Raw genomic sequence first — 84,276 nt, 5'->3', positions numbered from 1 at the left:
ATTTGCGCCGAAAGAAATGCGTGAACCGAACGCTGCGTCAGGTTGTTGCGTTGCAGATCATCTCCAACTGCCTCGCAAGGCTCCTGCGGGTGCGAGCGTAGATTGCGTGGGCGTGAGCGGGCTGCTGATCTCAGCGGAATAAGCGCACGGCAGCCCGAGCGCAAGAGCTTTAGATTGTTCGCAATCGCTCGAACATAGCTACTTCAAGGTCCATGGAATACTAATTTCGCCACCTCGCGTGCCTCTATCGCTGCGGTGACGCGGAGCGCGAAAGCTTTAGCGTCGGCAAGATTTGATCTTCCCCCGAAAAAGTGGACGGGTTTAGGCGGCTTTTAGCTCCATTTCGATCGGGGCGATATATCCGATGGCGGAATGGAGCCTGGTTCGGTTGTACAACGAGTTTGAGAACGCCCACAGGACCGTTCTTCGCGAAGTTCTTTATCGACATCGTCCTTGGTTTGGTTGCCGAGTTTGCGTTCATGGGGCTGTCGACAAGGCTGGCGATGTCGCCTTCCGCTGCACGCTGGATGGATCGCAAGCAGATCGTTGGCTGAAGGTTCCAGCATGGATGTTCGGCCGAACGGCATGCCCTGCGGCGGAGCTTTTGGCAGCTCGGCCATTTGTCAGCACAACCGCACTTGCAGCGCTTTCTGCGCTTCTCGATCTGGTGTTGATGGGTCGAACGCCATCAGCTGCCCTGCTTTCTAGCGCATCCAGAGCCTCTCACGACCAGAATCGGGGAGAGACTCATGTCACGGCAGACGGCAATGCCAGGGAGCGGATACCGACACAATCGACAACCGCGGCCGCAGCAGCAGCTGGATCTGTTCGGGAGCGGCCTGCCGAACGGCGCCATCGGCGCGCCAGCATGGCCGGAGTTGCCGGCGGAAGCCCGGGCGGCCCTCACAAGCCTGATGACGCAGTTGATCCTCGACCATGCTGCGATGACAGCGACGCCGCCCGCGAAGGGGGTCGATCATGATCTCTGACAAGGTCAGGCCTCATCATCTGGAGCGTAAGGCGATTCTTTACGTGCGCCAATCCTCAGCACATCAGGTGTTGCACAATCGCGAGGGCAGCGCATTGCAATACGCCATGCGGGACCGGCTGACGGCACTCGGGTGGTCAGAGATCGAAGTGATCGATGATGATCTCGGTCGTTCAGCCGCCGGCGGCGTGCAACGCGCCGGTTTCGAGCGAATGGTAGCGAGGTTTGCCTCGGTAAGGTTGGTGCGGTTTGCGCCCGCGAGGTCTCGCGCTTCGCCCGCAACAGCCGGGATTGGCAGCAACTCATCGAGATGTGCCGCGTGGTCGATACCGTTCTGGTCGATCAGGAGACCATCTATGCGCCGAGGCACGGCAACGACCGCCTGCTGCTCGGGCTCAAGGGCAGCCTCAACGAGTACGAACTGGAGTTGTTGCGCCAACGCTCGCTCTCAGTCCGCTACGAGAAGGGCGCCGGGGCGAGTTGGTTGTGGCGGCGCCCGTCGGCTTCGTGAAGGCCGGCGACCGTTATGAGAAAGATCCGGATCGGCGTGTCCAGGAAGCGATCAAGCTGGTGTTCGACAAGGTCGAGGAACTGGGCAGCGCGCGACAGGCGCTCTGCTGGCTCCACGAGTACAATCTCGATCTACCAGTGAAGCAGTCCAACGGCGACACAGCCTGGCGGCGACCGAGTTACTCCGCCATCCACCGGATCATTGAGAACCCGGTCTACGGCGGCGCCTATGCCTATGGTAAGACGGCTGTGGCGGCGGGATACAGCGCCGGGGGCCTGAGCGTGAAGATCCGCCGCAAGACCCGGAACGAATGGCTGGCGCTGAAGCCCAATACCCACGACGGGTATGTGAGCTGGGAGAGGTTCGAGGCGATCCGCACCATGGTCAGCAGCAACGTTCCCACCGGTCGGCATCACGGCGCACCCAAGCATGGTGACGCGCTGCTGGCCGGTCTGATCCGGTGCAAGCGCTGCGGCCGCAAGCTCACACTCCGGTACTCCGGCATGAGGCACCATATCCCACGCTACAGCTGCAGCCGCGCCTGGATGGACAATGGCGGTCCTTACTGCATCGCCTTCGGCGGATTGCGTGTCGATGATGCAATCGAGGAAGCACTGCTTGGCGTCGTCGGTCCGGGCGCTATCGCCGCTGCAACCGCTGCCGCCGAAGGAGCCAGGGAACGGCGGGATCAGGTGCGCGATGCGCTCAGTCGCGATCTGGAAGCGGCGCGCTATGCCGCCGACCGGGCTTTCCGGCAATACGATGCCGCTGACCCCGCGAACCGGTTGGTGGCGAGTGAGCTGGAAGCGCGCTGGAACAGGGCACTCGCTCACGCGGCGGAGGTCGAGGGCAAGATCGCCATGCATGATGCGGCGGCGCCCGCACCCATTGCTGATTCAGCTTCGCTCGGCGTACTGGCCTCGAACCTCAAAACGGTCTGGGATGCGCCGACGACGGATGCTCGCCTCAAGAAGCGCATTGTACGCACCCTCGTCCATGAGGTCGTGGCCGATATAGACGACGCGGCGTCCGAGATCGTTCTCATCGTCCACTGGGTGGGTGGCGCTCACAGCGAGTTGCGCTTGCCCAAGCGCCGGCCCAAGCGCCGGCGCGGACAGCGCAACAGCACTTCCGCCGATATTATCCAAGCCGTGCGTCAACTGGTGCTGATCGCCAGCGACAATCTGATTGCCGGCCTCCTCAACCGAAACGGCCTCAAGACGGGCAACCGCAATCGCTGGACCCGCGAGCGCGTCACATCAATGCGATCGAGCTACCACCTCCCGGTGTTCAAGCCGGCCGATGACGGGATCGAACCCTGGCTCAACGTTGGCAACGCCGCAAAACGCCTAAAGATCGCGCCCAAGACGCTCCGGCTGGCCGCTGAAGCCGGCGAGATCGAAGCCTTCCATCCGCTATCGGATGGCGCGTGGATCTTCGCCCGCGCCTCGCTGATAACAACTGCCGCTCAATCTATCGCCGAACGAGCGCGACAGGGGCATTGTCGTAGCAATCGGCCTTGCGACTCATGGATGCGGTGTCAGCGGTAAGCGGAGCAGTTTCTGGTGCTGGTGGCGCAGTCAGCGACCACAGTCCGTGTGATCGTCGATTGTTTCGCATCCGCCAGCGTCAATGGGCTGCGGCTTGGTCTTGCTTCGTGCAGTCGGAGGCTCCGGCCCACCGCGCGTGGGTGCTTCGGGCCCCCTCAAGAGCGATCAAAAACTTAGAAGCTCGCCCCCATCCTCGCGGTGCTGACGAACTGTCCTTTGGCCTGCGATTTGCTTGCCCGTGTGGCGCTGTCACGTCAGTTTTGCAGACTAGAGAGGTCCGCCAGAGCTTACCGTATTCGCGATGCTGCTGGACCTTGGGTCGATCCAGAAGCTAGTTGTAAGGGGATTGTGCCGTGGAACGCGCCTCCTGTGCGAGACAATGGTCCAAAAAGGGCAGTATCCGCCCGGCTCGGCGGCAATGTAGTCCTCCCACATCTAACGGATTGTGGGTGCCCACACCTTCCATAAGCCTCCAGCCAGGCAACGATGTTTCGCCTGTATTTTGGTTTCCTGCACTCATCTATGTGAACGGAAACGGCCACATGTCCCCAGCGGACTTCGCCTTGGGAACGCCAGGGCCACGCCCTCCAATCCCAGTGGCAAACGGGTTACCACAAAGCAGTCGGGGCTGTGCCGGGCCAGCTTATTGGTGATTGATGCCTCAGTGTCTATGTTGCCTCTCACCGTTGCATAGCGCGTGACCGTGGTACGGTTGGCTCTGCAAGGCCACGCCATTGTGGGCCTACGAATGCGACTCTGGAGGGGACGATTTGACCGATCTTGACGGCGAAATCCGGGACGGCGGGCACCACATGCAAGTCCGCGTTTATTTTGAGGACACAGATTTCAGCCAGATCGTATATCACGCGAACTATCTACGCTTCATGGAGCGCGGCCGAACGAACTACCTTCGGCTTTTGGGGACAGATCATCGCAGGTTGTTCGAGGCTAGCGGCGAGGAGCTGAGAGGCTTCGCCTTCGTGGTGCGTTCTATGAAACTGGACTTCTTCAAACCTGCCTATATGGATGACGTGATTGATGTGATCACGGCTCCTGAGGAAGTGAAGGGGGCTTCGATCGCGCTGCACCAACAGTGCAGGCGTGGAGCCGACTTGCTAGTCGAGGCGCGTGTGCGTGTGGCCTTCGTCTCGGCTGGCAAAGCTCAACGCATCCCTAAGAGCCTGAGGGATGCCATGGAAGCGAGCGTTAAGGGCGCTTCTCAGGCGGGCTGATATTTGGCTGTGGAAAGACGCCCCAAGGATCGGCGCAGCCAGCTGAAGAACGGCTTTCGCGTCCGTCGCCTGTGCAATAAGGCGCGCAATTCCGTCCAGCGTTTGCCGAACATTGATTTGGCGTGACAGCCGCTGATAGCGGGCGATCTTGGCGTCGTAGGGATGCATTGCTCACACATGGCTTGCGCGCAGAGTCCTGTTCCCGCAACCACCGACGCTTGCGATAGCAAGCCATCCAGAGCCCCCGGCTTCCGATATTGGGATCTCGGTCGAGGCCTTGGCCTTGTTCGTTCGCCTTGGTTGACGACGACACCACCACTCCCTGAGCCGGCGGCAAAGGCGGCGAGAGCGCACCCGGCTGTGCGCTACGACAATTTCGTCGCGGCACTTGGGGCGGCTCAGCCAATGGCCGAAGCTGCGACAGGAGATCCCGGACAAGGAGGCCGAGCCGACGAGAGGGTAGGGCTTAAGAGTCCTATAATCGCTCACCGCGTGGATGAAAATCCAGCGGGGGCGGAGATTTAAGACCGCGCATCGCAAGCAGTTCCTGACAAGAACCGACAGCGCACAGCCGATCTCTTCAACGCACGGGGATGCATCGTTCTCAACATCGGCTGGAGAGAATGCGAGGACAGGAGTCCCAGAGACGATCATTGTCCGGACTCAAACTCGGGTGTGAAGATCCTTGGGCCGCGTCCGATTGGGGCATGGCACTCAACGTCAGCCACCGGTAATCACCCTTCTTGAAGACCTTCAGTACAAAGGCTGGTGTGAAATCTCGGATCCTCTGTTTGACCCCCATAACCCGATCAGGGCTGCCTTGCGCACCCCAGGCACACTCATAGCGGATTTCGTTCTACCCGTCGGTTCCTTCCAACGCGAGAAATGCAGCAAGCCTTGCAAGGAGCGGATCATCGGCTTGCTCGGTTGCGAGGAAAAGGTCGTCACCAAATCGCTCAAGAACCCGTCGCGTGACCCGAATATTCGCAATCACAGTGTCGGTATCGTCGTGGCCTGCGGCAATTGCTTCCGAAATAGCCTCAATCATGATCCCTTCGCTCCGGTCCGCGACGGCTTCATAAAAGTCGAGCGGCGGGATCGGAATTCCGTGGCTCGACAACTTGCTAGCTGTCGCGAACACGATCTCGCGGAGCAATCCTAGCCGCCATCCGTGGTGTGGGTTGAGGGGCCGCTTATTGTCGCGCGTGCCGAACGATCAGATTCTGGATTCCTGATTTGACCTGATATTCCTACATCTGGTTGGCCTAAACTGTCGACGGAAAATTTGGTTCGGACCTGCTCGATGGACTGCCACATCGCAGGACGGACACTAGCGGACATTCAACGGCGCAGGTAGGTATGTCGCCCCTGGCCGAGTATGTGGATATCGCGCGTTTCCTTTGTCCAAACAGGCCAGGCCTGGAAGCAAGATGGCCACTCGCCGGGAGACCATGCATGGAGGAAACTCGAAACAGGCCTGTAAACCAGCACTACGTGCCATAGTGCTACCTGCGCCAGCTCGCCATGAGCATGGGAAGGCTCACCACGTATCCGTCTTCGATCGCAAGAAGGCCTGGAGCTACAAGAACAACACCCAGGATGTGGCATGCCTGAACTACTTCAATCGCATCCAGCTCGACGGTATGGATCCGGACGCGCTCGAGGCGGCATTGCGCGAGAGTCCAGTGAGTTGATCCTCGACGTTTCCTGCCTAACTCGGCTTGATGTTGTTATCGTTGGACATGGCATATCGCTCCTTCGGTGAAGAAGTGGAGGCCTCAAGCACCCCCCGATATGCCGCCTTCCCGATTCCCCGCCCTGGCCAATTTTCAGCGATAGCTCGCGGGCGGAAACATGACCGGCTATTCCCAGGAGATCGATCATCTGCTTCAATGCGTTGGCTTGGTCGACGCACCTCTCCGGAAGCTGCGAACGTCAGACCGTTCGGGCTGAAAGGCCTGAACTAGAATTGGCACGGCGCTCGCAGGATCGCAGTCGCCACATACGAAAACATCAGCGGCCGCGTAGGACCTCTCAGGCCAAGTATGCAAGGTAATGTGCGATTCAGCCAACAAGGCTATTGCGGAGACGCCGTGACCCGGACAAAACTTATGAACATGAAGGTGGAGTAATGTCGCACTCGTCGCACGGATGGCTTTTCGAATTGCGTCTTCCGCAATGGCCGGGTCGTCGAGGTTCTTCGCTCCCCATAGTTCGATGAGTATATGCGTCGCACCGGTGGACAGAGCCGGTGGGGCGTGCTTCTCGTCATCAATAGTCATTAAGAAATCTCCATTGAATTATCGGCCCAATAAGCTGAGCTATTCGGGATCTAGGTGACGAGGTGATCAGGCGCTTGGTTCGTCGGCACTTGGATGATCTCAATGACGCGTTGAATCCGAATTGCGACGACCTTGGGCAACGGATTTGTGCCTTTGAGCCGCCGCCAGGTCCTTGATGCGGCGAGCACCAGCTTGAATACCATCAGCCTGGCGGTGGTGGCGACAAGGAGGCCTTCGGCCGTACGGTCCTGTATCGCCCGGAGGCGAACACGCGCTCGATGGGTTTGGTGGTGCGCAAGTGATCCCAGTGTTCGGCAAGAAAATCGTAGAAGGCCGGCAGCGCTTCGCGATCCTTGACCAGGCATTCGACCGCCGGCCGTACTTGGCGCAATCAGCGAAGACGTCGGTCGCCGCTTCGGTGGACGCTCGGTTCGCGCCCAATAGACCTCGCGCAAATCCTTCCTCATGGTGGCCTGCACCGAGAGTGAGACCTTGTCCAGGACGTTCACGGTCTTGTGCACCCAGCCGCGCCATCGCCGACATTGGCCAAACTCGTTGTTGTTGATGACGGCGCCTCAATTGTTTTGCCAAGCCACACCTCCCTTAAGGGCGTGTGGCGCTGCGCGCCAAAGGCGTAATCGAGGCGACCGGCTCCGGTGACAAAGACGATTGGACTCGCCTTGCGCTCAGTATTATGCCGGAGGCGGCGAGGCGGGTATTTGTGCCGTCGGAGATAGCACTGCTGGCTGCGAGTTTGAGGCCAAACACCCAGCTATCCTTCTGCCAGTCGTAGCCGATCTGGTCGCCTGCCAGAAACACAGGAGTACCGACGCCGCCATAGACTGACGGACCGCAGGGATTACCGAAGGAGTTTCGGCCGCAACCACGGCCGGCGTGCCCGCCAATATATCCTCCGGACCAGCTCCACAGAGCCGATGCCAGTTGTACTGCTGGCTCAAGGTCCGCCGAATTGGCTGTACCGTTTGCGACCAGCGTGATCGTTGTCGCTCCCAAAAAAAGAACTCCAGATCGCATCAAACACTCCGCGGTGCTTTCCCGATCCGCTACCGATCGAGCTGGCACCGGTGATGGCACCGCGAATGAAGCAAGCAGTGTGCCGCTTGGAAGTGAGCGGTCTCCAGTTGCTTGGTACCGGGTGCATGCGTCAACTTGCGGACAATGGTCTTAAAGCTGACAATCCTGCTGTAGCGTCCGACAGCATGCTGCGCAGCAGAAGCCGCCTTTCCCGCTGCGGCAGTAGAAGGAGACTTTTGTTGGCCTGCACAGATTTTCGATCTATCGAGCCACAGGCGGAACGGTGAAAGCCAATGAATATTCCCGGCGAGCAGAGCCGGCCTGGACGCTGGACCCGTCTACCCACGCACGGATTGCACCGGCTACGCCGAGGTTATCGAAATCCGGCTCGTGGGAAAAATCGTCACGAGGGATCATCACGCAACGCGACACGCGCAGGAAAGGCTCATCATCAGCATCTTTCAGCTTAACACGAATACGAGGGCAGTAATAACAGGTCGGCTCCGGCTTCGCCGTAGTGGTAAGCGGCTTCGTCGCAACATTATTCGTGTCGGTTCTGCTGTAGGCGCCGAGACGGAAACTTCTGTGACGCGTGAAGAGAAGTGCCGAGCATGCATGTCATGGAGGCTAAGCGAAGGTGCCATCCGCAATTCAATTCCGGTTCGGAAAAGCCAGAACGCCCTTTGGTGGACTGGACGTTGCCTGCGCGTCCACAGCAAACGTTTCAGAGCGCACTTTCGTGTGCACCAAGGCCGACCACTGCGAACGTCAGCAGACCAAGGACCGCGGGGCGGATGCTTCTGCACGCCCACGGCTCGCTACGCTAGCCCATAGCTATTTCGTTATAGCCACGAGCGTCAAAATGTTTGAGCGCTTAACGACTGTCCTTCAACCGTTATGCAAACAACGTCGGCCTCGTGGAAAACGGTAACACACCTCTGTGTTGGTTCTTGCACAATCGATGTCATCGCTTGGCCGCCGCAGGCGACCTGCAGTCCGGCCAACGCCAAGCCCGCTTCCATGAGGAGAGCACAAATGCAAGAAACCACAAGCCCGAACGAGTCTCTGAGCGCGTTGGTCGCGGGTGCCATGCAGACTATCACGTGTCTGCTACAAGATCCGGTAGATGCCAACGCCAGCTTGAGGCCCTAGCGTCCGGCCGTGTTCCCCTGCCGATCATCGAGGAAATCGAAGTGAACGCAAAGGACAAGAAGTTAAGAACGGGCAAAACGGCACAATATGACTGGCAGAACCAGAGCGGCTACGCAATGCGCACCTCAATCAGGATCCTCGGTGTTCTGATTTGAGGGCCGCAGAAGGCGATGAATGGCGAAACGCGTATGCCTACGGAAAATCGATCAGGCAAAAATCAGCTTCTGGAACGTCAGCCGGTCGACGTGATCACGGCGATCGATCGCCTTGCAAGATCGGATCCGGAGAGGGTTGCGCTGAGGTACGGCGCAGACGAATTTACGTACAAGGCGCTGCGAGTAAGATCGGAATCCCTCGCGAGGACGTTGCGAGAGCGGTGCGCTCGCGGCACAGTGATTGGCTATTGGGGTGAGCGGGACCTCGACTGGGCGACGGCAGTAGTCGCAATTTTGAAGGCTGGATCAACGTACCTGCCGCTCGATCCATCGTTACCGGCTCCGCGTACATCATTCATGATCGAGCAGAGTCGCTGTGCTCTGATTATGGGGCCAAGCCAGCTGGATTCGGTCAGCCCAATCCGGGCGAGCAGCAAAGGCGCCACGCAATTCATGACGATAGAGGCGGCGCTGCGCGAGGGGCAGACTTCGTCTGTTGTGCCATCATGGAGCGAGGATGGACTTGCTTACATTCTGTTTACCTCTGGTTCAACGGGCCGTCCTAAGGGGGCAATGATCGAGCGTGCAGCCCTAAACAATCATCTGGCGGCAAAGATTGATGCCCTAACCCTCACTCGGACGGATTGCATTGCGCAGACGGCATCGCACTGTTTTGACATCTCATTGTGGCAGCTTCTGGCGGGCCTTTGCGTCGGAGGCTGTACAGCGCTCATTGATGATGCGACACTGAAATCGCCGATATCGCTTCTCAAAGCGATTCAGGGACACGGCGTGACGGTAGTTCAACTCGTTCCCTCGATGCTTGCAGTATTTGTTGAATATTTGCAGCCGCTTGCGGCGGCTGATCGAGCTCTGGACGATTTGCGGATTATTTCGACGGTCGGAGAACCTTTGACACCCGCACTGGCGCGCGCGTGGCTTGCCTTATATCCGCGCGTCCCAATTCTCAACCACTACGGGCCGACCGAGTGCGCGGACGGCGTCACGCATCATCTGGTTTCCGCGCCGCCTGCGCTGGCTGACGCTTATGTGCCGATCGGCAAGCCGATTTCTAATCTTGAGGTTTATATCGCCGACGGGCCGCGGCTGTGCAAGGCGGGAGAGGTCGGCGAAATCTGCGTTAGCGGCGTTGGCGTCGCTGCTGGTTACGTCAATGACGACGTCCGCACTAAGGATGCCTTTGGGCCAAACCCGTTCTCAAACGTTCCGTCCTTGCAGCGCCTATACAGGACAGGCGATCTCGGGCGCTTTCGTTCCGATGGTCTTTTGGAATGTCTCGGTCGACGGGACCGTCAGGTCAAAATCCGCGGGCACAGAATTGAGCTAGGAGAAATCGAGGCTCGCCTCTCCGCTCATCATTCGGTGCGTGGCGCCGTGGCGGTCGCCTGCGCAGGCGTAAAGCTTATGGCGAGAGACATAACTAGAGCCGAGGGGGAAAGCGGGGCGAGACGACTTATCTCGTATGTGTCCGCTTCAGCCGAGGTAACGGAAGGCGAGCTTCAGGACTTCCTTGCTGAAGCGCTGCCCATCTACATGCTCCCAGAAAGAATCATCCACGTCGACGGTATTCCACTGACCAGTAATGGAAAGGTCGATTTTGGAGCATTGCCCGACCCGACCAGTCTTCGCCCTCCATTGCCGACGCCATTCGAGGAACCGCAAACCGACCTCGAAGCCCAGCTGCGCCAGATTTGGTCCGGTGTTCTCCGCATTGAGAACATTGGTGTGAATGACCAGTTCATAAGCCTCGGCGGAGACTCGCTCCGGGCAATGCTCATATTGGGCCGTTTGCAGGCCCAGCTCGGAGTGAGAACGGATTTCAGGCTGCTCCTGAATGGAACGATCCGATCTCTTGCGGCTTCGATCTCGGCGCGAGCCGAATCTAGACAGTGCACAGCACCCGCTTGCGGAAAGCTGCTTACACGATCGCCTCTGACGCGAGTTCAAGAGCACCTGTGGTTTCTTTCGCAGCTCGATCCGTCTGCCAGGAACTACATCATTCAGGGCGGCCTGCGAATACGGGGCATCATCGATCTGGCCGCGTTCAATCGCGCCTGGACCGATGTCGTTCATTCCCATCAGGCACTTTCGGCACGCATTATCGGCGAGGACGGTCCGGTTCAGCTTTTTGATGCTCCGGACTGCGCAAGTCTCGAATTGACTGATGCATCTCAACTCACGTCGCAGAAGGCCGAGAAGCTGATCGCAGAGCTAAGGCGAACAGAGCTGAACGGCAGCTTTGATCTCAGCCAAGGTCATCTGTTTCGCGCGCGCATGATCAGTTTTGGCCCTGACAACCATCTCATACTGATCACCGCTCACGAAATCATCATCGATGCCTGGTCGATCTCTGTTCTGCTCAGGGACCTTCGACAAAGGTACGTAGATGCCGCGGCGTTTCTGCCAGAGAACCGAGTGTCACTCTCGACCTACGCGGTCTGGGAAACACAACACGCTACTCCGGAGGCGCTTGCGAACCAGTGTAGCTATTGGCGTCGTCAGATTGGTGATGATCCGCCGGTGCTTTCGCTTGGAATGGGACGAGCGCGGCCGCAGACAAATTCGTATCGCGGCGCATCGCATGCGGTGCTACTTGGCAGCGAGCTATCCCATCAGATAAGGGAGTTTGCGCGCCGACATAGGTGCACCACGTCGACAGCGCTCCTCGCATGTTTCAAGCTTCTGCTGCGGATGTACAGCGGTCAGGATGATATCATCGTTGGCATACCGCACGTCGTACGGGATCAACCTGGCAGTGCCGAAATTGTTGGTTTCTTCCTGAACATGCTGCCAATCCGCTCCGCGATCGATGTGGGCCAGTCCTTTGCGGTTCATGCCTTGCGCATCCAGGCACTGGTCAGCGATGCCATCGCAAATTCGGCATATCCGTTCGGCTGGATGGTAAGGGATACCAGGCTACATCGCGACGCGGGGCGATCACCGATCTTCCAAGTTATGTTCAACATGTACTCCGAGGCCGCGGAGCCACTTGGCGAACATGAGTTGGATCTGACATTCCGCGAATACGAGACCGGCTACGCAAAATTCGATCTGACATTGTACGCACAAGATCAGGGCGAGGAAATTGCCCTCCAGCTAGCGTACGCGGAAGACCTATTTTCCAGCGATCTGATTATCCGCATGGCCGACAATCTGCGCCGCCTGATTGCAGCCTGCATTGAGAAGCCGCTTACGCCCATTCAAGATCTGAGCTGCCTCAGCGAGTCAGACGTCGCTATGCTGGACGCGCTAGAGGGCTCGGCGCAGTCATATGAGACCGAATGTCCGCTTGTCCAAGCGTTCGAGCAAATCAGCGTCTCTAATCGCAGCCAGGTGGCATATTATGGCGATTTCGGTGAGATCACATTCGGCCAGTTGCGTGAGCGCGTAACAGCTATCAGGTCGTTACTGCGGACTTCTGACGTGGAGGCTGGCGACATGGTCGCCATGCTGGTCGACCGGTCGCCTGACGTTGCCGCTGTTATTCTTGCCGCACGAGCTTTGCAGTCCATTGTTGTCCCTATATCGCCGGATTATCCGCGTGATCGGATCGAACATATCCTGCGAGATAGTCAAGCAAAGCTTTTGGTTCACGCAAATAGCTCTGAGCCTGCTTCTGAAGTGCCGTCGACATGTTTATTGACGCTAGAAGCGTGCGGCGCGCCCGCGCGCGATTGTGAGTGCAGCGAAAAACCACCAGATCAGGAAATTGCGAGTCTTATATACACGTCGTCCTCGACCGGGAAGGCGAAGGGAGTTCTTATACCGGAATCGGCAATTCTCAATCGACTGAACTGGATGTGGCGACGCTTTCCCTTCGATAGTACCGACGTGATGGTTGTCCAGAAGTCCGCATCCATTGTTGCGTCCGCTTGGGAGTACTTTGGGGGCCTTCTGAGAGGCGTGCCCGCGCTGATCCTGACCCAAGAGCAGTTGCTGGATCCAGATCTGTTGTTGTGCACGCTGGCCAGACATCGCGTGACACACTTGTTTGCCTCGCCGCCACTCCTGTCCGGCCTCATTGCTTCCCAAGAACGGCACCCGCGACCGATCGCGTTGCGCTTGGTCACAAGCAGCGCCGAACCGATGCCTTCCTCGCTCCCTGTTCGCTGGCGTGAGTGTTTCCCGGACGTGCCGTTGTGGAACTTCTATGGTGCTACGGAATGTGCATCCAATGCGGCAGTCTACGAAACATCGGATGCCTGCGACGGCTCGTCGCACGTCCCCGTTGGACGCCCAATCGATAACGTCAAACTCTACGTGCTCGATGCCCAGTTGAAGAGAGTCCCCGTCGGAGCCGCCGGCGAACTCTGCATCGCGGGACGCTGCGTGAGCGCTGGGTACTGGCGGGATCAAGATCGGACCAACCGCTGTTTCGTGCCGAATCCGTATGGCGGCGGGCAATACAGCGTTCTTTATCGAAGTGGCGATATCGCGCGCATCTCAACAAGCGGCCTTCTTGAGATTTGCGGCCGATCGGACAACCAGATCAAAGTACGCGGCTTTCGCATCGAGCTGGAGGAGGTCGAATCGGCCCTTGAGTGTCATGCGGCAATCGCAAAGGCCGTGGTCGTCGCAGAAGACATCGATGACCAGTGTCGCTTGACGGCAAGCATGGTTCCGGCTCGCGATGGTCTAAGCTCTGCAGATATTGTCACCCACTTGCGCCACACATTGCCGTCCTACATGATTCCCGCCTCCTTCCGTTTGGTCGACAGTATTCCCCTTACGGCGAGCGGAAAGATAGATCGTGCTCGCCTGTCGTCCGTTCCTTACCGCGAGGTCCGGCCTGTGCCATCTGCTGAGCTCTGCACGAGTAAGGAGCGTATTCTTGCTGCGATCTGGCAGGATCTATTAGGCGCCAAGTGGGTCGGACTCGATCAAAGCTTCTTTGATATCGGCGGCGACTCTCTTCTGAGCGTGCGCTGCGTCACGCTGGCGCGCAAAGCTGGGCTGAATCTCACTGTCGACCAACTCTATCGAACACCGACCATCAGGGAATTGGCGGCAGAAGAAGCGGCAGTTGCACTCGATACCTTCCTCTCCGGGGATGACTCATTGCCAGTTACCCCCGCGATCTCATCTTGGAACCGTCTTGTCGGCTTCGATGAGCATTTCAACATCGGCGATCTGTTCTTCTTGCCCGGCGCCATCCTGAATATTCGAAGTCTGGAGCGCTCCCTTGCGCATGTCATGGATAGGCACGAAGGCCTCAGACTCCGTATTGCGCGAACCGACGATGGTCTACGTCTGACAATCGGGCCTTCCGTGACCGAACGCCTGGTGGAGGAGATCGATCTTGTCGGAATGGCCGACCCACAGCAACGTAAGGCAATCGAGAGCATCTCAGCAAGACGTCAACACATGTTTCGGTTTGACGGCCAGACGCCTCTTGTTAACGCCACGGTGTTCCGCACATCGGAAAGCGGCGACTACTATCTGCTGGTCCTGATGCACCATTTTGTAGCGGACGGGATAGGCTATCGACTGTTCCTGGAAGCATTGGATGCGGCGTACGCCCCGGCCTCAGGCCACGCCGTGAGTGATCCCGAGAACATACAAATGCTCTCTGCATGGTTGAAGCGCCTTGAGCACTACGCGAACAGCGCAGCGCCAGCCGAACTCAGCTACTGGGAGAGGATTGACTACCATCAGTTCAATTTGCACGTCAGCGCCACCTCATTGGGCGGCGCGAGCTTTTCGAAAGTGACCGCGAGAGAGCTTCATTATGCACGCCTTGAAGATCGCATGGATGAAGCGAATTGCCGCTCCCTTTGGGAAGATCAGGGCAAGTACCATGTTGAGATTGACGAAGAAGCGACAGCTGATCTCCTCAATATTTCAGCCAGATTGGCGCACTGTCAGGACTTTGATGTGTTTCTTGCCGCCATTTCTGGCGCCTTTGGGCGCGTTTTCGGCAATTATTCGCTCTGGATCGATAGCCTTACCTCAACCCGAGGTCGGCTGTTCGACGATCTCGATCCATCTCAGATCATCGGTCATATCAGTGATCTCGTTCCGCTTCCCTTGAGTCTCACAGGAACGGAGCCCCGTCACGATCGTGCTCGTTCAATATACCGCCAGCGCAATGCCCTGCCGCGCAGCGGAATAGGCTTTCGGGCCATGAAATTCCTAAGCCGAGATCCAGCCGTGCGGAGCCGGATCGATCGCCTGCCTTTGCCCAGAATTGGAGTGAATTATCGAGCGGGTTTGCAGCGCCATTTTCCACGCCGTTTCCTAGGCAAGGAACCTTCTCCACTTTGGATCGGCGAAGACATGGATGAAGGGGCCGTGATTCACCTCTTCTGGTTCGATGTCGGATATCAAGCCGGCCATCTACAGATCGAAACGAGGTATGATCCAACCCAAGTCGGTTATGAGGTGACCCGCAATCTTTGCATGGTGTTGCAACAGGAGCTGTTGCAGACGATCAGCGAATTCCGAAGAGCTGGGGGCACCTTAATCCATGAATGAGCCGGATGCAATTTCGCCAATCGAGAGCGATCGCAATGTGATGCCAAAGAAAAAGCAGCACATCGATCTATCGGATCCCAATCTCTTGAGCCTTATCCTGCGGCTCGCCATTCCGTCTGTTGTTGGCTTGTCGATCGTCGCGTTACAGCAGGCCGTTAACGCGATCTTTGTTGGCGCACTTGGCGCGCAGGCGCTCGCGGCTGTCAGCATGACCTTGCCGATCGTGCTCCTGCTCGCGGCGGTCGGAGAGGGGATCGGTGTTGGGACAGCGTCGTTCATATCTCGTCATCTGGGCGCTAGTGAGTACCTGGAGGCGAGTCGAGGCGCAAGTACTGCACTCGCGCTCGCCGCTCCGATCGGTCTCGTCGTTACGGCCGCTCTGCTTCCAAGCCTACGAGGGATCTTCGCAACGCTCGGGGCAACTCCAACCATCATGCCCATGGCGCTCGACTACGCGGTGATGCTTTTGTTCGGGTACACCGTGATGCTTCTCAACATCGTCAGCGGTTTCATCGTCAGATCCGAAGGCAACACACGATTCAACATGTGGACGATGATTACCGCATTCGTCCTGAATGCCGTGCTTGATCCGATCTTCATATTTTCGCTGGACTTCGGTGTGCGAGGCGCCGCACTCGCGACGCTGGTATCTCAGATCGCTGCTATTTGCCTCTATATCGCGTATTTTACGAAGCTTGGCGGGACGGTTCTCGTCAGGATATCTCACGTCTCGTTGGGAGCAAGTCGCATCAGACAGCTCGCGTTGGTAGGGGCACCGGCAACCATGACCAGTATTTTATCTGCGATTGCCGTTATGCTCTTGTACGGAGCTGCCGCGCCGTTCGGAGACGAGTCCATCGCGGCCGTGGGAATAGCCGCGCGACTCTTGACGATCGGCGCACTGCCTATCACCGGCTTCTGTATGGGCGCTCAAGCTGTCCTGGGTTTTGGTTGGGGCGCGCGCGACTTTGCTCGTATACTGAAGACTGCGAAGTTCATGCTCTTGATGACTGTCGCTCTTTCCGTTACGTATTCTGCGGCCGTTGTGATTTTTGCCCGGCCTTTGGTCAGGCTGTTCAGCGATAGCGATAAGGTCACAGAAATCGCCGTGTCGACCTGCATCGTCTTTCATCTGTTTTTTGGACTGTTTGGTGTTGAGAGTTTTGTGGCGACGATGCTTCAGTCGGTCGGGAGAGCACGCCTCAGTGCGGTTGTGTCCTTTGCAAGGCAAGGCTATCTCTTCATACCGGCCGTACTGTTATTCCCGGTCATATCGGGTTTCAACGGACTGTTGGCCAGTCAAGCAATCGCTGAGCTGGGCGCCGGAATGATCGCGCTGTTTGTCATGTTCCACCAATTCGCTGAGCTTAGACGAGCGCTCCGGCATCCTATTTCAAGAGCGATCGAGATCGCGGGGTGACCTGACAAGAGACATCATCGGAGCTCAGAGCAAAAGGGCCTACATAGCCGAGGAGGTGTTGCGCTCCAAATAAAGTGTTATTCGGCTTGCAATATAGGCTCTGTGTCATATGTGGAACGGCCGGGATCGCTTCCTCACCGGTCACATGCCTAATTGGCGCTGAGAACCGGATTCGCAGCAAGTCGAGGCTCTCCTGCATTGCCACTTGAGCATTGAGGATAGGGCTGTACCGGGCAGCGGGCTGCTGAGATCATTCCATGAGCTGATGCGAGGTCAGCGATACGAGCCGAGAGATGGCGGCGAGTGATCTGGAAAACTGACACCGGATGCAGGGGTCTCGAACTGGCCAACAAGTAGCGTTCTATTTCCGAATTGGTCGGGGCTTCAGCCTTTGTTTGGGGCTCCGGAGATCTTGATCCGCGATTGCCGGAGTGGGTCGGCCGCCTGCAGGCGCGCCTTGGTTTTCTCGTCGACCGGGTCTTTGCCATTGGCAACCAGGCCCAAAACGCGCTTGGCCTCCTTGCGTGCAAGCTCTGGTGTCCAAGGGGCGCCCTGAGGACCGATGGTGACGAAGCGCTGCCGACCGAACACTCGGTACTTTGTGAACGTATGTCGCTTTTGTCGTGTTGACGTGTACGGCGGGAAACGGCACGCCTTGATCGTCCGCATGGGCAATACCGGATACGGTTGATGACGAAGACCAAAGGCATGTCTAAAGTCTGGATGTATACGCGTCGTACGATGCTGTTGGGCAGCAGCTTCTTGGGTAGCGCGTTGTTCAGGGGCGTTACGCTGCCTACACCCAATCGGCCGCAGCGCAAGGTTACCATGGTGTTAAAGGCGGCCGACTCTTCCTTCGTCGTTGGGTGCACACAAGATGGCATTACCTCGTTGCGTTATCGTAACGATACGTATGACACGGATTATGTCCTGCCTGGAGCCGTGCTGGGGACGGCTCACGCTAGAGTTCGGCGCGCCGGATCCGAGTGGCATACGCTTCGAACCGGCGTTGATGCAACGAAGCCGATGCATAGCGCGGCTCTTGAACTAGCAGCCCGCGATGGCGGTGTCCTTCTCACGACCCGGCTCGCAGTCGACGAGGCTGGATTGACGTGGGAGATCATGCTGCGGAACGACGGCATGGCGAGCGTGGAGGTTGGCGACCTCTATTTGCCCATGCCGATGAACACCGAATTTCCGGCAGGGCAACCGGTGTCGGTGGCTGTTTTGAAGCACAGCTTCGTCTCGGGGCATGGATCGCACATCTTCTGGATTCGCGGCAACGGCACCGGTCCCTTCCTCATACTCTTACCGGAAGCGGACACGTCACTGGAATATTGGAATGTCCACAAGGATTCGGCCGAAGCCAGTGGGACGTGGTGCGCCTACATCTTGGGCGGGGCGGCCGCCGGCGAGGCAGTGGCGGGCGGGACTCGCTGGCGACAGCCGACCCATTCCCTGTCCCTGTCGCCGGCCGAGGAACGGCGTTACCGTCTCCGCTTCCAGTGGGTTGCTGATTATGAGGCGGCGCGCAGGGCTATCGCGGACGCCGGTCTGGTGGACGTCGAGGTAATGCCGGGCATGACGGTTCCCAACGACCTGCATGTCGACATCGCGCTCGCGTCCTCCGTTCCGGTGGAGCGAATCGAAGCGGAATTTACCCGCGACACGGTGGCGCAACGGTTGCCGGATCGGGCCGGCAGGCGACTATGGCGGGTCCGGTTTTCGCGATTGGGCGAGAACCGACTGACCCTGCACCAGCCGGGTGCGCGCCAGACCTTTCTTGAATTCTTCGCTACCGAACCCGTCGAGACGATGATGAAGAAGCGCGCAGCCTTCATCGTGAAGCGGCAGCATCGTGACTCGTCCAAATGGTACGACGGTTTGTTCGGCGAGTGGAACATGGAGACGCAGATTCTGCTTGGCCCGGACAATTACGACCGGATCAAGGGCGGGCGCATCTACGAGGTGACGTGCGACGATCCCGGGCTGAGCAAGCCCGCTTACCTCGCGACCAAGAATGCCGAGCATCCTGATGCGGCGGAAGTGGCGGCGCTGGACCGGTATATCGATGCGTTCGTCTGGGGCGGGCTGCAACGTACCACACAGGAGGCATACGCCTACGGCCTTTACGGCATACCCGATTGGAAGCAGAACCGGGAAAGCAGCGATCCCGGCCCAAAGGGCCGCCTGCACATCTGGCGGCCTTATGACTATCCGCACATCTTCGCGATGTATTTGGCCATGCACCGCATCGCGCGTGACCATCCCGCGATCCCCACCCGCCAGAGCGCACGAGATTATTTGGTACGCGCCTACGGTACCGCGCTAGCCATGTTCACGGTGCCGATGCGCGTGGTGATGTGGTCTGCCTACCGCACCGGCTTCTACAACGAATGTGTGATCCCCGAACTTCTTTCGGCGCTCACGACGGCGGGCTTGATGCGCGAGGCGGCGACGCTGGAGGCGCACTGGGCGCGTAAGGTGCGCGCCTTCGTCGATCCGAAGGCGGACCTGTTCGGGTCGGAATATCCGTTCGATTCCACAGGCTTCGAATCAACGCAGGCACTGGCGCGCTCGGCCCTTGACGACCCTGTCGCCATGGGGGTTTCGAAGGCGGCAGCCCTTGCCTTCGCGGAGCGTCAGATCGCTGCAAACCTGTTCTGCCGTGGCTGGCTGCAACCTGCTTATTACTACCTGGGCAGCGATTATCGGCGCGGGCTCGCTCGATCCATGGGGTAAGTCCCGCCTCAACCTTGCGCCGGACCATCAAGCGGAATTCAGCGATGATCTCTCGCGGCTCGACCAGAGAGAGCCATGATAGCCGCGTTGGTCTCCTCACGACTCAGATAGCCCTCATACTGGAGGCGCTCAGCGGCGGTGAGCAGCTTAGGATAGATCGTGGTCGCACCGATGACGATGCGTATCTGGCGCATCGATTTGCGCACTGCATCGAGGAAGGCCCGACTGGCATTCTCCATTAGATGCCAACGATCGGCGACCTGTACCGCGTGCGGCAATGCTTTTGCCGTGGCTCGCCATATCCTCCACCACGATGACGGGCGACAATCGCGATCGTGGGACGAGCAGATAGCCAGGCTTGGGCGGTCGCGGGTTCACGATCCGGCAGCAAGGTGACCACCCGGCGCGTTTCGAGGTTGCAGATGATGCTCGCGTATCGGTGATTGCGCCGCCAGGCCCGGTCATCAATGCCAATAACCCTGAGCGTGTCAGCTGGGGGACGGCTACGGCGCCGAACTACCCGAAGAAGCGTATCTTGGCTCACCGGCAGCATTAGCCGCTTTGCAAACTGCTGCCGGTCGACCGCCAAGTGCCAGACCGAGGTGATGGACGATACAGTCCAGCCTCGCCGTGCGTCGTGCTGAAGGAGCCAGGACCCCCTCGGCGAAACGCTCGCTGAAGATTTGGCGCCCGCATAGGACGGCGTCGCAGCGGAAGCGGCGGGCGATTACTAGGAGCTGGACGATCCGCCCCGACCCACCGCGGCAAGATCCCATGTACGCAGTTGGTGCCTTCTTTCCTTCTTTACGGTGCTCTTGTGATCTTCGCCATGCAGTCTGTACCTGCCAACAATGATCGAGAACTCGTCCTGGCCGGGTATCCTATAGCGACCGAGCCTACTCCACGTCCCTACTGCATGCCCATCCGCTTACGACCCGAATGCCGCACAACGCAGTCACTTAAGAACTGCGGTCATCCGATTATCCGTGTCCACAAGTTCAAGGGTGCTCTCGCGATCGTCAATCAGGCCATATTCTGCCGCGAGCCTGATGAACAAGTCGCGCATCTTCGGTTCATGATCGAGGAAGAGCTCGCTAAGCCCCATAGAGTTGCTCCGCCAGGAACGTGACTGACAATTCAACTAACGTGTATGTCAAATCGCGGATGGGCCGATCGGAACGCATCGAGTGCGCGCATGCGAAGCTGGTCAAGCTTCCGGTCGATGCCATGATTGAGCATGAATGTGTGGCAATAGGATTTCCCACAACTACAGGGCTTGATACTTCCATCGCGCAGTCCGCCGATGAACACGCGCCGAAGTTCATCGACTTGCCTTGCGGCCTCGCGGACATGGCCTTGCGTGAGCGGGTCGCGCAAATGATGCAGCGATGGAATGCGCCGTATCTCATCGCCATCACGTGTCCGCCAGATGCCGGTATTGAGGGCTCCAATCGTGTCCTCAATGGCCTGAAGGAACGCAGGAAGCGAACTCTCCTGGTGGAAGGGTGTTCGGAATGCTGGCCGGTCAAAGAGCGGCGCCATGAGCCGCAAGGCCTCGTCGTCGTTCAGTCCGGCAAAATCGTCCGCGAGGCGGCGGATATCATCCCCAGAATCGGGAAACACTTCCCCTGCGCAGAACCTGCGAAGTAAATCTTCGGCGCGAAGTCGTAGATTCTCTTCAAACTCGACTGCGCTCCAGATGGTCAAGTGTTCGATGCTTAACGCCATTGCCGATGCTTCCACGGCATCGCGGGCCTTTGCGGAAATGCTGCCACCAGACACGAATTTGATCGCGTCGATCCGGCCTGTTGGCGCGGAGACGGCAGCCTCCATGTCGGCTTCGGCTTTCGTCCTTGTGAGCGCTCCACGGTTGACACATTGGATCACTGTGCGCCGGGGAGACGACGCATCGAACATATCTATGCCGACGATGTCGCGGCCCTGGTCGCTACCCGTTTGGCCGTACCAGGCAAGATTATTCCACCCCGCGCGCACATGATAGGCGAACACAAGTCGTTCGAACTCGACTCCGCCGAAGTCTTCAAAATGAATGCGCTGGACGGTACGGGACGGGGACGCCATGGCGATCCTGAACAAGCTGGTGCGGGCAGCCGGACTTGAGTCGGCACTGGAATGCTCCCCGGGGACTTTCTTACCATCTACGGCTTTCGCCGCCAATGCCGTCGCGCGTTCGCGAGACTCATGACCGCTGGATACCGGCGAGATGAACGCCCGCAGGGGTTATATCCGTTCGATCATCGATGCAGTCGAGGTCGATGGCGCGGTCCATCAAGATCATCGGCAGCAAGGACGTCCTGCAAGCAGCCATCGCCCGCAGACAGACCGAGAACGAAAATGTTCGTGGTTTTGTACGCAAATGGCGCGCCCGACACGATGCGAACACGTGACCTCCACCTTCGGAGGGTGGCACTCAAACTCAGGCGGGAAGCCTAAGGAGCGAGATCGAGAGTTCTATCTGGAAGCGGCACGACAGATTAGGGAAGAGTTGATTCGGCACGAGCTCAAAAGGCCAGATACGCAGTAGAACACCGCAAGATCCGGCGGCCGTTCATGGAGTCGCGATCAATCCGCCATCAGTTGCCACTATCCAGTGGTTGCCCCAACGCACGATCGAATCGATCCGTCCGATGCCGGGGACCGTGTCGCCGCGTGTTGCCATCCGAACGCCATCGGGCCCCGCCAGAACCGCCGTTCCGCCTCGAACATCAAGCACCGTCCAACCCTCAATGGTTGTCGGTCTTGTCTCCGGCGCAGGCATGACAGGTCCGCTGGTCGCTATCGATCCCGTCACCGTCATATCCGCTTGGCCCTGAAAAGCGGTGCTCGAATAATCCGGCGACAGGTGAGCCCCATCTGACCAAGCAGCGGCGGTCTTGGCGGAAATGCCCGCTCCGATTGCTGAGACCTGAGTTCCACTTGGCGGTCTTCGCAAAGCAAGAGGCGTTGCCGTCTTTCGCAGGCTTTCGCTTCTGCCGCCTGACTTTGGTTCGGCAACTCGACGCGAAGGCGCTTCTGCTAGAGTGGTCGGATTGGGAGACGCGGGAGGTACAGAACTGTACCAACCAAAGCCACCAGCCCAACCAGCGCCAAAGCCGATAACCAGTGCGCCCGCGATCAGCCAAATAGTGCGGTTTAGCTCACCGTCCATCTTCAAGAGCGCCAGAACCTCGTCTCGATCAGGATTGGAGAAATCCCGCGGGCCCAGCGTCACGGGCGGCCTTGGTACTTCGCTGCTGCTTGCAGCGACCGTCGCCTCGACCTTTTCCAAGGTACTGGCCTGGGCCTGATGCAATCGCATGATCGGATCTCTAGTGGCTCTCCGATGATCATGCTCGGAACTAAACCAACCCTTAACGACCGATCAATCTCAACGAATAATCAGCTCGAATGGGTCGCGCAGATGCCAACCGTGGAGGACTGCAGATCGATTCTGAGTGCTTAGCCGGCAGGCCAAGGAGGCTACCGATCATTTGGAGTGCTCCCATTCGAGTATCAGCGCCAGCGGCGGCCGAAATCCGATCAAGAGCGGCAAATTTCAGGATCTGTTGGGTCTAAATTGTCTTGTTGCATCACAGCAATTGGAATGTCGGACCGGGAATGAATGCGAGCGGCCCGTCGTGCGGCGTTAGGGCGACACAAGCTTTAGTTGACGTCTATCAATGGTTGTCCATAATCATCCTCGCAATTTCCTCACACTTTTTTAATTTTGGAGTAACACATGACGACCATTCGCATTCAGACAATCCAGATTCCTGCCAATTCTTGCGATGCCGACTGCATGCCATTACGGCAGAACAAATGGCAGATCGATTTTCCCGTCACGGACCCTGCTCGAATAGGGATTGGATACATCGTCGAGCCCGCTCCCTTCGTGTTCACGCCCGTGCCGTTTTCGATGCACGATCATCATTACTCGGCGAACAATACGCCCGATGCTGCGCGTGCCAATGTGACGTATCGGTTCACCGCTGCCGCCATCGTTAGAGATCTGGTCGTCGTTCAGCACACAAACGGCATTACTGAAATTGAGGGCTCAGTCTCAGATACGGGAGCTCCCGGCAGTTGGCAGAGCATCGGTCTCGCGAAGAGCCGCCTCGTAACTGACCCTGCGACCGGCAATACCCCAACTGGCGCAAATATGTTTGTCGAGGGCTCGACTGATTTGTTCGTATTTCCAAACCCAGCGGCCGCGAAGCAGTTTCTCAGGATCGTGATACACAAAACTCCGCTGCCCAATGGGTGGGCCACCTACAGAATTTATCCGCGAAATGATCAGCACGACCCTTATACGGCAGCGAGCCAAAATAGCTTATTGACTAGAGCCGGGCTGGTTGTAACTCCATAACTCGGGAGGCTTATGCCATCGCTCATACGGCGATGGACCTCCCGCTGGACCGCCGATCTATTTATCATCGTTCAAATATCGGCCGCCTAACTGCTCCGACCAAGGGGAGGCGCTCCAGATAAGCTCTCAAGAATTGAGGCCCGCATTCGCGCGGGCCTTTTCTCCCAGTCGTCCCTATGCGCCTATCTTACGCCTTCGCTTGATGCACGAGCGCTAGATCGCCCTGCTTTTTCCGCCGTGGCTTCTTGGCTACCGAGAAGGCTTCTTTCTCTGCCTTCACTTTGCTGACGGATTTGATCGAGTTCGTGGTCAATCTCTCCCTTCTGCCTTGAGTAGTTCTTGGATTCGCCTCAGTCTTTGCATCTACGGGTCTCCGAGGTTGAGTTGACCGTGCACTTATGTCCACGGCCTTTTCTCCGGCTCTCTAACCGAGAGCGGTGTACCTGGATGAGTTTGTTCGGCTCCCGCATTGAGGCGGGCGATGATCGACTTATACGAACGATTTGTAAGAGACACCAAATTGCCCGCGAAGTCGCTTGAACGTAACCACTGCCTTACCAGTCATGCGTCGTGCTCCTGTTGGAGCCGTGCGCACGGCTGTTTCGTCAGCCGACGAGGAGAGCTTATCCGGAGCTGCTCGTTAACCGAGCGTTTTTTCGAATGAGCTTCGAGCTTTTGCACCGCAACGCGCTTCTCTGGTAGGTAACGATACCTGTCGCATCGAGTAGCGATCGATGCAAAACAACAGCCTGCGTAAAATCTCGCAGCCCGAAAAGCGTTATACGAGCCAGGCCGGCCACCCCAATAGGGCGCTTCCATTTGGGCGATTGCATCGTGCGCTTGGTCGGTCCAAGATTTCTGCAATTGGCAGGAACAAACAAGCTGATCCGAAGTGAATCCTGTCTTTCTGCCGGAGGCGGCCCGCCGTCGCCGTATGAGTGCGCGACCATGCGTTACGTGGCATACGCTGTCGATCTATGGGGAGTCTCGAAGCGCATCCGGTGATCGAGCTCTGGACCGGCCCGCGGCGAATCGCAAGGCTAACTGTAGATGGGCCTGGGAAGACGGAGCATGGAGCCGCGCCCCATCGACGACGTGGAGCTCGAAAAATCTCAGGACGACATGGCGCGTGAGCAGCTCGGCCCGCTCGGTGTTCCTGGCTCGCCGGGCCCAGGCGCGCATAGCCCATAAGTACAGGAAAACACGCGACGGTTGTTCATAACTTCCGATATGTTACGTGCGCCGTCGCAAACGGAATGCCCGCACGTCCAGCGCTCCCACGTACGATGCAGCCGCGATCGTCGATCGCATAGAACCAATCGTCGAAGTTGAGCTTGAAAGATTTGCCACCGATTTGCGGGGTGTCGCGAGTGTACTTCCAATGAAAGGCGCAACCTGCTTGCTCACCTATGGCCTCGCCTTCGAGTCGGTTTTCCAATCCGGTGTACCTACCCTCGTCGCCTTTTCGTATCGTCCAATGCAACGTGTCAGAATGTCCGTCATCAAATGTGTAAGTCTCGGTGAATAGAACGATTTGCGTGTCTGACTCGAATTCACCGTGCGCCGCGATTGTCGCGCGCTTCAGCAACCCGCCCACCAGACTTTCTACCACCGCCCAACCTTCGATCCGTCCCATAAAAAATTGCTCAGGAAGAAATATCGGCCTTGTCCCTCTGAAATCGTCGATTGCCATTGGCGGATCCCGCTCAGGAATGCTCCCGAAAACTAAGTCTCCTGTTGCCAATGGGTTCCGATCGGCGCTGCACAGCACGACGGGCCTCACGTACTGAAGCCACGCGGCCGTGCGACAATTAGTACCGAAGAACTCCTTAGACCCCGGATCATTGAGCAATACCTACGAGCATTCTTCGCTCAGCGGGTCATATAAGCAGCCGGAGCAGCTTATGGGCTATCGAGAAGAACTTCGAAGGCTGCAACGTCAAATCGAACGGGCTAACCGCGCGATTCTCCTGGTCAAAGATAAGGCGACGGCGGAGCGTCTGGCAAGGTTCGCAGATGAGATCAAGGGCAGGCTCGATAAGCTCCAAGCCGCTGCGCTATGCGAGCAAACCAGCAGACCCGCTTTGGAGGCCGCGCCTCATTGGGAGGTTCACATGACGCATGCCTACGAGGACGATATACGAGCACGTGCGTATAAGCTCTGGGAAGCAGCCGGGAAGCCGGAAGGGCGCATGGATGAGTTCTGGTACGAGGCCGAGCGGCAGCTCAAAGCGGAGCAGATCAAGCATGAGCTTAAAACACCTGATACTCTCTGAGCCGTAGGACTTCCTGCGCAACTAATAATTGTTTTTTACATGAGCTTCGAGCTTTTGCAGCGCAGCGCATTTCTCTGGCAGGTAACCATACCTGTCGTAAATTTCGTCGAGGGCGGTTTTACCCCGCCTGTCACGTGGTTGAGCATGATCTCTGCGATGTCGCGCGATACTCCGAGGCGCGCGAGCATGGAGCGGAAGGTACGCCGAAGATCACGCACCTGCCATCCAGTCACACCTGATCGCTTGTCGAACTCCTTCTTCAGCTTTCCCCATGAGCCATTGTTGAAGTGCGTACCCTTGATGTGACCGGGGAAGTAGTAGTCGGAATTCTTGCCCTCGCCAATTGTCGCCTATCTTTTCTTGTCGATCGAGAATTGTGCGCGCCATCGGAAGGATCGGGATTGCGTGCGCACGCCCATTCTTTGTGAATTCTCCAGGGATAGTAAGCACGCGCCCTTCACGCCACGCTCGTCGTAGCCGTCCTATTTCGCCGTTCGACATCTCCAGAGAATGATGAGCCGGATCATATCCCCGAAGAAGCCCTCGCACGCGTGCCACACCTTCTTGAGCTCTGCGTCGCTCAGGATGTGATTACGTTTCTTATCATTGCCAGGAGCCGGATACTGACATGCGCACGATGAAGCTCTGGTGCATCGCCTGCATCCCCTCGCAGCGCATGTATTTCACGGTGTCTTCGAGGCAGGCCGCGATATCGGCGGGAGGCGTTGGGTTATAGGTCGAATATCCGGCATATCTGACGAGCAATCACCGCAACTGCCGCGCCGATGCGCTCAGCCTGGTGATGGCCGCCGATGCCGTATCGCCTGCGCAGCTGGTCGTGCCGGTCAACGAGGAAGGGCGGCGGACTTTTCGCTTGCAACAGCTGGCGACCGCGAATGGCGTCTCCCATGCTCGGGCGCACGACGCGATGTCCGATGTACTTGCGACGCTCGACCTATGCCGGCTGATCTATCAACGATCGCCGGAGTTGTGGCAGCGGTTTGTGCGCTTCTCGAACAAGGCGACCGTCGCGGATTTCGTCGAGGCCGAAGACGGCGTCGTGTTGACCGAGTTCTTCGGCGGCCAAGCCTATCATTCGCCGGTCGTCTGCATCGGCTCGGATCCCGATCAGGCCAATGGCCGGCTTTGCTTGAGCCTCAACGAAGATGTGGGCCGGCTCGCCGCGATGAGCGATCCCGAACTGCAAGTTCATCTGACGCAGAAGCCGAGTCCGATCCGTCGCTTCAGGATCAATGCCGCACCCACACTGACGGCGTTCTTCGACGCTCCCGAACATATGTTGGAGGGCGGTGCGATTGGCGATATCGAAGACTGGGCCCGTCGCGTGAAAGCGGACATTGGTCTGCGCACGCGGCTTGTGGCTGCGTACATCGCCGCGCGCGAGCCTTACGCGTTATCTCCGCACATCGAAGAGCGCATCTATAACGGCTTTCCCGGCCCTGCTGACGAGGCACGAATAGCCGCGTTCCACGATGCGCGATGGGAGGACCGCTTCGCGATCGTCCAGGGCATGGAAGACGAGCGACTGCGCTGGTTCGGCCTCCGGTTGATCTATTTCGAAGCGCGCTCGGTTCTCCCCGAACCTGCTCGATTGGAGGTCGAACGCTATTTAACCGATCAGATGACGGGTGACGGTTCGGGTTGCCTCACTATCGATCAGGCGATGGCCGAGACGGGAAGGATACTGGGAGAGGCTGTCGGTCCGGACGACCTTCTGATGCATTATCGCACTTACCTCCAGGATCGACGGGCGCGGTTGGAGGCCTATCGGGCGAAGTTGGTCGCCTGAATCCGCAAGATCGGGGTCGGGTCTGACTTTCGCGCATCTGAAATGCGCGATTGTCATTGACATTTTCCCCAGTTTTAGCGACTTTCGCGCATCTGAAATGCGGGCAAGTCTGTGACAATCCTCCTGGTCGGTGAAACCATTGACAGGCGACGCGCCCATGCCCAGGCGGCAGTGGGCGAGCTCATTCAGCTCGTCCGTGGGGTCTACGCCCAGGCCAATGCCGACGTCGATGCGGCGGTCTTGGCCCACGCTGTGCGCATCGCACATTATCTCTACCCGACCGCTTATCTCTCGTCGGCGTCCGCCGCGCTCCTGCGACCAACCCCCGACGGCCGGCTTTTCCTAAGCGGACGACGCAACCAGCGAACCCGGATCCGCACGCTCGAGATCGTCCAAAACGAAGCGCCCGCTCATCCCTCGACGGCGCCGGCGATCGTGGGCGACGATCAAGGTGAGATCAGGATCGAGGTGTCGTCACCGCGCCAGCGGTTCCTCGAAGCGTTCCGGCTCCGAAGCGAGCATGCCAGCGCTATTACCGACGAGCTTCGTGCCGATATGGCGGCACGGCTGATCGAGGAGTTTGGATCACCACAAGCGGCGGCGGACGCCGTCTGGGCGCTGGCTCGCGAGAATGGCTGGTATCGCGAGGGGGAAGGGGCCGAGCGCTACCTGACCACGCGCCCCTCTGCCGGAAAGGCGGTGGCGAACAAGGCGGCTCTTGAGCGGATCGTCGCCTGGCATGGCGAGCCTCTCGGCCGCCTGACGCATGACGGCTTCGAATGGCGTTGGAAGGCGACGGCGAATACGGCACCGCCGCTCGTTCGCCAGACAGCGCCCGGCAAGCTCCCCGCATTTGTGGAGTCGCTGTTGCCGGAAGGCTGGCTCGCCCAGGTGCTTCACGAGCGGGACGATCGCGATGCCATTCGCCGCGGCAAGCGGTTCATGTCGAACGTCGCTGTTGTTACCAATAAGAAAGAGCTCGAAGCGCTCCCGCTCGACGTCCTGCAAGCGCCGCTTGCGAAGTTCGCGAAAGGCGGGGAATTCACTGGACGCTATGTCGGTCCATCGCGGGGTGAGCTGGAGCACAGCTTCGAGGACAATCTCGCGCAGTTATTTGAGCGTGGGGAGACGCCCCGTCTGTCCGGCGTGCAAATCAAGGCACCGATGTGCCTGACGTCCGAGGGCGCGCTGATCCCGGCGATCGACGCGCCGTTCACCCACATCCTCAAGCCCGCGGGGATCGCCGGCTTCGACGCGCTGCCAGTCGTCGAATGGATCTGCCTGGAGCTCGGTCGAGCGGCGGGGTTCGTCGTGCCTGACGCCGCACTCGTCGGCATGCCCGACGGCATGGCGCCCGCACTCGTCGTCGAGCGGTTCGACATCAGGCGGGACGAGACTGACGAGCGCCGCCTCGCGCTCGAGGATTTTTGCTCGGTGCTCGATCTGCCCGCGGCGGCAAAGTACGACGGCACTATCGAGCGCGTGGCGCGCGGCTTCGACCGCTCTCCACCGATCCCGCCGACGATCTCGATGTTCTATTCCGGCGCGCGCTCTTCGCCTGGCTGATCGCCGACGGCGACATGCACCTCAAGAACCTGGCGTTGCTGAAGATCGCCGCGCCCGGCGCGCGGCAGTTCGAGAGCGTCCGGTTCGCGCCGCTGTACGACGCGGTCACGACGCGGGTCTTTCCGGGCCTTGCCAGTGATCGCATGGCGCTTAAACTGAGTGGAAAGGACGAACGGCTCACGCGGCGTGATTTTCTCACGCTTGCCCGTACGATCGAGCTCCCCGTCGCGCGCGCGGAAGACGCGATAACGACCGTAGCGGCGGCAACGCGCAAGGCCGCGGATGCTTTATCGCTGCCCAAAATTGCGCGTGACCGCGAAGGCGCCACGTCCGCGGAGGGGCGCGTCAAGGCGATCGTGGCTGAGCGATGCGGTGCCTTCGCATGAGCTTGGAATCGGTCAAAATATATGTTGGCGTGACCGACCTCGACTGGTTCGAGTTTCTGTCCGCGCGAAGCGTCGACGAGGTCAATTTCTGGCAACCAGGTGGCCGATCGCAGTTTCGCGCGCTTCAGCCCGGCGAGCTGTTTCTGTTCAAGCTCCATAGCCCGAACAACTTCATCGTCGGCGGCGGTCTGTTCGGCCATGCCTCGATCGTTCCGATCTCGCTCGCATGGGAAGCGTTCGGGGACAAGAACGGTGCCGCCTCGCTCGACGAAATGCGCGGTCGGGTGGCTCGCTATCGGCGCGAGCCGGTCGACTTTCGAACCGACTATTCGATCGGTTGCCGCATCTTGGAGCAACCGTTCTTCTGGCCGCGGGATCTCTGGCTTCCAATTGCCGATCGCTGGGCGCCGAGCATTGTGGTTGGAAAGGGGTTCGACACCGGCGAAGCGGACGGACGATTTCTATGGGACGCCGTTCGAGAGCGACTGACTGCTGCGCCTGTCGCTGCGTCGACTCCGCTCGCCGAGGTCGCGCGATATGGCGATCCAAGGCTTGTACGGCCACGCCTTGGTCAAGGCACGTTCCGGGTTGCTGTCACTGACAGCTACGGTAGGCGCTGCGCAGTCACGGGCGAGCGCACGTTGCCGGTCCTCGATGCTGCACACATCCGTGCGTACGGGGCTGGCGGCCAGCATGAAGTTAGTAATGGCCTGCTCCTTCGCACCGATATCCACAAACTGTTCGATCGCGGCTACGTGATGCAAGGAAGCTGAACAGACGGCAAGCTGGCTCATGGCCGAAGCCCAATGCCATGCCGAACGTCATCTCCAAGGACATCGATCACGACATTTCTGGGCGGGTTGCGGTCATTGCAAATCAGGATGACGAACGTCTGCGCGGAGACATTGATCGCCTTCTTTCAAAAGGCTATCGCGTCCCCAAGCCGCTGCAGTCCTCTCTCTCTCTCTCGGGCATCAATCGGCTGCTCCTGTCCCCCGACGGGGCACTGAACCTGCTGCCCTTCGCGCCGCTCATAGACGAGCACGGAGAGTATGTCGCGCAGCGCTTCGAACTCACCTACCTCACCAGCGGTCGCGACCTGTTGAGATTGGCGGCGCCAGCACCTGCACGCGGCAGCCCCTGGTGATGGCCGATCCGGACCAGAGCACAAGCGGTCCGCCGCGCGATATCGGCTTGTACCGCTCGAGCGACCTGGACCGCAGCGGCCTGGTTTTCACGCCGCTTGCGGGCACCGCCGCCGAGGCCAAAGCACTGCAAGGGCTGCTTAAGCTCGATGTGCAAGAGGTGCTCACCGGAGCCAATGCCACCGAGGAGAAGCTCAAGGGACTGCACGGTCCGCGCACCCTGCATGTGGCCACCCACGGGTTCTTCCTGAGCGATGCAGGTGGCGGCCGGGGCCCTTCAGCCAGTCAGCTTCGGCACAGAGACGCCGCCTCTGCCGCTGGGCGAGAACCCGATGCTGCGTTCGGGGCTCGCCCTGGCCGGGGCCAACGCGCGGCGCTCTGGCGAGAGCGATGATGGCATTCTCACCGCGGGGAAGCCGCGCAACTTGATTTGCGCGGCACCCAACTGGTGGTGCTCTCGGCCTGCGAGACCGGGCTGGGGCAGGTGGAAGAGGGGGGGAGCCTGCCAGTCCGGAATATTCGACGCATGACGTCCAGCGTTATCGAGGCGGAGCTAGGCGTGCCACCCGCGGACGCCGAGCAAATCCAGGCGAAGCTGATCGGGGAGGGCTATCTCGAACCATAGAAATTCACGCCCACACGCTTGTGAATGGCCCTCGTACAGCATAGCGACCGCCCGAAAATCTCCCGGCAGACGCCGAGGCGATCCTGACCCAGGTGCTTGATTGGGCGGACCGCACCAACGCCGTTGCCGCTGCGCGAGTGAAGGTGAAGACGATCCATCTCTACGGCAGCCGGAGCGGGGAGCGGAGGAAGTCGGCGATGTCGATCTCTTCATCGAGTTCACGACGATGGATCTGGGCCTGGATCTGACGCCCGAGGATCAACAACGTGAGTGGGAACGTTCTGAGGAGCTGGTCGCAATCTCGGAATACCTGAGCCCGTCATCGTTCATCGATTGGATGTTGATGGGTGACGTGCCCATGCGACAGGCTTTCCCGCGGTTGGGGGTCAGCCGCTGACGACTTCGACAACACCGGCCGAGAGAAACGATGTCGCGTCATCGGCCATCTCGCCGCCGGATCGGACGCGCATGGTGGTGCCGCTCCGCGTCATTTCGTTCAGGGCCCGCCGGTTATCTTCAGGCAAAGCGTCCCACCAGCTTGGTCGAAGGAAGAGATTGTCTGTGTGGATGAACAGGAGCCGGATCAAGGCGTCGGCCTTGCGGGCATCTTCGACCGCGACGAACGACGCAGCGAGCGCCTTGGCCGGACCGTCGTCGGTACCAATCCAGCCGAAGACAACGATGGTCTGCGCTTCGAACGTGGTCACCGTGAGCGTGATGTGATCGAAGTCGACGCCGTCGCGGCCGAGCTGCTGCAGCGGCTTTCCTTGAAGGTCGAACTCGGGGTGAAAAGCGCCGCAGGCGACGACCGGAAGGACCTGATCGAACCGGACAGCAACGAAGTGGAAGTCGTCGCGCGCGCCGGACAGCAGACGCTCGTCGAACTGGCTTTTCCAGACATCCATGTCCCGCATGCCGATCTTGATCCCTGCGACGACAGTAGCAAGGTGCATTTGAACCATAGCCTGCTTCCAGAACGGGTGGCCGCAGTCCGCTTCGCGCTGGATCTCAGTGCTCCTGAACTGCGCTTCTTTTGCGAAGCGCTCATAGGCGATGGCACGGTAGGAGAACAGGAAGGCGGTGTCTTTCGTCAGCGACAACGTTTTGCCTTCGATCGGCTTGAAGAGCATGGTGTCGTGCCTGCTGCAGAACCCGGGAAATACCGACGCGTTGTTAACACCGACCTTGCGCGGCTGCGGGTTGCCGTCGGTCTCGATCATCTCCTTCATCGATGGTTTCACCGTGAGGACGTGTCCGGCCTCAGCGATCGCGGCGAGACCGCCCTTCTTCTGCACGGTGTGAGCCTTGGTGATCGTCGCACTACAAGGATCGACGGAAGGATCAGGGTGCGAGCAAAAGCCGTCGCGAAGTTCGGCGATTATCCCGCCTTCGATCTCGAAGACGTTGACCGGCTTTTGCTGTTCACGCCGAAAGTGGCACCACTTGTATTTCTTGCCAGAGCGGCACCAGCACAGTTCGTACGGCCCCATCGTCTCGACGGGCTGGATGGGATCGGGTCTTATTTTTGGTGCGTTGAGTGAAGGATGCGGAGCCATACTTCACATATAGTAATGCAATATATTCGCGTCGACATGTCGCCAGCTTGTCTCCGGACATGTCCACATCCCCGTTCGGAAGCGCTCGTATCGTAGCGGGAATCCCCTCGGATCCTACCCTAGATCGCAAGCGTGGTCTGGGCGACGCCAACGCCCAGCCGGGACACGCGATGACCTCCCAAGTGGCAACGGACCGAGAAGCTCGTCTTCCGGGCATGTCAGATCGAACCAAGCCATGCGCTGGTCGCGGCGCAGCACGGCCATCTGGCGATCGTGATACGGCGCGATGTCCTTGGCCAACGTTTAATTAGTCGGCGAGATCGAAGCTCACCGGCGCGCCGTTCCAGGCGTGGTAGAGATGCGAACCATCCCAATAGGATACCCTTTCGTTGTCCAGTTTTCGCTTCGCACGCCAAACTAGGTCGCCTTTGAGCCTGGAGATGGTTGAAGGACCGAATTGTGGGATCTCGAAACCGCGTTGACCGTAGCCGTCATCAGACACCGTGTGATTGCCGAGTCCCATCAGCAAAGCGGCGTGTCTGGTTTCTTTGATGACCAGCGCGAAGTTGTTCCGGATGACGTTGTATCCGGAATGCGCATGTAGCACCCGGGGGTCGCGGCGATTAGCCACTTCCAAGATCAGCCGACCAACAGCTTCGGGCGAGACTAGAGACGATTTGTCGGCGATGATACCTTCCGTTGCTCTGGCACACCAGTTTACGACGTCTTGTCGTTCGGCAAGCTCAATCGAATTTGGGAATCGAGCGGCCCATCGACGGGCTCCAGGCAGATAGCTCGATGTCGTGACAAACAGGGATTTGCTCGCGCCTTCTCCGATGCCTATCCCATACAGAGCAGCGACATTTGTCAGATCAATCTTGTTGCCAATGGCATACCGCTTTGCCTGTACGACCGTGAGGATGTCGCCAATGGGGTCTCGTTGCCAAAGCCGGAGGTCGACGCCGTTGTCGGCAGTGCCGGGGCCAAGCTCGGCGGTAAATCCCTGGTTCTGAAATATGCGAAACAATAGTGTCTCGAAGTCGCGCCAATGCAGGCGATTGAGATCATCCGTGATTGCGCACGAAATGATCGTACAGCTCTTGATAAACATCGGCGGTGTCTTGGGTGACGAGGCTGCAAACCCAGCGCCAATGAAAATAGCGAACGAACGCTGAAGAGAGCGGCTCGAGCTCGGTATAAATGGCCATCGTGTAGCCATTGAGATTTTCATAGAAGTATCCGCGCTTTTCGAGGATTTCTCGGAAACCGGGCTCGTGGCCCTCAGGATCCTCTCCACCAAGCACCGTGACCAGATCGCCTCCGCATATCAGCAGTGTTACCACCGGCGGTTCATGCGGCTCCCCTGCGACATGGTCCAAGTAAGGCTTGAAGCCGCAGTCAAACCAAAGATCCTTGCTTTCCGCCCAGCTTTGAATCGCCCCCTGCAGGGTGGCTATTTCCACCTCAAGATCGGCGTCCGACCACTTTTGGCGCGTCGCAAAATGGATTCCTTCGTCGCGGCTCATGGTCCGGCGCCCTGCAGAGAGTCCAGATAACCGTCTGTCCCGGAGAAATAGCCGTCGAGTGCCTTCATTACGTCCGCGAGCGCAGCGAGGTCGAGCTCGCTGTGCGCGATGGGAATCGGCCGGCCCTTGATGTCGACGGGATACCTGTACGAGAAGGATTTTGGATCGACCTTCGCAAACTCGTCGACTATCTGAGCGACAGTCGGATCGGTCCCGTCGACGTCCCGGTGGCCGTAGCCGTTGAGAACGGCCATCAGTGCCTTCCACAGGTCGCCCAAGTCATGGGTGTTCCAAATTGCGTCCACGCCCACGGTGTGGCCGTAGGTCGAGATCAGGTACTTCAGCGACAGCTCGATAAACTGCCGGTAGTTGAAGATGATCGGATAGACCAGGGACGACCGATCAACGTCGTCGGCGATCGCGCGCTCGACCATCAAGTCGGCCGCTCTCTTATACCCCGTCATCATCATCACGAGCCGGCCGTGACCGTGCGGGTCGATGTAAGCGCTATCCTGCCAGTTCTGCGATTGCGTGAAAGGCCGATCGCCGGCCTTCGGCCATCGGAATTCCCTATTCAAAATCGATTCGAAGGCGTTCTCCTCTGTCATGGCACCTCCTATTTGTAGACTTGGACGTCAGGGATCGCCACCGCGCCATCGTGAACAAAGGCAAGGCTGTGCCGCGCGCGCGTCGCGCCGACATACATCCTCGCGACCGATTTCTCGACGTGGCTGATCTGTCCTGTGCTTAGCCATTTTTTTGCAAGGCCGTGTGGGAAGATCATAACCCTGTCGAAGGTCAGGCCCTTTGACTCGCCGAAATTCATCGCCGGTAGATCACGGCAGGCGGTCTTTTTGTCGAACCGCAGAACCTGCGGTGCGAACGCCGCCACATAGGCATCGACCTTCGCGGGTGTGACGATGAACACACCATCATGGCCGGTCACAATGTCGTTCAGGGACTTGGTGGCGGGCTCGCTGGGGAAGAAGCGATCGCCGAGATCAGCGATGTGCTGATGACAGCGATGGGTGTGTTGTTCGTAGGTCAGCGCCGCGAGTCCGGCTTTGTCCCATGCTTTGAATTTCTTGATGATGTTGATGCCGCCGAAAGCTGCATTCTTCTTGCCCTGATTGGTCTTGAGGGTGGCCTGTCTGTGGTCGCCGACCAGCGTGAGCTTTATTCCGGCCTTCAAGATAAGTTCGAGGACGTCGAGATCGTAGCCGGCCATATCCTGAATCTCGTCCACGAAAATGTGGTCGAAGCGCTGCGCGAGCCGGCGCATGACCGCGCCGTTTGCCCGGCGGTTACATTCGCAGATGAATTTCGAGATCTTATCGGAGTAGATGAGGCGCCCGCCAGCGAAATAATGAGCGGCGGTGTTCGATTCTGGGATGTAGGGAACGGAACGTCCTTCCTCCCACTGAAGTCCCTCGATCCGGCGGTCGTGCATCACACGCCTGTACGGACGCGCGAGGTCGCGCAGCAGGAAGCTGAACCATGTCATCACTTCGAGATTGGATGAGATGACCGGCCCCAGGCCGTAAAGCTTGCGCTCGATCTCTTTTTCGTTGTTGCGCGTGTAGGTGACGAGCAACGACCGTTCGGCGCCACCCGCGGCCTCGCCGACGATGCGGGTGGTTTTGCCGCCGCCTGCGGCGCACATGATGATCCGATTAGCTGACGGCACTGGCGATGTACCCTGGAATGATCCATGGTTCCGTCGTCTTGAAGAACCTCAGCGCCGTGTCGGCCTTGTTGTCCTTCATATAGTCCAGCAGGGCAGCATCCGAAACGAACGTCTTGCCGAGCACCTTTTCGATCGCAGCTCTGCCATTTGCCTTGAGGAGTTGCGGCTCGAGCGTCGGGTAGTTTTCATCGGTGTCGTAGAGGATGCTGATTTTCGGCTTTCCCGCGTAGTCTGCGTATTTCGTGGCGAGGGCGGGGACCTTGCCATCGTTATCCGTCACGACCGCCACCATCCGATCGAGGAGCACGGCGATCTCGAGGAAGCGTCGGAAGGCAAGTGAATTGACGGAGATAACGTCAATGCCGTTATCGAGCGGCATTTTGCCGTGCTGTTTCACATAGGCGGCCTGGACGATCAACTCGTCCGATGGCCCTTCGACGAGGATGGCACGCCTCGCCAGGATGAGCCGCAAGGTATCGTGACCCGGCAAGCGCATGAAGTAATCCTGCGTGCCGCTGGTCAGGGCGTTGAGCCGGATCGATTTGCCATGGTGGAATAGGACCACAGCCTCGACGCCCAGCTTGTTGAGGACGAAGCTGCTGTGTGTGGTGATGATGAGCTGGCGGCTGCCGCGCCGCGTGGCGATGTGGCTGATGAGCTCGTTGAGGTTCGAAAAGGACAGATGGTTCTCCGCCTCTTCGATCAGGATCAGATGGGAGTCGGCCGACGACTCCATCGCCAACTTGATCTTGATGGCGTTCTGTTCCCCCTTGCCGACGAGCGGAAGCGGCACATCGTCGAGGTGTGGCATGACGCCGGTCTCCCAGGTCGCACGCGATGACGTGTCGAGCGAAACCGAAAGCGCCTTTTCCGAAATTTCGCCCTTCTTCTTGGCGAGCGCCTCGTTGACGCCCTTGACCTTGGCATTGTCGAGGAACGCGTCCTTCATCATACGATAGGACAGTGCGAGATCGACCTTCTGGCCCTTGCTAAGACTGTCGCGCATGATGTCTACGACGTAACGGCTGGCCGCGGCGTTATTGCGGATGGTGCTCGCGTCGATGAAGGCCGGCTTGATTGGTATAGAGCGTGAGGTGAGCAGTTCGTTGTCAGAGAATCCGCGCCATCTCACCACGTAATATTCGATCGGCAAGGTCCGGATCAGTGTCGGGTCCGCGACGTAGGATTTGAATTCCTCCGCATAGTCCTGATTGAACTCGATCGAAAGCGCGACGCCGGGCAGGTCGGCTTCGAGAGTGTTGTTGGTCCCCTTGAGTTTCGACAGCGCTGCATCGTCGTGGAAATAGAGCTCGATGAGAATCGCTGGCGGTGCGGTCGAAGTTTTGGCGATGAGGGCGGCAATGTAGTTCGCCACGGTCTCGGCATTGAAGAGATGTGGGTGAAGTTCCGTTTGAATCGGTCGACTGTTGAGCTGACCAGTGAGCGCAAGATGAATCGCCTCGAGCAGGGTCGATTTTCCGCTCTCGTTGTCGCCTACGATAATATTCAGATCGGGATTTAGAGTGACATCTGTTGTCTTCAGGCAACGATAATTACTGATGATCACCCGCGATATATACAACGTTCCCTCCTAGTGACCACCCCCTAAAGCCACCACGGCAAGGTTGTAGGAAGATTAGTCGAAGAACAGCTTTTGGTCTACTTATGTAGAGTGGGTGAGACGCCCAAAGAGCCGAGATTGTTAAGAACGGAGAACATATGCGGGAGCTGCCGCAATGGGAGTTTGATATCTACGCGCTTTCGGTGCCGCGGGGCCACGGCTTCGGCGATAAAGAGCCGAGAGCGGCGTGGCTGACCGACGACGGGCGCACGTTCGGCATCGTGACGATGTACCATCAGACAGGGCCCTTCGGGTATATCGTCATGCGGCGCCGTGTTGATTCGGTCTGGGTCATTACCGCCGAGGCGACCGACTTTGGCACGCTGCACGAGGCGAGGCTTGCTATCGAACCGTTGATGATCGAGGGCAAAGAGCTGGAGCCGATGAAACCAGGGGTCGCTGCGCGGCCATCCCTGTTTGATCTGCAAGGGCGTGAACCGAGCGAGGTCTTCAAGCTGCTCACGCGCCCGTCGCATGTCCCAGCGGCGTGGGCGCTGAACCATCTCTATCTTGCCCTTCCGAAGCCGGATCGGAACTGGGTCAGCGACTGCCAGACCGTCAATTTCCACACCCGCATATGGGAGGCGCAATTGCTTGCGTCGTTTCGCGAGCAGGGGTTGCTGGTGACCCAGCCCTATGAGTCTCCGGATTTCCATATCGCGAACCGCCTTGGAGGCGAGGCCTGGGTGGAAGCGGTTACGGCAAACCCACCAGTCGCGTACAATCATGTGAACGCACCGCACGGGGCAATGCCGACGGAGAAAGAGGAAGTGTTCTTCGGCGCGGCCGCGCTACGGTTCGCGAAGACGTTGGGCAACAAGCTGGACCGGGCCTACGACAAGCTACCGCATGTCACGGGCAAGCCCTTCATGATCGCCATCGCCGACTTTCAGGCGCCGTCCTCTATGATCTGGAGCCGGGAGGGACTGATTGGCTACTTGTATGGGGAAGGCGCGCAGGTCGCGACAGTTGACGGCCGGGCGCAGGCTGTCGCGATGCCGGCCACGCACTTGCTCGGGCCGTCGGCCTTTCCCGCCGGGTTGTTCGCCGATGATCGTCACGCTGAGCTTTCGGCGGTGATTTTCTCGAATGCCTGCTCGATCGCCAAGCTGTATCGCGTACCAATTTCCGGCGGTGGGGCGCCGAAGGGCCTGCGCTATACGCGGATTGGAAATTTCTTTGATCGGACCCCAGGAGCGCTCTCCGGCATTCCGTTCTGCTTGGATATCACGAGCGACGAGTATAGGGGGTTATGGCCTCACGGATACGAGCCGTGGACGGCTGAGATGGAGGTCTTTCACAACCCCTTCGCCCGGCATCCGGTCCCGTTCGAGCTTCTGCCCGAGGCGACCCATTGGCACGAGGAGAATGGTGTGCGGCTATGCAGCACCGTCTACGAGACGTCGATCCTTTGGTCGCGAACCATCATCCAGAACGAAGATCAACGGCCGCCACAACTCGAAGATTTCCTGGGCGGGGAGCGAAGTCGAGCAGTGACTCTCTAGCCCGCGGCGAGGGCGCTGTGTTTGTCCAGCGCTTTCATCAGGATGGCGTTCGCGGCTGTGAAATTGTCGAGCTGGTCCTCGGCAACAAGCTGCCGCGCCGCGTCCACGTAGTCGCGCATCCCGGCGACCCACTCCAATCAACGTGATGCTCTTCGGGCATGGGAATCAATCCGCGTCAATGAGATGCGTGGCGTCTTGCTGTCCGATAACCACGACAGTCTGCCGCGTGCAGGAGATACCGTGCCGACGTACGCGTGATAGTTTTCGCGTCTTTGCAGTCGATTTCGACGTTCACCGCGGAGTCACCGTTTTTTTTTGACGTAATTCATGATAAATGAGTGGTATGAGGGATAATTTGCAAGCAATACTTTCGGTATTCGCGGCCGCGGTGCGTGCGCTGCTGCAGGACAAGGAGCTTGCTTATGCCGATCCGGCCGAACGCGCGCTCGTCGCGCGAATTCGGGATCTCCTGCACGGCCAATATGTCGGTTGGTCGATCGATCTCGAATGGAATCGCCGCGAGGATGTCATCAAGCGTCTTCGATACGATCTCAGCGATAATGAACTGATTGGCAAGGACGCCATCGTGCCTGACCTGATCGTGCATCGGGTTGGAAAGAGGGAGAACCTGCTGGTTGTCGAGGTCAAGAAGTCGACGAACAAGGACTTTGAGGGGACATATGGAAGCTCAAGGGCATGACCGAGCAAGCTGGACCCTACGGTTACAGGGTCGGCCTTCATCTGGTGATCGACGTGAAGGCAGGGGTTGCCCGCTCGTTGCGACGTTTATGTTGATGCCGAGCTGGATGACGAGTTGACGGAATGGACGCGCCGGGAGCTGGAGGGAGCAGATTGACCGCAGACCCGGCCGAGATCGTCAAGCTGGTGGGACGATTCACCGGCCTGGACCTGACGCAAACGCTATCGCGCATCGAAGGCGCGGTTAGCGGCGTTACGGCGGGAGACTGTACGGGCTTCCTCGAAAGTGCAGTGGCCGGCCGCGACGTTCTCGTAGCGGCCGCCGAGATGAAGCGGCTGGCCGGCCAAATCAACGTCACGATCCATGCGCTCGGCATCCTCATGTGTCTGCCACACATTCTCGAGCCGGACGAGCGGGTCGAATCTGTGTCGCTCGGCGCCGGGAATACGGGCCGCGACTTCGATCTTGAGACCAATGTTCGGGTTGCCGAATTCAAGTTCATCCGGTGGCGGGGCGGCGCGGAAACGATCCGCCAGAACTCCGTTTTCAAGGATTATTTGCTGCTTGCCGAGCATCCAACGGCGAAGCGGAAGCACCTTTATCTGCTCGGAACCGAGCACGCGATCAGGTTCTTGCGAGGTGGGCGGGCAATGTCGAGTTTGCTGACCAGAAACAGCAAGCTGCAGAAAATGTTCGCGGATCGATCTGGTGAGAGATTCCGAACGGTCGGCGACTACTACGCGGTTCACGGAAACACGGTGCAGATAGATGATGTCTCACCGTGGCTTCGGTGGAAGATCAGCTACTACGGCGATCTCGACGGCTTACGCGAGCGCATGGAGGCGCTGGGCGTGCCATCTCATTTAATCGAGTATGCCCTGCTGAGTGAGTTTTGAAGTGCCTGAACAGATTGGAGCGATCGAAGAGGAACAAATCGGGTAATGCGCGCGGCGACCAAAATTTCGAATGAAGAGTATATCCATGAAGCTGTGAAACAGTTTCAGATTGGTGGCCGGATCCGTGGTCTTCGCACCATCCCGCAAGCGATCTAGCTGGTCCGAGAGTTATTGTTCATGCGCCGGAACGACGACTTCTTGGATATATACCAGCCCAGTGGTCAGACCTGCGGTCTTGAGCACGCTCAGCATCGCGCTCTGTATCTGATCTAGGTCGGCGCCTTGATTCTGGTTGACCGTGACCGTCGCGTTTCCACCAGCCGTCGCGTCGATGCGAAGACCGGCAGCAGTCTGATCCGTGTTGGAGACTGGCGCGCTGTTAGGACCGACGAGCGCGCCGGCTATTTTCCCGGATCTCTTCCCGTGTCCAGATGCAGGCCTTCGATGGTGACGTCTTGGCCGGCCTTGACCTTCGCCAACGACCTCGCGAGCGCCATGGATGTCGCGAATGAAAGCATTCCCGCCGGCCTCGATGTCAAGACCAACCCGGGAGTGCACGGCGGTTTTGGCGACGGCGTCGGCCTGCATCGCTCGGATGCAGACCTCGTCCGCTGCCGCGACTCGCGACAGGCGACCAACATACCACGCGAAGCGTGTGATGATCATCGTCAGGGCACCTGCGTTGTGGATGGCTGGGGAAAACCGTCCCGCCGCTCGTCTAGGCGAGCGAGATCTTCCGCTTTATGTCCTGCACGACGACGCGCTCTTCGATGCCGAGCGTTACCATTTTCAGCGAGATCGTAACGGGTGTCACCCGCGACTGCGATATCGCGAAGCCGGCGGGAATGCCGATCTCACAGTCGTACTCTTCGCCCGGGTCAAGTGATGTAGCCAGGTCGTAGCGCGACTGGATGTCCCACGGCTCATAGCGCGGCCCTTCGTCAATGGCCCAGCCGAGCGGCCGCCATCTAATCGCGAACTGTGCGTTGGTGGGCTGGCTGATGAACAGTTCGCGTAACCGAACCGATTGAGCAGACACGTTGCGCAGAGTGATGTCGAAGGCTCGAAGCATGTCACCGGCGTCGATCTCTTCCATTTTGATCGACAAGAGCGGACTGCTGCGAGCCAAGCCCCAGTCCCAGGCCTTGCGGCTCATGGTGGCTGCGATCCGGCCGATGATGCCTGCGGCGGCGGTTGCGAACGGCACCGACTATCTCCATGCTCAAAGCGTTTGCTTGTGTGGGATGGAGGTGGGGGACGGGAGACGGAAATTAGCTAAGAGTTTGATTTTGCTGGCGCACCCGACACGATTCGAACGTGTGACCTTTGCCTTCGGAGGGCAACGGTCAGGTGCGCAGACGATCTCTTAGTCACGTGTGCTACGGAAGCGAATAGATAAATCTGCTCTTCATTCATGCCTTAGCCGTCCAGCGACCCAATGAAAGCAACCCACTACGCTTCTGTTGCGACATCGTCAAATCAGTGTTCGGCCAAATTGTGTATCACGCGAATTTTGCGCTTCATGGAACGCGGCAGGACGAATTACTTGCGCCTGCTCGGGACCAGTCAGCATGCGCTGCTCCACGAAGCGCAGAACGATGCGCCCGGCTTTACCTTTGTCGTCCGGTCGATGACAATCGAGTTTCTAAAGCCGGCGGTCTTGGACGACGTGCTTGACGTCGTTACGTTCCCGCAAGAGGTGAGAGGCGCGTCAATTACCTTACTGCAGGAATGCAGGCGCGCAGAGGACCTCTTGGTCACGGCGCGTGTACGTGTGGCGTTTATCTCAGGCGGAAAAGCGCAACGTATCCCGAAGGCGCTGCGGCTTGCTATGGAAGGGCATAAATGAACCTGCTCCCCATTCAAGCCCTGGCCGTCCGCCGACCAACGAAGAGGTGCGTTGCGCCGCGGATCGGAGGCGCATAGGCCTGCGAAATAGCTACATGTAGAAGCTGTAGCTGACCTGCGGCTTCTCGGTCGGGCTGACGTATTTCACGATGTCTCCGATCTTCCGGGCGCATTCCAGCGTGATCGGTAGACGAATCTGAGTGTGTTCCGGTTCATCTTCGTTAGGCCCAGAATCTCGTCGCACAGACTCTCTAACTTGCCGACCTCTTCACGGCCTTTGGGGCGGCAAAGCGTCTAGCCCCGCATAAGTTTTAGCCTTCGATTGTTGCCGATACCAACGGAGATACCAACAAGCTGACTCGCCGTATAGCTGGCAAAAAATAAAATAGCAGGCTCCTTGCAGCAGGGAACGCCCCATGCCGGTTCGGTCTCCACAATCGTCCCAACTGGAATCGAACCGGGCTCTGACTTGAATTCCTGGGGATCGACCGGGCGATGATATCGCGAGGCCAAGGGCAGTCTTGTCATGCCCGCACAAAGCCGATGCCGAAATTGCTGATCGCACGACGCTGAAGGGCGCGAAGTTTCTCAAGCCATGCCCAATCGCCTGGATTTCCGCGAAGGCCCGGGCGGATTGCGCAGTATTATCGAGCAAGAGCCACGGCGTATGCATCGACAGCACGGCCACCGTGAAGACGTTGCTCCGTTGTGGCATCCGCAAGGTGAGAAGTTATGGATCCCGCTCCGAGCGCGGCCTTGGCGAGTCGGTCCATCTCGTCATGACCGGGCAAGCGGAAACAGTCGGCATGCTCGGCATAGGCTCCGTTCATAGCCAGAATATCGGCGCGCATGGATGCAAGGTCGCCCACCGCGCCAAAATTGCGCAGATCGTCAAGCGGGCCCGCGAGCAGCTGAGATGGTCGGCGGCGTCGGCAGCGAGAGCGCCTATTCCGGCGAGATTAAGCGCTCCTGTAAGTCGTGCGGTGTCTATGCTGTTAATGCCTTAGCCGGCGTCCCCATAAGGCCGAGCGAATCCGCCTGAGCGAGGTTGCGTCCCAGGAGCTTAGTGATTTCGCCAGCGTGGGTTTGTAGATCGGCGTCGAGACGATCCATGCCTACGTCCGACTTCGCGATCGCCGCCCGCATCCGCTTCGCGGGAATCTTTGGACCGGGTATTCGCGCAGGTTATGACTGGACAGGCTTGCGCCGGCAACCGTTTCCAGGGGCGCGTCAGGCGTCGGCGATCAGTGAGGCGATGTCGTCGAGCGGACGTCGGCTGAAGTCCTTCGCGATCTCGCCTATTATCTTGCCTCTTAGGTCGCGGTGGTAGTGCTTGCGCATCTCCCCCAGTGTCCTGGGATCGGACACAACGACCAGGTGTTCTATGGTCCCGTCCAGGCTGAGCTTGTTCAGAAACGCGGCCGTCGCTGCCGCGAAGTCGTGCTCGACGAGCCGCCTGCCATCGGGGTTGGCAGGGCCGGTGTGATGGCGCGCACCCGAGCCTGAGTGGGCGGGCGCCGGCGGAGCCGCCGTAATCTCGACCAAGTGCACCCCAGGCTTCACGCCTGTATTGTGGAACAGGCGCATCGTCTCGCCGTCAGCGACTGCTACTGTCGTACCGGTAGGTAGAATCATCGAAAGCCCTCCGTTCACGATCCGCATAAACACCGGCGGCCTATGATACTTGCATGCCGGCGCTCTGCGGCGCCTCTTCGATCAGTTCCTGGCGCGATGCTCCCCAGAGCAGGGCAATCCCGACGACGGCCGAAAGAATCGACGCGGCGGACACGGCAATTTTGGCGGCCGAGAAGTCCGCGGCCCTTGGAAACGCCTGGCCGGCGATGAAGAGCGACATCGTGAAGCCGATGCCGGCGAAGGCTCCCGCCCCGGCCAACTGCCGCCACGTGTACCCCGCTGGCTTGACGGCTATGCCCGCGCGCACGGCCGCGGCGGCCGCGAGGAAGACGCCGAGCGGCTTTCCGATGGCGAGGCCAGCGACGATCGCGGCCACGAGCCAGCCATGCCCAACAAAGACGCCCGGATTGATTGCCACGCCCGCATTCGCCAGTGCGAAGATCGGGTGGACAGCGTAGCTCGACCGCGCGCCCGCGTGTCGCAGCAGCCGGTCGGCGGGCGATTCAAGTCTGTCATAGATTGCGTCGAGCGCGTGCAGCGCCGGGATGGAGGGGCCGTGCCTGAGAACCTCACCGTCGTGCCGGGCTTCGGAGGCGATGATGGTGCTGGCCTGCGTCATCAGGGCGGCCAGGTTGGCGGGCGGCCGCGTCGGAATGAACAGCGCCAGTACCACGCCGGCCAGCGTAGCGTGGAGGCCGCCCGCGGAGACGAACATCCACAACGCGACGCCCAACAGGATGTAGGGCGAAAGCAGGTAGATCCTCGATCGGCTCAGCAGCATCAGTGCAACGACCATTGCCGCAGCCGCGGCCAGGTAGCCCGGATGGATCTCACCGGAGTAGAACACAGCGACGACGACGATCGCACCGATGTCGTCGACGATGGCCGCCGCGGTGAGGAAGATGCGCAGCTCGATCGGGACGCGAGCGCCCATCACGGCGATCAAGGCAATCGCGAACGCGGTGTCGGTCGCCATCGGAACGCCCCACCCGTGCGACCACGACCCCGCAGGGATGACCAGCGCATAGAGAAGCGCCGGCACGACCATGCCGCCGAGCGCGGCCGCGATCGGAAGCGCGGCGGAGGGGCGGCTTGCGAGGTGGCCGACCGTCATCTCACGCTTCACTTCCAATCCCACCACGAGGAAGAACACCGTCAGCAGGCCGTCGTTGACCCAATGGAGGATGGACATCCGAAAGGCCGCGTCGCCCAAGCTCACGCCGAGTTCCTGGCGCCAGAGCGCCGGCCGGATCGGCGAGTTCGTCAAGACGATCGCCGCCACGGTCGAGAGGACCAGCAAACTACCGGCGGACGGGCCCCAGCTCGCGAAGTTCAGGGCAGCCGTACGGACGCGGTGGCCGAGCGTGCCAAGCATCGCATCGACGAGAGAGCTCTCGTCCCAGGGCCCGTCGTAGCGCCGGCGGTTGATGTAGAAGGTCGGCGTGAACCTCACGCCGCTTGCGCGGGAGCTTGCAACATCCGCCTCCACCCTCGCCCTCGCGCGCCGCACGGCGTCGCTGTCGCCGGGCGCGAAGTCGGCGTTCACGCCGAGGTCGGCGGCCACCGCGACGAGGTTGTCCTCTGTGAGCTGCATCGATCTCGTCATCAGCTTGATGTGCGCCGACCAGAACGCCTCGGGCGTCCGGGCAAGCTCAGCGAGCTCGGCGGCCCGAAACGCAAGGCTGTTGTCCATGAGCGGCCTGTGGCGGAAGGCGTAGCAGACGCGGTCGCCAAATTGGTCGCGTGCTTGCGCGATGCGCTCGTTGGCAGCCCTGCAGTGCGAGCACGCGTAGCTGCCGTACTCGACGAGCGTGATCTCGGCATCTGTGGGGCCGAGCACGTGGTCCGTCTCGTGGCCGACCGGACGGTCGAGGCGGCCCGGCGGGATCCTGAGCTCCATCGCTGAACAGGTCTCCAGGTGTTCGCGCCGGCTACGACGTCGGCGCAGCCGTCGCTGGGTTGATGACGTGGAATACGCCGCCGTTGGGTGACGACGTGTACGCGATCTCCGTGCCGACGATGCTGCTGGGGAGCCCAGCTGCGTGCGCGCGCGGGAGGAAGAGACGCACCAGCGTGCCGACACCCCGCTCGCTCTCTATACTGACCGCGCCGCTTCGTCCTTCAGCGAAACGCTGGACCTGGAGGAGCCCGAGGCCGGTGCCGCTTCCTACGGGTTTTGTCGTGAAGTACGGGGTGAAGACCTGCGAGAGGACTTCCTCGGGCATGCCCTCCCCGTCGTCGGCGACGACGATCTCGACAAATCGCCGGACCGCGCCAGAGGAAGGTTCGACGTTCCGCCCCGCGACGGTGATCACGCCGCCGTCCGGCATAGCATCGGCCGAGTTTCGGCAGAGGTTCAGCAAAGCGAAGTACAGCTCTTCCGCGTCGGCATTGAAGGCCCATAAGTCAGGAGCGATCTCGGTGCGGACTGTGATGTCAGGACGCAACGCCCGGTCAAGCGTGCCCGCCATCGCTGCGAGGTGACTGCCTGCGACAAACCCGTCGATCGACTTGGGGCGCGGTCGCGCAGCGTCGAGGAGCTGCCGGCTGAGCAACGCGCCCCGCGTGATCGCCTCCTGCATTTTGCCGACGATGGCCTTTCGGTATGCGGCGTCGCTCTGGCACTCGAGCAGCCGCAGGCCGCTGCCGATCACAGCGAGAAGGTTGTTGATGTCGTGGACCACCAACTGCGCCACGTCCCCGATCGCCCTCGCCCCCTCCGGCCCGCGGGAGGAGAACACGCCGCGCGCGTCGGACCGTGGGGCGGTCCGGCACAGGACCCCGGAGATCTCGCCGTCGCGCCCGACGAGCGGAATTTCCACGCACCTGGACGCGGTGAGGCCGCTGCCGTCATCGCGGACGCTCCGCACCCTCGCGCCGAATGCCCGCTGTACTCCAAGCGCGACGCCAGCGCTGTCCGCGAGCACGACGACATCCTCCAGCAGAGGGCTCTCGACCACGCCGCGGAAGGAAACGTGGGGTGTCTCTTTGATCTGCATGTCGGACCTCCTGGCTTGCGATCGTTCAACGGAACGCCGACTTCGACCCGCACACGAGGGCGGGCGACATAGGTCGAAAATTGAGTTCATGACGGTCGAAAGGAAAATCACCTCTCGCCATGGAGTCGATAGCCAACCGTTATCGGGAATGGCTGATAGACGCCTGGCACCGCTGCGGCGGGAGTGCGACGCTTCGGTCTGCGAGCACTCGCCCGAGCGGAACTCTCGGCGACCGCGAAGAGATGCTCACGTGCCTAGGGCCATCATAACGCGCGGCTATCGACTTCATGTCGTGACGTCATTTCCCATTCGCCGCGCGCAATCCCATGCTGACGTGCGTGAGCGGCAACCTTTCGCCGCCACTCCGACACCCGAACAAGGGTCCACAATCAGGAGGCTACAAATGTCAGTGAAGCAGCCGGTTCTCACAGCGCCGCACGGCGGCGAGACGGTGACCTCGAGCGGGGGCTCGAGCGTCGAGATGAAAGTGGAGAGCAACCAGTCCGGAGGCGAATATGGCACCGTCCTGTGGACCGTGAGGGCGGGGGAGGAGCCATCGCTGCACACCCACTCGCGCGAGGACGAGCTGATCTACGTGGTGCAGGGGAAGCTAATCGCGCGGGTCGGCGATGCCCGTATCGAGGTGGGGCCGGGCGCCTACGCGGCTCTTCCCCGCGGCGTGCCGCATACGATCGAGGTGGTCGGCGACCAGGCGACACTGCTGCTCAGCTTCGTGCCGGGTGGGCTGGAACGCTTCTTGGTACCACGGAAAGGCGAGCAGCCCGATCCGGCCGCTTTCGGCCTGACGTTTCCCTAGGGCGGAGACCGCGGCGCGCAGCGTTCGTGACCGTGCGGCCGCGCGGGCTGGGGCGCCGGCCGCTCGCGCTCGCGCCAGATGATTGATTCCACACGCGTGCCCGGTTGCGCCCAACGGTCTCCCGGCTTCAGACCAACAAGCGCATCGCTGCGGTAGTGGTGAGGTGCGCCAACGCGCCTAAGACGGCACGTCTGGCGTGGCACTTCGACATCGAGATCGACTACGTCGCACACTCTAGGAACGAGATACGATCATGTTTTCAGTGATTTTCGAGGTCCTCCCCAATAAAGGGAACTGGGATGACTACCTCGACAACGCCAAGATGCTGCGCCCCGAGTTGGAGCAGGAAGAGGGCTTCGTTGATAACATCCGCTACAAGAGCCTGACCCGCGAGTGCTGGATCCTTTCGCTTTCGAACTGGCGGGACGAGAAGTCGCTCGTGCGCTGGCGCACCCGCATGCGCCATCAGGAGGTCCAGCAGAAGGGCCGCGACGAAATCCTCGCGGACTACCACCTGCGCGTCGGCCAGATCACAGCCGATAATCAGGTGCCGGCGGGGTACGCCCTCACGGAGCAGCGGCTCGACGAGACCGAAGTCGGGGACGGAACGACGGTCACGCTGATCAACGCGACGCGCCCTGCGGAATGGAAGCAGACCAACAACCCGTACGACTGCGCTGAGTGGCTCGGCCTGAACCCGTGGGCGGCCGACAGCACGTCCTGGGACATCTTCGACGCCGTGCTCACGCCCGGCGATCTGATTCTGCTCATATCCTGGAAGGACGCCGCCGCGGCGCAGGCCTACGAGGACGCTTCCGTGCCGAATGAGAAGGCGAGGGTGCGGAAAGTGCGGATCGTGCGCGACTACGGGAAATACGACCGTCGCGAGGCGCCTCAGTACTACGCAGATGCCAAGGGCGGCGAGACCCTCCACGCCTGACACCGCTCCGTCGGGAAGGGCCGGCCTGCTGCGGATTCGACTCTGCGTTGTCCAGGCACAGCCGTGGAGGAGACTCTATTAGTGAAACCAGAAACCTAAGGAGACTACTATGCCCAGAACCGCAGTGCCAAACCCGGAACAGGTGCCGGCCGATTCGAAACCGACCCTCGATGCGTTCACCAAGAACATCGGGTTCACCCCAAATATGTTGGCGATCTTCGCACTGAGTCCGATCGCGTTCAACTCATGGGCCACCCTGCGCGGCTCTTTGAGCAAGGCGCTCGACCTGAAGACGCGCGAGAGCATCAGCCTCGCTGTCTCCGAAGTGAATGGCTGCAACTACTGCCTGGCGGTTCACACCTTTGGGGCCAAGCATGCGAAGATGTCGACCGATGAAATCATTCTCGCTCGGAAAGGCCATGCCAACGACCCGAAGCGGGACGCTGCCGTCCAGTTTGCGCGCAAAGTCATCGAAACCCGCGGCAAGGTCAGTGACGCCGATGTGAAAGCTGTCCGCGATGCCGGCTACACGGACGCGAACGTCATGGAGATCGTAGCGCTGGTGGCCGTATACTCCCTGACGAACTTTTTCAACAACGTGTTCGATCCTGAGAAGGACTATCCCGCCGTTGAGCCGGCTGGCTCGATCTGAACTCTGCCCGGGAGGGCGAGTGGTTCTGCCCTCCCACATGGATTGTTGCCATCTTTTCGCCGGCCACCGGCTATCGAAGGCGCATCATGGCTTCCTCGTGTAGGTGAGAGATAATGGCGAGGAGCGGCGCGAATGACGGAAGAATCGGCAATTCTTGTGATGGCTGGACAACTGCTCCGGCCATGGCGCTTAAGGGATAACGACCTTCGGCTCCATGAGCTGTTGCGCGAGCAAGCTGGCGTGCGGCGTGAGCGCAGAAAAATCACGCGCACAAAGATGAAGCTGCCTAAGCGCCCAGGAGTCTTGCAGCGGTACAATCGCCAAGCCGAGGTGCCTCAAATCTTTAGCGGAAGCTTCCGATAAAATGGCGATCCCAACACCGGACTCAACCAACATTGCGATGTGCTCAATCCGTCTGAGTTGAATGCGGTAGTAAATCTGGCGACCCAGGCGGGCAGCACGTTCTCCCAAATGAGCTTCCAGCGCAGCGTCGGACAGGCCGACGAACGGCTCACCCACGATCTCCGCAAAAGCTACCGATCGTTGATCGCTGATGCGATGCGTTGCGCTCACCACAACGACGAGCTGGTCCTGCGCAATCATGCGCGTCTGCAACGCTGCCAAATCAGCGATGTCGGCTACAACTCCTAGATCAGCACGGCCTTCAGCGATGGCCAGGGCAATTTCGGTGCTTGGCCGTTCATTGAGATCGATTGAGAGATCCGGATAAGCAACCAAGAAGCGGCCGAGTTGGTACGGTAGGAAAGCAGCCAGACCAGCCGTGTTGGACAAGAGCCTGATGCGGCCCCTTAGGCCAGTACCGTAGGTGCGCAGTTCTCCACGCATCTGCTCCACTTGGTCCAGGATCAAACGGGCATGGCGAACCAGGGCGTCACCGGCCGCAGTCGTAGTGACCCCCCGCCTATTTCGTTCTAGGAGCTGCGCGCCAAGCGAAGATTCCATTCCGGAAATCCGTTCGCTCACGGAAGCGAGCGCCAAGTTCATGGTCTCTGAGCCCTTGGTGAGGCTGCCTTGCTCCACCACGGTCAAGAACAACCGCATATCCGTCAAATCGAAGCGCAATTCTTTTCCTTCGGCTCTGCCGAAACCACCCATCGGAAATGACCAATTGCGGCGTTCGGCCGGTGTGCGTACTTTACACCATGCGAAGCCATGTTTGAAGATTTTTGACGATAACACAATGGGTTGGGGAGTGGCGCCTTGGTGAGAGCGAGAGTTGCTCGCCGAGCCATCAAGCCATATGTGCGCGGATGCCATCGGCCTATGCGAAGTCTTCAACCTCAATAAGGCCCGATCCGAGTGAGCCAAAATGAGTAATTATCTTTCGTCGCATGTTCTAGTTATCGCGCTGACGTTTTTCGTCGCCGGGTTCGTCAAGGGCGTGGCCGGCATGGGTCTGCCGACCGTGGCTATGGGTGTCCTCAGTGCGATCATGCCGCCAGTCAGCGCCGCTTCGCTGCTGGTCATTCCATCCTTTGTCACCAATTTTTGGCAACTGTTCACGGGGCCGAATTTCCTGGCCCTGATGAAAAGGCTTTGGGTGATGATGCTCGGCATCATGGCTGGCACGCTCGCCGGCTCATGGCTTCTGACGAGCGCCAATACGGTATTCGCAAGTGTTGGATTGGGCGCCGCTCTGATTGTCTATGCGGTGCACGGCTTGTTTGCGAAGCCATTGTCGGTTCCTGCGCGCTTCGAGCGTCTACTGGCGCCTGTCATTGGGTTGACAACCGGGTTGATCAACGGAGGAACCGGAATTTTCACACTTCCCGCCGTTCCCTATCTTCAGGCCCTCGGCCTTTCCAAAGACGATCTTATCCAGGCCCTGGGGCTGTCGTTCACGGTGTCAACAATTGCACTTGCAGCGGGCCTGGCTCGTGGCGGAGCTTTCCATCTTGGAAATATTCCCTTGTCCGCCCTCGCGGTCATTCCCGCGTTGCTGGGCATGCAGGTCGGAACAATGGTCCGTGAGCGCATAAGCGCCGCAACTTTTCGGCGCTGGTTCCTGATCTTCATCGCCGTTCTTGGCCTTGAACTCGCCCTTCATCCATTCCTCTTCTGAGGCAGATGGCGATGCCCCAGATCGCAAGCCCCTCCGTTCCATCAGGCCCCGCCACCATCGCCGGGCGCTATGACGCTCTCGTTGCAAGTGGAGCCATTGAGCGCGATCCGGCTCAAGAGGGGGTGGTGGCCGAGCTCAATGCATTGGCACAACGGCTCACGAACATCGAACAGAGCCGCTTTGGTTTGACCAAGCTTCTCGATCAAGGAGTCATCTGCGACAAAAAGGGGCGCGGAATTTACATTTACGGCGGAGTCGGCCGGGGCAAGACGATGCTCATGGATCTTTTTTTCGAGAGCGTCCCACTGGAACACAAGCGTCGGATACATTCTCACGAGTTCATGATGGATGTGCACGACCGCCTTCGGAAGGCTCGCGAGAAGATGCAAAATCGCCGTATGAGCGATGATGATCCGCTCTCACATGCGATTCGAGCATTCGCGGCTGAAGCAAGACTTCTTTGCTTCCATGAGCTTGCCGTTACGGACATTGCAGACGCCATGATGCTCGGACGCGTCCTAACTGAATTGCTTTCTCAAGGCGTGGTTCTAGTCGCGACCTCTAATGCCGATCCGGACCACCTTTATGAGGGCGGTATTTATCGAGAATTGTTCTTGCCCTTTGTCGCATTTTTGAAGACGCATGTTGATGTCGTGAATCTCGACGCCCGAACCGACTTTCGTTTAGAAAAACGGGAGGAGGTTGGAAGCTGGTATACGCCAGCGAATGCGAATTCTAAGGCCGAACTTGATCGTGTCTTCGCTCGCCTCATCGATAATGTCCCGCCCGAGCCGCTAACATTGTCCGTAGTCGGTCGAACGATCTGCGTGCCTCTTCAAGCCTGTGGCGTCGCTCGCTTCAGTTTTCGCGATTTGTGCCTCGCCCCAATGGCTGCCGTAGATTACATCGCTATAGCTCGGAAGTTTCATACCGTCATTATCGAGGGTCTACCCGCGAGGTTCAGCCATCGGAATCATGTTAAGCGCCTCTGTTCACTTATCGATGTTCTCTACGAACGGCGTGTGAAACTCATCGTTTCTGCCGATGGCGACCCACATAGCATTTATCTTGGCATGGTTGCAGTCTTCGGCGGGGCACTAGGTCCGCCACCCGATCAGTCTGACACTTTCCCCGAATTGCTCGAGTCAAGGCGGGCCGTGTCGCGCCTCATCGAGATGCGCTCATGCGACTATAGCGCCGCCGAGCGTTATCATTGCGCACGCCGGTTGTCATGATGCGCCTCGTGGATGAAATGGCGGCCATGAACGCCAAAGACTCCAGAAGACGTGTCCGTGCGTCCAAATCAATAGCCCGGGCCGTTCCAACGCGTGCATGCAAGTTGCATCTATGCCCCATTGATTGCGGCGCGCCCTGTCACGTCGTCTCGCCGTATAGCCAGCCGCACCTTGACGGAGAACAAGCCATGGAGCTTCATCAAGTTCGCTACTTTCTCGCCGTCGCGTCCACGCTCAACTTCACCCGCGCGGCAGAGCAGTGCAATGTGACGCAGCCCGCCTTGACCAAGGGGGTGCAGAAGCTCGAGCAGGAACTCGGCGGCCAGTTGATTTACCGCGAACGCCAGCTGACGCAGCTCACCGATCTTGGAAAGGAAGTCCTTCCGATGCTAGAGCGCACACTGGCCTCGGCAGAGGCGGTGCGTCGCCGAGCTCAGGAGTTCCAGCGCAAGGACGTCGCGCCACTGAAAATCGGCCTCGCTCCATCCATCTCGGCGTCGCTCGTCCTCGATCCGATCGCGGAGATCGCAAAGTTCGTCCCCGGACTTCACGTCGAGCTGCGCGAGGGCGCGGCAGAGAAGCTCGTCGACCTCTTGCTTGAGGGTGAGATCAACGCCGCAATAATCGGGGACGTACCGGACATGCCTGCCCGGATCGACGAATGGTCGCTGTTCGAGGAGCGCTACGTCGCGGTTCTCGCGCCGACACACCGCCTCGCCAATCGTCCCTCGATCGGTATCGACGACCTCCGTGGGACCATCTTGCTGGAACGAGCCGACTGCGACGTCGCCCCGAAGATCCAGCAATCGTATTTCCCCGGGAAACCGCTCCAATTCGGCTACCGCAGCGGTCACGACTTGCACCTGCAGCACATGGCCGCCGCCGGCTTCGGCGTGATCCTCGCGCCCGAGCACATGCCGCGCCTGCCGACGCTCAAGACCATCCCGCTCGAAGGCGATCCGGTTTCGCGCGAGGTGCGGCTACTGGCTGTGCAGGGGCGCCGCTACTCCCCGGCACTGGACGCTTTCGTCAAGGTCGCGCGGCTTCGCGACTGGTCGTTCGAAGTCCCCGACCAGGACGTGCCGCACGCAACGCTCCCGAAGCCGGCGAGCGCGCCCGCATGACCACGACACGCACGCCGACGGCCAACCGCTTCCAGCCAAACGATCCTCAGCCTGATGACTCTCCACCGATGCTAAACCAGACCGACAGGACACTCGCCCGGATTCGCACCGAGCTGTTGACGACGTTCAGCGCCGCGGACTGGGAGTCACACAACCATCTCGTGGGCTGGCTCCGCGATAAAGACGTGGCATCGCAAGCGTTGAAGGTCGGAGACGACGCGCCGGACTTCCTCCTGCCGGACGCCGACGGCCGTCTCCACTCCTCCGAACAGCTGCGCCGCAACGGACCCATCGTCCTGAGCTTCTTCCGAGGCGGCTGGTGTCCGTTCTGCAGCGCTGAGCTCCGCGCCCTCCAGGCCGCGAAGGATGAGTTCGAGAGCGTCGGCGCGACCCTCGCAGTCGTGACACCCGAGACGAGGGACTTCCCGCGGCAGCTCAAGCGGGGCCTGGGCCTGGACCTGAAGGTGCTCTCCGACGTCGACTACGGCGTTGCCATGTCATATGGCGTACTGTTCCGGGTGCCGGATGAGACCAAAGCGCATTATTCCGGGCTAGGCTTCGACTTCGGCGCCCGGCACGGATCACCGGTGTGGATGTTGCCCATTCCCGCGACCTACGTGATTGACGCTGAAGGCCGGATCCGCAGCGCGTTCGTCGAGCCCGACTTCACGATACGGGAGGAGCCGGCGCAAATCCTGGCGTCGCTGCGTCAGGCCGCTTCCAAGTCCCGGTAAAAGACGAAGGGCACGCACGCGTGCAACGCTTTTAGGCGATGATACCCCAAGACTATCGAATGCATGTCCAAAGGGAATTTCCGATTTCGTCGGCTCCGTCCGATCCTCAGGTCCGCTGGACCGGCCGAGCACGCGCGGCCGGCCCGACATTGATTGAAGCCATTGCGCCGAGCCGCCGTGCCGCGCGCGGGCAGCAAAGGAGACCCGCCATGAAATTATCGAAGACTGTCGGGCTGGCTGTCGCCGTCTCGCTGGTCGCCGGCACCGTGGCGGCGCTCGCTCAGATCAGCAGAGCGGCTCCGGCCGATCCGACCGCGAACGTGGTGGACGCCGCCGGGCACCTGCACGTGCCGGCGGACTACCGAACCCTCTACCAAGCGCTCGGGAGCTGGGCAATTGCCGCCGACAGCGGCCAAGGCGCGAAGGAAATGCACGCCGTCTATGCATCCCCGGGGGCGATCGACGCCTACCGGAAGACGGGGCACTTCCCGGACGGCGCCGTTCTGGTGAAAGAGGTCTTCGCGACCTCGACGAACGAGATGACCACCGGCACAGTAAGCCACGCGGACAAGCTCAAGGGCTGGTTCGTCATGGTGAAAGACAGCAAGGGAACGCACCCCGGCAACCCGTTGTGGGGCGACGGGTGGGGATGGTCGTGGTTCGACGCGGACAAGCCGCTCAAGACCACCTCGACCGACTACCATACCGACTGCCAGGGGTGCCACGTGCCCGCCAACGCCACCGATTGGATTTACGTGAACGGATATCCCGTCCTGCGTCACTAGGCGGCCGCATGCGTAGGCGCTCTCTTCTTGCCGCGGTTTCGCGGAGGCCAATGTCGAGTCGGGCGGGCTCGTGCGGCAAGCCGGAAGATTGAAGGGCTTATTGTGACCATTCGTTTCGGTTAGCGACCTTTCGGGTCCGACTGAAGTTCAGAGTGCAAACGAGCGCACGGAGTTCGGAGTGTCCTTCTCGGTCTATGACATCACGGTCCCTATCATGGTGCACGGACTGAACGTGATGGACGACTATCTCGACCACGCCCAAGCGCTCGAGCGGACCAGGGGGATTGAGTCTGGCAGGATCCTTGGCGAGCGGCTCGCGTCCGACATGCTGACTTTCGGAGAACAGTTTTCCGTAAGCTGCAACAAGGTCGACGCACACATGGCGAAGCTGATGCAGCGCGATGCGCCAATACCCCACAACACCCCCATGATGTACTCGGCATTGAAGGGGCGGCTCCTCGAGACGCGCGGCTTCCTGCAAAGCGTGCAGCCGGACGAGATTGCCGGCGCGCGGTCCCACACATACGAGCTGACGCCGCCTATCGTGCGCGGGTGGTTCGGCGGCGACGACTACATCCGGCACTTGGTGCTGCCCGACTTCTTCTTCCACATCTCGATTGCGCACGCGATCCTTCGGCACCTCGGAGCGAAGATCGGGAAGCGCGACTACCTCGGCAACCTCAGTCAGCAGAGCGGCGGTGACTACTCGTGAGAGGAATTCCGTGCTTTCTAAGCCACTCCCGAGTCGCCCGCTTTCGCCGCGGCCGGAGTCGGGGTGATTGCTGCTGTAAAGGCGCCGCCGATCGAGGTCACGGCGGCTACGGCGAGACCGACTTCGTAGCCAGACTCGAAAGACGCGACACCGGCGGCCAGTGCCACGCCGGCAAGCTGCGCAATCCGGCTCGCTGCATTGTTGATGCCGGAAGCAAGCCCTTCGTCCGTCTGGTCAACGCTCGACAGGACGGACGCGGTGAGCGGTGCCACGAGCACGGCGAACGACAGGCCAAGCAGTGTCATGGGCCCGATCACGCCGAGCATCAGGGATGCTTGCTGGCCGAGCGCCATCCAAACATAAGCAAGCGCCGCACCTGCAGGCCCAGCGATGAGCATGGCCCGCGCGCCGATCTTGTCGGCCAGCCCGCCGAACACGCCCGACAGGAGTCCGACACCGAGCGCGAAGGGCAAGAACGCCAAACCGGCATCGGTCGCCGGCAGGGCGCGGCGGTCGACGAGATCGAATGGGAGCAGGAAGAACATGATCGAAACCGCCCCATAGATCATCAGAGTCGCGACGTTCAGCCCGAGGAAGGCGCGGTTCTCCACCAGGCGAGGTGGCGTCATCGGGTGTTTGCTTCTGCGCTCCCAGAACGCATAGACGGCGAGACCGACAATGCCGAGCCCAGCGACGATCGTGAGCACCGTGCCCATTTGGGCCGGTGCGTGCGCCGCGGAATGAGCTTCACCGGGGCCGATCTGGCTGAGCGCCCAGGCGAGCGCCCCGAGTGCCGAAGCCAGGATCGCGGCGCCAATCACGTCGAACCTGCGCCGGATGCGGCCATCTTTAGGTGCGAAGACCAGCAGAACTCCCACTGCTACGACCGCGATCGGCGGGTTAATCCAGAACACGGACGGCCAGCCAAAGGTCTCGGTCAGCCAACCGCCCAGGACAGGACCTCCGGCTGTGGTGAGCGCCGACGCCGCGGCCCATATGCCGATCGCGCGATTTCGCTCCGCGCGCGGATATGTGGCCCCAATCAGGGCGAGGCTGGCGGGGGTGACGATCGCTGCGGCCGCTCCTTGCACGACGCGGGCAGCGATCAGCCAGGCGGGCGAAGCCGCCACTGCGCAAGCTGCGGATGCCAGACCGAACAGGATGCAGCCGAGCGTAAGCATGCGCGCCTTGCCATAAACATCCGCGAGGGCACCGCCGATCAATGTCAGCGAGGCGAGCGCCAGCATATACCCGTTGAGGACCCATTGAACGGAGGCGAGGTCCGCACCGAAATCGGCGCGCAATCTCGGCAGCGCAACGGGCAGCGCGGTCGCATCGATGAACGCCATCGAGGACGCGAGCACACAGGCCGTCAGTACCATGCGCCGGCACCGAGGCGGCGCTTCCCGCCCGAGCTCTCGCGGGCAGGGTTCTGCATCGATAACGCCGCGGCTGTACCGCTCTACAAACGGCTGCGCCTCGTGACGATAGGCTCGTCGTATCTGGTTTGTAGGAGTGGTCATTCGCAGTCTCGTTTTGGGGTGCTTCTGATACCGTTCCCGCACCGTGGCTTTCGACCCCCCGGCGAGGGAAATCATCTCTCGCCATAGAGTCGATAGACGATCGTTATTGACTCGCCGTGCGGCGTGATGCCGTCGCGGCCTGCGCAACTTGCCTCGATTTACGAATGGCAGAGAGGATCGTCGCAGCAGTATTCCCGGCTGCTATGGAAACTATACATGCCGGCTATTGGAAGATTTCGTCTCGCGTTGCGATCAATGGGTACCACTGTCGCGGATTTCATCATCGAGTAACGCCCAGGGCAACCTGGGACGAATATTACTCAATTGCGTAGGAAGAAAAGTATGGTCATGGAGAAAAAAAGTAGGTGTCGTAACCTGCTGATCGCCGGAGCGGTTTTCAGCGCAGTTGCTATACCAGCCCTGTTTGCGCAGTCCAATAACGGCAGCGCACCGACGAAGAAACGCTATCTCCCCAAATATACCGCATCGGGCGACTTGATCCTGCCGAAGAACTTCAATGAGTGGGTGTTCGTCGGCTCACCGCTCACTCCCAACGCGCTCAACGGCGGGAAGGCCAATTTTCCTGAATTTCACAACGTCTATATCGAGCCGGGCTCATACGAGATCTACAAGAAGACAGGTGAGTTTCCGGAGGGAACGATCTTCTTCAAGGAACTACAGCTGACGCTCCCAGCCGAGAACCCGGATGGATCGCGCACCGAGGCCTCCGGGCGAGGCTTCTTCCCCGGAAAGCTGAACGGCGCGGACGCTACGGTCAAGGATAGCAAGCGCTACGCCGACACCGGAGGCTGGGGTTACTACAACTTCAATCACTACGAGCCGAAGGCACCAACAGCTAAGCTGCAGCCAAAGTCCGAATGCGCGTTCTGCCACATGGCGAGCGCTAAGAAAGACGACGTCTGGACCCAATTCTATCCGTTGCTGGACAAATGAAATCGCCAACGGACGCTACCGGTTCACCAACACTGGGATGCCGCGGGCAAGAGATGTCGAACGGGCTTTTATCGCTGGAACATATCCAACAAAGAGGCAAACAACCGAGGAGACAATTTACATGAAGGCAATTGTGGTAGCGGATCAGGCCGCGGGAACGGCGGGGATGAAGCATGTGGATCAGCCCGAGCCGCAGGCAGCGATAAACGACGTCGTCGTTCAGGTTCATGCGTCGGGATTTACCTGGGATGAGCTGACGTGGCCCTCAACCTGGACCGATCGCCTCGGCCGTGACCGGGCGCCGGTGATTCCCGGGCAAGAGCTGGCCGGAGTGGTCACCGCCCTTGGCTATGGCACGAGGGGGCTGTCGGTGGGACAGCGGGTGTTCGGCCTCACGGACTCGTATCGCGGCGGCACACTGGCGGAGTATGTGGCCGTCGAGGCACGCAACCTTGCGCCGCTGCCGGGCGACGTCGACTTCACGGTGGGTGCGAGCGTGGCGATGCCGGGCCTGACCGCGTGGCAAGGACTATTCGTGCACGGTCGCCTTCAAGCGGGGCAGAGCGTCCTCGTTCACGGCGCGGCCGGCGCAGTCGGTTCGATGGTGACCCAGCTCGCACGTGAGGCCGGCGCCTACGTCATAGGCACCGGACGCGCCGCCCACCGTCAGACGGCGCTCGACTTCGGCGCGCAGGAGTTCGTCACCCTCGAGAATGACGCCCTAGAAGAAGTCGGTCCAGTCGATCTGGTTTTCGATGTCTTCGGCGGCGACATCGCGAAGCGGTCCGCAGGCCTGATTCGAGCCGGAGGAACGCTGGTGACCATCGCCGGCCCGACCGAGGCACGGCCCGCCGACGGCTTGGCGATCGACTTTGTTCTCGTGTCCGATCGCGCCCAACTGAGTGAGATCGTCCAGCGGGTGCGGAGCGGACGACTGCGGACGAACATCGGCAACATCGCGACCCTCGACGATGCTGTCGCCGCTTTCAACCCGACCAAGCGGATCAGCGGGAAGACGATCATCCGCGTTCGTCCGTGAGTACTCGGGGCCGGCGAGCGGTTCTACGCTCCTCGTGGATCGTCATCGGCTTTTTGAATCGTGGCGATCGTCTCAACCGTCGTTGCCTTTGCAATCTAATGCTTGAGGTTGACTAGATGTTGCGAGGAGCGATCCGCGAACGAACGCGGCGGCTCGGCTTCAGGCCGCTGGCCAATGAGCTTGCGCGCCGCGATGCGCTCGACCTAACCTGAAGGATTAGGTCGTGAGCAGCGCGTCCCTGATCCTGACCGACGGCGGCCTGGCGCTCTCCGCGCCTAAGGGCGTCGGTGCGCAGGACAGCACCAAGGTGCTCGCCGCGTCGAGCCTGGGTAGCTGCCTCGTGTTTGTCAGCGGGGCCGTTGTCACCGTCGCGCTCTCGGCGATAGGTCGAGACATGCGCTTGTCACCGCTCGACCTGCAGTGGGTGATGAACGCCGAGCTCCTGCCGCTCGCGGCCCTGACCCTGGTCGCCGGCGTTCTGGGTGACCGGTTCGGACAGAAGCGGATCTTCCTCGGGGGGATCGCTCTCTATGGCCTAGGCGCGGCCACGATAGGTTTCGCGCCGAGTTTAGCGCCGCTCATCGTCGGTCGGTCCTTGCAAGGCTTGGGCGAAGCGTTGATCTTGCCCAACGGCCTTTCCGTGCTCGGGCAAGCCTTTCCCGCCGACAAGAAAGCCCGTGCGGTCGGCATCTGGTCCGCCGCCGCGGCGATCGCCAGCGGCGTCGCGCCCGCGATCGCGGGCGCGATCCTCGATCACGGGTCCTGGCGGACGACCTTTCTGATGCTCCTGCCCGTAGTCGCCGGCGCGCTGGCCGCCGGCACCGTGTGGATACCCAAGGACTCCCCGACGAGCCACGCCCGGGCCGACATCGGTGGCGCGGTCTTTTCGACAGTCGGGCTCGGCGGGCTGGGTGCGGGGCTGACCAGCCTGACCAACGGTTCCGGTCTGAATCTTTGGGTGCTCGTCACCCTGATCGTCGGTCTGGGCGGCTTAGCCTGCCTCATCGTGAGCCAGCGGCGATTAGGCGACACCGCGATGCTGCCGCCGGCCCTCTTCGCCTCGCGGTCGGTCGTTGGCGCAAACCTGTTCACCGCGCTCCTCTACGGGCCATTCACGGTCATGCTAACCTTGATCCCGTTCGTGATGATCCGAGGCGCGCACCTGCCGACGCTGGTGGCGGGTCTGGCCTTCATTCCCCTGCAAGTGCTGATTACGGTCGTCTCGCCGCTCGCCGGCATGCTCTGCCGCCGGTTCGGCCGGCGCTTGCCGTTGTTCGCCGGCGGCGCCGTCGTCGCCTTGGGATGCGCCATGACGCTCCGCGTCGGTTCGAACGCGACCTATTGGGCGGACATCTTCCCCCCTATCCTGTTGCTGTCGCTGGGCATGAGCCTGGCGATCGCACCGTTGACGACCCTCGTCCTCACCTCCGTCGAGTCCGATCGCGCCGGAACAGCGTCTGGTGTCAACAGCGCGGTCTCACGCGCCGGGTCCCTCTTCGCCATCGCCCTGCTCGGCGGCGTCCTGCGGCAGGGTGGTCCTCAGCTGTTCTCAGGATTCCACATGGCGATGGCTGTCGCTGCGGTCGCGTGCGTTCTCGCCACGCTCGCGGTGTTCATTATCGAGCCGGGGCCCCACGTCGACTTCATCCCGCGAGACTGACCCGTTCGGTGTCCGTAATCAGCAGGCCGGCGAGCCCGGAAGGAAACAATGAAGAACGAAGACCAATCTATAGGCAGAAGGAGAAAGCTCATGAAGATCCGAATCATCATCGCCGCCACCTGCGCCACCTTCGTCTTCTCGATGGCCGGCCCGATCTACGCCCATGATAGTGAAGGGCAGACCGTCACGAAGAACTTCGAGGCGGCAATTCCTAATATCCCTGGCAAGTCGCTGATCGCCGTGGAAGTCGATTACGCCCCCGGCGCAGCCTCCGCGCCCCACACCCACGCGAAGTCGGCTTTCATCTACGCCTATGTGATTTCGGGCGCGATCGAGTCGAAGGTGAATGACGGCCAGACGCGCATCTATCGGGCAGGCGAGAGTTGGTCCGAACCGCCGGGCGCGACCCATTCGATCAGCCGCAACGCGAGCAAGACAGAGCCGGCAAAGCTGCTCGCTGTCTTCGTCCTCGACACCAATGACAAGGTGCTGACCACGCCCATCAAATAAATCTTCAGACGCACTCGACGGCGCCAAGCGTTAAAGGCTTGCACCGCGCAAGACCCGCCGCCCCGAAAGGGCTGGGAAGACCCCTGCGGGCCACTAGGAGCCGCGTAGGGCTCAGAACCGGTCAAGGGTCCTGGCCGCACCGATCGCGTCTCCAGCGCCGAGCCGACAGCGAATCTCGCCGACGGTTCGCCAGGAGCCGTCGAGTAATTCAAGGATCTTTTCATCCAGAGATTGGGACGAGCTAGTGGGCTTCGACGGCATTTGAAAATTCTAGCCGAGAGCTGCCGCCCCGCGCTCGTGAAGCTCCAAAGTAGAGTTCAGATCGAGCCAGCCGGCGCAACGACGGGAAAGTCTTTCTCGGGATCGAACACGTTATTGAAAAAGTTCGTCAGGGAGTACATGGCCACCAGCGCGACGATCTCGATAACGTTCGCATCCGTGTAGCCGGCATCGCGGACGGCTTTCAGATCGACGTCACCGACCTTGCCGCGAGTCTCGATGACTTTGCGCGCAAACTGGACGGCGGCGTCCCGCTTCGGGTCGCTGGCATGGCCCTTCCGAGCGAGAATGATTTCATTGGCCGGCAGCTTGGCCATATGATCGGCCGTAAAGCTGTGAACCGTCAGGCAGTAGTCGCAGCCATTCACTTCGGAGACAGCGAGACCGATGCTGTCACGCGTCTTCACGTCGAGCGCCTTGCTCAAGGAGCCGAGCAGGGCGGCCCATGCGTTGAACGCGATCGGGCTTGCCGCGAAAGTCGCCATCATATTCGGGGTGAACCCGATGTTCTTGGTGAACATATCGAGGGTCGGTTTCGAATCGGCCGGCACCTGTTCCGGCTTTAGAGCCGCAATTTTTGGCATCACAATCTCCCTAAGTTACTGGTTCCACTAAACGAGATCCAACACATCGGCCACCGGACGGCGCTGCTTCTGCGGCCAGTTTCCTGGACGCTCCGCCCCTACGGACAACAGCATGACCGGTACTTCGTCCTTGGTCAGTCCGAACTCACGGTGCACCGCTTCGGCATCGAACCCGATCATCGGCGTCGAACCCAGGCCTAGCGAACGGGCCGCATAGATCATCGCCGCCGCGCCGAAGGTGCCGGTGCGTACCGCCTCGTCGCGCTGGCGCTGCGGGTACTCCATGTACAGATCGCGTGCGGGGATTTCCCATTCCGGCACCATCTTTGCCGGCATGATGCCCGCTTGCACCAGCGGTTCCAGACGCTCTGGTACTACGCTGGAATCGGCCAACTGGCCGCAGACGATGAAGGTAACGGCTGCTTCGGTGATCGCGGGCTGACTCCAAGCGATCGGACTCAGCCGAGCTTTGGCTTCCGGCGTGCGTACGGCGATGAAGCGCCAGTTCTGCAAGTGGAAGGATGTCGGCGCGGTGGTGCCGATCCGCACCAGCTCGCGGATTTGGTCGTCGCTCAAGGTGGCGGTGGAGTCGTAGTACTTGGCGGAGCTGCGGCTCAGGATACAATCGATGACGGCGTTGGTCATGGTGATTCCGTTAGTCATGGTGATTCCTATGCGTGAAGGGATAGGTTGAGATAACGAGTGCTTTCGCTCTCTTTGCTCGAAATGCCGCAGCGATGGAGCCCGCTCGACATCTCATCCAGGGGCCATGGGTAGTTTCCCAGGTTGCGCCCGGCTCGTCTGATAGGACGCGGCCGACCGCGTGCGAATGCGTGTCGTTCACGGACGAACGCGGATGATCGTCTTTCCGCTGATCCGCTTTGTCGGATTGAAGGCGGCGATGGCATCGTCGAGGGGCGCGATGTTGCCGATGTTCGTGCGCAGTCGTCCGTCCCGCACACGCTGGACGATCTCACTCAGTTGGGCACGGTCGGACTCGACGACGAAGTCGACCGCGCGGCCATCGGCGGGCCGTGCCTCGGCTGGCCCGACGATGGACACCAGCGTTCCTCCGGCTCGAACCAGGCCTGCGGAACGCTTCCCGATGTCGCCGCCAATGAGATCGAACACCAAATCGACTCCGCTGACGTCTTCGAGAGCGTCGTTCTCGAGGTCGACGAATTCCTGTGCGCCGAAGTCGAGCGCCTTCTGACGGTCGGCGGCGCGTCCGGTGCCGATGACGTGGGCGCCGGCCTCTCGTGCGAGTTGCGTCACCATCGACCCAACTGCGCCGGCCGCACCGTGCGCGAGGACGCTCTGCCCCGCCCGAAGGCGGCCGTGCTGGAACAGTCCCTGCCACGCGGTGAGGCCCGAGATTGGCAGACTCGCGGCCACCGTGAAGTCGACGTCGCCCGGCAGCGGCGCAAGATTGCGTGCCTCCATGGCTACATACTCCGCCAGGGTGCCGTCGCGATACCAGTCGGCGAGGCCGAACACTCGCTGTCCCACCGACAGCCCCGTCGTGCCGTAGCCGAGAGCGGTGACCACTCCGGCGAGTTCGTGGCCGGGGATCGACGGTGTTCGGTCACGGTCGAGGCGATCGGTCCAGGTCGAGGGCCACGCCAGCTCAGTCGGGACGAATCCCGACGCATGAACGTTAACGACGACGTCGTTTATCGCTGCCTGCGGCTCGGGCCGCTCCACCAGCTTCATCCCGGCCGTTCCCGCCGCCTGGTCCGCTACGACGATTGCCTTCATCGTCCACCTCCTTGTGTGTGGTATGTCGTCATGTTTCGAGTTCTCTTGCAGACGAGCAAAAGTACGATCGTGAAAATCGATGGTCCAATGACCCGTGGCTATGGAATCGATGCCATCGACGCGAAGATCAAAGCCCGCCAGCGGTGAGTCGCAGAGCGAATGCCCCGCGAGGCGTCGCGGGTTCGCCGAACTGGAGACCCCGCGGGTATGATAGGCTGCGATGCCCCGGCGCGGGTGATCGACGGCACGAGAGACGCTCAATCCGGAGTGATATTCGGGATCGGGAGTAGAGCCAGATCATCCTCGTAGCTGGCCTGAGGGCTTTCGTTGTGGCCGGAAGCTGTAACATCCAGGCGTGTGGTAATATCCGCACTAGTGCCGAGAATTTGGCCTACGGGACAGAGGTTTGCGGCTTCCAGCAAGAATGCGCGCTGCTGCGCGTCGAGTTTCCCCCCGAGCACGAGGGTGCGTGCGAACGAATCTCCTTCGCCCTGGGCGCCATGGTGGAAGCTGACGCCGACTTCCAACCGCTCCAGCGGAAGTTTCTGGCGCCGAGCCTGAAAACGAACGCTCATAGCGGTGCATGCGGCGAGAGATGCGCTAAGAAGATCGTAAGGATTGGGACCAGAAGAAATGTGGCCGCCGCCATCTGGGCCGCCGAGAGGAAACTGAGACTCGCCGACATGACCTACCAGCGCGCCATGATTGGTGGAATCGCTTGCGACGACAACTTCGCGGATCTTGGTCATGATTAGGTCCCGATCGTTCGAATGATTGATCCACCGGCTTCGACGAGTGTGTACGCCAGCAGCGGCGCAGAACTCGTCTTAGAGTTCGTGCGAGATCTCAGCGCCGCATCCGGTCCGGCCGGTGCGTTCAGCAACTAAATCCGGCGACCATTCAGGTAAAGCTATCATGTCCATAATCGTCAGGAATGCTCCGGGAGTCAGTGTTGAAGCTTCGCGACGAGGAGATCTGTGCACCCGCTCCCGGCTTGATGGTCTTTCCACTCACGACAATGCATTGACTTCCATCGAGCCGAAGCCCAGTCGGAGGGTCAACGCGCGGGAATAGAAATCATAACGGTCGGACATTTCCCAATGAAACGTCACCGACATAGTCTCACCCGGAGTTGATCCGTGACGGAGTGCTTGCCAGCATAGAACCGCGTAATTGTCCTCTCGGGTGGATGCACTCTCCGCGTCGCAAGGACCCGCTCGAGCAACCAAGCACGGAGGAGTCACCGATGTCGTTCCGCTTCATCACCAAGTCTATCCACGCCTACCTGATCGATTATCCTGTCGCGATCATCTTGATCGCAGCGCCGTTCGTGCTGAAGCTCGGCCAGAGCGGACCGGTCGCAATGTGGCTTTCGGTTGTCGTCGGTGTGGCCGCGCTGCTCTTGGCCGCCCTGACCGACCATCCCACCGGGCTCGTCCGCATCATTCCCTACTGGCTGCACCTTTGGGTCGATCGCGCCGTCGGGGTGGTGTTTGTCATCGCACCGTTTGCCTTCAAATTCGCTGGGCTCGACGCTTGGTACTACTGGGTTCTCGCTGCCGCTGTCCTGCTCACGACGTCAGTCTTGAACGCGCCTGAGGAGCCAGTCGCGACGCATTCGGAATTGGGCAGGCGCGCAGCGGGTTGAAAGCGGTGGCGGCGCCGTTGAGGGTCGACGTTGCCGATGTTCATCTGCGGCCGTCCGTCACGAACCCGCGCGCTTGGAGCTTGGGCTGGGGGCATTCTTGATAGCGCCGATGGTGGGGCTTGCACGGTGCAAGCCTTCGGGCGGTGCGGCCGGATCGCGCGGCTGATGTTTAAGGGGTTTAAGATGGACGCGTTTGCTCAGCCGCGGGACCGAAGCGCCACGATCGGGCCGCGCTTCGACTATTCGGCGCTGGCTCCCGCAGCGGCGGCCATTTGCTACCCTTTTCTACTCCGCGCCTTTCATGCCGTCGTCGGCACGCAGGCCGCAACGCCGTCGCCTCTCGCAATTGTCGGCGCGACCTTGATCCTGGCCGTGGCGTTCGTCGTGCCGTTTCTCGCGCTCGCGCTCGCTTGCCGGCCCGACGCCGATCCAGGGGCGCGGCGGCTCGCCTATGCCGGCGTGGCGACGCCAACGCTCTATGTCTTTCTTGGCGTCGTTCAGGCCCTGATTCACAGCCCTATCCCCGACGAACTCGTGTGGTGCGTGCTTTGGCTCGCCATCGCGATTTGGTCACAGACCGCCCGCAATCCCGTCGCTGCAACGCGGCCGACCGTGGGGCGCTGGCGCATTGTCCACGGAATGACGGCGGCGGTCTTGTGCCTATACGTCGCGTTCCATCTCGCCAATCACCTGTTTGGGTTGATCGGCCTCGACGCACATGCGGCCGTCATGAAGATCGGCCGCGTTGTCTACCGCTCTGGCGTGGGTGAACCGCTGTTGGTCGCGGCCATGCTTTTCCAGATCGGCACCGGCCTGTTTCTGGCATGGCGTTGGAGTTCCGTCCCGCAGGGCTTCCATCGGACATTTCAGGTCGCGTCGGGGGCCTACCTCTCGCTGTACATCCTCGGGCACATGAACTCGGTTTTCATCTACGCTCGAAGCTTTCTCGGTATACCGACCGATTGGAATTTCGCGATCGGAGCCCCGACCGGGCTCATCCACGACGCATGGAATATCCGCCTTTTGCCTCATTACGCGCTCGGCGTGTTTTTTGTCCTAAGCCACCTTGCGTCGGGATTGCGGGTGGTGCTGATCGCGCACGGCGTCGATCGACGCGCCGCAAATCGTCTTTGGAGCGCGGGCGTCGCAATAAGCGTCGTTATCTCCGCCGCGATCATCGCGGGTATGTGCGGGGTTCGGATCAGCTAGGCGAGGGCGGCGGCCGGCCTGGGCACGCGGCCCACGAGGATGAACGCGGCCATCAGCACGGCGGCAAACGGCTTAAAACGTTCGCCGTCAGCAACTCCTTTCGTCATGAAATAGACATCGCCTCTGACGAGACCGGCGCGGAGCATCAGCGCCGGGGCCGGTGGCGTTCCTCGCCACGGCCTCATGCGGCGCGGCGAGCGACAATAACGATCGTCTATCGACTCTATGGCGAGAGGTGATTTCCCTCGCCGGCGTTGCAAGGTCACTCTCCAAAAGCATGATCCAATCAATCTCAGGATCAGGCACCGCGATAGCGAGGCGCCGGCTACGGGCGTTGATTGAACGATACAAATGGCGAAGAGAAAGACGCTGATGTCCCAAGAAGCCTACGACATTGTCATTGTTGGCGCGGGCGCGGCCGGCTGCGTCGTTGCGAGTTATCTCGCTGAACACACCGATGCTTCGATCGCGCTGATTGAAGCGGGCGACACGGATCGCGATCCGTTCATCCACATTCCTGCCGGCTTCGCCAAAATACTCGCCCACGACCGGCATGTCTGGAAATACGAGACGGTCCCCCAGCACGGCACCAAGCGAGCCTATCGCTCGGGCAAGGTGCTCGGCGGCGGCTCGTCGATCAACGCGATGTGCTACGTCCGTGGTCAGATACGCGACTTCGCCGCGTGGCAGGACGCGGTCGGCGATACCGGCAAATGGTCGTATGAAGACCTGCTTCCCGTCTTCATGGCGCAGGAACACAACGACACCTTCCACGACGAATATCACGGCATCAATGGAGGTCTGGCGATCCAACTGCCCAAGGGCATCAACGAGCTGAACCAATATTGCCTCAAGGCCTTCCAGGAATACGGGCTGCCCTATAACCCCGACTATAACGGCGCGAGCCAGATCGGCGTCTCGCCGGTGCAGTCAACGGTCGGACATCAGCGGCGGTGCAGCGCGGTCGACGCTTATCTGCGTCCGCACCTCGCCTCAGGCCGCGTCACCCTTCTCACCGGCAAGATCGTCGTTCGGATTCTTATCGAAAACAAGCGGGCCGTCGGCATCGAACTCATGGACAACGAGCTGATCATGGCCGGCGAGGTTGTTTTGTCGGCCGGTACCGTCCATAGCCCGACGATCCTCATGCACTCGGGCGTTGGGCCGGCCGAGCAGCTGCACCAGCACGGCATCGCGGTGATCGTCGATTCTCCCGAGGTGGGCGAAAATCTCCAAGACCACGCGATCGTGCCGGTCCGCGCCTACGTAAAGGGCGATCTCGGCTATCAGGCGGCCGCGCAGGGCCTCGGCACCGTGAAGGCAGGCCTGCGTTATCTCGTCACCAAGGATGGCCCGGCGTCGGGCAACGGCATCGAGACGGTTTCCCACTGGAATCCGTCCGACTTCACCGCCGAACCCACGATCCAATGCTATCACGTGCCTATCGTCGCATCCAATGGAGTCAGCCCGACGGGCGATCGCTCCGGCATCACCTTCGAACTCGTGGTGCTTCAGCCCAAGAGTCGCGGTTGGGTGCGGCTGGCTGACAGCGACCCGACGTCGATGCCCCTCATCAATCCGAACTTCATGGGCGAGGAAGAGGACCTGAGGGCGGCGGTGGGATCGGTGCGCGCGATCCGCAAGGTTATGGCGCAGGAGTCGTTGGCACCGGTGATCGAGGAAGAGATGGATCCCGGCCCGCGCGTCCAGTCGGACGCGGAGATCGGCGAATGGGTGAAGGGCGCCGTGACGACAATGTTCCACCCGGTCGGCACGTGCCGGATGGGTCAGGATGCGCGAGCGGTGGTCGACGCAAGGCTCAGGGTCCGCGGGGTCGACGGCCTCCGGGTGATCGACGCCTCGATCATGCCGAACATCACCAGCGGCAATACCAACGCCCCGACCCAGGCGCTCGCTCGCCATGCCACGGCGATGCTGGTCGAGGATCTGAAGCGGACCTAAGGAGCTCCGGCGCAAGCCGACGTGGCCCGACGTAGATAATCATCGAAGGCAGAACCGACCATGCCGCGTTAACGTCAAAGCGCAGAATCCGGTCCATGCTCGTTTTCAAGTCGATGACCTGTGCCGCGACAATCCCTTTCGGCATCGAGATGAAGCCCATGATGGACAAACGACAAGCGGGGGTCGCGCCGTGACAGGCGGCCCCTTCTTGCTTTCGGATCGTCGATCCTTTGTGTCAAAAACAGACCTCGGCACCTCGTTCTCAGATATCCTTCTGGGCTTTGCCCTCTTTGGCCATCCGCCGATAGTCGCTCGGATCTCGTTCGTACGCCCTTCGGAAAGCTCGCACAAAACTTGAACGGCTCTCGTACCCCGCATTATGAGCGACGACGTCGATCGATATCGTCGTTGTCGTCAAATCGATCGCAGCCTGGCGCATTCTCAAGTCTCGCAAAATGACCATCGGGGATTGTCCAAAGATGTCCGAGAATCGCGCCATGAACGCCGAACGGCTCAATCCTGCACTGTGTGCCAAGCTTTGAACCGAATGGGCGGCTCCTGGCCGCGCCACCATATCTGCAAAAGCACGGGTGACCTGCCTGTCGGCAAGTATCGAGAACCGCTCAGTCCACCGCTGGGATGACCTGAGGGACCGTCGCACCAATGAGACAACGATTTGCTTGAGCAGAGACGCTGTCATGGCTCCGACGCCGACCTCCTGCTGTAGCAGTTCGTCCATAGCCTCGCGAAGCTTCAGATCGATCTTGTCCGCTGGCTCGAACTGCTCGATCACCGGTTCGCGGAGTTCTCCAAACAGCCTCACAGACTGACCAAAGGTTGCGTTAAAAAAGCCGCATATCTGAACGATCTCGGGTTGCTCGTTCGGCACTGCGACGCGGAGGATGCCGTCTTGACGAGTCCAGCAGTCTCTCGAAATGAGCTTCGGTGGGCCACGTCCACCGTCAACCTCGATCGTGAACGGAGTGTTTGGCGGCACGATGATGAGCAAATGAGGGCTCAACGGCATCTCTGGTCCGCCGTTGATAGACATGCGTCCCACGCCACTCAAGTTGTAGTGGATCCCGGGTGCGTCAATGGTTCCGAACTCGACTCGATGGTCCTGCGGCACCAGAAGCTCAGTCATCGCGATGACATCGATGTCGAGCGCCTGCATCAAGTTGTTGAGATCTGTTGTAGACAATTTGATAGTAGAGCCCGCGGGCAGCGAAACGTTCTGCCCGACGAGAGCCTGCGTTGGAACCACTTTCGAAGTGTGCATGACTGTAGTGGCCCTTTACTGCCTGGCTACCGGCGCCGATAGTGCTCCGAAGCCTGTTCTCAAAGGATCAGCGAGGGCGTCGCCATGCTCGTTCGTACCACTGAACTTGGTCTCTTGCCATCGATTCTCGCGAAGTCTTGAGACGAAATTAGGACCCCGAACGGACAAGGCCGTAGTTCGGTTGCCGGCACTACCTAGGGAACTCACATGACAGATTCAAAGCGGATCGAGTTTGCAACCCGAGACGGCGTCCTTCTGAGAGGTGACTTCTTCCGAGCGGAGAACGCAAACGCTCAACATAAACCTCAACGTCCGCGCCATTCAGGGCCGGCCATCGCTCGGGCGGCTCCGGTAGCTTCATCGCGACCGTTCCCGCCACCTGGCCCTTCACTACAATCGCCTCCATCATCTAGTTTCCGACGCGCGCGACGTCGTCATTTCCCGGATTCCTTTCGCAGAACATCAATAATAATACGAGCCGCAACTCGATCGTCCAATGACGTGTGGCTATTGAATCGGTGCCATTGACGCAGACCACGAAAATCAAGACCATCTCACTGGGCCACAATGGCGTTCGGTATCATGGCGTAGGGCCCGGGCCGGATTTCCGTCGACCACTGCGCCCTTCAAGCGCCAGGCGCGATCAGCTTCGGATGAAGGCAAGAAGATCGGCGTTGATCACGTCAGCATGGGTGAGCGCCATGCCGTGCGAATAGCCCTTGTAGACCTTCAGCGTGGCATTCTTCACCAGTTTGGCTGACAGCAAGGACGAATCCTCGATCGGCACGACCTGGTCGTCGTCGCTATGCATGATGAGGACGGGGACCGTGAGTGCCTTCAGGTCTTCGGTGAAATCGGTCTCGGAAAAAACCTTGATGCCCTCATACTGCGCCTTAGCGCTGCCCATCATGCCCTGACGCCACCAATTGTCGATGGTGCCGGGAATTGGCGCGACCCCCGGGCGGTTGAATCCGTAGACCGGGCCGGAGGCGAAGTCGCGTAGGAATTGGGCGCGATTGGCGGCGAATTGTTTGCGGAAATCGTCGAACACCTCCATCGGGAGTCCGCCGGGATTCTTGTCCGTCCTGAGCATGATCGGCGGCACCGCCCCGATCATTGCGGCTTTTGCGACGCGTCCCTTCTCCGCACGCGCCGCATAGCGCGCGATCTCGCCGCCACCGGCTGAATGGCCGATATGAACCGCGTTGCGCAGATCGAGATGGGCGGCAAGCGCGATGACGTCAGCGACATAGGTGTCCATATCGTTGCCGTGTTCTGTCTCGCCCGACCGACCGTGACCTCGGCGGTCGTGGGCGATGCAGCGGAATCCGTGGTTGAGAAAGAACAGCATCTGGTTGTCCCAGTCGTCCGAACTGGTCGGCCAGCCGTGATGGAAGCAAACCGGCTGGGCATCTCGCGGGCCCCAATCCTTGTAGAAGATGGTGGCTTGCTCCTTGGTCGTAAAAAATGACTTCGCCAGTCTCGTCGTTTTGCTTGGCTCAGCCCGCTTGATCTCGCGCGATGACTGGGCGATGGCCGGCGAGGCCACCGCAGCAGCGGCGGCTCCAACGGCTGATACTTTCAAAAATTCTCGACGCTTCATTGGCCATCTCATTTCGGAGTGTGTTTCAAAGAATGACTAAGTCTATGACGCCAACTCGCCCCTTCACCCATCCGGTATCACGGTGTACTCGGGATGCTTGAGCGGGCGCGCGGCCATAAACGGGCATTTGGCGATCACGTGCATCCCGCGCGAACGTGCGGCTTCGAAAGCGTCGCGCGTGAGCTTGGACCCGTAGCCTTGCGCGGAGAAGACGACGGCACTTCGGTGTGCGTGAAGACGATCCCGCCGTCTTCAATAGCGTAATAGGCTGCCGCGACTTCGTCCCCGACCGGTAGTTCGAACCGATGTATCGCCGCGTTGTCGATCACTTCGCCGTATTCCGCCATCAACAACTCCAGATCCGCCAAGCACGCTGTTCCAACTCGGCGCCGATCAAAGAATATTTTGGACTCGAGTGGATCCGTTTCGCGCACATCAGTTATCCCGCGTTGCACCGGCGTTACTCGATGAAATCTGCGACAGTGGTACCTATTGATCGCAGCGCGGGACGAAATTCTCCAATAGCCGGCATGTATAGTTTCCATAGCAGCGGGGAATACCGCTGCGACGGCCCTCTCTGCCATTCGTAAATCAAGGCAAGTGTGCAGGCCGCGCCGACATTGATTGCCGATACAGCGACTGAACGCGGCTTAGGCTTCTCTTCGGAATAAGAACGTCGGTTTCGAGGTGCGATGCGGCTCGTGGCATGCCTCGCTATGGCATCACGCCGCGCGGCGAGCGGCAATAACGATCGTCTATCGACTCTATGGCGAGAGGTGATTTCCCTTGCCGGCGTTGCACGGTCGCTCTCCAAAGCATCGTCGTACCGAAACTTGGGGTGTCCCAGCGTATCATTCGTCCGCTGATTGCGATCATCATGTTCCTGGCCACGCTGACTCGCCGCGGCGAGCATACGATTTGACGACGTTCTCGACCCGTCGCCCGTCGGCGGGGCATCTCCTCCGGCCGAAACCGACACGCGGAACACGATGCAAAATTGAAAGACAGGAATCTGGGCCAAGACCAGGAAAATCGATCTGCGCGGCGCTTTGGATGGCGCGCAGGTCACCGCGTTTAGCGCCGCGACTAATCCGCTGCTCAAGTTTCACGGATGCCTTGACCGCGACAGAGATGCGACATTGTGGTAGAGTGCCATTCGAGCTCTTCGATAAACAGTATCGTGCCAGGATTCCTTATGTATCCCGCCAGAGCTTCGAAGCGCATCCGGGATAGCGATTTTATGTCGTTGGGCTTTGGTAGTTTGATGCGAACCAGGTGACTGACCTTCGCAATCATTCCACGGGTTTGTGGGGTGTCCGACACCTGAACGATACGTCCGATGCGGTTGAGGCCGAGACCGATCAGAGTTTGACGCTGACGGCGGCGCCGCCGTATCGGGCTTCCGATTTGCTCTATAGTGATTGTTGGGTTTTTCATCGTTCCTGCCGGTCGTAGTCCATTAGGCAACGCATGTGAAGAAACGCGCCGCGAAGCCCGCTGACTTGTTTCTGGTGCTACGGCCGGACCGTGATTCCCGACTGGCTCAGGATAGAATACAGGATCTGGTTGTTCATGGCCGTCGAAGCTTCTATGCCCCCGGCCCCCGATTGCGGGCGGCCCATTGTCAGGATCAGCGTGTTAGTGTCCTTGCGTATACCCGATATAAACGTTCCGGAGATGGGCGCGGTGACGCGGACAAGCTTCCAGGTAGGAGTGATGCTCCCTGTGGCCGTGATGTAGAAGTTAACTGTTTCCGTGATAGCCGAGACGGGATCGTAGACCGGGGGCGGTGCGTTCTTTTTAGCCTCGTTGATGACAACTGTTTTTTGAGCGCAATCCAGCATGTTTTTGGCCATCTGATTGGTGGCAGTGATGACGGCGTCATGCGCCTTTCGGGCGTTTTCGAGCGCCGTGTTGGAAACCTTAACGTCATTTGTATTGTCCGCCTGCACGACAAAAGCGGACAGATTTGCCGATTGCGCGAGAGCCTCGAACTGTTGCTGCGCGACAGACCCCACGCAGGAATGGTCAAAAGATCCTTCCGCTATGCTGAAGCGTGGTTTGACAATGTTGTTGATAATGGCCTGCGTCTTCGTTTCAAGTTCAGTCGCTTCAGCGGAATTGGCCAGAATTGTTCTGGCTTGTTCTGCTTTCGCGGCCTCGATTTGTTTTGCCGGATCGGGCACCGGGGGAGCCAACTCCTTTTTGATCCCTTCTGCCGACATGCTCTTGAATTCGGAAGTATTAAGTCCGAAATTGCTGATAAGCCTGTCAGCAATTGCAGCAGACTTTGTGTTCAATGCCGTCAGCTCGGTAATCGATGCCTCGCGGAAACGCTTCCGCTGTTCGTCGGTGTCGCCTTTCTTTACGGCCGCGATCTTTCCAATGTCCCGGAGCGGAATGGGCGGCGGCGCACCGACGCCTGGTCCCACATTGCGGCCCGGCACGAGGACGCCGTTTTCCACCGGCGACAGCGCGTTATTAATCAGCTTGTCGAGTCCGAGATCGCTTTCGAGCAAGAGTCCGCGATCCTCGGGGCACGAATAATAGAACGGTCCCGTACTTGTCTGCTGGAACTCCTTGTCGATGTCCGAGAACGAAACCAGGAATTCGACATCCTCCTGGCGCACCGCCTGCGTGGTCAGCCCGGCTCCTACGCCCAGCGTAAAGCTCTGGGCGACGTTATTCACCGTGTGCAACGGAGTTGTCACCGATGCGCCCGGATTAATCGAAGCACTGTCATCGACCACGAGACTCAGGCGAATCTTCGCCGCCCACGACCTCAGAAACAGAAACGGTTGCGCGCCTCCGATTTTCTTCCTGGCCTTCTCAAGCACGATGTTCCTGAGATCGCACTTGACGCGGGTGACCACGGCGTTGACATCAATCGCTGCCGCGCCGTCGCGCGGCGGCACCATAACGCAACTGCTAAAGGAAAGACTAATCAGCGTCGTTACGGCGACGCTCCAATAACGTCGTGCGCGCAAGCTGAACCCCCAATCTCACGCAACCCGCCCAATCTGAAAAAACGTTCGTATACAAATATCCCGATGATCGCGAAACGCGGCCTCGCGTATAAATTGCATGTGATTGTGTTGCCCCTCCACACCCGAGTCAATCGCTCTGCACCTCTTTTGTTGTAAGTAGGGGCGTTTCAAGTTCCTCCAGCCGAACAGGGGCGCGCCGGCCTTGTCGGCCTGGCTCTACGCGCTCCGCTCCCCGAGCCGCGCATTGCCTCGTCTCGGCCCATGCGGGTGACACTCCCTCGCGCAAGGATCGAATGACAGCCCTGGGCTGGTTTTCGTTTCTCGTCAGGGCTCAGGGAAGGCGCCGCCCTCCCTCTCTTGGCGCGCGTTCTATTGGTCCGGCAGGGCCGCGTCCGGCGCATCCGCGTCCGCAGATGCTTCGGCGCGACGCCCCGTCCGGCACCCCGGCCGCCCGCGAACGCACCCCGACCCAGACCAAATCCGCGGCTTTGCGCAGATTTTGCAACAACACCCGCCAATGATAAAATGTATCGGTTGAATTATTGAGAAGGATAGAGATGCGGGACGCGGACGGCGGGAGGAAGGTATGAGCAGAAGTGGAATAGAGGGATTGACCGCGCCAATGCGGGTTGACGCGCGATATAATGCGGCACGAGAAGATCGATGGCCGTAAGAACCGTTAGGAAGACGTGACGGGCTGAGAAGGATCGCGATTTTTATGCGGTCATTTTAGCGGCAACCCCGCTAACTAACGCGCGGACGGAGAATCAAGCATTCCGCCTATCTCGACCGTCTTGCCCGCACTCTTTTGGGCCTTCGCCAGGATGGGAAGAAGAACCTTATCGGCCTCCTCTATCTCCCGGCTAGGTGTGTCAGCCTCAGTAATCCGCCGAATTGCCTGCAAATCACTTATGAGCTTTATGCGTGTGGCAATCAGCATTGGATGTTTGACGAGCGTCTTCTGCCTTGCGTTCTCAGGATTGCCGGTCCTCGCTTCGAGGGCGACCGTGGCGAAACGGGTGATCAATAAGGTCGACTGATAATTGTCCATGGACTTGCCGCCTGAAGATAACGCCTCTTTCTCCGCGAGAAATACTCTGCACCGGTTCGCTAGCGTGCCCGGATTAAGATCCGAAAAATCGGTTTCCAGGGCGGCCTTATCGGGCTCGGAGATCGAGTCATATGTCTTGACGAACTCGTCAGCATCTTTTGCCAGGATGACTATCTGGTCACTGTCCGAAACACGGGAGATCGGCGGTTTCAGAATAAACTTGATTTCCTTTCCCGTAGCACCGAGCGCCTGCAATCTTGCACGCATCATAACAAGGCGGAATGGTGATGCCGAGGCGGTCACGTCAACATCATCTGGCGCAATCAAATCGGCTAAGAAGGGCCGGGAGATTATTGCGGCGACCATGAATATCAAGCAGGACAAGCAGAGCGTTCCGAGACCCAGGCCGGTGACGTGAAGCTTTTCCTTATTGTGCGGTTTGCTGAAGTCCATTTTCAGAAGTGAATAACCACCAGCGCCGCCGATTACGCCGAACAGGAGCGGCAGCACCGTAACAACGACCGGACTCTGCGACCAGGCGATCCAGACACCCAGCAACGCCCCGAGGGCTCCCATAGCGAATGCAACTTGCATGGTCATCCCTCCCACGAACACACCATAAGGATATCCGTTGCAGACTATTTCAATCATGGCCCAAGGCAAGCGCCGTAAATGAGGTGAAGTCCTCACTTCAAATTGCCTGCCTCGCCGGAAAATGAATTGGACGAGCAGTTCAGGGCAGAAGCGATCACGGGAGAAGCGGCATGAGGGAGCATGCCCGCAACCCTACTTCTCAGCGAGGAAGACCGCATTGCAGGATTTATCAAGGCCACCGATGGCTTCGCCGGGTCCGCCAGGAGATGGAAGGAGCGCGCAGCGAAGGGCATGACCGACGCCGAGCTTGCCGAGGCGCTCGCCTTCGAACTCGGCATCGCGGGCGGCAGCGGAGGTCCGGACTCGCTATCGCTCTGGTTTCAGGGCGCGGGTCTCAGAATCTGGATCATCTGGGAAATCCGGAACACCCGGCAGACAAAACCGACCTTCCATGGCAGCCCGCTTTTTAATGCGGCGGCGATTTCCGGATCCTCCAAAATGCTCTTAGCGATTGGTGTTAGTTCAAATCTTGGGGTAGCTGCACTCGCCGCTTTTGCGATTTATGGTGCGGCCAAGACGTTGAGGTCGTTGCGAGTGCCCAAGCGTCTTTGCCTGCAGCAGTAACTTCATTGCTCCGATGAGCAATTGTGTGTCGTGCCAGCGGTCATTTAATCCTTCAAGACGTGCGATTTCCTTCTCGACCTCTTTGGGGTCATAGCCGGACTTCGGCATATGAACTCCCGGGAAATACACCTTGTCGAAGACGGCTCCGAGCACCGTGAGGACGCCGAGGTTACGCGGCACAGGGCCGGTCAAATAAATTGCCTCAAGCTTCAGCGTTTCATCTAATCCTGTTTGTGCCATCGGTCCCGGTATCCACTCGAAAGAAATATGTCTATCCGCATCGCTCCGGCGCGGGCTGAGTTTAGGCCGCGCTAAACGACGTTTTTGAAGCCCGGCGGAAGGACAATTGTCGGCTTGCCAAGTGCTTTCACCGGATAAAGCAGAATGATGACATTGTGTGTCGTGTCGAAAGCCTCCGCCACGCACTCGTGAGAGGTGCCGTTGCGATCCGTCAGTGAAAGGGTTGTGGGGCGTGTCATCTTTCGGCCAACGGGCAGGATACGGCCAAGACTATGATCGGGCGTGATAACGGTATCTGTGGGCTTGCCAAACTGAAGCATGAAGGAAGGGGAGGGTTCAATACGGCGGACGGCGGCCCGCGCACCGTGACCCGGAACGAACTCGATAGGTTCGAGGATATACACGACGCAGGCGCGATGGTGAGTACGCGCGAATTCCCGCGCTGAGGCGTAGTTGGATGCGCCGAATTTTTTCGCGAGCGTGATGGGTGTCTTGATGTCGAATTTACAGTCAGCGGCATACCGGGCATAAGTGTCGCCCTTAAACAGGGCGAACCTTGCAAAGTTGTTCGCCTCGCGTTCAAACTGGTCCGAGATTTCAGGATCGAGATGTTGTTCGCTATCCTGGAAGAACCGAAACATGCGCTTGTGCACGGGAAGATCGTGATGCGCGGTTTCGTGAAGGGTCAGGAAGGTCTTCTTGGATTTTGACTTTATAGCGCTGTCGTCGATGTGGATCAGCGTGTCAGCGGAATCGTATAGGCCGAACAACTTGCCAAGGGCAGATTTAACGACGGTTGCTGTTTGGATTGCCTTTCCCGCCAAGTATTCCATGACGGCGATGGGATCGAATAGGCTGGTTTGTGCAACGCGCACGTTTGCAGCGGCGAGGATTTCTTCAAGAGGCACTGGGAATCTGTCCCATGCGCTTGCGCGGTCAAGGAGCTGCCGTGCTCGCTCCTCGACCGCGCGAAGATCTTCGGGTTCGAGGCTGCTATCGTCAGCTTTTGTCACCCGGCTTTTTCCTCGCCCGCATGAATTGAAGGTACTGCAACATCTCGGTCTCTTCCTCGGCCGACAAATTATGCTCGGCGAACGTCGCGATGCGCCCGTGCCGCTCGGTATCGGCGCGCTTGGTGCCGGATATGTACCCGGCCATATCCATCAGATTCTCGAAGCTGATGGCATAGAGTTCTGCCAGCGCATGCAGAATGTTCGGCGACGGCTTTTTGATCTTGTTGTTTTCGATCTGCGACAAGTAAGCGTTTGAGACCTGCTTATTCGTCGCTTCCTCGACATCGCGCAGGCTCAGGCTCCGGTTCACGCGAATCGACGCGAGATACTGGCCGAGCGTTAGTTTCGACGTGTTCCTTTCGTCCGTGGGGGAGAGCATGGCGGGGGTGCTCCTGCAAGCTATTGTTTCTATTATGATTCTACTCCGGTCATGCGCTTTCGTCAAGCGCGCAAAGAAACTGCTTGGTATTCTTAGCGCGCTATGTTATATTGGAACTGTGGAAGGGCGAGGTGCCCGGATACGTCCCATAAGGAGCATATTGCATGACTGACAACCTTGAAGAAAGGGGCGCCGATCCCGGCGTGGAAGAGGTGCTGGACGAGATCGTCGATCTCGAAGAGTACGCGAAACTGGGCAAGCGCCCGCCGCTCTCAAAGGGTTACCGCATCCTCGTGAACGGCGACCCGTTCGTGGTGAACGAACCGAACCCGACCGGTCGGGCGATCCTGACCATCGCGGGTCTCCTGCCTGCCGAGAACTACACGCTCCGCGTCAAATTTGCGGGCGAGAAACCGCAGAAGGTTGGGCTCAACGAGCACGTCGATCTTCGCCGCCCGGGCGTCGAGAAGTTCAAAGCGCTGCCGCGTGATCAGACGGAGGGTTGAGCGATGACCCTCCGCCGTCAGTTTGACTTGCTGCCCATCGACCGGGAATTTCTCGACGAATACGGTTTGCCGTGGGAAACCATCGTGGACGGCTCCCAATGGGTGCTGATCCACGATTTCCCGGTGCCGCGCGGTTATAATCACGCGACAGTGACGGCGGCGATCCGGATCGAGACCGGCTACCCGAACACCGAACTCAACATGGTGTATTTCTTCCCCGCACTTGCGCGCGCGGACGGAAAGGCAATCGGGGCAACCGAGGCGCAGCAGCAACTCGACGGAAAAACCTACCAGCGCTGGTCCCGCCACCGCACGGGCGCGAACCCGTGGAAGATCGGGCGCGATCACATCGGGACACATGTCATCCTGATCGAGGACTGGCTTGACCGGGAGTTCGAGAAATGACCGCTCCCATCAGCCTGGCCTTTTCAGGTGACCAGCACGAGCACTCGAAGAGTTTCCTCTTCCCCGGCGACGGTGACGAGGCCGTCGCGATCCTACTGTGTGGCAGCCGCGCGGGCGACCGCAGCCATCGGCTGGTCGTGCGCGAGATTCACGGCATCCCATACGAGGATTGCTCGGAACGGACCCCGATGCGGGTCACTTGGCCGCCGGATTATATCGCTCCAATGCTTGACCGCGCCGCCGCCGAAGGGCTGTCGGTCGTCAAGGTTCACAGCCATCCCGGCGGCTATGCCGCCTTCTCGCTGACAGATGATAAGGGCGACGAGCGACTTCTGCCGATGATCCGGGGATGGGTCGAGGCAGACGTGCCGCACGGTAGCGCCGTGATGTTGCCGGACGGTCAGATGTTCGGGCGTATCTTAAACGCGACCGGCGGCTTCGATCCGATCTATTGCATAAATGTTGCCGGAGACGATCTGCACTTTTGGTACGCGGATGCAGGCAGTATCGAACTGCCCGACTTCGTGGCCTCCCACGCCCAGGCATTCGACAAGGGCACGATTGAGCGTTTGCGTCGGCTGTCGTTCGCGGTCATTGGCGCGTCAGGGACGGGCAGCCCGACCATTGAGCAGCTTATGAGGCTTGGTGCCGCCGTGATTGTCGGTGTCGATGACGATCACATGGAGGAGCGCAACGTCAACCGCATCCTGAACTCCACCATGGATGATGTGAAGAACAAGCGCCCGAAGGTTGACGTGCTGGCCGACGCGGTCGAGCGCACCGGTCTCGGCACTAGGTACATTCCTATAAAGAAAAACCTGTGGGACCCCGAGGTCATCCGCGAAGTCGCTCAATGCGACATCATCTTCGGCTGCATGGACACCGTAGATGGGCGGTATCTTCTCAACGCAATCGCTTCCTACTATTCGATTCCCTACTTCGATATCGGCGTGCGCCTGGACGCGACAAAGGATTTCGATGGCGTGGCGCACATCCGTGAAGTTTGCGGCACCGTGAACTATTTGCGCCCTGGTCGGTCCAGCCTTGTCAGCCGGGGACTGTTCACGATGAGCGACGTCGCCGCTGCGGGTTTGCGCCGGAATGACCCGACTGCTCACGACCGGCAGGTGGAGGATGGATATATCAGGGGCGTGGCCGGACACCGGCCCGCCGTCATCAGTGTCAACATGTTCGCCTCGGCGCTCGCCGTAAACGAAATGCTTGCGCGCCTGCATCCCTACCGTGAGGAACCGAACGGCGCGTATGCCGCGGTCACGTTTAGCCTTGCGAGCATGGAACTCATCTACGACCCTGAAGAGGGAATTTGCGATATCCTGGGAGCGAAGGTCGGCTTCGGCGATACCACGCCACTCCTGGGGCTCATGGAACTCGCGGAAAGGCGAAAGACGTGAACAGGTTTCGTCGCTTTTGGCTGAATGCATATGGCCGAACAGATAGGTTTCTGCGGGGCGCATACGGGCGTATCCATAATTGGATCGTCCCGCCGTATCCGACCTTGTTCGTGGAAGACACCCTTCCCAAGCAATTGAAACGCCGAACCCTCTACATCGTCGAGGAGGACGGTTTCCAAGAGCAGGCAGCAATGATCTGCCCCTGCGGTTGCCGTTCTGTTTTACATATGAATCTTCTCCCTGATGAACGCCCTTGCTGGCGTGTCACACGCCATGACGACGGGACTGCCACTCTCCATCCCTCGGTCTGGAGGAAGAAGGAATGCGGCTCGCATTTTTGGTTTCGAAATGGCCGCGTCGTATGGTGCTAATCAAAAGATGCGACCCAAGGAACGCGTCGCCGCTGTAAAAAGCGAGCGGGACGTCGCGCAGGTCGCATTCGACCGCGCCCTCGCTGAAACGCGCCCCCGAGGCGCGGATCACTCAGGAGAAGATCGCTAAATTCGTCGAGTGATGCGAACGAATGTCCTGACGGGCGAGACGCCATTCCGGCGAGCCTACATCCGGCCCGTGGTTGCCCAGGTCGAGGTCGATGACTACGAAATCCGCATCATCGGCAGGCGGACCTTTCTGGAACGCCTCGTCATGGGCCGCGGGGCGTTCCGGCCGGAGTGCCCAGTTTTGTTCGGAAGTGGCGCACCCAACACGATTCGAACGTGTGGCCTTCGCCTTCGGAGGGCAGCGATCAACCTACGCCGAGTCGAGGAATCCACCTAGCTGTAGGAGTGCTCACGTTCTCTTAGTCATGGCGCGTGTAGACGTAGCGCTTATCTCAGGCGAATAGCGCAGCGCACCCCAAAGGCTGCGGCTTGCTATGGAAGAGCATAGATAGATCTGCTCATCATTCACGCCTTAGCCGTCCAGCGACCCAAGGAAAGCAACCCGTTAGGCTTCTGTTGCGACATCGTCAAACCAGTGTTTTCAGGCATCGTCTATCACGCCAATTATCTGCGCTACATGGAACGTGGGCGCACCAATCATCTGCGGCTGATGGGCGCTCAGCAGCAGGCGCTGTTCGAGCAGGCCGAGACGGAAGGCGCAGGCTTTGCCTTCGTCGTGCGCTCGATGCATCTGGATTTCCTCAAGCCGGCGCGGATGGACGACGTGCTCGATATCGTGACCTGGCCGGTTGCGGTGAAGGGCGCCTCCATCATGCTGGCGCAGGAGGTGCGGCGCGGTGAGGACGTGCTGGTCAAGGCCGAGGTGCGCGTCGCTTTCATCAGCGGCGGCAGGGCTCAACCGATCCCCAAGTCGATCCGCACGCTGATGAAGGCCGATCTGATTTCGTGATCGGTCGATAGGCGATGGCCTCTCGACTCCATCGCGTGCGCGGATAGATTGCGCCCCAAACCAACCGAGGAGGCCATCATGTCGCGTCCGCCGCTTCCGCCCTTCACCCGAGAGACCGCTGCGCAGAAGGCGCGCATGGCGGAGGACGCCTGGAACTCGCGCGATCCGGTGCGCGTCTCGCTCGCCTATACCGAGGACAGCCGCTGGCGCAATCGCGCGGAAGTGTTTCAGGGCCGCGAAGCGATCGTCGCATTCCTCACCCGTAAATGGGAGAAGGAGCAGGAGTACCGCCTGATCAAGGATCTCTGGGCCTTCGACGAAAATCGCATCGCGGTGCGCTTCCAGTACGAATGGCACGACGCGAGCGGCCAATGGTATCGCTCCTACGGCAACGAGCAGTGGGAGTTCGACGCGCACGGCCTGATGCGGCGGCGCGAGGCCTCGATCAACGACATCGCGATTGCGGAGAAGGATCGCCGCTTTCACTGGGCGGCGCCGGGACCGCGCCCGGCGGATGTGCCGGGGCTTGGAACGGATCCGTTCTGAATTACTTCCGCAAGCGGGGTGAGGTGAAATCAGCGTCGCGCCAAAAACCTCGTAATCGCGCCGCCGAGCTTCGCGTTGTCCAGCGGTTGCGCCAGCGAATCCCTTGCCGTTGCCACGACATCCTCCGGCGCCTTGCCGTCGCGCAACTCGCAGCACACTTGCGCAAACTCCACGTCGAACTCCGGATGTGGCTGCACTGTCAGCGTTGCGCCGTTGGCGTAGAGCAGGCCGGCATGCGGTGTGAATTTGGACGAGAGGATCGTCAGCGCGTCGTTCGGTGGCTCGATCACCTGGTCTTGATGTGAGGCGGCGATGGCGACCGCTTCGCCGTCGACGACGCCGTTCTCCGGCAGCACCTGATAGACGTGCC

At 59.9% G+C, this 84,276-nt stretch carries 71 protein-coding genes, 1 tRNA gene and 10 pseudogenes (1 of these 82 only partly in view); 45 read left to right on the top strand and 37 right to left on the bottom strand.

The features are described 5' to 3' along the window. Positions 1-749: 749 nt before the first annotated feature. From ABIC09_RS15870 to ABIC09_RS15850, 5 genes and pseudogenes are all read left to right on the top strand, one after another. Positions 750-989: a hypothetical protein gene (locus ABIC09_RS15870; RefSeq protein ID WP_354109846.1), complete on the top strand. Its 240-nt coding sequence runs from the start codon at positions 750-752 to the stop codon at positions 987-989. Between the two features lie 291 nt (positions 990-1,280). Beyond that, positions 1,281-1,499: pseudogene (locus ABIC09_RS15865) on the top strand (recombinase family protein); the annotation flags it as partial. After that, positions 1,475-3,049: a recombinase family protein gene (locus tag ABIC09_RS15860; RefSeq protein WP_354109845.1), complete on the top strand. Its 1,575-nt coding sequence runs from the start codon at positions 1,475-1,477 to the stop codon at positions 3,047-3,049. The pseudogene ABIC09_RS15865 and the gene ABIC09_RS15860, both read left to right, overlap by 25 nt. An 812-nt stretch (positions 3,050-3,861) precedes the next feature. After that, entirely contained in the window at positions 3,862-4,281 is a 420-nt protein-coding gene (gene ybgC, locus ABIC09_RS15855; protein ID WP_354109851.1) for a tol-pal system-associated acyl-CoA thioesterase, read from the top strand. Between the two features lie 253 nt (positions 4,282-4,534). After that, positions 4,535-4,744, top strand: a pseudogene (locus tag ABIC09_RS15850) (CopG family transcriptional regulator); the annotation flags it as partial. Positions 4,745-5,137: 393 nt separating this feature from the next. Here ABIC09_RS15850 and ABIC09_RS15845 read toward each other — a convergent pair. After that, positions 5,138-5,437 carry a hypothetical protein gene (locus ABIC09_RS15845; protein WP_354109844.1) on the bottom strand — a complete coding sequence of 100 codons (300 nt, stop codon included), beginning with the start codon at positions 5,435-5,437 and terminating at the stop codon, positions 5,138-5,140. A gap of 274 nt (positions 5,438-5,711) precedes the next feature. On the opposite strand from ABIC09_RS15845, the gene ABIC09_RS15840 reads away from it, so the two are divergent. Next, positions 5,712-5,975, top strand: coding sequence for a hypothetical protein (locus tag ABIC09_RS15840; RefSeq protein ID WP_354109843.1), 264 nt, complete (start codon positions 5,712-5,714; stop codon positions 5,973-5,975). A 195-nt stretch (positions 5,976-6,170) separates the two neighbouring features. Here ABIC09_RS15840 and speD read toward each other — a convergent pair whose 3' ends face one another. Together speD and ABIC09_RS15830 are read right to left on the bottom strand one after the other, a co-directional pair. Further along, the gene (speD, locus tag ABIC09_RS15835; protein ID WP_354109842.1) at positions 6,171-6,563 is read right to left on the bottom strand and encodes an adenosylmethionine decarboxylase; all 393 of its coding nucleotides are present in this window, start codon (positions 6,561-6,563) and stop codon (positions 6,171-6,173) included. A 50-nt stretch (positions 6,564-6,613) separates the two neighbouring features. Next, positions 6,614-7,093, bottom strand: a pseudogene (locus tag ABIC09_RS15830) (transposase); the annotation flags it as partial. Positions 7,094-8,920: 1,827 nt separating this feature from the next. On the opposite strand from ABIC09_RS15830, the gene ABIC09_RS15825 reads away from it, so the two are divergent. Together ABIC09_RS15825 and ABIC09_RS15820 are read left to right on the top strand one after the other, a co-directional pair. Then, positions 8,921-15,400 carry a non-ribosomal peptide synthetase gene (locus ABIC09_RS15825; RefSeq protein WP_354109841.1) on the top strand — a complete coding sequence of 2,160 codons (6,480 nt, stop codon included), beginning with the start codon at positions 8,921-8,923 and terminating at the stop codon, positions 15,398-15,400. Then, positions 15,393-16,820, top strand: a complete 1,428-nt coding sequence (locus tag ABIC09_RS15820; RefSeq protein ID WP_354109840.1) for an MATE family efflux transporter — start codon at positions 15,393-15,395, stop codon at positions 16,818-16,820. Before ABIC09_RS15825 ends, ABIC09_RS15820 begins: the two co-directional genes overlap by 8 nt. A gap of 384 nt (positions 16,821-17,204) precedes the next feature. Here ABIC09_RS15820 and ABIC09_RS15815 read toward each other — a convergent pair whose 3' ends face one another. Further along, positions 17,205-17,489, bottom strand: coding sequence for an integrase arm-type DNA-binding domain-containing protein (locus tag ABIC09_RS15815; protein WP_354109839.1), 285 nt, complete (start codon positions 17,487-17,489; stop codon positions 17,205-17,207). Positions 17,490-17,510: 21 nt separating this feature from the next. Between ABIC09_RS15815 and ABIC09_RS15810 the strand changes: the two genes are divergently transcribed. After that, positions 17,511-19,562 carry a DUF5695 domain-containing protein gene (locus ABIC09_RS15810; protein WP_354109838.1) on the top strand — a complete coding sequence of 684 codons (2,052 nt, stop codon included), beginning with the start codon at positions 17,511-17,513 and terminating at the stop codon, positions 19,560-19,562. A gap of 65 nt (positions 19,563-19,627) precedes the next feature. Here the strand turns inward: ABIC09_RS15810 and ABIC09_RS15805 are convergent. Both ABIC09_RS15805 and ABIC09_RS15800 read right to left on the bottom strand, forming a co-directional pair. Continuing rightward, positions 19,628-20,317: pseudogene (locus ABIC09_RS15805) on the bottom strand (transposase); the annotation flags it as partial. A 382-nt stretch (positions 20,318-20,699) separates the two neighbouring features. Beyond that, a complete protein-coding gene (locus ABIC09_RS15800; protein ID WP_354109837.1) occupies positions 20,700-21,644 on the bottom strand; it encodes a restriction endonuclease in 945 nt (314 codons plus the stop codon). 194 nt (positions 21,645-21,838) lie between these two features. On the opposite strand from ABIC09_RS15800, the gene ABIC09_RS15795 reads away from it, so the two are divergent. After that, positions 21,839-21,970: a hypothetical protein gene (locus tag ABIC09_RS15795; protein ID WP_354109836.1), complete on the top strand. Its 132-nt coding sequence runs from the start codon at positions 21,839-21,841 to the stop codon at positions 21,968-21,970. 161 nt (positions 21,971-22,131) lie between these two features. Here ABIC09_RS15795 and ABIC09_RS15790 read toward each other — a convergent pair whose 3' ends face one another. Next, positions 22,132-22,881, bottom strand: a complete 750-nt coding sequence (locus ABIC09_RS15790; protein ID WP_354109835.1) for a hypothetical protein — start codon at positions 22,879-22,881, stop codon at positions 22,132-22,134. 420 nt (positions 22,882-23,301) lie between these two features. On the opposite strand from ABIC09_RS15790, the gene ABIC09_RS15785 reads away from it, so the two are divergent. Continuing rightward, positions 23,302-23,928 carry a hypothetical protein gene (locus ABIC09_RS15785; protein ID WP_354109834.1) on the top strand — a complete coding sequence of 209 codons (627 nt, stop codon included), beginning with the start codon at positions 23,302-23,304 and terminating at the stop codon, positions 23,926-23,928. Between the two features lie 1,216 nt (positions 23,929-25,144). Here the strand turns inward: ABIC09_RS15785 and ABIC09_RS15780 are convergent. Beyond that, complete coding sequence (locus ABIC09_RS15780) at positions 25,145-25,621, bottom strand: DUF3833 family protein (RefSeq protein WP_354109833.1); 477 nt, start codon at positions 25,619-25,621, stop codon at positions 25,145-25,147. 151 nt (positions 25,622-25,772) lie between these two features. Between ABIC09_RS15780 and ABIC09_RS15775 the strand changes: the two genes are divergently transcribed. From ABIC09_RS15775 to ABIC09_RS15750, 7 genes and pseudogenes are all read left to right on the top strand, one after another. Next, positions 25,773-26,204 carry a DUF2934 domain-containing protein gene (locus ABIC09_RS15775; protein ID WP_354109832.1) on the top strand — a complete coding sequence of 144 codons (432 nt, stop codon included), beginning with the start codon at positions 25,773-25,775 and terminating at the stop codon, positions 26,202-26,204. A gap of 802 nt (positions 26,205-27,006) precedes the next feature. Continuing rightward, positions 27,007-28,014 carry an exodeoxyribonuclease I gene (locus ABIC09_RS15770; protein WP_354109831.1) on the top strand — a complete coding sequence of 336 codons (1,008 nt, stop codon included), beginning with the start codon at positions 27,007-27,009 and terminating at the stop codon, positions 28,012-28,014. A gap of 555 nt (positions 28,015-28,569) precedes the next feature. Then, positions 28,570-29,966: pseudogene (locus tag ABIC09_RS15765) on the top strand (HipA domain-containing protein). After that, entirely contained in the window at positions 29,963-30,739 is a 777-nt protein-coding gene (locus ABIC09_RS15760) for an HNH endonuclease (RefSeq protein ID WP_354109830.1), read from the top strand. The pseudogene ABIC09_RS15765 and the gene ABIC09_RS15760 overlap by 4 nt, the downstream one beginning before the upstream one ends. A gap of 38 nt (positions 30,740-30,777) precedes the next feature. Beyond that, a pseudogene (locus ABIC09_RS15755) lies at positions 30,778-31,505 on the top strand (CHAT domain-containing protein). 30 nt (positions 31,506-31,535) lie between these two features. Beyond that, positions 31,536-31,601 (top strand): annotated as a pseudogene (locus ABIC09_RS37440) (CHAT domain-containing protein); the annotation flags it as partial. 235 nt (positions 31,602-31,836) lie between these two features. Then, entirely contained in the window at positions 31,837-32,133 is a 297-nt protein-coding gene (locus ABIC09_RS15750; RefSeq protein ID WP_354109829.1) for a hypothetical protein, read from the top strand. On the opposite strand, the gene ABIC09_RS15745 is transcribed toward ABIC09_RS15750, so the two are convergent. The 6 genes from ABIC09_RS15745 to ABIC09_RS15715 all read right to left on the bottom strand — a co-directional run bounded on the left by ABIC09_RS15745 (position 32,123) and on the right by ABIC09_RS15715 (position 38,087). Continuing rightward, complete coding sequence (locus ABIC09_RS15745) at positions 32,123-33,292, bottom strand: SEC-C domain-containing protein (protein ID WP_354109828.1); 1,170 nt, start codon at positions 33,290-33,292, stop codon at positions 32,123-32,125. The two genes, ABIC09_RS15750 and ABIC09_RS15745, sit on opposite strands and share 11 nt — an antisense overlap. A 307-nt stretch (positions 33,293-33,599) precedes the next feature. Beyond that, positions 33,600-34,403 (bottom strand): restriction endonuclease, encoded by an 804-nt coding sequence (locus tag ABIC09_RS15735; RefSeq protein ID WP_354109827.1) that lies wholly within the window; start codon positions 34,401-34,403, stop codon positions 33,600-33,602. Then, entirely contained in the window at positions 34,357-34,818 is a 462-nt protein-coding gene (locus ABIC09_RS15730) for a hypothetical protein (RefSeq protein ID WP_354109826.1), read from the bottom strand. Before ABIC09_RS15730 ends, ABIC09_RS15735 begins: the two co-directional genes overlap by 47 nt. Further along, positions 34,815-35,426 (bottom strand): hypothetical protein, encoded by a 612-nt coding sequence (locus ABIC09_RS15725; RefSeq protein ID WP_354109825.1) that lies wholly within the window; start codon positions 35,424-35,426, stop codon positions 34,815-34,817. Before ABIC09_RS15725 ends, ABIC09_RS15730 begins: the two co-directional genes overlap by 4 nt. Before the next feature lie 8 nt (positions 35,427-35,434). Next, positions 35,435-36,481 carry a UvrD-helicase domain-containing protein gene (locus tag ABIC09_RS15720; RefSeq protein WP_354109824.1) on the bottom strand — a complete coding sequence of 349 codons (1,047 nt, stop codon included), beginning with the start codon at positions 36,479-36,481 and terminating at the stop codon, positions 35,435-35,437. 10 nt (positions 36,482-36,491) lie between these two features. Continuing rightward, the gene (locus ABIC09_RS15715) at positions 36,492-38,087 is read right to left on the bottom strand and encodes an ATP-dependent nuclease (RefSeq protein ID WP_354109823.1); all 1,596 of its coding nucleotides are present in this window, start codon (positions 38,085-38,087) and stop codon (positions 36,492-36,494) included. A gap of 137 nt (positions 38,088-38,224) precedes the next feature. Here ABIC09_RS15715 and ABIC09_RS15710 point away from each other — a divergent pair, with 137 nt between their 5' ends. Next, complete coding sequence (locus ABIC09_RS15710; RefSeq protein ID WP_354109822.1) at positions 38,225-39,631, top strand: hypothetical protein; 1,407 nt, start codon at positions 38,225-38,227, stop codon at positions 39,629-39,631. On the opposite strand, the gene ABIC09_RS15705 is transcribed toward ABIC09_RS15710, so the two are convergent. After that, the gene (locus tag ABIC09_RS15705; protein WP_354109821.1) at positions 39,628-39,750 is read right to left on the bottom strand and encodes a hypothetical protein; all 123 of its coding nucleotides are present in this window, start codon (positions 39,748-39,750) and stop codon (positions 39,628-39,630) included. The two genes, ABIC09_RS15710 and ABIC09_RS15705, sit on opposite strands and share 4 nt — an antisense overlap. Before the next feature lie 269 nt (positions 39,751-40,019). Here ABIC09_RS15705 and ABIC09_RS15700 point away from each other — a divergent pair, with 269 nt between their 5' ends. Continuing rightward, positions 40,020-40,331: a hypothetical protein gene (locus ABIC09_RS15700; protein ID WP_354109820.1), complete on the top strand. Its 312-nt coding sequence runs from the start codon at positions 40,020-40,022 to the stop codon at positions 40,329-40,331. 152 nt (positions 40,332-40,483) lie between these two features. Further along, positions 40,484-41,227, top strand: coding sequence for a hypothetical protein (locus ABIC09_RS15695; protein WP_354109819.1), 744 nt, complete (start codon positions 40,484-40,486; stop codon positions 41,225-41,227). Positions 41,228-41,395: 168 nt separating this feature from the next. Here ABIC09_RS15695 and ABIC09_RS15690 read toward each other — a convergent pair whose 3' ends face one another. The 3 genes from ABIC09_RS15690 to ABIC09_RS15680 form a co-directional block, all read right to left on the bottom strand. Beyond that, the gene (locus tag ABIC09_RS15690; RefSeq protein ID WP_354109818.1) at positions 41,396-41,893 is read right to left on the bottom strand and encodes a hypothetical protein; all 498 of its coding nucleotides are present in this window, start codon (positions 41,891-41,893) and stop codon (positions 41,396-41,398) included. A gap of 52 nt (positions 41,894-41,945) precedes the next feature. Further along, the gene (locus tag ABIC09_RS15685) at positions 41,946-42,434 is read right to left on the bottom strand and encodes a hypothetical protein (RefSeq protein ID WP_354109817.1); all 489 of its coding nucleotides are present in this window, start codon (positions 42,432-42,434) and stop codon (positions 41,946-41,948) included. Between the two features lie 86 nt (positions 42,435-42,520). Beyond that, a tRNA-Ser gene (locus tag ABIC09_RS15680) sits at positions 42,521-42,607 on the bottom strand. A 90-nt stretch (positions 42,608-42,697) separates the two neighbouring features. Here ABIC09_RS15680 and ABIC09_RS15675 point away from each other — a divergent pair. Continuing rightward, a pseudogene (locus ABIC09_RS15675) lies at positions 42,698-43,076 on the top strand (hotdog domain-containing protein). Between the two features lie 1,229 nt (positions 43,077-44,305). Here the strand turns inward: ABIC09_RS15675 and ABIC09_RS15670 are convergent. The 3 genes from ABIC09_RS15670 to ABIC09_RS15660 are packed head-to-tail and all read right to left on the bottom strand — an operon-like array spanning position 44,306 to position 47,709. Further along, positions 44,306-44,710: a host attachment family protein gene (locus tag ABIC09_RS15670; RefSeq protein ID WP_354109816.1), complete on the bottom strand. Its 405-nt coding sequence runs from the start codon at positions 44,708-44,710 to the stop codon at positions 44,306-44,308. 40 nt (positions 44,711-44,750) lie between these two features. After that, positions 44,751-46,610: a Na+/H+ antiporter NhaA gene (gene nhaA / locus ABIC09_RS15665; RefSeq protein WP_354109815.1), complete on the bottom strand. Its 1,860-nt coding sequence runs from the start codon at positions 46,608-46,610 to the stop codon at positions 44,751-44,753. A gap of 31 nt (positions 46,611-46,641) precedes the next feature. Next, positions 46,642-47,709 carry a two-component system sensor histidine kinase NtrB gene (locus ABIC09_RS15660; RefSeq protein ID WP_354109814.1) on the bottom strand — a complete coding sequence of 356 codons (1,068 nt, stop codon included), beginning with the start codon at positions 47,707-47,709 and terminating at the stop codon, positions 46,642-46,644. Positions 47,710-48,112: 403 nt separating this feature from the next. Here ABIC09_RS15660 and ABIC09_RS15655 point away from each other — a divergent pair, with 403 nt between their 5' ends. From ABIC09_RS15655 to ABIC09_RS15645, 3 genes are all read left to right on the top strand, one after another. Next, positions 48,113-48,526, top strand: coding sequence for a cupin domain-containing protein (locus ABIC09_RS15655; protein ID WP_354109813.1), 414 nt, complete (start codon positions 48,113-48,115; stop codon positions 48,524-48,526). Between the two features lie 253 nt (positions 48,527-48,779). Further along, positions 48,780-49,466, top strand: coding sequence for an antibiotic biosynthesis monooxygenase family protein (locus ABIC09_RS15650; RefSeq protein WP_354109812.1), 687 nt, complete (start codon positions 48,780-48,782; stop codon positions 49,464-49,466). Positions 49,467-49,575: 109 nt separating this feature from the next. Further along, positions 49,576-50,118: a carboxymuconolactone decarboxylase family protein gene (locus ABIC09_RS15645; protein ID WP_354109811.1), complete on the top strand. Its 543-nt coding sequence runs from the start codon at positions 49,576-49,578 to the stop codon at positions 50,116-50,118. Between the two features lie 189 nt (positions 50,119-50,307). Here the strand turns inward: ABIC09_RS15645 and ABIC09_RS15640 are convergent, their stop codons facing one another. Continuing rightward, positions 50,308-51,234 (bottom strand): LysR family transcriptional regulator, encoded by a 927-nt coding sequence (locus ABIC09_RS15640; protein WP_354109810.1) that lies wholly within the window; start codon positions 51,232-51,234, stop codon positions 50,308-50,310. A 214-nt stretch (positions 51,235-51,448) separates the two neighbouring features. Here ABIC09_RS15640 and ABIC09_RS15635 point away from each other — a divergent pair, with 214 nt between their 5' ends. The 6 genes from ABIC09_RS15635 (at position 51,449) to ABIC09_RS15610 (ending at position 56,791) form a co-directional block, all read left to right on the top strand. Next, the gene (locus ABIC09_RS15635; RefSeq protein ID WP_354109809.1) at positions 51,449-52,201 is read left to right on the top strand and encodes a sulfite exporter TauE/SafE family protein; all 753 of its coding nucleotides are present in this window, start codon (positions 51,449-51,451) and stop codon (positions 52,199-52,201) included. A gap of 11 nt (positions 52,202-52,212) precedes the next feature. Then, a complete protein-coding gene (gene zapE, locus ABIC09_RS15630) occupies positions 52,213-53,436 on the top strand; it encodes a cell division protein ZapE (RefSeq protein WP_354109808.1) in 1,224 nt (407 codons plus the stop codon). Between the two features lie 188 nt (positions 53,437-53,624). Further along, positions 53,625-54,560, top strand: a complete 936-nt coding sequence (locus ABIC09_RS15625) for a LysR family transcriptional regulator (protein ID WP_354109807.1) — start codon at positions 53,625-53,627, stop codon at positions 54,558-54,560. Continuing rightward, positions 54,557-55,294: a peroxiredoxin-like family protein gene (locus ABIC09_RS15620; RefSeq protein WP_354109806.1), complete on the top strand. Its 738-nt coding sequence runs from the start codon at positions 54,557-54,559 to the stop codon at positions 55,292-55,294. The genes ABIC09_RS15625 and ABIC09_RS15620 overlap by 4 nt, the downstream gene beginning before the upstream one ends. A gap of 209 nt (positions 55,295-55,503) precedes the next feature. Beyond that, the gene (locus tag ABIC09_RS15615) at positions 55,504-56,079 is read left to right on the top strand and encodes a cytochrome P460 family protein (protein ID WP_354109805.1); all 576 of its coding nucleotides are present in this window, start codon (positions 55,504-55,506) and stop codon (positions 56,077-56,079) included. Between the two features lie 178 nt (positions 56,080-56,257). After that, the gene (locus ABIC09_RS15610) at positions 56,258-56,791 is read left to right on the top strand and encodes a DUF1993 domain-containing protein (RefSeq protein ID WP_354109804.1); all 534 of its coding nucleotides are present in this window, start codon (positions 56,258-56,260) and stop codon (positions 56,789-56,791) included. A 17-nt stretch (positions 56,792-56,808) separates the two neighbouring features. Here the strand turns inward: ABIC09_RS15610 and ABIC09_RS15605 are convergent, their stop codons facing one another. Next, complete coding sequence (locus ABIC09_RS15605; protein ID WP_354109803.1) at positions 56,809-58,389, bottom strand: MFS transporter; 1,581 nt, start codon at positions 58,387-58,389, stop codon at positions 56,809-56,811. Between the two features lie 267 nt (positions 58,390-58,656). Here ABIC09_RS15605 and ABIC09_RS15600 point away from each other — a divergent pair, with 267 nt between their 5' ends. The 4 genes from ABIC09_RS15600 (at position 58,657) to ABIC09_RS15585 (ending at position 62,477) form a co-directional block, all read left to right on the top strand. Continuing rightward, on the top strand, positions 58,657-59,268 hold the full coding sequence (locus ABIC09_RS15600) for a cytochrome P460 family protein (RefSeq protein ID WP_354109802.1): 612 nt from the start codon (positions 58,657-58,659) through the stop codon (positions 59,266-59,268). A 121-nt stretch (positions 59,269-59,389) separates the two neighbouring features. After that, complete coding sequence (locus ABIC09_RS15595) at positions 59,390-60,307, top strand: NADP-dependent oxidoreductase (protein WP_354109801.1); 918 nt, start codon at positions 59,390-59,392, stop codon at positions 60,305-60,307. 223 nt (positions 60,308-60,530) lie between these two features. Continuing rightward, positions 60,531-61,967, top strand: a complete 1,437-nt coding sequence (locus tag ABIC09_RS15590) for an MFS transporter (RefSeq protein WP_354109800.1) — start codon at positions 60,531-60,533, stop codon at positions 61,965-61,967. Between the two features lie 90 nt (positions 61,968-62,057). Then, the gene (locus tag ABIC09_RS15585) at positions 62,058-62,477 is read left to right on the top strand and encodes a cupin domain-containing protein (RefSeq protein WP_354109850.1); all 420 of its coding nucleotides are present in this window, start codon (positions 62,058-62,060) and stop codon (positions 62,475-62,477) included. Between the two features lie 317 nt (positions 62,478-62,794). Here ABIC09_RS15585 and ABIC09_RS15580 read toward each other — a convergent pair whose 3' ends face one another. The 4 genes from ABIC09_RS15580 to ABIC09_RS15565 form a co-directional block, all read right to left on the bottom strand. Continuing rightward, positions 62,795-63,340, bottom strand: a complete 546-nt coding sequence (locus ABIC09_RS15580; RefSeq protein WP_354109799.1) for a carboxymuconolactone decarboxylase family protein — start codon at positions 63,338-63,340, stop codon at positions 62,795-62,797. A gap of 27 nt (positions 63,341-63,367) precedes the next feature. Beyond that, on the bottom strand, positions 63,368-63,985 hold the full coding sequence (locus ABIC09_RS15575) for a nitroreductase family protein (RefSeq protein ID WP_354109798.1): 618 nt from the start codon (positions 63,983-63,985) through the stop codon (positions 63,368-63,370). A 195-nt stretch (positions 63,986-64,180) separates the two neighbouring features. After that, entirely contained in the window at positions 64,181-65,098 is a 918-nt protein-coding gene (locus ABIC09_RS15570; RefSeq protein ID WP_354109797.1) for an NADP-dependent oxidoreductase, read from the bottom strand. Between the two features lie 257 nt (positions 65,099-65,355). Then, a complete protein-coding gene (locus tag ABIC09_RS15565) occupies positions 65,356-65,847 on the bottom strand; it encodes an OsmC family protein (RefSeq protein ID WP_354109796.1) in 492 nt (163 codons plus the stop codon). 497 nt (positions 65,848-66,344) lie between these two features. Between ABIC09_RS15565 and ABIC09_RS15560 the strand changes: the two genes are divergently transcribed. The 3 genes from ABIC09_RS15560 (at position 66,345) to ABIC09_RS15550 (ending at position 69,917) form a co-directional block, all read left to right on the top strand. Then, positions 66,345-66,746 (top strand): SPW repeat domain-containing protein, encoded by a 402-nt coding sequence (locus ABIC09_RS15560; protein ID WP_354109795.1) that lies wholly within the window; start codon positions 66,345-66,347, stop codon positions 66,744-66,746. Between the two features lie 183 nt (positions 66,747-66,929). After that, positions 66,930-67,955 (top strand): hypothetical protein, encoded by a 1,026-nt coding sequence (locus tag ABIC09_RS15555; protein WP_354109794.1) that lies wholly within the window; start codon positions 66,930-66,932, stop codon positions 67,953-67,955. A gap of 372 nt (positions 67,956-68,327) precedes the next feature. Next, positions 68,328-69,917: a GMC family oxidoreductase gene (locus ABIC09_RS15550; RefSeq protein ID WP_354109793.1), complete on the top strand. Its 1,590-nt coding sequence runs from the start codon at positions 68,328-68,330 to the stop codon at positions 69,915-69,917. A 262-nt stretch (positions 69,918-70,179) separates the two neighbouring features. On the opposite strand, the gene ABIC09_RS15545 is transcribed toward ABIC09_RS15550, so the two are convergent. The 7 genes and pseudogenes from ABIC09_RS15545 to ABIC09_RS15515 form a co-directional block, all read right to left on the bottom strand. Beyond that, positions 70,180-71,196 (bottom strand): helix-turn-helix transcriptional regulator, encoded by a 1,017-nt coding sequence (locus ABIC09_RS15545; RefSeq protein WP_354109792.1) that lies wholly within the window; start codon positions 71,194-71,196, stop codon positions 70,180-70,182. 643 nt (positions 71,197-71,839) lie between these two features. Continuing rightward, positions 71,840-72,799 carry an alpha/beta fold hydrolase gene (locus ABIC09_RS15540; protein WP_354109791.1) on the bottom strand — a complete coding sequence of 320 codons (960 nt, stop codon included), beginning with the start codon at positions 72,797-72,799 and terminating at the stop codon, positions 71,840-71,842. Positions 72,800-72,862: 63 nt separating this feature from the next. Further along, a pseudogene (locus ABIC09_RS15535) lies at positions 72,863-72,949 on the bottom strand (hypothetical protein); the annotation flags it as partial. Next, positions 72,934-73,167: a GNAT family N-acetyltransferase gene (locus tag ABIC09_RS15530; RefSeq protein ID WP_354109790.1), complete on the bottom strand. Its 234-nt coding sequence runs from the start codon at positions 73,165-73,167 to the stop codon at positions 72,934-72,936. The pseudogene ABIC09_RS15535 and the gene ABIC09_RS15530, both read right to left, overlap by 16 nt. 895 nt (positions 73,168-74,062) lie before the next feature. Beyond that, a pseudogene (gene rpmD, locus ABIC09_RS15525) lies at positions 74,063-74,236 on the bottom strand (50S ribosomal protein L30); the annotation flags it as partial. Between the two features lie 77 nt (positions 74,237-74,313). Then, a complete protein-coding gene (locus tag ABIC09_RS15520; RefSeq protein WP_354109789.1) occupies positions 74,314-75,786 on the bottom strand; it encodes a hypothetical protein in 1,473 nt (490 codons plus the stop codon). Positions 75,787-76,534: 748 nt separating this feature from the next. Beyond that, positions 76,535-77,431: an AtpZ/AtpI family protein gene (locus ABIC09_RS15515; protein WP_354109788.1), complete on the bottom strand. Its 897-nt coding sequence runs from the start codon at positions 77,429-77,431 to the stop codon at positions 76,535-76,537. Positions 77,432-77,611: 180 nt separating this feature from the next. Here ABIC09_RS15515 and ABIC09_RS15510 point away from each other — a divergent pair, with 180 nt between their 5' ends. Next, the gene (locus tag ABIC09_RS15510; protein WP_354109787.1) at positions 77,612-78,055 is read left to right on the top strand and encodes a hypothetical protein; all 444 of its coding nucleotides are present in this window, start codon (positions 77,612-77,614) and stop codon (positions 78,053-78,055) included. Positions 78,056-78,366: 311 nt separating this feature from the next. Here the strand turns inward: ABIC09_RS15510 and ABIC09_RS15505 are convergent, their stop codons facing one another. Together ABIC09_RS15505 and ABIC09_RS15500 are read right to left on the bottom strand one after the other, a co-directional pair. Continuing rightward, a complete protein-coding gene (locus ABIC09_RS15505; protein ID WP_354109786.1) occupies positions 78,367-79,308 on the bottom strand; it encodes an ImmA/IrrE family metallo-endopeptidase in 942 nt (313 codons plus the stop codon). Further along, the gene (locus tag ABIC09_RS15500) at positions 79,295-79,687 is read right to left on the bottom strand and encodes a helix-turn-helix domain-containing protein (protein WP_354109785.1); all 393 of its coding nucleotides are present in this window, start codon (positions 79,685-79,687) and stop codon (positions 79,295-79,297) included. Before ABIC09_RS15500 ends, ABIC09_RS15505 begins: the two co-directional genes overlap by 14 nt. Before the next feature lie 164 nt (positions 79,688-79,851). Here ABIC09_RS15500 and ABIC09_RS15495 point away from each other — a divergent pair, with 164 nt between their 5' ends. The 6 genes from ABIC09_RS15495 (at position 79,852) to ABIC09_RS15470 (ending at position 83,906) form a co-directional block, all read left to right on the top strand. Then, on the top strand, positions 79,852-80,193 hold the full coding sequence (locus tag ABIC09_RS15495; protein ID WP_354109784.1) for a multiubiquitin domain-containing protein: 342 nt from the start codon (positions 79,852-79,854) through the stop codon (positions 80,191-80,193). A 3-nt stretch (positions 80,194-80,196) separates the two neighbouring features. Continuing rightward, positions 80,197-80,598, top strand: coding sequence for an E2/UBC family protein (locus ABIC09_RS15490; protein ID WP_354109783.1), 402 nt, complete (start codon positions 80,197-80,199; stop codon positions 80,596-80,598). Beyond that, on the top strand, positions 80,595-82,010 hold the full coding sequence (locus tag ABIC09_RS15485) for a ThiF family adenylyltransferase (RefSeq protein WP_354109782.1): 1,416 nt from the start codon (positions 80,595-80,597) through the stop codon (positions 82,008-82,010). The genes ABIC09_RS15490 and ABIC09_RS15485 overlap by 4 nt, the downstream gene beginning before the upstream one ends. Beyond that, a complete protein-coding gene (locus ABIC09_RS37435; RefSeq protein ID WP_502917673.1) occupies positions 82,007-82,381 on the top strand; it encodes a ubiquitination-like system serine protease family protein in 375 nt (124 codons plus the stop codon). Before ABIC09_RS15485 ends, ABIC09_RS37435 begins: the two co-directional genes overlap by 4 nt. A 646-nt stretch (positions 82,382-83,027) precedes the next feature. After that, on the top strand, positions 83,028-83,360 hold the full coding sequence (locus ABIC09_RS15475) for an acyl-CoA thioesterase (RefSeq protein ID WP_502917674.1): 333 nt from the start codon (positions 83,028-83,030) through the stop codon (positions 83,358-83,360). 78 nt (positions 83,361-83,438) lie between these two features. Further along, positions 83,439-83,906, top strand: coding sequence for a nuclear transport factor 2 family protein (locus tag ABIC09_RS15470; RefSeq protein WP_354109780.1), 468 nt, complete (start codon positions 83,439-83,441; stop codon positions 83,904-83,906). 29 nt (positions 83,907-83,935) lie between these two features. On the opposite strand, the gene ABIC09_RS15465 is transcribed toward ABIC09_RS15470, so the two are convergent. Further along, positions 83,936-84,276 carry the final stretch of a type 1 glutamine amidotransferase gene (locus ABIC09_RS15465; protein ID WP_354109779.1) on the bottom strand. 364 nt of this gene lie beyond the right edge of the window, so the window shows 341 of its 705 coding nt (coding positions 365-705); its start codon lies off the right edge, out of view — the gene reads right to left on this strand; its stop codon occupies positions 83,936-83,938.

It is taken from the genome of Bradyrhizobium sp. S3.12.5, assembly GCF_040548225.1.
GTDB classification, from domain to species: Bacteria; Pseudomonadota; Alphaproteobacteria; order Rhizobiales; family Xanthobacteraceae; genus Bradyrhizobium; species Bradyrhizobium cytisi.
This window is presented reverse-complemented; position numbering and strand designations above follow the sequence as displayed.

Bases quoted from the DNA above. Each gene is read 5' to 3' on its own strand.
- ABIC09_RS15870 (WP_354109846.1), top strand. From the start codon at position 750: ATGTCACGGCAGACGGCAATGCCAGGGAGCGGATACCGACACAATCGA.
- ybgC (WP_354109851.1), top strand. From the start codon at position 3,862: ATGCAAGTCCGCGTTTATTTTGAGGACACAGATTTCAGCCAGATCGTA.
- ABIC09_RS15840 (WP_354109843.1), top strand. From the start codon at position 5,712: ATGGCCACTCGCCGGGAGACCATGCATGGAGGAAACTCGAAACAGGCC.
- speD (WP_354109842.1), bottom strand. From the start codon at position 6,563: ATGACTATTGATGACGAGAAGCACGCCCCACCGGCTCTGTCCACCGGT.
- ABIC09_RS15825 (WP_354109841.1), top strand. From the start codon at position 8,921: ATGAATGGCGAAACGCGTATGCCTACGGAAAATCGATCAGGCAAAAAT.
- ABIC09_RS15820 (WP_354109840.1), top strand. From the start codon at position 15,393: ATGAATGAGCCGGATGCAATTTCGCCAATCGAGAGCGATCGCAATGTG.
- ABIC09_RS15815 (WP_354109839.1), bottom strand. From the start codon at position 17,489: ATGCGGACGATCAAGGCGTGCCGTTTCCCGCCGTACACGTCAACACGA.
- ABIC09_RS15810 (WP_354109838.1), top strand. From the start codon at position 17,511: ATGACGAAGACCAAAGGCATGTCTAAAGTCTGGATGTATACGCGTCGT.
- ABIC09_RS15800 (WP_354109837.1), bottom strand. From the start codon at position 21,644: ATGGCGTCCCCGTCCCGTACCGTCCAGCGCATTCATTTTGAAGACTTC.
- ABIC09_RS15795 (WP_354109836.1), top strand. From the start codon at position 21,839: ATGGCGCGGTCCATCAAGATCATCGGCAGCAAGGACGTCCTGCAAGCA.
- ABIC09_RS15790 (WP_354109835.1), bottom strand. From the start codon at position 22,881: ATGCGATTGCATCAGGCCCAGGCCAGTACCTTGGAAAAGGTCGAGGCG.
- ABIC09_RS15785 (WP_354109834.1), top strand. From the start codon at position 23,302: ATGACGACCATTCGCATTCAGACAATCCAGATTCCTGCCAATTCTTGC.
- ABIC09_RS15780 (WP_354109833.1), bottom strand. From the start codon at position 25,621: ATGGCAATCGACGATTTCAGAGGGACAAGGCCGATATTTCTTCCTGAG.
- ABIC09_RS15770 (WP_354109831.1), top strand. From the start codon at position 27,007: ATGGCCGCCGATGCCGTATCGCCTGCGCAGCTGGTCGTGCCGGTCAAC.
- ABIC09_RS15760 (WP_354109830.1), top strand. From the start codon at position 29,963: ATGAGCTTGGAATCGGTCAAAATATATGTTGGCGTGACCGACCTCGAC.
- ABIC09_RS15745 (WP_354109828.1), bottom strand. From the start codon at position 33,292: ATGGCTCCGCATCCTTCACTCAACGCACCAAAAATAAGACCCGATCCC.
- ABIC09_RS15735 (WP_354109827.1), bottom strand. From the start codon at position 34,403: ATGTTTATCAAGAGCTGTACGATCATTTCGTGCGCAATCACGGATGAT.
- ABIC09_RS15730 (WP_354109826.1), bottom strand. From the start codon at position 34,818: ATGAGCCGCGACGAAGGAATCCATTTTGCGACGCGCCAAAAGTGGTCG.
- ABIC09_RS15725 (WP_354109825.1), bottom strand. From the start codon at position 35,426: ATGACAGAGGAGAACGCCTTCGAATCGATTTTGAATAGGGAATTCCGA.
- ABIC09_RS15720 (WP_354109824.1), bottom strand. From the start codon at position 36,481: ATGTGCGCCGCAGGCGGCGGCAAAACCACCCGCATCGTCGGCGAGGCC.
- ABIC09_RS15710 (WP_354109822.1), top strand. From the start codon at position 38,225: ATGCGGGAGCTGCCGCAATGGGAGTTTGATATCTACGCGCTTTCGGTG.
- ABIC09_RS15705 (WP_354109821.1), bottom strand. From the start codon at position 39,750: ATGCGCGACTACGTGGACGCGGCGCGGCAGCTTGTTGCCGAGGACCAG.
- ABIC09_RS15690 (WP_354109818.1), bottom strand. From the start codon at position 41,893: ATGATCATCACACGCTTCGCGTGGTATGTTGGTCGCCTGTCGCGAGTC.
- ABIC09_RS15670 (WP_354109816.1), bottom strand. From the start codon at position 44,710: ATGATTCTACCTACCGGTACGACAGTAGCAGTCGCTGACGGCGAGACG.
- nhaA (WP_354109815.1), bottom strand. From the start codon at position 46,610: ATGGAGCTCAGGATCCCGCCGGGCCGCCTCGACCGTCCGGTCGGCCAC.
- ABIC09_RS15660 (WP_354109814.1), bottom strand. From the start codon at position 47,709: ATGCAGATCAAAGAGACACCCCACGTTTCCTTCCGCGGCGTGGTCGAG.
- ABIC09_RS15655 (WP_354109813.1), top strand. From the start codon at position 48,113: ATGTCAGTGAAGCAGCCGGTTCTCACAGCGCCGCACGGCGGCGAGACG.
- ABIC09_RS15650 (WP_354109812.1), top strand. From the start codon at position 48,780: ATGTTTTCAGTGATTTTCGAGGTCCTCCCCAATAAAGGGAACTGGGAT.
- ABIC09_RS15645 (WP_354109811.1), top strand. From the start codon at position 49,576: ATGCCCAGAACCGCAGTGCCAAACCCGGAACAGGTGCCGGCCGATTCG.
- ABIC09_RS15640 (WP_354109810.1), bottom strand. From the start codon at position 51,234: ATGGGTGGTTTCGGCAGAGCCGAAGGAAAAGAATTGCGCTTCGATTTG.
- ABIC09_RS15635 (WP_354109809.1), top strand. From the start codon at position 51,449: ATGAGTAATTATCTTTCGTCGCATGTTCTAGTTATCGCGCTGACGTTT.
- zapE (WP_354109808.1), top strand. From the start codon at position 52,213: ATGCCCCAGATCGCAAGCCCCTCCGTTCCATCAGGCCCCGCCACCATC.
- ABIC09_RS15625 (WP_354109807.1), top strand. From the start codon at position 53,625: ATGGAGCTTCATCAAGTTCGCTACTTTCTCGCCGTCGCGTCCACGCTC.
- ABIC09_RS15620 (WP_354109806.1), top strand. From the start codon at position 54,557: ATGACCACGACACGCACGCCGACGGCCAACCGCTTCCAGCCAAACGAT.
- ABIC09_RS15615 (WP_354109805.1), top strand. From the start codon at position 55,504: ATGAAATTATCGAAGACTGTCGGGCTGGCTGTCGCCGTCTCGCTGGTC.
- ABIC09_RS15605 (WP_354109803.1), bottom strand. From the start codon at position 58,389: ATGATTTCCCTCGCCGGGGGGTCGAAAGCCACGGTGCGGGAACGGTAT.
- ABIC09_RS15600 (WP_354109802.1), top strand. From the start codon at position 58,657: ATGGTCATGGAGAAAAAAAGTAGGTGTCGTAACCTGCTGATCGCCGGA.
- ABIC09_RS15595 (WP_354109801.1), top strand. From the start codon at position 59,390: ATGAAGGCAATTGTGGTAGCGGATCAGGCCGCGGGAACGGCGGGGATG.
- ABIC09_RS15585 (WP_354109850.1), top strand. From the start codon at position 62,058: ATGAAGATCCGAATCATCATCGCCGCCACCTGCGCCACCTTCGTCTTC.
- ABIC09_RS15580 (WP_354109799.1), bottom strand. From the start codon at position 63,340: ATGCCAAAAATTGCGGCTCTAAAGCCGGAACAGGTGCCGGCCGATTCG.
- ABIC09_RS15575 (WP_354109798.1), bottom strand. From the start codon at position 63,985: ATGACCAACGCCGTCATCGATTGTATCCTGAGCCGCAGCTCCGCCAAG.
- ABIC09_RS15570 (WP_354109797.1), bottom strand. From the start codon at position 65,098: ATGAAGGCAATCGTCGTAGCGGACCAGGCGGCGGGAACGGCCGGGATG.
- ABIC09_RS15565 (WP_354109796.1), bottom strand. From the start codon at position 65,847: ATGACCAAGATCCGCGAAGTTGTCGTCGCAAGCGATTCCACCAATCAT.
- ABIC09_RS15560 (WP_354109795.1), top strand. From the start codon at position 66,345: ATGTCGTTCCGCTTCATCACCAAGTCTATCCACGCCTACCTGATCGAT.
- ABIC09_RS15555 (WP_354109794.1), top strand. From the start codon at position 66,930: ATGGACGCGTTTGCTCAGCCGCGGGACCGAAGCGCCACGATCGGGCCG.
- ABIC09_RS15550 (WP_354109793.1), top strand. From the start codon at position 68,328: ATGTCCCAAGAAGCCTACGACATTGTCATTGTTGGCGCGGGCGCGGCC.
- ABIC09_RS15545 (WP_354109792.1), bottom strand. From the start codon at position 71,196: ATGCACACTTCGAAAGTGGTTCCAACGCAGGCTCTCGTCGGGCAGAAC.
- ABIC09_RS15540 (WP_354109791.1), bottom strand. From the start codon at position 72,799: ATGAAGCGTCGAGAATTTTTGAAAGTATCAGCCGTTGGAGCCGCCGCT.
- ABIC09_RS15515 (WP_354109788.1), bottom strand. From the start codon at position 77,431: ATGCAAGTTGCATTCGCTATGGGAGCCCTCGGGGCGTTGCTGGGTGTC.
- ABIC09_RS15510 (WP_354109787.1), top strand. From the start codon at position 77,612: ATGCCCGCAACCCTACTTCTCAGCGAGGAAGACCGCATTGCAGGATTT.
- ABIC09_RS15500 (WP_354109785.1), bottom strand. From the start codon at position 79,687: ATGCTCTCCCCCACGGACGAAAGGAACACGTCGAAACTAACGCTCGGC.
- ABIC09_RS15495 (WP_354109784.1), top strand. From the start codon at position 79,852: ATGACTGACAACCTTGAAGAAAGGGGCGCCGATCCCGGCGTGGAAGAG.
- ABIC09_RS15490 (WP_354109783.1), top strand. From the start codon at position 80,197: ATGACCCTCCGCCGTCAGTTTGACTTGCTGCCCATCGACCGGGAATTT.
- ABIC09_RS15485 (WP_354109782.1), top strand. From the start codon at position 80,595: ATGACCGCTCCCATCAGCCTGGCCTTTTCAGGTGACCAGCACGAGCAC.
- ABIC09_RS15475 (WP_502917674.1), top strand. From the start codon at position 83,028: ATGGAACGTGGGCGCACCAATCATCTGCGGCTGATGGGCGCTCAGCAG.
- ABIC09_RS15470 (WP_354109780.1), top strand. From the start codon at position 83,439: ATGTCGCGTCCGCCGCTTCCGCCCTTCACCCGAGAGACCGCTGCGCAG.